The organism is Leptospira ognonensis (assembly GCF_004770745.1).
Lineage (GTDB): Bacteria > Spirochaetota > Leptospiria > Leptospirales > Leptospiraceae > Leptospira_A > Leptospira_A ognonensis.
In genome coordinates, this window is the sequence record NZ_RQGD01000034.1 from 1 (window position 1) to 115,343 (window position 115,343).

Consider the following 115,343-nt stretch of genomic DNA (forward strand, 5'->3'; position numbering starts at 1 on the left):
CAGCCAAGTGATACTAATCGCTCGATTGGCTTGACCATATTACAATTTGCATGTTTTCGAACGTGCAAGTCAGGATTATAGTCTCTCTTGTTGTTTATTATCTTGTTTGGTGGTCGGCGCCAAACAACTCGTTTGCTAGACCCCGAGGGTCACGCAAACGGTTGGGTGCTCGCAGTCGCAGCATTGCTGCTTTGTGCTCCGCAGGCTTTCCCTCGTTTATGTAAGGGGATGCATTTGTGGGAATGGACCATGGAAGAGAAGATGTCGTATACGATGTTGGGAAGCCATCCTGTTATAGGGTGGCTTTTTTATTTTGTAACCAATGCTGGTATACGAGGAGTGACGGCTGGCGGAATGTCTTTCTAACGGAGGCGGAGCAGGATTGCGAAGCTCGCGAATCGTGACAGGGATGTCACGTGAGCAGGAGTTAGGAAGACATGGAGCCTGACACGGACGTCCCGTGAGGGATAGATGGGGAACATGAAGCTTTGCGAGAGATTGCTCATTATGGGAATCCAGTTGGCTTAAAGGCGACTCTATTTATTAGTTCGTTTCTTATTTCAGACTTCTAAATCAAAAGCCCGTGTTCGTCGAAACGAATTTCGCGGAAAACGTACTGCTATCATGATTTATGTTAATCTTCCAATTCATGATGTTTTTAAAAAAATAAATCAAGATACTTAATTTGGATGTATGGATTACAAGGGAATGAAACAACCTTTCTTCTTTGTATTAGAAGGAGATAAGTAAAGATTAAATTTTTTGCAGATCATTGCGATTCAAAATAAAACAATGATCTGCTAGTTTCATTAGCTATGAGTTTAGTTGTTTAACCAAACAATTCCAGATTCTAAACTTGGTACCGATTTCAGTTCTACATTACCAGTTTTTAATGTTTGATCATCTATTGAGATTGCTGCCAGTGCTGAGTTAGGGACGACGACGGCCATTTTTCTAAGGCTGGAATTACTTGCTTTTGGGAACCAATTGACGTTTACCCATTCTTGTGCAGGCCTTGTGACAAGTCCCATCCTTCTCGTGTCTGCTAGCCACTTACGTATGTTATATTTATGAATAATATTTAATGCTTCGTTCAAAATTTCAGTATATTTTTCTTCGCTAAAGTCTGGTGTCCAAACAACTTCCAGTAAATCTTTTTCTTTCACGTAGTAAATGCTTCCAATTTCTGATCGGAATTGAAGTTTGTGAGTAGCTTCATCTCTTTCTGAAATCGAAGATTCATCAAAAACAACATTTGTTTTGAAAAGATCAACCATTGAAATTAGTTTGTCAGCCGTAATCGCAATTGCGGTGATTTTACCTGTAAGTACATCGCTACTTTCAGAATTACTAAAGGAAGATTGGCTAATGGAAGAAACGGATGCCATTACTTCGTTTGTGGCTGTCTTATGTTCGGTAACCGCTTCTTTGATTTCTTCAGATCGCTCTTTTACAAAGACAGCTTCCTTTAGGAGTTTGTTCTTTAATTCTTTTTGTGTAATTACTGCAGAATGAACTTCCGTTATTTTTCCGGAAATAGAATCAATATTACCTATGATTTCTTGGATTTCCATTGTTGTTTTTTCAATTCGTTCTCTACCCAAAGCAACATCATTCTGATTTTTTTTCATTAAAGAATCAATACCTTTAACTGCACCTGCTGTTCTTTCTGCAAGTTTCGAAACCTCTTCCGCAACGACCGCAAATCCTCTTCCCGCATCACCAGCACGTGCAGCTTCGATTGACGCGTTCAAAGCAAGCATGTTAACTTGTTCACTGATTTTTGCAATTACATCGACTGTTTTGGAAATTTCAAGTGAACTGTTTGACAAATTGTCCATTGCTTCATTCATTGTGCGAAGTGTTTTTTTCCCTGCTTCTGCGCGCTCGATAATATTTTTTATAGAATCGAGAGTCCCTTCAACATATTCACCTGTTTTATCGATCGCCATTGATAATCGATCAACCTCTGATGTTAAGTTGCTCATACTTTGTGAGTTGTTTTCTGAAATGTTTGAAATGGATACAGCAACTCCAGAGATTTCCTCAATCGATGCTGAAACTTCTTCCGTTGCAGCGGACTGCGATTGTAAGTTTGTTGAAAAGTCAAGAGTTATCAACTTCATTTCTTGTGAATCGGAGGACAAGGCGTCTGCGGATGTTTTAATGTGTTGAATGAGTTCTCCTTGAGCTTGTAACATTCTATGGAAACTCATGTAAAAATCAGAGAATAGATCATTGGTTTTGTATTTGAGTCGAACTCGTAAATTTCCGAGCCCGACTTCTTTGAAGGCAGCTTCCAACTTCCCAAAGATTTTAAGAAACCAAGAACTTAAGGTCAATCCAAATAGGACACCAATAACTATAAGGAGAATGGTTTCTGCAGCGATTGTTATAGTTAGATTTTTTGCTAGAGCATTCTGCATCTGCAACACCAGAGTCATGCTGGATAGCAGAAGAAATCCAAAAAGAAAAAAGGAAAGGATGAAATACAGTTTAAGTTTTGAATGCATAAGTTTAATGATTCCAGTTTTCATAATATCAAAAGAGATGCGAGCTGAAAAAGGTCGGAGGAGAAATTTTGAAATTGGAATCAGATTCAGTCGATTTTCCACAAGACATAACGAATCATTATTGGATTGCATATTCCAACCGCATTGCCACGAATTGCACCGTAGATGTACCGATTGTTTTTCAATTTCTACAAATGTTTGGTGTAATTGTTCGTTGGCTTTTACCTCCCTTCCTATTGCTTTTAGGGTTTGTACTTGCTTTGGGTTATCACTACTTAAATCAAAAATGAACCTGATTCCTGATTTCGTAGGAACAGGTAGGTTAGCATAATCAATCGTTATAACACATGATTTGTTTGTCCGAGAATAGGCATCAGCAACTAATGCCAAAGAAACTTCATCAATACTTTCATACATAGGAATCCCTATGGATTCATAATTCCAAAAGAAAATTAAATTTTTTGCTGCGGTTACATAGTGTTCCCAGCCTAAGCGGAATTCCTCGGTTTTATGTCATGGACTCCAATCGGATACTCCGAGTTCTTTTGCCATTTCTTTTGCTTTTTTAAATCCAGCGATTGCCTCAATCAAAGCGAGAGAAACAGGAATAGAAATAGTGACACCTTTTGTTGTAATGATCTTTTTCACCACTTAGGAAAGTCCTTAGCCTGTTATAAGATCCGGTCCCTTTTCGAAGAAGGGAGACCAGATAACCGCGACACAATGACCATTATCGGAAGTCAGTCGGCTTACAGGCGACTCTATTTACGCTCTCAACCATTGACGTCTGTACGGGATGGACAGTTTGCATTCTGGTCCAAGACAATACCAAATTTCATATGCAAAAAACCTTAATAAAATTGAGAAATACGTTACCATTCCCTTTGCTAGGAATCCACTAAGACAATGGAGCTGAATTTATCAATGAAACAATTCTTGCATTTGCTGAACGAAAAGAAATTCAATTCACAAGAGGCAGACCTTATAGAAAAAATGAGAATCCAAACATAAAGCAGAAAAACGATAGCGTTGTAAGACGTAATCCATTCGTATATCTGTTGAACCTAAATCCCCTTTTAGACACTTACTGGAAAGAAAAGAAATTTTAAAGTAAACCAAAGTATTACTGAATCATACTGTTGAAAAATTGAATAGACTACAGTTCTTTTTTTTAGAAAGTTTGATACTGTGTCTTTTAAATTGCTAAATTTCTTAACGGGAACCAATCCTAGCAAAATTTTTCAAATAGCAATTTCCCTTTTGGCAGTTAGCATTTCTTTTTTCTTTTCCCATTGCAAGATCATGGACACAAGCTGTGCTAAAATGGATCCAAATTGTAATCCGATCCAACATGGTTTGTTCAATCTGATTGTAGGTTCTAGAAGTAATTCTCCACCCACCATTTCTATTTCTGGAAGTAATTCTCTACCAACCATTTCCTATTCTGGAAGCCCCTTTATATTTCCTACAAATGCCGCCATCACCACGATTACACCAACTGTAACGGGAAACCCAAATTCTTGCACATCCTCACCAGCACTTCCCACAGGACTTTCCATCAATCCTACCACTTGTGCTTTATCAGGAACACCAACAGTAGCGCAAGTCGCAACTACTTATACAATCACCGCAGGCAATGCACTCGGAACTGAAAATGCAACTATTTCGATTCAACTGAATGCCTCTTTAGGCAGTTGGGCGGGAAGAACTACTCCTGTTTACCAATGGACAAGTGTCACCTATGGAAACGGACTATTTGTTGCCGTCGCAAATAATGCAGTCATGACATCTCCAGATGGTATTACCTGGACAGAAAGAACTTCTGCCATATCCAATGTGACAACAGTCACTTATGGAAATGGACAATTTGTTGCAGTAGCAAATAGTGGAGTCAACCAAGCGATGACATCTCCTGATGGTATTAACTGGACAGCAAGAACTGGTGCCTCCACCAATCCATGGAATAGCGTCACCTATGGAAACGGTCTATTTGTTGCTGTCGCACCTTCTGGATTCCAAAGAGTCATGACATCTCCAGACGGTATTACATGGACAGGAAGTGGAGCTGCCCCTGACACAAATGGTTGGCAAGCGGTCAACTTTGGAAATGGACTATTTGTGGGACTTGCTACTTCTGGAACCAATCGAGTCATGATATCTAATGATGGAATTAACTGGAATAATCGACCTTGCCCAAGTAATAGTTGGGTTTCAGTTACCTATGGAAATGGACTTTATGTTGCAGTATCACTTGCTGGAACCAATCGAGTCATGACATCTCCTGATGGTATAACATGGACAGGAAGAACCTCATCTAATGAAGGCAATCAATGGGTGGGTATCACCTATGCTAATGGTTTATTTGTCGCAGTTGCAAATAATGGAACCAATCGAGTCATGACATCTCCTGATGGAATTAACTGGACCGGAATTACTTCCTCGAATGAAGTCAATCAGTGGCGCAGTGTCGCATATGGAAATGGATTGTTTGTAGCCGTCGCTTCTAGTGGAACAGATCTCGTCATGACAGCACCTTATCAGTAGAATGAATTACATTATGAAATCAAAATACAAATCTTTTGTTCTATATTCTACTATGTTAGTTTGTTTTTTGGTTTTAAGTCCCGCATTTTCAGAAACAATTCTTCTGAAAAATGGGCAAATCCTTTCTGGAAAAATTTTAGATCAAAATCTAAAAGACATCGTTCTTCAAGAAGAAGATGGAACAAAAAAAAGTATCCCTTCTTACTTGATTCGAAAAATTACCTTCAAAACAAAAAAAGAAGTAGAGGAAGAACTTGTAAAAGAAAAGTTAAAAAAGGCAAAGACAAATCTTGAAAAAAATTCTGATGTAACACCTATAATTATAGAGAAACCTGATGTAGAAATCATTCCTTCCAGAACTAGAATTCTATTGTATTCTGCCATTCTTCCAGGTTTAGGTCAATACAAAGAAGGAAGAAGAAGAGCTTCCTATTACTGGTTTGGGAGTTTGGCTGCTCTTACAGTAGCTTCAGCCGCATTGTATGAAGACGCAGCATCCAAAAGAAGAACCTACGAAAAAACCAGTATGGAATTTGGAAATAATACATTTATTTTTAGCAATTTAGGAATCTTGAATTCGTCAAATCAAGATGTTTACAATCTTCTTGAGTCAAGAAACATTTCGAATGATAGAAAAGCTATGTTAAGTGCAGCTAATTTAGTAAATTCTGCTTCTTCCTTGTTCTTAGCTTTTTATCTGGCAAACCTTTTGGATGCGTATCTTTTTTACCCAACCGATAAGCAATCGATTTCTATCAAAGTCATTCCAGAACTGATGCCAATGACATTTTCGCAAGCTCCCATCATTCAAACCAATTCTGTTTCAAGAATTCCCTATATCCAAGTTCAGTGGGAATATCGATTTTAAATTTTTGACGTATAAAAAAATCTTATGCAAGTTGAGAATCACTCGAATCTGCTTTACGGTTTGTTTCGTTTTTTTGATCCAAAACATTTTGATTCCATTAAAATTCCCACTCCCCATCTAAATAAACAGTCCCTTTTTTTTAAAATCCAAATCCATTAAATCGAGCACTCCTTTTTTAGCCAAAGGAGCTTGCTTTAAGTTGTTCGCAAAACATCTAACATTATTTATTTCCCCATTTTCGCTACGTATTATTAATTTAATCGAATCAAGGAGATCGTTTTTTGCATCTTTAAGCTTTTGAAAAACAATGAAATCGGTTTCTCTCTTTGAGGTAAAAAAGAATGATTTTGGGACCGTAATGTCCTGGAAAATGAGTTAATATCTGTTATATTTACGTAAACGAATTTTACACAAAAATCTTCTAACCATTTCAGAACAATAGTTCGATTCTCCGTCTAGGAACTAATAAGAGTTTTCCCAAAAGCAAGTCCCTATATCCAGAAGCGGAACCAAGTATCCTCGGTACACTGCCTGGAGTAACATAGAGTCGCTACAAATCGAGATGCTACAAAGCCCTGGTCACAAACGTACGCACGACGCTGAATCAGCCAACTGATACGAATCGCACAATTCCTACCATATTTCAATTTGCATGTTTGCGTACATACAGATCAGATAAGAGAGTCTATCTTGAAAGTTTATTATCTTTTACGTATGTTGTATACGATGTTGGGAAGCCATCCTGTTATAGTGTGTCTTTTTTATTATGTAACCAATGTTGGTATTCGAACAGTAACGGCTGGCGAAATGTTCCCCGAACGTAAGCGAAGCCACGATGGCGAAGCGCCCGAATCGGGACAGGACGTTCCGTGAGGGATAGTTGGGGAACGATGAAGCCTTGCGAGAGCTCGCGAATCGTGACAAGGAAGTCACGTGAGCAGGAGTTAGGAAGACATGAAGCCTGACACGGACGTCCCGTGAGGGAAAGTCGGGAAACATGGAGCTTTGTCGTCGTAATATTATTGGATCTCTATATATTTTTTGAAGTTGATTAAGTTGGCTTGCCAACCTATTTTTTGAAATTCTACAGGGTGCTGAATAATCAAAGCGAAGATCGTCGTAACTTTTGTTTTGCCGGCAAGATTTCCAAAATATGTTATGGCCTAGCGACCATCTAACATAGTGTAGGCAATTTTCCTTTGATCGATCACTTCGTCATAGACCGCTTCAAACTCAAAACCGAAGCTTTCGACTTTGGCTTCCCTTCGCGCGGAATATTTACCACCCACTTTTAAGTCGTTTGAAACTTTTGGACATTGCCATTCGTCAGAATCAAAGTTCCATTCCGTACTGTGTTATGGTTCGACCCACGTGTTCCAAACTTTTTGAGGGTTGGCCGCGACTAGAGATACATTGGTTACTTTAGACCTAGAATTTCTTTATTTTTATTTAGAAATAATTGCTTTAAGGCGGTTATCGCGCAAGTAAAGACCCAGCCAAATAAACACCGCGAGATAAATTGGAAACAAGGTATGGGTAAACATAGGGTTACTGACACGCACATGACTTGCGATCGCTCCGCCCAAATAACCCGTCAATAAAATCGCACCTAATATCGAAGTTCGGGGTATGATATGAATGACTAGGCAAATGAGTAAAATAGTTCCTACAGCTGGCATTAACTCCATCGGCCATTGAATCGCTGCGCCTGCCTCAATCGCTTCAGGTGGAAGTTTCTCCATAAAAAATTTTATGCCAGCATCGAATAATAAAAATGCGATCGCTAAACCGCTCAGCACGCGACCTGTCCATAATTGTCCTTTAGATATTCCTGATGTTCGCATCGGCGACTCCTTGATTTAGTTTTAGTTAAATCTATATGTTTATTAATACATATCGAATGATATGTTGTAAACCATTAATTTTTAGCTTTTTAGCAATTATACACAAAATGGCTGGATTAAGTAGATAGCATGTGATATTTTAATCTTATGTCTAAAAGCGAAATAAAACCTAAAGCTCGTGATCCTGTAAAAACCAGGGCGCACATTTTAAGTTCCGCTTTTATCGAAATTTATACTAAAGGATACAACGGCGTTGGAGTTCGCGATTTAGCCAAACGAGCTGATGTGACGATCGGCGCGTTCTTTCATTACTTCCCATCGAAACGTCATGTGGCTTACGCAATCATCGACGAGATCATTTATGCAGGAATTATGGACCGCTGGATTAAACCGCTCTCTGCGTATAAAAATCCGCTCCAGGGAATATTGAAGTGCTTTAAGACGACGTTTGATACCTGGCCCGATGATTTTCTTTCTTCGGGCTGCCCACTCAATAACTTGACGCAAGAACTTTCAAACATAGATGAATCAATTAAAGTAAAAGCGAAAGCTGTATTAACTGAATGGATTGCAAAAACCAAAGAGCATTTAAATCGAGCGCAAGCTGGCGGATATTTGAATAAAAAAGTCAATACCCAAGAATTAGCTGAATTTATCGTAACGTTTCAAGAGGGTACATTTGCCATGGGCAAAGCTCTTAATGATCGAAAGATATTTGCGTCGATGTATAAGAATTTCAAACGTCACATCGACGCAGTATCTACCAAGTAGGAAGTTGATAGGGATTTTTCTAGAAACACACCTCAAAAATCTACAGGGATGACTGATCCTAGCATAACAAATGCTATTTTGGGAACGCATTCGGCTGAGAGGCTAAGAAAATTTTATCCATTTTCGGATGTGTAACCTTTTTTTCTATGCTTCCTTGTCTGCATATACTTGCCAGAAACGACCGTTAGGAATACGTCTATCCTTGGAAGTTGCGTATTCTTCTTTTAATCCATTCACATAATACATTGCCACCTCACCTTTATTTTTTGCATTGACATACCCTCGAAATTCGCACTCAAAAACTTCCTTTATTAATTCATAGGTAGATCCACTGATATTGATTTTACCTGGTGTGCCAGAGGACTCCATTCTTGAGGCAGTATTTACGGTATCTCCCCAGACATCATAGGCAAACTTCTTTTCACCTATAACGCCTGCTACGAGTGGACCAGTATGGATACCAAGTCTAAGCTCCCAATAAGGTAACCCTTGTTCTTCCTTGATATTCTTCATCAGATTCATAAATGCTTGAATCTCTAGAGCGGCAAGTACTGAATCCAATGCATGAGTCTTGTTTCTTTTTGGTATTCCACCTGCGCACATATAACTATCACCGATGGTTTTGAGTTTCTCCAAATTGAATCGTTCTGTGATTTTATCAAATTGCACAAAACAAGCGTCCAAATCTTGAATCAACTCACGTGGTGAAAGAATTTCTGCAATTTGGGTGAATCCTTTAAAATCAGTAAACATTACACTTACATTTTCGTATAACACAGGCTCAGTTGCGCCTTTCTCTTTCAACTCCGAAGCTACATCTGCAGGTAAGATATTCAACAATAGCTTTTCTGATTTTTTCCTTTCTGACTCCGCAACATTACGAGATGACTGTACCTCTTTAAATAGTGCTGATCCATAAATAATACCAGCTAACTGTTCTCCAAGGATTGACAGACGTGTCAAATCTTCTGGCTCAAGATTCATCATTGACTCGGAATTCGAGAAATTGAGAATTCCAACTGGCACTTGGTTGAGCAGTAGAGGGAGAAAAAGGTAAGAGCGGATCTTACAAGACTTAGCGATCCATTTTTCTTCTTCGGTTAACCATTCCAATTTATGATCGTCAAAATCTTTGAAATAGGCAACTTTCTTACTGCGAAGGGTAAGGCCATGAGCACCTTTACTAGATTTCATCGGAACTTTAAAGTCAGCTATCCGTTTCCGCTCTTCGGTTGTTACAAAGTCAGGAAGAGAAGCAGCGATCAAACGTAAGTGACTTTTTTCTCCATCAGAGGCCATCAGGCTATAGTATTGTATTCCAAATTTTTCGACAACATAGGAATGAACTTTTTCCATAATCACTTGAATGTCTAGATTCTCATTCAAACTTTTCACCAGATGATTCAAGGAGGAAGTATCTGCTTTTTGTTTTTCTGTTTGTCGTAGTAGATCAACTGTATGAATAACGCCTGCAACTTGTGCACAAAGTGTCTCGATGGAGCGAATCTCATCCTTTGCTAAGTTCATAGGTTCACTGAGATTCGAAAAAATCATGAGTGCAATGCTTTGATCACCTACTACTAAAGGCACGTGCAAAAACGAGGTGGCTTTCGTTGTTTCTATAAGTTTTCGATCGAACTCAAATGGAAATTTTTTTATAAGAGGAATATATAAAGCTCTTTTACGTTTCCAAACCAAGTGAGCCATGCCACCATCGGGACCAAGAGGTATCTTGAGATTCTTTACAAATTGCTCTAACTCTTCCGATACATCCTTGTAACTACTCGCCCGAAAGCTCGTTAAGTGCTCATTTTTCTCATCCGGTAAAAAAAGCCAAGTGGAAGTGATACCGTATTTTTGGTATGCATACTTTGAAATTTCATTAAAAATTTCGTTCAGGTCTGTATGGGAATTAACAAGATGTGTTAGGTGACCTAAAGCCTCAATTTCCTGACGAGCTTCCTCTGTTGCAAGAAGTGCAGTATTGGCTCTTTCTTTCTCCTCCGCCAACCGACGAACCGCTTCATCCATCTTGAGAGCCGTTGGACGTAAAAAAATAAAGGAAATCATGTAAAAGGCAAGTGCGATGGGAGCAGCAACCAGCAGTGTGTGAGCCAATGCTGGAAGAAATTCAGTTACCTTCATGAGTCCAAGCAAGTAAAAAAGCATAGTTGTGGGCACAAAAAGTAATATCAAAGCGGAGACCCGGTTTCCGATTGCTGTCGCCTCTCCCGATATTGGTATAGCACCTGACTTAACGATGGCGAACGAAAGTAAAATCGCAGGAATGAACTGCAACTCACCCAAAGGATAGAGAGGAATTCCAATCGTTGCTGGCAAATTCAAGAAAATTAGAAAATCACCTATAACGAGTGATAATACAACCTGACTCCCAAGTCGATTTCGCGCGGTTTTGCGGCTCCGTTCCCAGCTGATCAAAAAGGTAGCGGCCGCAATCAAACCAAGAGCACCAAACGCATTTAAGCCGATACCTGCAACCGATATGCGCCCGAACCAGTATTCGTAAAATCCAGAAAAAAAATAAGGTGTCCATAGAATCACGCAGAAGATCACAGAAAAAAAATCAACCCAACGAACAAAGTGTGGCCTAGTTTTTCCCAAGGCAAGATAAGCAAATCGTAAGTGAACCCCCGGTGTAAAAACAAATGCTGTATAAAATATTTGTTCAATTCTTCTCGTAACGATCAAAGGAAGATCCAATTTAAAAGCAGTCATTACGATCATAAATGCTCCTGCTAACATGAGTGAAGTTGCTCCGAGCATATTCAGCTTTTGATCGGGACTACTTCCAGCAAGAAAGATAGCCAATGCAAACGCACAGACGCCCGAGAACAGAGGCAACAAAAACACCGGCTTCATGAAAGGAGCAGGATGATCCGTAGGATGAAGAGTAATGGCTGCGAGAATCGCAATACCGAGGAGTCCAAAGGTGATCAAACCAGCAAGGATCTTAAAGAGACCTCTTTGTTTGAATAGCAAGTCATTTAAGTTCAAATAATCAGATCGAAATATACCGTAGCCAAGAAGAAGTAGTGGTAAAAACGCGAATGAGCTCATCGGGAATATAGGAATGCCACTTAAACTGGGTAAGTTGGTAATCACAAGCAGCGAACAAAAATGCAAACCTAAGAATAGAAAGACCTTCGCCTTGATTTGATCCCTATGGTTAAGAAAATAGTGTATAGTTACCGGTACAGCGGAAACTAGATAAGCTAGCGAAGAATAAGCGCCCCATATTTTTAAAGGAAGCTCAGCGATAGGATAGGAACCAAATGAATAGTGAAACCACTTGCCAGTAAAATCAAAACCTGACAAAAGCCCAAAGTATGCGATCGCGACCGTGGAAAGTCCTAGTATTCCGGCGAAGAGAAGGGACCTGTAGAGTCTGCCGGTCATATAATATGCGAACAGATAAGCACCAGGAGACAACCAAACAACGCCAAAATAGCTAATCCGATTTAGAAGCAATAGCAAATCGAGATCATTTACCACAGAACGTAGCGATAGTGCCATGCCCAAGGATCCAAAACCGAAACAAAACATAATATAGGTGATGAGGAGGGCTCGGTCCTCAGTTCGTTTGATCGCAAACAAGCCGAGAAATGCGAGGGACATTCCAACAACAAACGTAAAGATGCTGGGAATTGCCCAGGGAAGCTGTTGCCAGAAAAAATCAAATCCGCCTGGATTCGGTGAGGGAAGGGGAAATGGAATCATTTTGTGTGAGGGGAAATAGTTCGCTACCCAATCTAAGGATTGCAAAATTTTAGTCAATAAAATACAACAGATCCAGTTTGTTATCGCATAAGGCTTGTCAAAATGAAACTCGCACGCGACCAAAAGTAAACAGAAGTAGAGTCAAGAATAGATTGCAAGTGGGCTCAAACATCTAGCTTATGTCGGTAAATTTGGATTTAACACCTAGGAATTTAGTATGGCTTTTTCAAGAACTACACCCCAAAAATCCAGTGGGACGCCTGATTTTCGCAACACAATACCCGTTATAGGAAACCAGTCAGCCCGGGAGCAACGATTCCAAAAATTCTAGAGAGACTACGTATAACATGCGCTCAGTACGTCGAAGTGTATCATTATTAATCATTAAGATCGAATCTTTCGACTAAAAGCCGTTAGAATAAAGTAGGATGAATAGAGGAAAAATCCTAAAATAACTACTCCGAAAATGAATTCATCGAATGTGACGAATAAAGTTAAGGATAAAAAGAAAAGGAAGCCTAAAAGCCCAACGATTCCGAGAAGTGGAGGCATAGCCAATATCCAATTCCCAGTTTTCAAAAAATGTTTTATATCTTCAAAAGAATAGGAGGCTTTTCTCTCTACTTCGATTCCATGACCGTTAAACAAAGATTGATTTAAAGAAACCTCTGAATTTTTAGAGAATCCATCCTGGTATTTAGTTACCTTCTGGACATCTCCTTCGAAAACGGAATCAATTTTCGTTGTTTTTCCACGAACGACTAAGCCCCAAACTGTGCCTACAATCATGAGTACGAGACTAAAAGCGGTCAAAAAGATAAGAATTGATACCATGGCGCATCCTTTCCGGCCAGAATAAAATCGCAAGCTTTTTTGAGTCTGGTAGTTTTGCTTTGATATCTTCCTCTTCTAACATGAGACTTGTGCAAATACAGAAATCTAAGACAGTATTATTGGCATAAATGGCAAATGAGAATTTGCTAATTATTGGAACAGTGAAAACCTTTTTCTGATAAAGAGAATCAATGAGTTGCCTGGAATCTGTCTTTCTCATCGCACATAACAAACGATAAGTGCAAAATCGAGCAAATCTTAAATCCAATCGAATCCCTTGACTGATGTACTTCAACTCAGCCAAGTATCTTCCTGTTCCCAAAACGACAGGAAGCCCTGTTGGGGAACATGGAGCGAGATAGCTAATATGCGAATCTATTTATTCAATCGGAATCCAAATTTCAAATCCTCCATTTCCAGTGAATGAATCAAAATTTTTTCCATATTTCTCAAAATTAGGTGCCTCTATAGATTTGAATTTTGAGTTCATAAACCATTGATTCCAAATTGCCGAAAAAACAGCCCGGATTTCTGAAACATGGCCAGTGTGGGAAAATACGGCATACGTATTGGGTTTCAAGTCGAAGGAAAATAATTTTGAATGAGAATGAGAACTTGAGCTAACTTCAATACAGCTTAAGTAGTCAAATCTGTTTTTGTCATCAAAATTAAAACAGATTCCGTATGCATCTTTGCCTGTTTGTCTATCGATGTGACCAAGATAGGGAGAAAATTTTTGCCACTGATCTGGTATTCCTGCAGGTTCATTACAATCGTAATTAACTTTTATACCTACAAAATGTTTCAATTCAAGTTCAACAATCCTTGGTTCTTTTATATTCGGGAGGAGGGAAGACTTCATTGTAAACGCCTCTACTAAGTTCATTTTTTCTAGGTCTTCTTTTGACCTAACAACTCCCGGTGTCAGACTGAATTGTTCTTTGAACGCACGCGTAAAGGCTTCTTGTGAATTGTATCCAAAGTCAAGAGAGATCGAGAGAAGGCCCTCACGGTTCAGAATTAACTTTTTTGCTGCCTCTGTAAGACATCTAGCCTTCACGTATCTCATAAGAGAAATTCCCATCTCCACAGAAAATGCTCTCGTTAGGTGAAAAGTGGAGACATTACAAATCTTCGCAATATCGTCCAAACTAATCTCTTCTCTTGAATGGCTTTCCACAAACCATAATGCTTTCTGAATTAGATCCATATCTTTCCCATTGAAATTGTAAATTACATTCTATCTTATTCTTTACCCAATTGTTTGATCATTCTTGCGGTTTTCAGAATAAAAAAACAATTTCTTTCCAAAATTGTATTTTTTACCAACCACTCGGGAAACTGGTAGGGATTTTCAAGACCTATACTCCGAAAAATTAATTGTCCGACAGCCTTATTTTTTGACCAAGGATACGTAAATATAATCCGATGGGGAAGATTCGCTGCGGAACAACAAACTAAAGTCTCCTAGTCAAGAATAACATTTCCAATCCGTATTTGAGAACAAAACACCCGTTAACTGACTCTTTTCTGTCAAAATTCTCGGATCGACGAATCACACTTTAGAAAAATACAGATTGAGGTAAATTTGAGCCAATGGAAAATTGCGAGGTATGAACAAGTTTGGAAATGTAGCAATTATGATTTTTGTGCTCTTATTAGGAAGTTTTGTATTACTCTCGGTTTCACTCTCTTTCTTGAATTTCTGGAAGTTAAAGAAAATAGGGCGATCGCAACCTTGAGATGATTCCAAATCTCGAATCGTCGCTGATCTAGAAATCCTTCTTCGTATCCAAAAAAGTTAAAACACGTTCAGACAATTTAAGGAAAACAATGCCATCTTTTCTTTAGAGAGTGAATATGCATCTCTTACTTCAAGTTAACCTTGGAGAGAGACTTTTTCTTCGTCCGTATCTTTCAAAATGATTTTGTACGGTCCCTTCTTCTCATATCGTAGCGAAACAAGTCTATTTTTTTTTCTTGATTTTGTAAATCAATGAATCAGGATCATTCACCTATGGAACAATTTACCTTTGCCTATTCCGTTTTAGAAATCCAAGCCTCCTTAGACCAACGCCTTCTAAAAGTAAAACAAGGATTGCGGAATTATGAAGTTTCCGTTCTTGACATGGAAAAGTTTTACTTTGGACCCATGCCAACAGGTCAATTTGATGAATTGGTGATAACAACTCGCTCAACCTCAGGAAAATCTAAAACCCACCGTTTCAATTGCAATACCGGTGAGAGCGGTATGGTATCACTTGTAGAAAAATTGGCGGAACTCAAACCATCTGCCGACCTGAGAAAACTTCCTCGTGAGGAAGCATTGGCTCAGATGAATGTCGCTGATTCTTCAAAGATCGCGCTTCTTGCTGTTCCAGTCGTGATCTCTTTTGTACTTTTTTTCTTTTTGCTTCCCATGTTTTTTCATGGAATCGATAAAAATTCAGCCATGATCAAGTTAGGTGAGCTCATCGAATTAAAAGAATTTGAAACAAGAAATTTCACGGTCCAAGGGGCTTTGCTTTCAGAGTGTCTCGAAGAAAAGACGACGAAAAAGGGTAGAACAACGACCAAATTTTTTTGTCCGTTGGTCTCTGATACTTGGAAGAGCGGTGAACCAATCCATGTCCTGGCTCAAATCGATGACATTCCCGAGGAGGAATTTAATGCTTTGTTTGAGAAAACCGAGTTTAAAGGAGTGCTTCGGAACGTACTTTGGGAAGGTCCATCTTCTTCTACGAAAGATTTTTTTGTGAAAGAATACGGGGCAACCATGGCAACCGAGGTTCTCGAATTTGAAATCAACGGAGATACGAGTAATGATTTGATGATTTTTGTCGCTATTTTTGCTTTCGTGGAACTTCTGCTCGGTGGCATAACAGTCTATATGTTACGAAAGAATTTTTCTTAATCGTGATTGGGTCACGATCGCTTTTGCAAATCGAATGCTGATCCAAAGACTCACGAAAACAGATATTGATAAAATGCGAAAGCTGAATGAAGTATTTGCGATCGCATTTGAAGATACAGAAACGCATTTGCAAAAACTCCCAAAAGATACATATCTACAATCGCTTCTAGAAAAATCACATTTTATCGCTCTGACCGCAATGCTGGAGGAGGAAGTAGTAGGTGGTCTTGTCGCATACATTTTAGAAAAATATGAACAGGAGAGATCAGAAATTTATATTTATGATTTAGCTGTTGCTGAAAGGTTTCGACGACAAGGAATCGCTAGGTCCTTGATTCTTAACCTAAAAGAAATGGCGAGAGAAATGGGAGCTTATGTAATTTTCGTTCAAGCAGACCGTCAAGATGAACCAGCGATTTTGTTGTACCGTTCTCTTGGAATCCAAGAGGAACCATTTCACTTCGATATCTTGCCTTGAGGGTGGTTCCGAATGCCCTTGCCCGACCCATTTTGTGAGAAACTTAAATACGGAAATCCAATCGGGAACGCCAAACTAGCGACTGTTATATTTTTATTTGGCTAACTTTGGTTATAGCTATCCATTGCTGCCGGAAAATCATCGTGAATCTGAAGGAAATTTCCGAGTTTGGTCAGTGTGAGCACATAGCCGACAGATTTGGAAGGTGCAAAAAGTCGCAAGAAACCTCCATTTTTTTTCAATTTGATTTGAGAGCTAATAAAGGCACCAAGACCTGAAGAGTCGATGTAGTTCACGTCAAAAAGATTGAGAAAAACTTTTAGTTTTTCACTCTTGATGAGATGGTCAACAAGATCCGTTATGGCTTGGGCTGAGTAAAGATTGATATCACCGATAACGTCAACAATCGCTCCATCGGGCATCTGGTATGGTTCTGGAACCATGCGAATGCTTATTTTAAGGTCATTACCTTCGTAGTCAAATTCTCTGTGGCTTAAATCGATTTCCATAAACGTAATCTTTTGCAAGACTTGTACCATAAAAACCCTACCAATGGTTACGTGTTAAGCAATTTTGGATGTAGGGGAGGGAAAAAAGATCATTTGTCTTAACTCAGCTAGCAGAAATTGGATAGCGTTTTTTTAGAGCCAAAACCCAAAAATAAGTAGGAATGCCCGATTTTCGAATCACAATGTCCTTAAAATTACTATCGGAATTTGAGTTGAAAACATTCGTATCTGTCAAAACTTCAAAAGGGATAAATCTTTGATTAAGCCTGTAATATTTCAGGCTTTGGTTCACTGAATAAAAAACTCTTTCTGCTCAATTTGCATGGGGTTTCTTGCTAAATAAGAATTTATATTTCTGGCAAATTGTACTACATCACCCGATACGTTATTAGAAACGATGACAAATTCATCACTCGAAAAAGATTTAACATCCGTCATGCGACAATAATCCCTCGTAGGACGTTCTTGGTTTGCACCAACACATCATTCCCAGTATCTAATTCCTCCACCCTCTCTTTTAATTCCGTAATCCTATTCCTAATATTTTTACACATTTTCGAAAATGCGTTTGCTAGAACTTCTACTTCGTCTCCTAATTTAATATCAAAGTTTGGTGAATAATTTGATTGTTCTAAGGATTCAGCTGCCTTAGTTAATTCTAGAATGGGCCTCGAAATTCGTTTCGAACCTATATAGATAAAGTAGTCTGCAATGAAAACCTTAAGTTCATAATCAACTTCGAGTATACCAACAACTTTACCAGCGCTGCTTTTTCATCGTGAAATTTGGTCCGTATTAAAAATTTTAGGAATTCCATTTTAGAAACCCCCGAGTGTTTGTTATTAAAAAAACGATATTACCGAATACGATGGCATAACTATCTAATAACAGAAATCCAAGCAATATCCAGGTAATATTTGCAAGCATAAAAAGAGTGAAGCCCCATTTAACTTTGTTGCCTAATAAGATCATGGCGAGGATACTAAGCATCATCGCAATCCAATCCAAAGCATAATATTTAAACAAATCTGTCATGTTCTATTCATTTAACCGTTAAAGACTAATCTAAAACCACCTATGGTATCGATAAGGTATCTAAATACTAATATTCGAATATACGAACATAGTCTTTGGTTGCACCTCCTCCTCTCGTATGACAACTGATACATCCAGCTCCTTTTAAGTCGATAGAATATTGGACACTGCCAGACGGAGAATATTCGGCCCATGCCCATCCACTTGTGAAGCCAGCTTGTTTTTTCATGGAGATGATCTGATTCAGTATGCCTCCTGAGTATCTTTCCTTCACGATCAATGAGCCTTCAGAGAATGATCCATTTATTGGTTTTTTTGCTGTTGCATCGATCGAGTTCTTTGCAATGGTGTTAACTCGCATTAAAATGGAATCACCGTGCGCCCTATCAGTAATACCAGAGTTAAATATTGTCGAGGGAGTATTCGGAAAAATGGAAAGGGAAGACATTTCGACGGATTCTTTATAGAGTGATGCGTCCGTTAACGTTTGGGTTGTAGTATTCATGTTTGAAGACAGTGCCAGTAGCGACAAAATCTCTGAATTTTTCGAATTTGCTGTATCATTTGAATCAATAATATTGCAAAATTCTAGGGTCATTAGTAAAAAAATGATTAACTTCATAAATTTCCTCAGTTATATTCAAAAATTATTTTAGTTCAGGTGCTAATTCAAAATCTATTGGAATTTGTGTGATACCATGCAAATAATTAGAAACAATTTTGTCTCCAATGATGACTAACATATCGATCATATTTTCTTCCGTATAGCCGGCCGTAAAAAATGCTTCGAGTAAGGTAGCATCTGGTCTTCCATGAGTCTCGACGATAGATTTCACGAGCCTAGAAAGCGCCTTCATTTTTAAATCAAAATTGTCCGTGGATTTGCGAATGTCCATGATTTGACCATCAGTAAATCCTTTCATTTTACCTATGGTTGTATGTGCACTTAAGCAGTACTGACAATTGTTAAATTGACTTACGACCAGGTTGATTACTTCTCTTTCCTTACCAGTGAGTGAACTCTTTGCATTCTGAAGAGTCATGTAAGACTGTAACGCGTTCGCAGATTTGCCAATGGTAGCATACAAATTCGGAACAAATCCTAGACCTGCTTTTAAATTATCAAATATTTTTTGATTTGTGGGCGATACTTCTTCTCTTGTTGGAACTAAAAACGATCTCATGAATAAATCTCCTCGATAAGATCATAGTAGCAGATTATTGTAATTAAGGGAATGTCAGTAACGCTTTTATTCTTGTCAATTTTTCCGATTCAAGTATCCTCCTTTTTCTTTTTACTAGCTCTTCTGTATCTTTCTGGCTATTTTGTATCTCCTGGATAAGCGGAGATCGAGAAGTCAGTCAGTTTAAGGGCAACTCAATTTTATAAGCTACAAGTTTTTAAAGTCCAGTTTTTCTCTCTATCAGCCATTCATATAATGCTTGTTCTATTTCTCTTTTTTGGAAAGGTTTCGGCAAAAACGAAGACATTCCGGCACGAATGCACTTGTCCTGATCATCCTGGAAGGCGTCAGCTGTTACTGCAATGATGATTGGTTTGGGAAAAATCCGTTCGTCTTTCAAAATCTCTTCCGAGGCGCCGATACCATCCAGATTGGGCATATTGATGTCCATAAAAATCAGTTGGAATTGGTTTGTTTGGGCTTTGGCTACTGCTTCCCTGCCGTCTTTGGCCACATCATGCCGGACTTTTAATTTTTTTAAAAAACTGGAAAGTAGAAACAGGTTGGTAGGATCATCTTCCGCAATCAATACATTTGTGTTAGATGGCAATCTTGAGAGGTCCACCGAATCTTCGGATCGGATGACTCTGGACATCTGATTGGGAAGAAGTCTAAGTTCAATTTCAAAGCAGGAACCGGTAGGAAAATTCCCTTTTACTTTCAATTCTCCACCCATAGCATCCATTAGTTTTTTAGAGATGGCAAGACCAAGTCCCGTTCCTCCGTACTTTCGGGAGATGCTTGAATCCAACTGAGTGAATCTTTGAAACAAGAAACCTATTTTATCCTCCGGGATTCCTATTCCCGTATCCATTACCGAAACTTTGTAATGAATCCAATTTCCTATTTCTTCCTTTTTGGAAGAGAGAAGGATTTTGATTTCGCCAGATTCCGTAAATTTGACTGCATTGGAGATTAGATTAAATAACACTTGTTTGATTCTATTTTCGTCGCCATGTGCTAAAAATATAAAATCTGGATCAAAGCTGACTTCAAATCGAACTTGTTTCTGTTCTGCTTGGTGCTTAAAAATCCCTTCTGCAAGTTCTAGCAGAATCTTCCAGGAAAAATCGGATTCCAATAATTCTATTTTCCCCGCTTCCAGTTTGGAATAATCCAAAATATCGTTCAAGATGGTTAAAAGAGATTGTCCGCTGTCTTGAATCATCTTCAGATATTGTGCTTGATCCTCCGAAACAGTTGTCATTTTCAAAAGTTCAGTGATTCCCAAAATTCCGTTCATGGGAGTTCTGATTTCGTGACTCATAGTCGCTAAAAATTGAGACTTTGCCTTGTTCGCAGTTTCTGCTAGTTGTTTGGCGGTCTCGTATTCTTCGGTGCGAATTTTTACCTGCAATTCCAATTCATATTTTTGGTATTCTTTCAGGTTCAATAGTTCCGTATGAGTTCTATTTTTTTCTTCTAAAGTTTCACCGAGTTTCTGAACTAATTTTTCTTCCTTCTGTAAGGCCTTTGTTATTTTTATTGATAACAGAATCGCTTGGATGAAAATAAATAATAAAACTCCCATATGGGAGAGATAACCTGTGTGAATCAAGCCGAAATTGAATAATAAATCGTTTAGTAGAGTAACCGCTGTAATGGAATAGGCAAGGAGCATAAGTCCCGCGCCTTCCCTTTTTCTTAAAAAAGCTCTTAGGAACAAAGGTACATACAGTATCAGTGCAATGATCGCAAAACCGAACAGATACAAAGAATAATGCGTGAGTGTAGATACAGGTAAAAGCAAAGTTAGTAAAAAACTTAAGAAAACGGACCTGATAACTTTTGTGATTATTTTGGGGATATCCTTCGGAAATAAAAGATCGTAGAGGGTTACCATGGAAATCCCGATCATATAAATCACTCCGAACAGCAGCCGGATATATGAATCAAAATCCAGAGTGGGAAAAAGATAATAAAACGTATGCGTTTCAAAATTCAATTGGCGAATTCCCATTATCATACAGAAAAAACCGAACATCAGATATTCTTTGGAGCGGAATCTTGAAAGATAGATAATTAGATGATACAAGCCGATGATGATGATTGCAGAAGAGCTCGCTATGTCACGTATAACAAGAAATATGTGCTGTTTCTCTATCGATTTCCATTCACCCAAATAAAGAGGTTCCCAAAAGCCGTGATTTTCATGATTGAAGTTGGATACCCAAACGACGATTGTCACTTCATCGGAAAGATTCCCCAGATAGGACGTGCCTGGTTTCAGGTCAGGCTTCATTGTTTCAAAACTGTCTCCTGTTTGTCCGACTTTTACCACAGAGCGGGCGTTAACAAAGATTTCAAATGCGGACATGATTTCTGTCCAAAACAATCCGTAGCTCATTTCCTGTTTTGGAAGTTTGAGTTTGAGTCTATAGGTTCCCTTTCCGAAAACCGGTAGGTTTGTACCATTTATTTTGTAGAATTTCCAAAAAGAAGGAACTGGAAAATAACCATGGCACTTTTTATTCCATACGGACTCTTCCGATTCGGGAGGAATCAACTCATCCCAACAAAATTCCCAATCTCCTTTCAAATTTATCACACTTCCTTTCGGTTCCCATGAGGAGAGATCCATAGATCCGGAAATTATATCGGGCAGGGGAGAGGTTGCGACTTTACAAAAAGAAAAAAATATCAAAACTACAAGTAGAGGCAAAAAAACAATTTTTTTGAAAAAAGAATGCGAAATTACCATAAAACTACCCATAGGCGAAAAAGAAATAAAACATTTGATTCAAACGAGAAAGATGGCTTGATCTGAAGCTTTTTATTTCTTATTCCGAGAGCAATCTATTTATTTTATAATTGAAAATGCAGACGAAATGTACAGGTGACAACATCTAAGTCTCCGCTTCCAATGGAGACAATCTTTGTTCAAAAAAACAGCATCATGCTAAAAATAACTCATCAAAAAACTTCGATTAGAGCTCATGTTCGTTATTGAGAAACAAAAACATACGTCCGATGAAATTCATCGTCCGCCATCGTTAAACTTTGATATGACTATTATCTCGTGATGGAATCCAATTTATAATTAACGCATGATGTTAGTCTTTGTTTGATGAAAGCATTTTTTTTGAATTTGATTTTTTTGGAAAAGTTCGCTGGCAAATGTGTTGGTCTATATGGTGAATGGATTCGCTTTCCTTTTTACAAGCTCCCTTGTATGCTTGATCATTTGCCGAAAGGGTGGTGACCAAACTCAAAACTAATAATAAAATGAAATTCATTATTTTATTCATTGATTCTCCTTTAAAGACTATGTAATTTTTTAACGGTTTTCATTTTAGCAGAGAATTATTTTTTTTTGATCACAAAAAGATGATTTTTTGAGAGCACTTTAACTTGAATCAGAAAACAGGACGCCCACGAATTTGAATTTCTTCAAAAATGAAACACTAAAGCTTTGGTTGCATCCAGATAATGGTTCCTTTCAACTTCATTCTCTTGAAGATGAATGGAATGATTGGCCATACCCTCACAAAATGGAATATTGTATCATCGGGGTTCTGGATGGTCTGGACACGAAGAGCCCTTTACGTTGTAGCCAAGACCAAATAACATCCTATGTATACTCAACCTTGATCGAAGATGATCTCTACTATGCTCAATGCGAGGAGATCTTTCATGTTTTCTGGAATCCAAACTTAATAAATTCGGAGGTGGAAATCATCGAAGAGAAACAATCAGGTGGGCCATACGGCATATTGAATAGTAGCGCCACTTATAAATGTATGTTATCGAAACCTTACAGCCTAACAATTCATCATAACGGAAATAAATTGGAAGTCGAGTGGCCTCGTTTTTTAAAAAAATGGGAAAAAACGAGTGATGGTTCGGAATTAAGACTAGGGTTGTATCCCTTTTCTTCCCAGCTTATAAAGGAAGCGAAGACGGAATGACCACCGACTGAGATTCATGGGTAATGGAGCCATCATAAACTTTACCACTTAGGAAAGTCCTTAGCCTTTTGATAAGATCCACTCTCCGAATCCAGAAGGGAAGCCCGATATTCGCGACAGATTGCCCGTTATAAGAAGCCAGCGGGCTTAAAGTCGATTATATTTACGCCAACAAACTAAGATTTGATGGCGTCTGCCCAGGAATATTTCTAATCCGGAGATTCTTCTCTGATCTTCTTTGCTTGTCGCACGTAAATTCCATAATTGCTAACTGCTTTTTCATGCTTGTTAGGTAGGAAGAAGAGCATACGCCAGAGAAATTTATCTATCGGCATCGTTAAACTCTGATACAATTTTTCTTTAGTGATAGATTCGACGTTGCTCTTATAACGAAACGTAAACGTTTGTTGATTCGAATCAACTTTTTGAATTTGGCCGTTAAGAAAGAGTCCAAAGGCAATGTATTACTCAATGCGAAAAATGGATTCGCTTTCCGCTATATTGATCTTTTCAAAGTAGACATGAAAGCCCCTTAGGTAGCCTTTCATGAAGTAAAAAATATATTCTTCGTTGCTGTTGAATCTTTTGCGAAGTAAGAATTGGACGATGCCACTATTTTTTATGAAATGGAATACGATGGTCTTGGTCTACGATTTCGAGAGGAAATTTGGAAAGACATAAAAAGAATCACGGATTATCCAATGGCTTTGTCAGTAGAATCTAGGGAAATAAGGAAGTATATCCTACATAAATTTCCATATAAAAATTTATCTTCGATAGAGACAGATCATATCCTTATCATCGCAGTTGCACATCAACGTCGAGAAACATATTGGACGGTAATGAAACAGATCGGTTCTACCAGGAGCATTGCAGAGTTACTTCATTCGTACGGGATAACCGCTGAAAGAATATAATTCGGAAGCCCACTTGAAGAAAAGATCGCACCTGTTGTTGTCACTTGCCTCATTTGCTCCGACTGGCATTGACCATGAGATGTATGTCATATAAGTTGTTGGGAAGCCATCCTATCTTAGGGTGGATTTTCCATGTAACCGCACTCCTTGCGCAAAGTAGAGTGCCTTCTTTAACCCAAAGAACCTAAATCCAAGATTTTCGATGTGTTCTATTCCACCAAACAAGAGGGGGAAGGATCTGTCATAGGTCTCTTAATCGTTAAACAAATCGCAGACAAACAAAATGGATTCATTTGGGTGAAGAGTGTGCCAGGAAGGACGGTGTTTATGGTAAAGTTGTCAATATAAAATTGGAAAGAAGTACAGATTTTTTTGGTTGTGATATCATTTCTTTATAATATAAAAAAGCCTTGCCCAATACTTCAATTGAAATGCAAATACACTGATGTCCTGGCGGTATTTTTTACTCTTTTTTTGCATACTAATCATCAAATGCCAGGATACGGGAAGCAACCACCAAAATAAACCTATCCCCATCGTTCAAAAAGGTATACTCGATCTGCGAACTTGGGATCTACAAAATGACGGGTATGTTCCTTTAAATGGTAATTGGCAGTTCTATTGGAAAGAATTTGTTGAGCCCGCATCTTTTTCCTCTCCAAAAGTACAATTGGAACCTACATTCATACAAGTGCCTGGTATCTGGAATGGTCATTTGGTAGGGGCTGATAATGGTATTGATGCTGCAAATGAAGGCTCACCGGTCGGTGGTAAAGGTTATGCGACATATCGATTGCAAATTCGCATGCCTACTTCTATTACCTCAAATTCTTCACATGTAGCATTAAAAATAATGGCACAAAACTCTTCTTACCGACTGTACGTCAATGGCGATTTGTATTCTGAAATTGGTAAGGTTTCAGCTCAGGAAAATGAAAGTATTCCTGCTTTTTATACTCAGGTAATTCCTATACTGAAGACATCAAATTCTTATGATATAGTATTCCATATTTCTAACTACGATCAGGCGAAAGGAGGATTATGGAATAAAATATTTTTTGGAGAAGAAAAAAAATTAACTCAAATTCGAAATAATAATCTATTTCTCGATTTGTTTTTATTCGGAGCGTTGACTCTAATGGGTTTTTATCACTTGGGATTGTATAACTTAAGAAGAAAAGATGCATCCACATTATATTTTGGAATTTTTTGCCTGCTAATGGCCATCAGAGTCGTTATGACGGGCGAGAAATTTTTATATACATTGTTTCCAAATATCCCCTTATCCATTGATCTTCAAATCGACTATATTTCTGTTTATATGGGAGGACCTATTTTACTTCACTTTGTTCATTTAGTCTTGCCCAATGGCTTACCCAACCAGATCAGAAAGGGATTATATAGCATTTCAGGATTCTTTACATTGATGCTTTTTGTATTACCTTCATATTATTTTTCAATGACCTTGCCTATAGTAGAAATAATTCTATTAATTATAATATTCGCAATAATATACATCATGGTGGATTCCATCCTTAAAAAAATTGAAGGAGCTAAATCTTTTTTTATTGGATTTAGCGTCTTCGCATCGATCGCCATAAATGATGTTTTACATGATAATTATTTCATCCAAACAGGTTACTATGCTCCTTATGGGTTTTTAATTTTCATATTTTCTCAATCCTTTGTTTTATCGAAACGATTTGCAAATTCAATGAATCAGGTCGAAGATCTCTCACAAAATTTGGAAAAGAAAGTAGAACAACGCACAGAAGAGTTGCAAGAATCAAAAAAGGAAATCGAATCATTAAACTCTTTTCTTCGGCACATCAATTCTTTCTCAGACTTGGATACGATTTTTATAGAAATATCAAAGTATATTCATTCAAAATATGGAATTAATGGAACCTTATTATTTTTACCAGATGAAAATCATGAATTTCTGTATCCTTTTAAAGCCTTTAGTTATATTAAACTATCGGATGATAAAAATGACTATCTATTGAATCAAAAATTTCCAATGAAAGAAAGAGAGGGAGGCATGTTATATAAAACGTTTCAAAGACGGAAACCAATCTATTTAAGTCACCTAAGGAAATTTGAGTATGAAATTGATAAGGACTTTGTCGAAACTCTTTCTATAAAATCAGTGTTGTATGTACCTCTTTTGATCCAGAATGAATGTGTAGGTATTTATAGTTTTTCTAATCTGTCTGAACCGATGAAATTGAATCGTAATGAAATATTTTCGATCTCCAATTTATGTATCCAGATTGCAGGATCAGTCAATACAAATCATCTTCTCAAACAGGTAGCACGAGCTAAAAAGGTAGCAGAAAAACAAAAAAACGAGATAGAGATGCTGAATGAGTTTTCCAAAAAAATAAACGAGAACTTTAATTTAGATGAAATTCTCGATTTAGTCGGAGAATACATTACTAAGAATTTTAACATCAGCCACTATCTACTCTGGAGGTTGACAGAAAATGAAAAAGAATTGTATCCATACAAAGGAACTTTTTCTGAAAAGATTCCTAGAGAAAATATCAAAATATTCTTAGATTTAAAAATTCCAACACAGGAAGACCATGGAATTCATGCTATGGTTTGCAAAAACAAAAGAAATGTCTTTTTAAGAGGAATGAAACGCAATCGGAAATCGGAATCTAAGACAGAAAATTATATACAAAAACTATTAGATTTTGAATCAATTTTGATCGTTCCTCTTGTCATTCAGAACAAAGTAATCGGTACCATGGATTTTTCGGATTACTCCGAAAAAATGGTTCTTACAAAAGAAGATATCGGGAAAATTTCAATTTTTTGTGAGCAGATAGCGGGTGTTATTCATGCTTCGATTTTGTTTCAAAAAATTGAAAAAGCAAAAAAAGAAACAGAAAGTTTGAACCTGTTGGTAAAGAGTCTGAATGATAAATTAGATTTAGATTTGATTATGGAAAAAGTTTCAAACTATGTGAGTGATAATTATGCAATCCAAAATATAGGATTGTACACAGTAGATCCGGATCATAAAAACATTTCTTTATTCTCTTCTACATTTCCAGACTATGTAACAGATATAGAGAAAAAAATAATCTTTGACACAAAAATCCCCATCCAAGTAGAACTAGGAGCCCATGCCTTTACATATAAAACAAAAAAGTATTTCTTTATTGCCAATGCCCAATCCAAACGAGTATTAAAATCTGCATCTCCTGAAGAATTGTATGTGATTCACAAATTTAATATCAATTCATTTATGCTTATGCCCTTGTTATTAAATAATGAGGTGATCGGTATTTTAGATTTTTCAAATTATTCTAGTCAATTGAAACTCACAAAGGAAGATATTTCGAAAATATCAATTCTAGTTGAGCAACTGGCTGGCATCATTCATGGATCAAATCTTTTTAAACAAGTTCAGAAAGAAAAAGAGAAAGCAATTCATGCTAGGGAAGAGACCGAACGAGCACTTGCCGACCTCAAAGCATCGCAAGACCAACTTATTGAATCAGAAAAGTTGGCTGCCCTTGGGCAACTTGTCGCAGGTATTGCACATGAGATCAACACACCCATCGGTGCCATCAAAGCAACTGCTTCAAATCTTAAGGACTCTCTCGCCGATATATTGCGAGATTCACCCAAGCTCATAAGGGTTCTTGATGAAGCACTGATTGCCCTTGCAGAAGAATTGATCCTTACTTCTGAACCCGAATCGAGCTTATCAGCCAAAGAATTGAGGATTAGAAAAAAAGATCTCATAATCAAATTGAAAAATTTGTCTGTTTCTGACGCGGATGAAATCGCTGATCTCTTAGCTAACCTTGGCATATCAGAAATCAATGAAAGATATTTACCACTTTGGCGGCATCATAAAGTCGATGAAATCATCAGATTTATCGCTTCCTTTACGGGCCTAAAAGCAAAATCTGATAATATCAATATAGCCGTGGAAAAAACGGTCAAAATCATTTATGCTCTCAAGGCATATACAAATAAAGACAATGGCGGCACCAAACGTGAAATAAATCTTCATGAGGGTATAGAAACTGTACTTACAATCTATCACAACTATCTAAAACAAGGTATTGAAGTAGTTCGCGAGTTTGGTGATCTTCCTAAAGTATTATGTTTTGAGTCTGACATTAATCAAATTTGGACAAATCTAACATTTAATGCTATTCAAGCAATGGGAGGAAAAGGTAAGCTAACGATACGTAGTTGGAAAGAGTCGGAGAAAGACAACCAACCAGCTCAGATTCGTATTCAGTTCGAAGACTCCGGTACTGGCATCCCCAAACCAGTTCAATCCAAGATTTTCGATGCCTTCTATACCACTAAACGAGAGGGGGAGGGATCAGGTATGGGACTTTTCATAGTAAAACAAATTGTTGATAAACATAGTGGATCGATTAAGGTCGAAAGTGACCCAGGAAAAACTCTATTTACTGTTAGTTTGCCTGTGGGTGAATAAACAGATAATATTTTCAATTTTACGTTTTATACTATCATCATAAAGCAAAAGGAGTTTGGCTCTAAGCTAAGTTGGCCTGCACATGTAATCTGATTGAAAATACGGTTCGACTTGGCTCAGACTCTAAGGAAATCGTTCCTTTGTGCTTTTCAATATTTAGTTGAACTGTATGGAGTCCTAGCCCTGAACCTTCTCCCCTACCTTTCGTCCTAAAAAATAACTTGAAGATTTTGGTTTGTAATTCCTTTGAACAAGAAAAACGCAAAAGTAAATATGGTAATGGTATCTAAATAGAAAATCTTGCGACCCACATCCTTTCCAAATGCAAGGAAAATTAAGAGAGGAAAGAAAGTCCTGAGATGAAAACCAAATAGATTATATGTACTTAATGAACCTGTAATCAGAGCGCTCAGAAGAGGGATAGCGATAAAACTAGAATAAGCTAATTTTCCAATGACAGGCTTTAAAAGGATCGATACGTTAAGAGCTAACGCAAATAAAATAATGGTATTTAAACAAATTAAAAATAGAAGCTCTCCCGGTTTGGTATGGCAGATAACATATATAAAGTAGTCTACCTAGCTGGAGTGCAATGGATTCTTTTTCTCTCAACAAAATTTGTAGATAGTAAATGGCAAGCGGTACATAAACGAAAAGTAAGCAGATGCAAATATATATACACCAGATATTTAAGGCTATGAATACAATTTAGCTATTTGCACAGAAATGATCAGGAAGTGTATGGAATCAATACTTTGAAAATGGTTTTTCCTGGGATCGATTCAAGTTCGATCAGGCCATTATGCTTTTCGATGATTTGCTTTGTTATATGTAGCCCAAGTCCCGTACCTTCCCCGATAGGTTTTGTTGTAAAAAAAGGATCGAAGATTTTTGACTGGTATTCTATTGGGATTCCTTTCCCGGAATCTTGAATGGCGACGTAGGCATATTCCTTTTCCTCTTTTGTGGTTTTCCCGATTTGGATGTGCAGAGTGCCATTACCACCCATAGCCTGGATGGCATTTTGGATGAGATTGGTCCAGACTTGATTCAGCTCATCTGGATAACATAGTATCGGTGGAATCTCCTCAAATTCGGTAGTCAGATCGATTCCCTTTTTGAGAATCCCTGCAAGGATTGTAATTACTGTTTCCATGCTCTCCACGAGAGACATTTCTATCTTTGCTTGATTGGGATCAAAATGGGTAAATGCCTTCAGCGAGGATACAATTTTCCCTGCTCTTCCAGATGCGAGTTGAATCGTTCGTCCATGCAGTAGCAACCTTACAAATTTCTCAGAAAAGACAAAAATGATCTCTGCATTTTGCATTTGAAATCGCTTAATCGTTTCTTCGGTAAGATCCAAGAGTCCAATACCAATAAAAAAATCTGCTTTTTCCTCTGGATTGCTGATGGAGTGAGCTTCAAATTTTGAGATCAAATTTCGTTTGAGGGTCCTTTCTTCTTTCGTTGAAAAATTGGTTTTATTCTGTAAGGCGGCATCTACAAAATAGAGAAAAAAATCTAATCCTTCACCGTGCAAAAACTGACTCCACTCTGGAATTTTGCGCGCCAGAGAGGGTAGTTTCTCTTCAAGATAAGCGGCAGAAGCTCGAATCGCGCTCAAGGGAGAATTGATTTCATGGGCCACACCTGCAACCATAATGCCAAGAGAAGACATCTTTTCCGATTGAACTAACTGGTATTGGGCGGCCTTCAGGTTATCTTCTGCTGAATTGATTTCGTTAGTTGTCTTCTGCGAGAGGAAAAGAGATTGAAATAGGACAAACATAAGGAGTCCGTAGGGCAAAAGAAAGGGTTGGTTCACGTTCAGAAGAGTGGTTGAAATATCATAGGTGGCAAGCGCAATTAGAAGGCAGAGCGAACCTAAGATCAAACCTCGCCCGTCTATCTTTTCTTGAAATACACGAATCAAAATATAAAAGATCAATATAATAATACCGAATAGCAAATACAATGCTAAATCATTGTAATAAGTTAAAATGTATAGATCGCCAAAACAAGAGCAGTAAATGGGAAATGCAAAAAGAGCAAGCAGAAGATACCAAACGTATTTGGAAAACTGCTTACGAGTAAGACTGTTTAAGTAGAGTAATCCCGCAAGTGGGCCAACATACAGAGTGAAGTATTCGATTCGAAAGATCAATTCATCCATACCTTCTGGAAGTAGCATGTTGATGATCCGATCGCCCGATACGATCATACGGAGAGCCATGAGGGCACAAAAAAGGAAAAAGTATAACGAACTTATAAGCCTGCGACGGGTGAAGTAGGAACCTAGCTGGAACAAACCTAAGATCAAAAGGCCTCCGATGATGAAGGAATCCTTGGTTAAACTTGCATTTCGTTCCTCGTTAAAAGATTGCTCCGTTCCCAATTGAGGAGTTCGTTTTAATCCACCTGACGAATGTTTTTCGTTCTTAACAATAAAAGCTAATCGTGTAGGTTCTGACGAATTTGGTTGAAAAGTGATTGTTGTTAATTTGTGTTTTCTAAATAATTTTTGTTCACTCGAATGGATGTCTCCATAAGAGTCGATCCATTGTCTATTTTGATATACTTCCAAATTGGTAAAGATGGTATGAAGATTGAGAGTCAAAGTATTACAGTTTTTCGGAGGTATAATAGAGAGAAAGTAGGTGCCAACTCCAGTGCCAATTCTTTCTCCTTGCTTCGGCGGGTTGTAAATATTCCAATTCTTTGATTCAGGAAGAGAGATTCGAATCGTTTTGTTGTTTGGTTCCAAAATCATTTCACCAGGCTGGAATAACCAATCACCTTTCAAGTCAATTCTTGGCTGACTTGATAGATCCCAATTAGAAAGATCTATGTTTCCATCTTTTACCAAAAGAGAATTTTGGGTATGTTTTTGACAGGAAAAAGTTAAAATGAGAAGTAAAAGAAGCTTAAAAATGGATGTAAGCATGTAGATTAAATCTCTCGAGCCAATCCCACTTCGTAAATGCTTGTCTGTTCTGTTCTACCCCTAACTTCGATTTTATCTAATTCCTTGAGCCGAAATCGCTCTGAACTGGTTAGCGCATCTTTGGTGGAACCAGAAATCAACAAATTCGTTCTGAAATCTTTTGTTAAAGCTTCTATTCTTGCCGCTACATTCACTGTGTCACCGATAACAGTCGTTTGGAATCGATTTCGCTCGCCAATCGTGCCTAAAATCATTTTTCCAGTATTTATACCGATTCCTATGCCGAGGGCCACATTCCCCGATTCCATTCTTTCTCGGTTATAAACTTTTAATACCGTTAGCATGTCTAAGGCGGCATTTAATGCGTCGTCCGCGGACGGAAATAATGCCATGATGGAATCTCCAATATAGCTATCTATAAAACCTTGATGTAGACTGATTACGGGAGACATATGACTCAGATAATCATTGAGAAAGGAAAAGATATACTCCGTTTCAATCATTTCACAAAGAGTAGTAAATGATCGTATGTCTGAAAACATCACAGTCATTGTTTTTTCAATCGAAGTACCGAGCTTAACATTTGCATAATCTGACTTGCTAACACCTAACTGCTCTAGGAATTGAATCGGAACAAACTTATAAAATGTCTCTGCATTTGCTCGGAGACTTTCTGTTTGTTTTTTAATTTCTGCATCCTGGTCATAACGTCGTAGTGCCTCCTGGATCGTAAGATTGAGATCAGAGGCTTCCCATGGCTTAGAAATATATCTGTAGAGTCCGGCATTGTTCACTGCGTTTCCCACTGCCTCAGCGTTAGCTTGACCCGTTAGTAAAATTTTTAAGGTATTCGGTCGGTAACTATGGAGCTTGATCAACAATTCGTCGCCCTTGATCCCTGGCATAATTTGATCGGAGATGATGACTGGTAATTCTCCATTGGCTTTGTCAAAGCTTTCTAGAAATTCTAGCGCGTCCTCTCCACTTTCTGCAACCTCAATGATATACTTGTCACCAAAGGCACGCTTGAGTTGGTCTTTTAAGCTAGCAATTACCGTTTCTTCATCATCAACACAGAGGATAGTAGGTTTTCGAGTCTTGCTACTACTCATTTTAACCCTGCTTTGATCGTATCGATGAGATCCTTCTCGTCCCAAGGTTTGGAGAGGCAGGCCAAAAGATTGGCGTCTACTTTAACGCGTGATATAGCATTGTCCTCAGCCTGACCGGTCAATAGAATCTTTACAATCCCAGGAAATTTCTCATGAACATTTATCAAGAACTCATCGCCTTTAGTGCCAGGCATGAGCCAGTCAGAAAGAATCAATAAAACATTGATTCCCCCATCACTCATTTCTTCGATGAGCTCCATTGCTTCTTCTGCGCTTTCTGCAAATTCAAGCTGGTATGTGTTTTGAAAATGTTTCTTCAATTGGTCTTTAAGGCTATTGAGAACCATTTTTTCATCATCGACACAAAGTATGGCTTTTTTTCCGCTCATTTAGGCACTCTTCCTTTCGATCAGGGATCACTTATGGATTTTGAATTGACTATTTTAGATAAGCACCTATGCTCATGCTGTCTTCCGTAAAGGATACCAAAATTCTCTTTCTTTGTGAAAAATGGCAATCGTTTTTCTTCCTTTACCTGGGTGGAGGCTACTTTCACTAGATTTTTTTGGTTAAACGATTGTTACCTTTTATTGAAATTCGTGTTAGTTGGAAAATACTTGTGTTGTATAAAAAATTGCATTGATAGGGTAAAACCATTGTTGTTTAGTCGTTACTTTTATTTTTTATTTATTTGTATGTTTCTATGCCCTGCCTTTATGTCCTGCCATAATGATGCTAACAAGGCGAAACCACCTATTGTTGAAGCGGGTGCTATCGACTTAACTTCTTGGGATTTCGCAAAAAATAGTCTCGTTTCTCTCGATGGAGATTGGGAGTTTTACTGGTCTGAATTCATAGAACCCTGTTCGCAGAACGAAAAAAAAGTCAGTCTAGCTTCATGCAAAGAAAAGCATATTCCGAAATTCCAAAGGATTCCATCTGAGTGGCAAGATCTTGGTTACGATTCGTTTGGATACGGATCCTATCGATTAAGGCTGAAACTGCCAGCCTGTCATCCTGAACTTGCGTTCGATACGATTTCACCCGGCACAGCATCAAAACTTTTTGTTGATGGTAAAGTCGTATCTCAGAAAGGCCAACTAGGCAGTGAAGAAGCAAGTCATATGCCGTTCTGGACGAGAGAAGAAATTCCTTTGGAAAAATTTATGCCATCATCAGAATGTGCATCGCAGCAAGAGCAAACACCCGATAGGTTGAGTGTGGAGCATGAAATCGTATTTCATATCTCAAACTATTTTCTTTACCGGGCAGGCTTATGGTCGCCCTTGATATTGAGGACTCGATCGGCCTTAGCTTCCGAAAATAAAAATCGATATACACTTGATATCTTTATCTTCGCGGGTCTTCTTGTTATGGGGTTATACAATCTCGGTGTTTATTTTAATCGACGAAAGGATCGATCGGCTTTATTTTACGGATGTTTGTCTCTGTTGTTTGGCTTACGATCAATTTGCATTTATGACAGAAATATTTTAAATTTTTTGCCCTCATTGCCATTCCTTCTGATGCACCGGTATGAGATTTTTGCTTTCTATTTTGGTATTGCCTTGTTCCTTTTGTTCGTAAAAAGTCTTTATGAAGAAGAATTCAATGCACTGTTGACCAGAGTCCTTCTATACTTTGTATTTTTCGCCAGTGCCATCGCTCTAACCTGTCCTCCTAGGATTTACTTTGCAATTTTGCCCTTTGTACAGCTAACTACTGTTGTTGCCATCTTGCTTGTGATCTATTCTCTTGCAAAGGCGGCATTTAATAAGAGGCTTGGCGCAAGATTGTTTCTACTTGGCTTTTTCTTATTTGCGCTAACTGTTGTAAATGATATGTTGGTTGCTTCCGGAATCTACTACTTTCCTTCTCTTGCAAATGTTGGCTTTTTTTTGTTGATTTTTGTGCAGGCAGAAATTCTTTCTCGGAGATTTGCCATAGGGTTTACCGAGGCAGAAAAACTTACGGAGAATCTGTCCCTTATGTCGGCCAATCTTGAGCAAATGGTGGCGGATAAGACAAAAGAAGTCGAAGAGCTTAATGAGTTTGCACTTCTCATCAATTCGAAAAAAGATTTAGAAGAAATCTTTCAAGAAATTACTCGGTATCTTTACACTAAATATAGATTAGTCGGGAGTTGGCTGTTCTTGCCTACAGAAAATCAAGAACTCTTGGTGGCTTCAAAGGCATTTAGCTTTAGTAATCTTTCGAAAGACCGTGCAGATTTTCTAATGAAAATGGAGATCCCTATTTCCGATGCAGGCGGATTTCTTGCCAAAACTTTTCTAAGACGAAAGCCGATTTATATCAAAAGATTTCCCAAGTTTGCTTTCGAGATCGATCAATTGATGGCTACAAAAATTGGTTTCAAATCTTTTCTCTCCATACCACTTGTTAGAAATGAATCGAGCATCGGTATTTTTGCGTTCACTAATTTTCAATTACCGATGAATTTGAAACCTCGAGACATTCAAAATATCAATAGTCTTTGCTCTCAGATCGCAGGAGCCATCGATACGACACACTTACTCGAGCAAGTTGAGGCATCGAAACACAAGCTTGAATCTCAACATTCTGAGTCCGACTCTCTCAATCAACTTTTTCGAAGTTTAAATGAGAATTTAGAGTTAAAGAACATCACAGAAAAAATTCTGACATATATACGTGCGAATTTTGAAATTCAGCATATCGCAATTATGCGATTTAATCGAGATAAGACAGTCGCCACCATTGCCGAGGCAATTTTCCCAGAAGCGAAGGAATTAGAAAAAATACTCCGTTTCCAAATTCCTCTTCAAGAAACTCAGGGTGCACATTCTTTTGTACTAAAGTTTAAAAGATATTTTTATACAACGGATGCAGAAAGAAAAGGAATGCTTTCTCGAGCGACGGAAGAGGAACAGTATATTATTAAATGCTATAGAATCAAAACCTTCCTGATCATTCCTCTCATATTAAACAATGAAATGATCGGTACTATAGATCTTTCAAATTCTGACCAAAGGATGCAACTAACAAAAAAGGATATTGAAAAACTAACAGTTCTTGGCGAGCAATTATCAGGTATTATTTATGGATCTCTTCTGTTTGGTGAGGTTCAAAAGTCTAAATTGCAGGCAGATCTTGCAAAAATCAATGCGGAGAGCCAAAAGAGAGATCTGGAGAGATTGAACGAATTGATCAAGAGTTTGAATGAAAACTTAAATTTAAAATTGATCATGAAGAAAGTACACACTTATATACGAGAAAATTTTAAGATTGAATACTATGGACTCGGAATTGTCGACGAGAAACAAGATAGAGTTACTTCCGTTGACACCCATGCCCCCGATTTTTTAAGTTCCGAGGACAGACTTAAAGTAAATCATTTTTCTACCTCGATTCATGATCCTGCAGGTGCGCATGCTTTTGCATTTCGTTCAAAAAAACCTCTTTTCAGTAAAAAAGTAAATAAATCATATATTTCAAACGATGAGCGGGAAATGGCGGAGCTTTGCAAATTCGATTCGGTTGTGATCCTTCCACTCATACTCCAAAATGAACCAATCGGATTTCTGGATTTATACAATGTAGGGAAAATTTCTCTTACGCGAGAAGATATAACAAAGCTTTCGATTTTGAGTGAGCACCTAGCGGGAATTATATATGAAACAAATCTCCTAAGTCAACTTCAAATTGAGAAAGACATAGCCATCGCCTCACATCAAGAAACGGAACGAGTGCTTCTCAATCTTAAGACATCTCAGGATCAGCTTGTACAATCTGAAAAAATGGCCGCCTTGGGACAGTTAGTGGCAGGTATTGCCCACGAGATCAATACTCCGATCGGAGCCATTAAGGCGACAGCAACAAATCTTAAGGATTCACTTGTTGATTTTCTTGATTACGCTCCTGGGCTGATTAAATCGCTTGATAATGATGTAATAGATCTTGCGGAAGAATTAATTGTGAAATCAGCAAAAGATGATTCGTTATCAGTTAAAGAAGAACGGAAAATCAGAAACTCGCTGACTTCTTTGCTCGAAAGCGAAAATATTTCACATGCGGATGACATTGCCGATCTTCTTGTGGGGCTAGGTGAAAAGGAGATTAATCCCAAATTTACACCTTTGTGGATTCATGAAAATACGCCCGAAATTATTAAATTCATTCAGGACCTAAGTGGATTGAAATCTAAGTCAGATAACATAGGAAAGGCGGTTGAAAAGACAGTCAAAATTATTTACGCTTTAAAAAACTATACGAAAAAAGATGATTCCGGGATCATGCAAAAGGCAGATCTACACGAGGGTATCGAAACTGTTTTAACTATCTATCACAATAACCTGAAGCAAGGGGTGGAAGTCATTCGAGAATTTCAAGAGATTCCATCTGTGCTCTGTTTTGCGTCCGATTTGAATCAACTCTGGACAAATTTGGTATTTAACGCGATCCAGGCTATGAATGGTAAGGGCAGACTCCTCATTCGGACCTGCTTGGGAGAAAATGAGATGGTTGAAGTGAGTTTTGAGGACTCTGGCGTTGGTATTCCTTCGGAAGTTTTACCGAAGATCTATGAAGCTTTTTACACGACGAAACCTGAAGGCGAAGGATCCGGCATGGGTCTATTTATCTGTAAACAAATCGTAGATAAACACAACGGAAAGATTGGAGTGGAAAGCGAACCAGGAAGAACAAGGTTTACTGTTAGCCTGCCGATCCGAGGAATTGAAAAATAAGTCTATGTCAAAAAATATGATACTCTGTGTTGATGATGACGTGACCATATTGAATGCCTTAAAAGATATGCTCACGAAGAACTTGGGAGGAACACATTCAATAGAAATAGCCGAAACGGGACAAGAAGCCTTGGATATCTGTCAGGAGTTGAAGGAGTTGGGCAAAGAGTTTTGCCTTGTGATCTCGGATTTCATCATGCCATCCATGAAGGGAGATGAGTTATTGGTTAATATCCATGCTATTAGTCCCGATGCTGTTAAAATCATGCTGACGGGGCAAAGTAGTGTAGAAGGCGTAAAACGAGCGATCAATGAAGCAAATCTTTATCGATTTATGGAAAAGCCCTTTGATAATTCTGATATGATGTTAACTGTCCGCTCTGCAATACAATCATATGAACAAAGTCGCGAATTAGAATTAAGAAATCGCGAGCTTGAAGAGATCAACAATCACTTGGAACAATTAGTTCAAGAGAGAACTTCCGAGCTCAATCAATCTTTAAAGATCATACGAAAAGACTTACAATTGGCAAAAAAAATACAAAAAAGTATTTTGACGGTTAATCCGGAACTTCAGAAAATTTTGAACATTCAGTCCGCGTATATTCCGATGGCTGAAGTGGGAGGAGATTATTTTGATATCTGCCAAATCGGCGAATCCATTTATCGGTTTTTCTTGGCAGACGCCACTGGACACGGAGTCCAAGCTGCGATGGTGACGATGGCAATCAAAGGTATTTTTGACAATGTCAAGACAGTTATTTCAGATCCGGCGCTCGTGATGCAGTCCTTCAATAATGAATACATTGAAAAATATAGATCATTAAATACCTATTTGACCGCAATCGTAATAGATTTGGATGTGAAGGAGAAGTCTATTTCATACGCATCCGCTGGACATCCCTCGGCTGTACTTTTAAGACAAGATGGGATGCACGTGTTAGGTCATACAGGAAAGATGATTGGAATTTTAAAAGATGCGAAATTTAGTTCAGCAAAATTTGAATTTCATATGGGAGAAAAGTTAGTATTTTATACCGATGGAATCTTTGAGCAGTTTAATGAAAAACGCGAGGAATATGGAGAGGAAAGACTGCATTCCCTGTTCTCCCAACATTTGCATCTGACTCTAGCTGAATTAATCCAATGTTGTTTGAACGATCTCGATCAATTCTTAGATGGTTTAGAGAAACAAGATGATCTTACAATGTTAGGAGTTGCATTTCACTAATTTTATTTATCTAAACATGACCTATCAGGAGTTTAGTCATTTCACCACTTCTTGTTGGAACGGATTCTGCGGAATTCTTTTACCTTTTTATCCCCTTTGATAGAATCTACGAAATAATTCGGCATTGTTTGCGTATGGATGGCTCAAATCTAACAAAATTACTAGCTAAACTGCATTGAATAAACAAGATAAAAAAGCAAAATAAACCATGAAAGTTTCCTTTCCCACCGATTTAAAATCGATTGAAGAACGAATCCGTTCCATTGATCCCGAGCTTTATGGAAAATCCAGAAATTATATCGATGGAGCTGTAACACTACTTTCTCCTTATATCTCGCGTGGATTTATCTCCACAAAACAAATATTTGATGCAGTATTGAGCCAAGGAAAAAAGCCGTATCTCGTCTCCAAGTTTGTTCAGGAATTGGCTTGGAGAGATTACTTTCAACAAGTATGGAAAACAAAAGGGGACAACCTCGCATTTGATTTGAAACAGCCACAACCATTAGTTCGCCATCACCAGCTTCCAAAAGCTGTTTTGAAAGAATCATTGGCAACAGGCATCAAAGGACTGGACCGTGAGCTTGCAGACTTTTATGAAAACGGATACTTACATAACCATGTTCGTATGTATATTTCGTCAATTGTTTGTAATGTGGGAGGAGCACATTGGAAAATGCCATCCCAATGGATGTATTACCATTTGTTAGATGCCGATTTTGCGAGTAATACCTGCAGTTGGCAATGGGTGGCAGGCGCTTTCAGTTCCAAAAAATACATAGCGAACCAAGAAAACATCAATCGGTATTTAAAAACCGAAGAGACTGGTACCTATCTCGATCAGACGTATGAAGAGATTGCGAAGTATATTTCCATTCCTAAACCCTTAGAGGAACTCATAATCTGGAACTTGGACCTGGCATTCCAGAATACTAAAAATTGGTTCTATGAAAAAGTTAAACATGCTCCATTAAGAGACATCAAAACTCAATTTACAGATAAAGCGAGTGAGCTGGATGTGGATCCCAATCTCCCGACCTTAATTTATGATTTTTATAATGTAGATCCCAATTGGCATAAGGGAGAGGAAATGAATCGCATTTTTCTCATGAGACCTTCTTTTTACAAGGAGTACCCTGTTTCACCCAAGACCTTGGATTTTATTTTTGCCTTAACTCATCACATATCGGAGATAAAATTCTTTTGGGGAGAATGGGAGGAAATATACAAGTCGGTGAAGGAATGGAAAGAGTCATTTTATTGGAAGGAGCATCCCACAAACAAAGGGTTTATGGGTAAAGAAGAGCCAAGAGATTGGATGTTTCCTGAAGTCCAGGGATACTTTCCTTCGTTCTTTAACTATTGGAAAAAATGTGAAACGTATTGGTCGCGAGAGGATGACAGGTTACAGCCAACGCTACCTGCCATTTAACAGATAACGAAAATCTTCAGATAGGAATTTCGAGAATAAATTTTGTACCATTTGAAAAATCGAATTTGTAGATGGCTTGCATTTGTTCAGAAAGCATTAAAATTAACTTTAGCCCAAAGTTTTTTTTAGAGCTAGATACAAATTCTGGAACAAAACCATTCCCAGAATCTTGAATCTCTAAGACGAGGAAGGAATCGTTTGCGAACATCTTTACGCTTAAAAAATTTTCCTGATTTTCTTTAAAGGCATACTTGATTGCATTTGAGAGGACTTCGTTTACGATGATGCATAAAGGAAATACCAGTTCTGATTTCAAACTAAAATCATCTAGTTCTAATTCGAGTCTAAGATCTTTAGGTAGCACGCTCACCTTTAAGATATTTTCAATCAATTCGCTAAAATATTCACGAACATTCACATTTGAAAAATTTTCCGTTCTATACAATCGATCATAAAGCATCCCCATCCCTTCGACCTGATTGATTGTCTGTTGTAAAATCGAAGTAACCTTTTCATCGTTAATGGAATTACTTTTTATCTGAAGTAGACCGTTAATCGATTGCATATTATTTTTGATGCGATGATGAACTTCTTCGAGTAATATTTCCTTCTCGTTTAGTAGTTCTTTAATTTTGATTTCAGCTAATTTCCTTTCGGTTATATCCAAATAGGTCCCTGTCATGTGAATCAACTGATCATGTTCATCGAATTGCATTTCGCCCTGCGCATAAATATACCTTATTTCACCATTTGGGCGAATAATTCGAACATCTAATGGGTATTGTTTTTTATCCTTAACTGCTTTTTCTGTCATCTCTTTCACATAATCGATATCATCTGGATGATAGAATTGGATGGACATTTCTAAAGTATTGTCGAAGTTTTCTCTTGCAATTCCAAAGATCTCAAAAACTTCATCGGACCAATTTACAATTCCTTCTTTGACATCCCAATCCCAGCTTCCTACATGGCTGATTCTCTGTGCTTCCTTGAGCTTTCTTTCATTTTTTATTATTTTTTCTTCAATTTCTTTTTTCTCTGTAATATCATGATTGATACTTACCGCGCCAATATGATTTCCATTTCGATCATATAACTTTGCCACCGAACCATAGATATTTAATTTTTTACCTTGTTTTGTGTAATGGATTACTTCACCAATCCATCTGTTATTTTTATCATACTGAATCCTTACATCATCCAGATGGCCTTCGTAAAAAACGGCTCTTAATATTTCAGTTGTTGTCTTGCCTATCGCTTCCTCTGCTTTGAATCCATAGATTCTCTCGGCACCTCGATTCCAGCTAGTGATCACAAAATTCAGGTCCGTACTTATGACCGCATCGATCAAATTTTCTAATAAATTTGCCAAAAAAATATTATTTTCTTCAGCAATTTTATTTTCTGTGACATCTTGCATAACGCCAAACATTTGGTCCGTGACTCCGGCTTCATTTGACCTAGATTCACCTAATGTGGATAATATGGTTCGCACGGAACCGTCTTTTTTGATGATACGAAATTCCTTCTGCTGGTGTGATTTGTTTGCTGTATCAAAAATGACATTGATTACTAAAGATAAATCTTCTGGATGTACACTTTGTTTTAAAATTTCCTCAGGCGAAAGTTTCGTATCGCTAGGGAAGCCAAAGATTCTATAAAGTTCAAGAGACCAATCTATATAACCAGTAGCAAGATTCCATTTCCAGTGGCCTAATTTCGCCACTTGCTGCGATAATTGGAGATTGGTTTCTTTTTCTTGTAGCTTTCGGTTGCTATCGTATAATTTCAGTGCCATTTTAATCGATGCCAAGAGGACAGTGTTTCCCGAATTCTTAACTATGTAGCCGTAAGATGTGATATTTTCGGTAAGCTCAACGATTTCTCTTTCTAAATGAGAAGAAAGAAAAACCAATGGTTTCTCAAAGTCTTTCAGTATGATTCTTGCGGCTTCTGTCCCTTTCATCCGATTTTTACCGAGGTCAATGTCCATTAAAATAAGGCCGATATTATGTTTGCCTTCTCTAATGATTGTTATAGCTTCCTCTCCAGAAGTTACATGTATCACAACAAATCCCTCACTTTTAAGAAAAGTCATTTTCGCAATGCCAATGAGGACGTCATCTTCGACGATTAGAATGGTGGTTTGAGAGGGTGCCATTTCGTAGACTCACAAAATACACATATTCTTTGTTTATGCAAAACTTATTTATCTAGAATTCCAGATTTTGAGGATCGATTTCGAATTTCATTGTATTCTATTCTTTCCATTGCTTTAAAGGAGAAGAGGCGTATGCGAATTTTAAAAAGGAGGCAATCTTTTAAATAGAAATTCTGGAATGAGCTTAATGATTAACATGATATACCGCCAAGGCCAGTAGATGTAGACGGAATTTTTTTTGGCCAGTCCTGCTCGGATGATTTTTTCAGCCGCAACCTTGGGCTTTAAGGTCAATATGGGGAGTAAGTTATGACCCGCAGACATTTTTGTATAAACAGGTCCAAGAAGAATGGTCGTGATGCTTACATTGGACTTAGAAAGCCGATTACGTAAACCAGAAAGGTAAACGGTTAAGCCTGCCTTGGCACTTCCATAGATATAATTTAATTGCCTTCCTCTTTCTCCGGCGACAGAACTGAGAACAATAATGGAACCTTCCTTTCTGTTTTCAAAATCATTGGAAATAATATTGATGAGGGAAAGCAATCCAGAATAATTCACTTGAATGGTTCTTAGAAGTTCGTCTTGATTTTCTCTTGCGGCCTTTTGGTCTTCATAATATCCTGCGCATATAAAAACTAACGATGGTTTGGTCTCAAAAGAATCATAAAATGATATGTGGCTTTTAAAATCTGTAACATCGAGGAAGATGCTTGCTGTCTTTGATTTTCCTATTTTGTCGCATTCGTTTTTGAACTCAGCTAAAAGTTCTAAGTTTCTACCAGTCAAGTAGAGGTTAAAACCTCTTTTGGCAAGACCTAGTGCGATCTCACGGCCGATATCAGAAGTCCCACCGATAACCAATGCTTGTTTCATGTTTAGCAATCATACAGATTCGATCTCCTCCCTGGAAACAAATTTTACGTTTTAGAATCGTTAAATTTAATTTCAGAACAGCGGAGAAGAAAAGGAGGTATTTAACCGTATTTCAAATTCCAAGGAGCCTTGAAATTCGATTGTAATTATCATTGCTTTGATTTTTTTGTTAGGCAATGGAAAAATTTGGGACACCCTTCACTCCGTCTGCTACTAAACTTGTGCTCCTTGGCTCTGGTGAACTTGGAAAGGAAGTGGCTATTGAAGCCCAAAGGATGGGCATTCATCTCATCGCCATCGACAGGTATGAAAATGCGCCGGCTATGCAAATTGCTCACGAATTTCGAGTGATCGACATGCTCAATCCAGAAATTTTAGAGAAAACATTGCGAGAAATCAAGCCCGATTTCATCGTTCCTGAAATTGAGGCGATCCATACACAAACACTGGTTAAGCTAGAAACCGAAGGATTTAGGATTGTCCCGAGCGCAAAGGCAGTAAATCTAACCATGAATCGAGAAGGGATTCGCACATTTGCCAGTGAGGAGCTTGCTTTAAAAACATCGAAATACCGATTTGCAGACACACTAGATGATTTTAAAAAATCCATCGAAGCAATTGGCATTCCTTGCGTCGTAAAACCTATCATGAGTTCGTCGGGGAAAGGTCAAAGTCTCATTCGAAACCGGGATGAGATCAGTGCCGCTTGGGAATACGGTCAATCTGGGGGCAGAGCCGGTAAAGGCCGGATGATCATTGAAGAATTTATTCCTTTCGACTTCGAAATTACCTTACTAACAATTCGCCATAAACATGGTACTACGTTTTTATCTCCTATTGGCCACAAACAGATCAATGGTGATTATGTGGAATCTTGGATGCCACAACCAATGAGTGAAAAATCCTTGGAAGCGGCAAAAGAAATTGCAGAGAAGGTGACTACTGGTCTTGGCGGTTATGGTCTCTTTGGTGTAGAATTGTTTGTGAAGGGAGATGAAGTTTTTTTTAGTGAGGTATCTCCAAGGCCCCACGATACGGGGCTTGTTACCTTAGTGAGTCAAAATGTTTCTGAATTTTCCCTGCACGTGCGTGCCTTGTTAGGTCTGCCGCTTCCTACCATCCACACGCAAAAAGCTTCGGCATCCGCTGCCATTTTAATTTCGGGAGATTCAAAAGATCCAACGTACCATGGAGTCGCAGAGGCTCTGAATGATACCGATGTAGACCTGAGACTTTTTGGAAAACCAGAAGTAAATGGAAAGAGACGTATGGGCGTCGCACTGGCACTGGGCAAATCGATCGATGAGGCCAGGGAGAAGGCACGGAAAGTACGGGACAAGATTCGGCTCGGTTAAGAGAAGAACTGCCCCGATTTCTTTTCCCTATACTTTTTCTAAATACCGCAAAATCTTTTTCGCGTTTTGGTTTTCTGGGTCTATTTCTAGCGCTCTCTCGGAAAATTTTCTTGCTTCCTCATATTTTCCCGTTAAGCGGTTAAGGTCGGATAAGTTGACGAGATTGTTTATGTTATCTGGGTGTAACTGATAGACTCGTTTCGAAGCCTCAAGTGAAGACAGATACCTACCCATTTTCTTTTGTGAAAGAGATAGATAATACCACATTTCTTCCGTATCAGGATCCATTTGTAAATATTGACTTAGAATATCGACAGCTTTCGCATAATCCTTTCCTTTAAAGCTCATAAGTCCCAATAATTTATTTAACTTTTGATTGTTAGGTTCAATAGAGTGCGCTTTCATCAGAACATTTAACGCTTCATTTACCTGTCCTTCTCTATACAAACGTTTGCTCTGCTGGTATACTTCCGTAAGGTCTAAACCTTGTAAATCGTCGTCATCCCGTATTTCCAGCTCTTGTTCTTCAAACTTGGAACTGATGGGTTGCTCCTGGATGTTCTGAATTTCCTCAGAGACGGATTGAGGTTGAAAATCCAAACGTAAAAATGACAAGTCATCTGTAATTGTTCCTTGCGATTTTAAAACGTCCTCAAATTCAAAAATATTGGCATTTGTATCCTCAACGATTTTTAAAATGGCAAATTCATCTTCATTGATGGTTCGAATTTCAGCTTCTGGTGTTAGATCAATGTCATCCCGTCCATCGGATCCGAGTATGACCACATCTCCTGGCATCAGTTGGTATTTATAAACCTTAAATTTGAATTCTGATTCCTGACCAAGTTTACGTAAGAGTAACTCTTGTTCGATAAAACTGGCTTTCCCATCACGATATAAAATCGTAGCGGGATGTTCTGCGTTGAAATAAAGCATCTCACCTGATTTTTCTTCAATGAGAACGACTGTTGCTGAAATCACCATCGTTCCGTTAAAAGATTTAAAAACGGAGTCCACTTCATGATAGACATCCGTTAACCAATCTTCTGGATTCATATCTAGAACTTTTTTATTGGAAGCGGAACGAGACATGATCGCGTTAAAAACGACTCCCATTACGAGAGATCCACCAGCTCCCTGCATGGATTTACCCATGGCATCACCGTTCATCGCCAATACATAAACCTTAAAATCATCAGGTTTACCAAATTTTAGAGTTCCTGTAATGCAAATATCTCCACCGAGATCCGCAGATTTATTTTTGAACTCAAATTTCTTTTTTTGACGGATGAAAAATTCTGTAGGGACGAGCTTAGATTTATTCGCATTATAGAATAATGGTTTCGCTAAGAGTGATGTTAAGAAGTAATCTCCATCTTGTTGAATTTTTAACTTCTGCACTTCCTCCATTTTCTCTTGTACTTCTTTTGTCCGTATTTTAACTTTCTCTTCTAAATTTTCTGCATAGTCTTCAAGTTCCTTTCTGGCTTGTTTGATCGACTCTACCATTGAGTTGAAAGAACTCGCTAAGAAACCGATTTCATCTTGTACTTTGATCGGAACTTGAATGTCCAGATTCCCTTCATTTACTTTCGTCACACCCTCGAGCAGATTGTTTAGCGGTTTTACAAGACTTGAGAGAAAGAATCGAGGGAAGATGATGAGAATCAAGATGGATGTAAATAGAATGGTTAATATTAGTTTTACAGCATTTTCATTCGTATGTTTACGATACTCATCATAAGAAAATCCGATTTCATATTTTTTATCATCTTTCGTAAAATCAAAATGAGTATACCGAAGACCTGCCGTTCGATACAAACGCGTCAGATTTTGTTTGTATTTGCTTTCTACATTTTGATACTGCCGTGTTTTTTTAAAACGATCCAAAGCTTCCGCTTCCAGCATATCATCAGAAATCTGCGTAGATTCATTCTTTTTGTTTTCTTTTTGAATCTTTGCGATGGTTTCCTTTAAAAGTGTTTTTTTGCTAGCTGCGATTTCTTTTTTAACTTCTGCTAGCTGGAAATGGTCTGGATGTCGATTGAATTCGATTTTCAGATCGTCATTGAATACATCAGCGCTTACTGGTTTTACCATGACATACTCTATGTCATCTGAAATGTCGCTGTATTTTTTTTCGAGGATGGCGGTCTTAGACCCTAATATTTCTGCCTTTTTTTGGACATCATACTCTTCCTCGCTTAAGGTTAATGTGAGATTCCCCACAAATCCAAGCACGAGTAGTACTGTAACCAAACTTACACCAACCAATTTTACCATAAACGATGTTGGTTCTGGTGAATTGTTAATGTATGTGATCATGAAATAAAAGCAGATGATCAAAGTGACATTGGCATAAATAAACGCATATAGATCATATGATATGATGCCCGATTTGTTTAGTACATTTGTTACGGCAACGATAAGAAAGATGATGATCGCTTTTGAAAAACTTTTACAAGCATGTGCATCTTTGCCTTTGGGATTGATGAATTTAATCCAGCCGACTAAAAATTTGGAAAACAAATACATCGGATATTCGGATGCACTGTTTGGTTTGTTTAACCATTTAGAAAAAAAACCATCATATTCGGAATAACGAATGGTCTTTCTGATGATCACACTTAAGGGAAATAATTGTGTGATTAAAAGTAGGAACGCATGTTGTGCTCCGTAATCAAATGTATAAAAATGCGCCGTATAATTAAAAATATGCTCCATCTTGGAACCCGTATAGATGAATTCCAGATAACCGAAAAATAGAATTGTGAGAAAGAAAGGAATGGCGATTTTTGCCTCTTTCTCTTGGTCCAATCGTGGAAATGTGTAAACAAAGCCAATCATACCCGCATTGCCAAAAAGAGCACACATCGTGACGAAGCGATGGTAAGCTCCCCAAGGTGCATTGACAGAGTAGGCGATGATGTAACCGAGTAACATGAAACTATAACCAGCAAACATGGCAGCTAGCCACCAGGTAGGCGGCGTTTTGTCCTTCTTGGTAATGAGAAAGACACTCATGATGAGGATAATGATGTACGCAGCGAAAACTCCGACGGAATGGTAGGACCACTCTAACCAATCTAAATTCATGTACCGATTCCTCTTAAAGCGTGTTCACAGATCCAATCAGGATTGGATTCGATTAGTAAAACAGATATCGTAAGCGATTCAATCTAATTTGTGTCAAAAGGTGGGATTTTTTATGGCGCACTGCAAAAAATTCTTGTCTACTTTGGCTGCTTTGCAAGAAGGTCAAGTCATATAGGTATGGTAACAATGACGTACAGAAATTTAATTTTATTTATCCTCTTGGCAGTTTCTTCTATTTTCACTGGACTTTCGGCGCAAGGAAAAGTTGAAGGAAGCACCTTACGTCTCAAAGGTGGCTTTTTTTATGGAACGATGAAAACCGACATAGAAAAAAGAAACACGTTCGCAGATTTTTTTGGCGCGCAGGTCAATGAAGACTATCGCAATGCGCGTGGTCTGGATTTGATCAATAATCTCGGAGCGGAATACTTCCATAGCCTAGGTGGAGGCCTCTTATCAAATGTATTTTTCGGACTGCACCTAAACTCTTTCGGACGCGATTACCAATGGAAATCTTATTATCCCGTGGGCGTGGGCTTGAAAGAAGGCCAGGGAAGACTGGGATACGAGGACATCAGTGCCGGAGTCACGCTTGCGGTTGCCCCTTCGTTTCGCATTTTACCGAAATACGTGATTCGAAAAATGGACCAAAGATTTGATGGAACCTATCTTGGTCTAGGCAGCCCTTCTTTTTTTGGAACGCAAGGAATCACCACAACGGCGATTTCTGGACTCCTTGGAGTCGGATTCGAGTATGATTTTAATCCCGATGTCACCTTCTTCGCCGATTTTTTAATCTACGGTCCCTTTCTCTATCGTAGCAAAGGCTCCTATGAAAACGAATTGATCACTCTTTCGACTGGCGGTTCTTCCTACGCCTATGCGAACGGAGCTTATACCTTCAGTTCTCAAAAAGTGACTCTTGGTGCTACCTACCAAATCATTCCAAAATTGCGACTGTTTGCCTCCCTGGACCAAGAAAGAATCCAAACGAAAGGCGAGTCTGTCTCCGCTTTTGTTTTGGGAACGAGTGGTCTTAACGAACTCGCCACTGTTGGCCAGTACCTTGCTCTGAGCAATGAGGAACGGATCAAACTTTCGGGCTTTAAATTTGGCGTCACATACGACATTGGAATGTAAAAATATTTGACATTCGAGACTTCACCAGGAAGATGGTAATTACTCCTGGTGATTATGGAGAGAAGGCCATACCCGTTCCCATTCCGAACACGGAAGTCAAGCTTCTCATCGCCGATGGTACTATTGGGTTCGCTCAATGGGAGAGTAGGAAGTTGCCGGGTTAGCACTCATAACCTAACAAAAAGCCGACCGCAAGGTTGGCTTTTTTTATGTACACGTATCAAACTGAGCGAACCCAATAGTACCTTATTGGAAACAGCTGTTCGCGAAATGGGCGAGCACGCAGTAGGCGTGCGCAGGCCTGCAGCTAAGTTCCCTACTCTGAAACCTAGCAACAAGCAGTGGATCGAATCCTTAATCTTTTTCTAAGGCTCCCATGGACCAGCCCGCATGACCTGTGTTTGATGCCGTATCTGGGGTCGTCGTCCTTGTGGTGCCTGCTTTATCTGTGGTAAAGGTCGCACTCAAATCTCTTCCGCCATAGCGAACATCGTTCCCGACGGTAACGCCAAGGGTGAGATCGTTGTCTGAGTAGGTCGTGATATCATCGTCGGTTCCGTCTACGTCGGTAAAGGTAGGATTTAGAATGATGTTGCCCGTATAGTTTCCATTTAGGGCTTCCATATTGCCGACGGTAGTTACCGGCGTAGTTCCTTCGTTATAGTAGGAATTGGTTGTGCAGCCAAAGAGGGTGTTATTTTTGATGACCAATGGATCGGAACCTGTAGATAGTTCTGCGATGCAATACTTGGTCGCGCTCACATCAGTCACATAAATGATGTTGTTCTGGATGTCGGGAGTGGCACTGCCTCCGACTAAAATGCCTTCCACAGTGGTTTGTGCAGCTCTTGTTCCGGCGACGATGGTGTTATTATAGAGTTTTGCTACGATGCTGGAATTTGGATTGATCCCGATTGCTTGGGTGCCATTGCCACCATAGATGATGTTATTGTTAACCAACACCGTGCCAGTGGAGGAATCCACGATCCCCTTCGAAAGTGAAGTAGAGGAATTTCCACCAGCGAAGATCGTATTGCCAGTGGCTGTCATATTGCCCGCGATCGTAGCCATACCGTATACGCCTGCACCTCCTGATCCTCCATAAATCGTATTTCCTGTGGCTGTCAGCGTGTTTGTGGAAGGGGAAGAATTGTTCCAATAGATGCCTGAGGCCCCATAGGTCGTACTGCTAGAACCACCACTGCCACCGAGAAGGGTGGAATTCGTCACAGTAACCGTCGAATTGGTGCTATTTGTCAAATAGACCGCTGCCGCTGTTGAAGTGCTATCCGAGGAGGTTCCTGTTTTGATCGTGGCACTGTCAGTAATATTGAGATCTACATAGCTGAAGAGGTATCCATAAATACCAAAAGAATTGGAAGATGAGTTACGACCATCGATCGTTCCTCCTTTGATATTGATGGTGATACGGGAAGATGCAGTTCCATCAATGAGAGAGCTGATCTCCAATCCGTAAGAATATGTGGGAGTGCCTGAGCTTCCAGAAATCGTGTTATTGTTCAGTTGTAGGGTAGCTCCCGCAGTGAAGCTTAAAAGGTAAATCCCATCGGAGATACTCGCAGAACCACCTGTGATGGTATTGTTAGAGATGGTGACTGTTCCGAAATTACTTCCACTGATGAGGATTCCGTTTCGTCCGGTGAGGGTATTATTGGAAACGGTAGGGCTACCACTTGTTATCGTAACGGCTGCAGCAGTAGAGGTTGTGCTGGCAGCAGTGATCGTAAAACCGTCTACAGTGGCAGTCCCAGAAAGGTAGATACCAGGATAGGAAGAAGTCGTGATTCTTGTTACATTGGATGTGATGCTTCGGCTGCTAAAATCAGAGCTGTAACCTCCGTATAGGGAAACCGTCGTTACAAGGAGTGCAGAAGAGATAGAATACGTTCCGCCAGCAACATTGACCCGAGTTGCTCCTGATTTTGATAGGGCTTGAGAGATGGTCAGAAGTGGGCTCGTCGCTGTACCCGCGTTAGAATCATTTCCGGAAGTGCTCACATAAAAGGTTGTATCTGCAGTAGTCGTCGATCCCGTGCTTGAGCTAGAACTAGAGCTAATAGCTGAACTAAACAGCAAAGGTAGTAGGAAGCTCGAGGAATCATTGGATTTGCTCTTTTGGCAAGAGAGTATCTGGAAGAGGACAAGGAGGAAGAGAAGACTGTTCGTGATTGTTTTCATATAGGCACCTAATATTTCGTTTGCGTGTCTCACCCTAGCGTACGGCGATTCCGCCTGACAAGGAATAAAAGCGTACGTTTTGTTAAAATCAAACATCAATCAGAACCTGTGGTAAAAAAGACCATCTGCCATTTGTTTTGTTTCTTTAAAAACCCAGCGCGATAGGAAAAAGGGCTTCTCAAATATTGGTCACAGACATAGCCGATTTGGCCTGAGGGGAGGCAAACTTTTTTCCAGATGCAAGGCTCGCCTGCTTTTTTCTTTTCCTGTCCACTCGTCTGGTCATAGATATTTTTAACAAACTCCCAGCTGATTTGTGTTAATACTTTTGCGTTTTTGTCTGGCAATTCTCTGATGTTCACTCGCTCTCCAATGACGAGTGAGTCCGAGTAAGGATCGATGGTGTCCGGATGATTGCTAAAAAAATAGGGCACTGTCCATAAACCATCGTTATCTACCGCATAACCTAATGGAATCATCTTTGCAAATTCTTCCCAAAAAAGAGAAACTTTTGGATTTTTATCCAAATTCCAAGACTTTAAAAATTTCTTTTTACCCATGCTCCCTTCTTCAAAGGCAAAAGAAATCTCAGGATCGGAAATCGATGCGATGAATTGAACATCCTTTGTTTGAATGGCCTTTTCCAGTTTTGTTTTGAATTCTAGAAAGGAGGTATCTTTTGAGGAATGGTCCCCTTTTTTAAAGGGTATGGCATCGTAGCGATCACAAGGGAGAAGGGCAGAGATTGGGAAAAGGGCAAGAACCACCGAAAGGAGTTTCAGTTGGAATTTGGATGCTAACGTCTTGTTCATAAAACGATGATGGCTTCACAAATAGAATTCTTGGCAAGACTTAAAATTTAGAAGGCTTTAACGGAGGAAATTTCTTTCATGGATGTCTAATTTGAGAACTGCATGGATTGAAATAAGGATTTATGAAACTAGCAAAGGAAGTATGGATCCACGTTGGCTATGATTTTTGTGCGAGAAATGGTTTTGAACAATTAAAAATTGAACGATTGGCCAAATTAGTCGGAAAGAGTAAATCCTCATTTTATCAACAATTCATTGATCTAGAAAATTACTTTGGATTTTTGTTCGAATTGCATTTACAAAACTGTTTCATCATTGCGGAAAAAGAAACCATTGCGAAATCGATCGATCCTGATCTAATAGATATCTTAGTCGAACACAAAATAGACCTTCTATTTAACAAACAACTTCGGATCCATCGTATAGATGTTAAATTTGAAGAGATAATCTTAAAATCAAATGCGATGGTCGCGGCACCTTTTTTAAAACTTTGGAAGGAGAATTTAAAATTAAATTTGGGAGAAGACCAGTTAGCAGGGATTTTCCAATTGGCTCTAGAAAACTTTTATCTACAAATTAATCCTAAAAATTTGGAGAGAGGCTGGTTGATCACATACTTCTCAAATTTAAAATCCTTACTCGAGAGTATTGCTAAGTGAATTTTTGTACGCTTCCGTACATGCTTTTTTATCTTTCAGGTCTGATTGCGATTGCCTCTTCCTCCCCTCAACGCTTCAGTGAAAAATAAAATAAAGGCATAAGAAGGATAAAAACAAATGTCGAAACAATTTCATAAATTCTATTTGAAAATTTCTGCGATCATCATCGGTTCGTTTGGTCCGATTTTCTTTTTGGGTACTATGGATGCCACACTCGAACCTGCTCGGCTCACATTAGATCTTCTCAGTTGGCCACTTGATGGTATGACGACTTATGTTTCGCCTGATACCAAATTCCTCTCTGCCCTCACGGGAGGCTTTTTGTTCGGTTGGGGGATCACCATTTGGATGTTATCCAAACTCGCGTATGATAAAGCTCCAGAAGAGGTTAGGAAATCCGTCGTATTTGGCATCTTAGCCTGGTTCGTGTTAGATAGCGCTGGTTCTATTGCGTCTGGGAATTCTTCGAATGCGATCTTTAATCTTTTTGTGCTTTTTGCGGCAGTTGGTCCCTTGTGGTTTCCCGCAAAAACATAGGGAAACGCTTCTGTTATCGCATTACAGATTAATCTGCGTTAGCATACAACTTGCCCACACAGATCCCACAAATCTCGGCTCCCGCATTTGCAGATTTTGCAGCGATGGTTCTCATTTTACCTATGTCCATAGGTAAGGAGGACTTTTCCATGACTTTGTTTGTTTCCTCAAATTTACAAAGGTAGGATTTTGTTTTGTTTAGATCCAATTGGATGTGGGCGTTACTGATGTTTTCAAATCGTTTTAATGTATAGAGTGCTTTCATAGAATGATAAATTATTTCCTTTCTTCTGCAATGGAGATGGGTTCTGCGGGTGTGACGTCTTTTTCCTTGGGTGTCCGAGGGTCAAAATTCTGAACGGAAAAATGATGGTGGATGCGTGTGCCACTGTCTTTGGCTGTTTGTTTTTTGATGAGGTATCCTGCCACCACAAGTGCGAGGCTTGCGATGAGCAGATCCGTTCTATCGGACATTTCGAACGCTAGAAAATAACTTCCGATCAGGATAAAGGATCTAGACAAAACCCACAGGAAAGAGGTACGAAATAAAAAGGTCACCATTCCCAATTGTCTCATTTTCTCATGGAATCGATAGATCCCGACTCCAATGAAAGGAACTTTAAAAAGGATGGTCGTAAGTCCCACAAGCATAAGTAAGAAGAAAAAAATGGTGATGCTACCAAAAATGAGATTCCAATAAAAGACAAACTTTGAGGCAGAAACGAGTGCCGCATTCCAAGGGAAATGGGAATAGCCGACTTGGATGAGATAAATGATAAAAGCAACAATCAAACTAAACATAGAAACATCCTTTTTACCGAGGCTCTCGCACATAGGCTGGGTCAATGCCTGGCAACGGAACGGCCAATTCACTTTTGACCTGTCCATTTAAGACTGTCGTATAGATACCGTCTTCCTTCCAAACTTTAAAAAAATTATCCCAATGCATTTTGCGAAATTTTTCCTGTTCCTGAAAGAAGGAATTTTCTATCTCGTTATCGATTTCTTCAAATGACCTCCCTTCAACTTCCCGAACGATATCTGCCTCGTGCAGGAGCGCTAGGGCCACAACAAACCGACCCGCATGTTTTAGAATTTTTAACGCAAAGAGCATCTCACGTAATTTTAATAAATAAAGCTGTGGCCTTGTATTCCTTGCCATCGTTAATTTTTGTTCGGCTTCGGTGAGGTCTCGGAACCCGAGTCTTAGCATAAATTTTGTGTTAGTTTTTTCTTTGTCTTTTGAGACTCTTCCCAAACGATTCAATTCGTTTCTCAGCATGGCAATATTTTTGGAAAGCATGCTATCATAGAGGGGGATGAGTAATTTTTGTGTATGTCTTAGTTCTTGGTAAGAGACATCATCATTGCGTCTCATGTTCAGTTCCAGGAATTCAAGGTAGTGCTCCAGACATCTCTGGTAAAGCTTTCGGTCGTCGGCATCGCCTAAATGAGAGATGGTTGAGTCGAGACTTTTGATGATGAGCTGATTTTCTTCTACCCCATAAGCTACCTGAAGGACCGCCTTGGCCTCGAGCGATATCCCACTAAGGGCTAAAATGAATGCGAAATAGAAGTTACGATTCATCTCTATTCAATTTTCGGTTTACATCCTTTTGAAATGAAATAAATAATGAAAGGCACTTTTAAATTGCACTTTTCGTCGGAAAGGAAGGAGAAATAAGGATTTTGGGAGTCAGTGAAAGACAACTTGAGTTGATAAAAGAAGCCGCGGAGATACTCATAGGAGAATCTAGACTTACGAAAGAAGAAGCCATCCAGCTCATTTCCGCTTCCATCAAAAAAGAGCTCGGCAAACGCGCCACGACTCTTGAAGCCTTAAATGGGAGTCCCAAGTCAGACAGGACGTCCTTTATCCGTGCCGTCGTCTTGCATGTCGAAGAGGGGATCCAATCGAATCCGGAATGGAGGACTCGTCATATCGACAAATTTATAGAATCATTTTATAAAGTACTTCACGATTCCTGGCAAAAAGAGAGATAGTTTCTCAATTTTTTTATGACAAAATCTTCCAAGGAACACATAAAAGATTCTCGTGGATCAAATATTGTTCGCATTGTCTTTAGTTTCATATTTCTTTTTTCATTTTTCATAAATGGTTACATTATACTATCCGCATTTTCTCTCCTTCATATTATCAGTTCCATTTGGTGGCTTTGGCTCATCGAAACCAATTATGCCTATTACGATACCCATGCACGGCTCTGGTATTTTCCGGCAACCTTAGATATAATATTTATCAGTGCATCTGTATTTGTTACGGGCGTTTCCTATTCGCCGGCAATTCTTGGTTATGTGATTGTCACTGCTTTCAGTTCCACTGATATGATTCAAAATCGAGGTAGGTTCTCGGCTTACGCAAGCTCTCTCACATTTTTTGCGATGGACTGTTTGGTTTATTTTCATATCGTTCCGAAAATTAATATTCTCACCGATTCTCAGGTTGAAATCACTACATTCTCTTTTGTCCTGTCCGGTCTCTTGCTGATCTTAGTATGTTTAGTCACAAACAAAGTAATTTCCTCCATTTATTTGCAGCTGAGTGAGAAGAACTTAAAATTGAGCGAAAGTCTAAAAAAGATAAATGAACTGAAACTCCAACAAGATGGGGATTATTATTTGACTTCTCTTTTGCTTGAACCCCTTGCTTCAAACCTTGCTGATAGCAAACGCGTTCAAATAGAATTCAACATACGTCAGTATAAGAGGTTTATTTTTCGAGATTTTATGAATGAACTTGGAGGCGACATTTGTTTAGCCGACTCTATTCCGATCCAAGGTAAAAAATACATTATCATTGTGAATGGTGACGCCATGGGAAAATCCATGCAAGGCGCAGGTGGGGCGCTTGTTTTGGGGGTTGTATTAAAATCAATCATTACGAGAAGCCAGTTGATCATGGAAGACAAAAACATAACACCGATTCTATGGCTTGAGAGAAGTTTCCGTGAACTCAATGAAGTTTTTTATTCCTTTGAAGGCTATATGCTTGTTTCAGTTTTTATCGCCCTTCTTGACGAAGAAACTGGTGAAACGTTTTTTGTGAACGCAGAACATCCCCATGCGGTTTTATATCGTGATGGCAAAGCCTCATTCATTCTAAATGAAAATCGTACGAGAAAGATTGGTACGCTTGGTGAAGGTGAGCAGGTAAAAGTGGAACGATTTAGGCTTGAATCGGGCGACGAATTATTCATCGGATCTGATGGTAAGGATGATTTGGTCGTGGGGAAATCTGAGTCAGGAGAGAGGCGAATTGATAGTGATGATGAGATTTTTTTGAAATTAATTGAAAAAAATTCTGGAAACCTAAGCCAAACAGTTACGGATATTGAAAATCAGTTTGAATTGACTGATGACTTTTCCGTAATCAAAATTAAATTTTTATAGATTAGATGAAAGCACTAAAAAGGAGAGAGAGATGTTGAAATTTGTGAATTGGAAATGGGTGATGTTACTTGTAGTAATGTTATTCCCTCATTTCGTATCGGCAGAGGAGCCCGTAGCCGAAGCGGCACCGACTCTAGATAAGGCGGATACGGTTTGGATGATCGTGGCATCCACGTTAGTATTCTTTATGATCCCCGGGCTTGCCTTGTTTTACGGCGGAATCGTTAAGTCTAAAAACGTGCTTTCGACCATGATGCACAGCTTCATTGCGATTCTTGTAATGACTCTGCAATGGACCATTTTGGGATATAGTTTTGCCTTTTCCGGTTCTAATCCTTATTTTGGTGATTTGAACTTAGCATTCCTACATGGTATCGATTTAGATACGTTAGAAGGTACCATTCCTAAGTATGTGCATTTCTTATTTCAAGGTATGTTCGCACTCATAACACCAGCACTCATTTCAGGCGCGATTGCAGAGCGTGTCAAACTATCTGGGTATGTTGTCTTTATTTTCCTTTGGGCAACGTTAGTTTACGATCCTGTAGCACATTGGGTGTGGGCTGCTGATGGATGGCTGTTTAAATTAGGTGCCATGGATTTTGCTGGTGGGACAGTCGTTCATTTGATATCCGGTATTGCGGGATTGGCATGTGCGCTCGTCATCGGCAAGCGAAAGGGTGACCCTGGTACCTTAACGCATCCAAATAACATGACTTATACATTGCTTGGTTCTGGGTTATTATGGTTTGGATGGTTCGGATTCAATGCAGGAAGCGGACTAGCTGTCAATGGCCTTGCGGCTCGTGCTTTTGTCGTGACCTTGATCGCTCCGGCTGCAGCTGGTGCTGCTTGGTTACTCATTGAGTGGTTACATACCAAAAAAGCAACCGCACTTGGAGCTGCCTCGGGGATCGTTGCCGGACTTGTTGTGATTACGCCGGCTTCTGGATTTGTTGGTGTAGAAGGTGCCCTGATCATGGGATTTTTGGTATCACCTATCTGTTATGCGGCCATCTATTTAAAAGGCAAGCTCGATTATGATGATACTCTTGATGCATTTGGTATCCACGGAGTCGGTGGAGCTTTCGGTGCCATATTGACGGGAGTATTTGCATTGGAGCTTGCGAGTGGTGTGACGCGTGGCTCCCAAGTGTATGTCCAATTCTTGAGTGTAGTTTCCACGGCCGCTTATTCTTTCGTAATCTCTTTTGTTTTGGCTTATTTGATCGAAAAAACAATAGGGTTCCGTATTGATGAAGAAAAGGAAATCGCAGGACTTGACCAAGAGATCCATGGTGAAAAAGGATACGATATCTAAAGGAGATATTTATGAAATTAATTGTAGCAATCATTCAACCCCATAAATTAGAAGAAGTAAAAAATGAGCTTACCAAAAACGAAATATACCGTTTAACTGTAAGTGATGTGCAAGGTTACGGACAACAAAAAGGAAAGACCGAAGTTTTCCGAGGACATGAATATACTGTCAATTTACTCAGAAAAGTGAGACTAGAAATCGCGGTAAATGACGAGTTTGTCAAACCAACCATCGACGCGATTTTGCGGTCGGCGAAATCAGGAGATGGTAAAATCGGTGATGGAAAAATATTTGTCCTTCCTATAGAAGAAGTGATTCGCATCCGAAACGACGAACGCGGTAAAACTGCGATTTAAAGTTGTTCCCTTATTAGGTAAGGAGGAGATTCCTTACCTAATTCTATTTTTTTAATCTCATCCTCAAAGCCATATGAAGACCTCAAACGAAACCTCCATCATCTCCATAAACTCCCTTTCAAAGTCGTATGCCAATGGCTTTCATGCCCTTCGAGATATCAATTTAGAGATTCGGAAGGGAGAGATTCTGGCCCTACTTGGGCCCAATGGGGCAGGTAAGACCACGCTCATTTCTATCATTTGCGGTCTTGTGAATCCCTCTTCGGGTAGTGTGAAAGTAGGAGGTCACGATATCATCCAGGACTTCCTTCAAACAAGAAGGCTCATTGGCCTCGTACCTCAAGAGTTAAGCGTACACGCCTTTGAAACCGTACTCGATACAGTGAATTTTACGAGAGGACTTTTTGGAAAGCCACCTAATGCAGGCTATATAGAGTCGCTCTTAAAATCTTTATCCTTATGGGATAAAAAAGATAGCATGATCATGACATTATCTGGCGGTATGAAACGAAGGGTTTTGATCGCAAAAGCTTTAGCCCATCAGCCGAACATTTTATTTCTAGATGAACCGACCGCGGGAGTTGACGTAGAACTCAGAAAGGATATGTGGAAAATTGTGAGTGATTTGAGAGCTTCTGGAGTGACAATCATTCTAACGACTCATTACATTGAAGAGGCGGAAGAGATTGCCGATCGCATAGGTGTCATGAGCAAAGGTGAGATCATACTAGTCGAAGAGAAAAGTGCACTTATGAAGAAATTGGGCAAAAAACAACTCTCTCTCCTTCTTGTGAAACCAATAAAAAAGCTTCCGATCAGTTTAAAAAAATACAAACTAGAACTGTCCTCGAACGGGGAACAGTTGCTTTATACTTATGATACGAAAAGTAAAGAAAATGGAATCACATTATTATTAGATGATTTAAGGAAGGCTAAGATTGCCTTCAAAGATATGGACACATCGCAGAGTAGCTTAGAAGAAATTTTTGTCCAATTGGTTAAGGATTAATCATGAATTTTTACGCCATCAAATCAATTTACCTATTCGAAATGAAGAGAACTTGGCGCACGCTCATGCAGAGCATTGCCTCACCTGTCATTTCTACCTCCCTTTACTTTGTTGTATTTGGCTCAGCGATCGGGTCTCGGATCCAAGAGGTAGATGGGGTAACTTATGGTGCCTTCATTGTTCCTGGTCTCATTATGTTATCCCTGCTGACAGAAAGCATAGGCAATGCCTCCTTTGGCATCTACTTCCCGAAATTTACGGGAACGATCTATGAAATTCTTTCAGCACCCATCACCATGTTAGAAATTGTGATCGGATTTGTTGGCGCAGCGGCGAGTAAATCGATAGTACTTGGACTCATTATGCTAGCAACTTCTGCCTTATTTGTGCCAGTTACCATCAAACATCCATTTTATATGGTTCTGTTTTTGGTGCTCACATCTTTGTCGTTCAGTTTGTTCGGATTTATCATCGGAATTTGGGCGGACAGTTTTGAAAAATTACAGATCATTCCTATGCTCGTCATCACTCCCTTGGTTTTTCTCGGAGGAAGTTTTTATTCAGCAAGTATGCTCCCTCCGTTCTGGCAAAAAATTTGTATGTTGAATCCAGTTTTGTATCTAGTCAGTGGCTTTCGCTGGAGTTTTTACGAGATATCGGATGTTAGTATAGGAACAAGCTTGTCGTTTATCTTTTTTTTCCTATCAGTCTGTTCTTTTCTCATTTGGTGGATCTTCAAAACGGGCTACCGGTTGAAAAAATAAGGATATCACGAAAGCAGATTCAGTTCCTTCAGAAAGGAAACATTGGGCTGAATTTGTTTTTGTTCGAGGGCTCGTACTCGATGACAAACGGCTTCATTGGTATTTGCGGTAAGACCAAGTGATCTCGATATTCGAACTGTTTCTCCATTCAAATCTTCAATTTCCGTGAGTCTCCCATGGTCGAGATCTTGGACCATGCTGGTTCGGATTTTATAATATTTGAATCCAAGAATCATGAGTAAAAGATGCCTAAGCCAAATGGGCAAAGCTCCCTTACCGTCTCCCAATTTACAGATAGAAATACTTCCAGGGACAACTGCTTCTGTGACGCCCGATTTCTCCATTGCTCGTCTTACCTCTGTAAGTATTTTTATCCCGGCGGATCTACCATTTTGATTCAGCATGAGTTCACCAAGACTCAGCATACAGCTCGCGGACAACCCGTTGATCACACAGTTGATTCCCAATTTGTGCCAGCGAAAGCCATCTAAATTGTCTGTAAGTATCGTCGGAATGAAAGCACCCAATATGTTTTCGAAGTAAGGTGATGGTTTTGTACCATCGGCACCACCTAAAATCAGTGCGCCAACATTCGATTGGAAGTAGATACCAGATGCCAATTTCTGAGTATTCCATCCCACAACACCACCAATGATTTGTTTTGTGGAAAGGCCTACCTTCTTTTCTGGGAATCCATTTTGAATGAGAATCAATTTCCCTTCGCTGTTCAAAAATGGGAGCATGGATTGGACTGCTGATTGTAAATCCTTGCTTTTGGCCCCAAGGAAAATGAAATCAAATTTCTGTTTTGTATCTAAAACTGTCTCGGCTAGGTCATAAAAGGGGAGTGTCTCGATCGGATCGGTTCGAAATTGAAAACGAATCGGATTCTTAGATAAGTCAGATTTTCTTTCCTCATTGCGGCATAAGATGGTGAAGGGAGTCTTTGTTTTGTATAATGCACGGGCAATGGTGATGGAAATGGCCCCCAACCCAAAGATCGCTATTTTTGGTTTTTTTTCCAGAGATGACATGCCCCAAAGAGACAAGAAAGCTCGCTCATGGCTAGCGAGAAATTTGATCGATACAATGTAAAATAGTTTAATATCGAATTAAAATGCTTCCAAGGGCAAAAGTTCTCCGTCTAAAACTCAGATAGAATTCGGGAGTATATGAAGTGAGTAAACTGTTTACGGAAGTAACATTAGGACAAATCAAGTTAAAAAATAAGGTCGTGATGGCGCCTATGACCAGATCGAGATCGATAGGAAATATTCCAGGCGATCTCGTCGCAGAGTATTATGAGCAAAGATCGGAAGCGGGACTGATCATCACAGAGGGAACATCGCCTTCCCCAAATGGTCTTGGTTATGCGAGAATCCCAGGTATTTTTTCAAAAGAACAGATTGCCGGTTGGAAAAAAGTGACAGATCGTGTTCACGCAAAGGGTAGTAAAATATTTATACAATTGATGCATACGGGTCGCATCGGACACCCTGCCAATTTACCACTAGGTGGTGTCATACTTGCTCCTTCGGCAGTACTCGCCAAAGGACAGATGTGGACAGACAAGGAAGGAATGAAGGACCATCCCACTCCGAAGGAAATGACCACAGCAGAAATACTTGCGGCTCGTGATGAATATGTCCAAGCATCTAAAAATGCAATAGAAGCCGGATTTGATGGTGTGGAGCTTCACGCAGCGAATGGATATTTGATGGAACAGTTTCTTCATCCTTCCTCAAACAAGCGCACGGATGAATACGGTGGAAGCATCGAAAAAAGAATTAAATTTGTGACTGATACTGCCGCTGCTGTCGCTTCGGCGATTGGAAAGGATAAAGTGGGCATTCGTTTATCGCCTTACGGTGCTTTTAATGATCTTGGACCGCATGAAGACACTCATGAGGAATATGGATTACTTGCAGAAAAGTTAAATGAGATTGGTATCGTTTACATCCACTTAGTGGATCATTCTTCGATGGGAGCGCCTAAAGTAGAGCCAGCCACTGTGAAAAAGATCAGAGAAGCTTTCAAAAGAACTCTCATCTTAAGTGGCGGCTATGACAGGGCTCGTGCCGAGGCAGATTTGGATTCTGGTGCGGCAGATCTCATCGCATTTGGCAAACCGTTCCTCTCAAATCCTGACCTCGTGACCAAACTGGAGAAGGGGTTACCTTTGGCGCCAGTAGACCAAACTACCCTTTATACTCCAGACGCTAAAGGTTATACGGACTATCCAGTTACGCAGCACTCAGTCCCAGTTGTCTAACGACATCTACATTTTCCTCGAACCTCTGTCGATCGGCAGCGGTTCGACCTTTTCCGATAAATTCAAGACCTAGAAGGACATCACCTTCCTCCGTTTTTTTAGTCCAAGCAACTTTTACGGAAAAGCGAAAAGGAGCCTGCATTTTAAAAAACAAATCAAACACGAATCCTTTTTGTTTCGGTAGCGTCTGAGATAGATTGGGATGGTTCACTTTAATTTTAAGCCCCGTTGAAGATACATCCAGGACAGGAAATTTTTCATCTGTTGTCATCAGGTTTGCGTCTTTGATGCGGTCGACCATTTGATTGGTCTGCGACATGATTTCGAGCACTCGCTCTTTTGTGAGACGAGACTCCTTCATCAGTATGGAAACATAGCCGATCGGGATCGCTTCATCTAGTTCATTGACATAGATTATGGGAAGTAAGAGAGAGGAGAGGATTTGTTTGTCTTTGTACTTTTTGATTACGGTGGCTAAGTGGTCATCGACATCTTCGGAATAATTTAAAAATGCCTCATCGTCAGTGTCATAAGAAGCCTCCGCATAACAATCCTCTATGAAAATAGGTTTCATGGTTCTTTTGATCACATCAAACTCGTGTTCGAGATTGCTTCCAAACGTCGAAACAGAGACAAAATTATTTCCACCAAAATCTTGAGATAATTTTCTTTGGTATTCTTCAAAGCTAACACGTACAAGTGTTGGAATGTTGAACATACTTGCTTCGATGATGGTTTTCGAACTCACGATATTGCTGATCTTCACAAATCCATCATCAACAACAGTATATCGCGGACTCACTCGCTCTTTTTTGGCGATGGAAATCTTTTCTACTTTCAATTCTACCCGACTGCCCTCGACAAGCTTTAGCACTTGGCAACGCAATTCTAGATAGCGCGTTAAGACGGTAAAAATGCGAATTTGGCTTCCGGGTTTTAGTTCGGATGCGTAAAAAGACTCAACCAAAATATGATCTGTCCCTTTTATCACATCACGGATAAAGCAGGCTTGGTCCCCCGAGGCAGTTTCTATTTTCAATTCTCTTTCTAGTAAATATTTCGCAATAACATGGAGTTTCTGCTCCTTGTCAGCTATGTGATCCAAAGCTCGTGTATTCTTTTCCATTTTCTATTTTTCCCAAACTCGGTCTAATTTGACGTTGAAAGGAAAGGATTCAATAAATAATTTGAAGATAAAAAATAGTCTGAAATTTATTGAATCGTCTCTCCTGCACATTCAAAAATTCTAGAACGGCCATTACAAATAATTGAATTTGTCAGGGGAAATATCGTTTTCCGAAAGACGGAAACCTGTCAGAAATACTTAGTATAAAAACCCATGCCAGAAAGTAATGAAAATCCTTTAGATCCTTTTTCTTTTGAAATGGAGAACCCGGTATCTCAAGAGGAAATACGTCTCGAACCTACAACTCTATTCTTGGACCTGCCTAAAAATCAAGGTCGCTTTACGCAAACGTCACAAGCAATCCTAGAAGAATTACGAGTCAGGCATCGTAGATTGGAAATGCATGGTAGTTCCGAAATTGCACCCTCTCTGCTCCTGACTGTGGATAAAATTGCAGAGGTGCTCCAAAAAGAAGTCCAGTTGACGGAAAATCACAAAACGACGGCCGCAGTGAATGAGGCGCTTCTAGAATTATCAGATGCTTCCAATCAATTCCAATCAAGGTCTGTTTATTTTTATCCGTTTTTACTGAGGATTGAAAGTGGCATTTCGATCCGCATCGTCATGGTGGCTCCGCAAACAAAAGATAAAATAGATATGGTTCCCTACCGCAGGGCCTGTTTTAAATATTCGGAAGAAATATTGCTCATAGTCCTTAAAAACCTCTCCAAACAAGACCCCATTACGCCAGAAATGAAACCGGGGAAGGTACTGCTTGAGCGCGACGAGAAGGGAAATTTAATTTTTTCACCAAATCGATTTTCATTCGAAACCGATATCCGATTGATTACTGAAAAAGGATTTTCTCCTTATACTCCTATACTCATCTCCGATTTTATCCTGGATGCGGTCACTTTTGGCATGAGTAAGCAGTTGTTATTTGAAGTGAATCCAAATTATCATATCGTGATTTCGGAGTCGGGCTTTGTCGAGATTTTATTGAAACACGTATCTGTTCAATTGGATGCACTCGCCACGTACGTTTTTCAATACCTTAAGAAACTAGCCAAAGAGAGTCAGCAATTCCGATTTTTAGACAGCCTAGAAGATTTAGAATCTAGATTACCTGACTCTCGTCAGGCGATCATTGGTGGTGGATGGAAAATCGCCTATGAGTTTATCACTCTCATCAAAGATTTTTCTTTTGAAGAAAAGAGTACGAACCAGAATTTATTGCATAAACAAATTTGTATGGAGTCTGCCGCAAACCTGGAGAAGTTACTTGCTGAAATTCAGAAAAAAGGAAGAGATATTCACGAGGAAAAATACACAGATACCTTTAAAAAAGTGAAAGAAAAGGTTTTGGAAAATACCATGCGCAATCTGGTTCTAACTCCTGTGGATATTGATTTAGAATTGAGTCCGTTGTTTTCTGTTTCTAGTACCGATTCCAATATTCTGATCAATCGACTTGTGGATGATCTTTCCTCATCGCTTGGCGTATATCCTGTAAAAGACGAAACCGGTAAACTCATTTGTTATTCTGTCGACCAAAGATATCTTAGAGATGTAATAGAAAATACGAATGCATTATCGGCGAAGGATCCAAAGTATATTGAGGAGCTAAAGTATCTCGAGTGGATCCGAAAGGGACTGGTTTCGAAAAACGACTCTCAACTGGATTTGCTCTCAGAATCTATCCCGAAAACGACTGAGTCTGATACACGTGAATCTGAAGGTTCTAATAAACGAAAATCACAAGTTGATGTGGAGGAGTTACAAAATACGTTTCACTTCCCAACATTAATCATCACCGCTCTGATAGGATCAGTGGTATCTACGATCGTATCTCTAGCTACAAACCAATTAGATATGTTAGTTGGTGGTGTATTCGCGAGTATACTTGCAGGGTTTGCACTCTCTTATTTTTCCAAAAAAATGGAAAGCCCGAAACCAGAGAAAATCACGAATAAAAAACAGGTAAGCTCTGGGCTTTCTGAGCAAATGCTAACGATTGTTCGAGCTGCAGAGACTGTCTTGTTCCCTAAAAAATTTAATAATATATTCGAAAAAGTTTATGATCCAAAAAAATTGAAGTATACGATCGAAGAGAATATTGATGAGATACGGAATTTGTTACCTCCCGCAGATCGTAAAAAAGAGGATGCGAAATTAATCGCTGAGATTGAATATGCTGTCCTTCAACTGGCCATTAGTATCAAAGTGCCGGAGGAGATTCAGATGAAAGGAAGGTCTCGCGAATTCATCGTTAGCAAAAGTGACTTAAAAACACTACTTTTTAGAGACAAACTTGCTGAACATTTTCGAAAAGAAGCCTCCGTTTACAAAAATGATCCCGACATGATGTCCTATTTGAATTATTTGATCAAAGAAATAGAATTTGGTTATGCGAAATACATAAAACCTTAATGGATCATATGATATACTTCTTTCATTTCTTCTCGAAGTAATCTCATCTTTTCAGGAACTTCAGGATGCGAAATATCATCAGCACTTAAGAGATAGTTTTCTGCGCCAATTTCCTTGATCATCATCTTTGTTTGCCAAGTATTATCTTGTGGCATGTTGACATCAGAAAGGTATGTATAATTTCTTTTAATTTCTGGTTTGATAAAGTCAAGAATGGAATTAAAATGATGGTCGTTGTAGATTTTTTTGCCATCTGCCAGTCTGGTATAGCCTCGAACCACATAGTCAATATAAACCACGTCGCATTCGAATGCTTCAAATAAATAATTCATGGCATCGAGCGGAATGATCTCACCACAAGTAGAAATGTCAATGTCTACTCGAAAAGAACAAATGCCGTCTGGATCTGCAGCATCGGGGTAGGTATGAACAGTGATATGAGATTTATCAAGGTGCATACTTACTTGGGCAGATGGAAGATGCGATCCACCTCCCTTTATATCGCTCATAAGTACCATAGAAGAGGCACCAACAGGATCATAATCCTGAGAGGACACAGCCAAAATATTGGCATCTATCATTTTTACAATGTTAGTGGAGATCTCCGTGATCTTACTGGCATTGTATTTATCATGGATGTAGCTTACATACCGAGATTTTTGATCGTCATCGAGTGTAATGCAAAAGTCATAAAGATTAAAACTAAGAACCTTGGTTAAATTGTTAAATCCAGATATCTTAATTCTTTCTTTGTCCATGTTTTGCGCCTCTACTGGCAAAAAACTCTACCTGAGCATTCTCGCAAGATAAATATTTTAAATAGGTTGGACGCAATCAACGTAATAACGAAGAATCCCCGACTCATCGACCTCTTGTATGAGTCCATGAATATCTGTTTCAAAACCTGGGAACTTGCTATTAAAATCGCGGGCAAATTTTAAATACCGAACGATCGTTTCATTGAAACATTCACCAGGGATCAGAAGGGGGATGCCTGGTGGATAGGGAGTGAGTAGGATACTTGTAATCCTTCCTTCCAAATCATCAATGGCCACTCGTTCGATCTGTCTGTGTGCCATTTTTGCGTAAGCATCTGCAGGCGGCATAGCAGGGACCATATTTGAAAGATACATTTCGGTCGTTAGGCGGGCAATATCATTGGCCTTATATATTTCATGGATTTGATCGCTTAAATCTTTCAGTCCTATGCGCTCATATTTTGGAAATTTTGCCACGAATTTTGGCATCACTCTCCAGACGGGTTTATTGGCATCGTAATCATCTTTTAACTGTTGTAACTCGGTTACTAGCGTATTCCAACGCCCTTTTGTGATTCCGATCGTAAACATAATGAAAAAAGAATATAGGCCTGTTTTTTCTACAATGATCCCATGCTCAGAGAGGTACTTCGTTACGATAATGGCAGGAATTCCGTTTTCAGAAAACTTCCCGTCCATGTCGAGCCCTGGAGTGATGATGGTTGCTTTGATCGGATCGAGCATATTGAAGCCCTGTGCCAGTTTTCCAAAACCATGCCAAGTATCATCCGCATGAATCATCCAATTGTCCCTGTCTCCGATTCCTTCCTCGACAAGGAAATCTGGCCCCCAAACTTTAAACCACCAAGAGTCGCCAAACTCTTCATCTACTTTTCTCATCGCGCGGCGAAAATCCAATGCTTCCGCAATCGATTCTTCCACGAGTGCAGTGCCACCAGGTGGCTCCATCATGGATGCAGCCACGTCACAGGAAGCGATGATCGCATACTGAGGGCTAGTTGAGGAATGCATATGATATGCTTCATTAAATCTATGACGGTCCAATTTTCTGGTTTTAGAATCTTGTACTAAAATTTGTGAGGCCTGTGAGAGCCCTGCTAACAATTTATGCGTGGATTGGGTCGAGAATACGAGCGAATTTTCAGATCTAGGACGATCCGGACCGATCGCATGCATGTATTTATAGAAAGGATGGAAGGATGCGTGAGGAAGCCAAGCCTCATCAAAATGGAGAGTGTCTATTGCATCACCTAGGATTTCTTTAATCATATCTACATTGTACAAAACACCGTCATACGTTGATTGTGTGATGGTTAGGATTCTGATTTTGGAAGACGGATTTTTTTCAAACGCTTGTTTGGCGATCGGGTTAGAAGCGATCTTTCTACGAATTTCATCTGGTTGGAATTCTGCAAGCGGGATAGGACCTATGATGCCGTAGTGATTTCTTGTAGGCATTAGAAAAACGGGAATGGCACCGGTCATGGTAATCGCGTGTAATATGGATTTGTGGCAGTTCCTGTCGACGACAACGATATCTCCGGGTGCGACCGTTGCGTGCCAAACCATTTTGTTAGAAGTAGAGGTTCCATTGGTAACAAAAAATAAGTGGTCAGCATGAAAGATTCGTGCCGCATTATGCTCGCTTGCTGCTACAGGGCCATTATGATCGAGCAATTGACCAAGTTCGTCCACGGAGTTACAAACGTCAGCGCGCAACATATTTTCGCCAAAAAATTGATGGAACATATGTCCGACGGGACTTTTTAAAAATGCAACTCCACCCGAGTGGCCCGGACAGTGCCAAGAATAGGATCCATCTTGTGCATAGTCAGTCAGTGCCTTGAAGAAGGGAGGCATGAGCCCTTTTAGGTAGGTTTTTGCTTCTCGGATGATATGTCTTGCTACGAACTCTGGGGTGTCTTCAAACATATGAATGAAGCCGTGTAGCTCTTTTAGGATGTCATTTGAGATATGACGAACGGTTCTTGTTTCCCCATAAAGAAACAAAGGGATATTATTATTTCGAAATCGAATCTCTTCAACGAAGGCTCTTAAGTTTTCCAAAGCAGAAATGGCATCGCTCGGACTTGAAAATTCTTCATCATCAATAGAAAGTATGAAAGCCGAGGCACGGCTTTGTTGTTGGGCAAAAGAGCTTAAATCTCCATAGCTCGTCACTCCGAGAACTTCCATGCCTTCGTCTTCAATGCTCTTTGCCAGAGCGCGGATCCCAAGACCACTCGTATTTTCGGAACGGAAGTCTTCATCGATGATAAAAATTGGAAAACGAAATTTCATTACTCTGGATTTTCCTCTAAACATCCAATGAGATTGGACTTGATGTCATAGAAAATGAATGCTCTCTAAATTGCCAAATCAATTCAAGAATTCGGAAAGGAGTATCGAAAAAAATTAAATCTGAGAGAACTCTACTTTTTAGTTTTTTAGTTTTCTTCGAATGTCTTCTAAAATTTCGATTTGTATTTCCTGGATTTCCATCATCTTCGACCACTGATCAAGCAACAGATGGTCAACCTTTTCGTGTAAGGTGCGAATTTCAATTTCGGATTTTAAATTGATTTTATAATCATTTTCAGCTCGAGTTCTATCTTTTGCTTCCTGGCGGTTTTGACTCATCATAATGATGGGAGCTTGGATAGCTGCTATGCAAGAAAGAATCAAGTTTAACAAGATGAAGGGATAGGGATCATACTGATAAGAAAAAAGCAATACACTGTTTGCGAAAATCCAAAGGAAAAGAAGGATAAAGAAAATGGAAATAAATTTCCAACTGCCACCAAAGGCTGCCACTCCATCAGAAATTTTTTCACCTACAGTCGGCGATACGATTTTAAAATTTGTATCAAATGTTAATAGTTCATTCTCTTTGATGCTATGAATGACAGATTCTTCTAGTTTTTCTATACTACCTTTTTCTTTTTTGATGATGTGTGTAATGTATTTGATTCGGAATTGATCGAAATCGTCTTTGCAAATTTTGCTTTTGTCATTCCATGTTGGATGTGATATTTGAATCAGTTCTTCCATTTCATTTTGAATCCCGCTTGCGGCAATCAATTCCAACTTCGGAAAGTTCTTCAAACAAATATCACATTTCATCGATGTTATAATTTATATTCTAACGTGTGATGACCCATTTCCCATCGATAAGGCTTAAATAGATCGGTATGGATGCATCTTTTTTTGCATTCAATAGGGAATTGCCCTTGGCATCTGTGAGCGTAACGATCTTATTTCCGCATAACAGTGTAACTTTCATTTTGTTTTTACTAAGTTTCCAAGTTGGTCCAATAGATTTCATCATTGATGATAGTGCTTTTTTCTCACTGGCAGGATCAGCAGGATAGTATCTTGCTTCTGCTGTATCTTTTTCTCGAAAAGAAAGAAACGGTAAAACTTTGTTTGGGTCTTTCGAATTTAAGGCTTTTGTGAGTGCCTCGAGGTGAGTGATGGCCGCGGATTCGAGTTCTGGTGACCATTCGATTGTTTGGGCAACCGACCAAAGTTTTGAAGGAGGTAGGAAGGGGGGATCGAAAGAAAGATGTACCCATTCCCCAATAGATTCTTTTTGTTGCTGCCATGTATAAGAAAATAGGCGCTCTCCTTCATCTGGAAATTGACCTTGCTGGCCAATGGTCAGATTGATTTCTGCTTCTGGAGGGAAGGGTGTTTCCTTCTTTTTTCCGGTTAGCCTTCTTTCTGTTAAACGATAAGAAAGTGTATTTTTGCCCGGGATGATCCAATAATTAACATCTGCCTGACCAGATGAATCTTCTGTAGACCCGCCTTCTTTTACTGCGTATCCATTCACGAAGATCTCCAGATTCACACCGGAGTTTTTATACGTAACGATATAATAACCAGAAGTGGCCTTTACTGCAGCCACTGAATTTTCCTCTGAGAATAACGACCCCACGGAATAGAGAATGAGCGTGAAAAGTAAGATAAAACGAGACATGTAAGATACCACCTTCTTATGATCCGACTTGATCGAATCATAAAATCTTCTCTTCGTCGATAAAAATCTTGATTTAAAAAAATGAGAGGCAGATGGTTCACTTGTGAAATTTGTTTTATTTTTCCTATTTCTCCTCTCATGCGAAAGAGAAACCCAGGCACCAAAATTTTTACCTGACTACCTGCCGTCAGAGGAGGCGATCAAGCAGGTCTTGTCGTCTGACAAAAATATGACGAAACTGCGAAACAGGGCGATGGAAAAACAAGTGACTCTCGAGGAATGGAAAAAATTAGTCCGCCAGGAAGTGACAGATCCCGAGATCAGCCGTTACTCCGCCTTGGAACGAAAGTCGGCTTCCATGGGTGAATTTGATACGGATGCCATTGATAAAAAAAGAGAATCTATTCGTATCCGCTTGGCTTGGAGCCGTATGCTAAGTGAAGCAAACATTACCTGGAAGGAGCATTCCGCCTCTCCAGAACAAAACATCCTTTCAAAAATAAAATTAAATCTAACACCTACTGTTGGAAAATCTCCTGCCAAATGGACCATCGTCGAGTGGAGCGACTATCATTGCACATTTTGTAAACAAACTCATCCTCATACCAGGAAAATGTTAGAAAGCTATAAAGGTCAAGTTTTGTATTACCATAAAGACTTTCCTCTTGATTCAGAATCAGATGAAGGCCTGCTCCCACTTGCTTTTGCCAGATGCCTTTGGGAAAATGATTCCTCACATTATGTCCGTCATACGATTGATATTTATAAAAATGTAAACCATCTGGAAAACTTGAAAACAGAAGCTGGTTTGGATTGCGATCCGAAAAAGCTGGATAGGAAATATTTTAAAATCGTTCTAGACGATTACGAGGAAGCATCGCGCCTTGGGGTTGGTTCCATCCCCACTTTCTGGGTCAATGGTAGGTGGATTGTTGGGTCTTTAGACGAAAAGACTTGGGCACGTGTCCTACGGGAAACAAGCCGAAAGTAAAAATTTTCTTGTCATTTTGCTTTTGATTTGTTTTGATTCTCTGACATTCTTAAAGGAAATCGTATGAACCGACACAAGATCACTTTTTCATTTCTTCTCTGTCTCCTCCTTTTCTCCATCAATTGCGGTAAAAAACTTCACTTTTCCATGGTAACGTCCACTTCGATGGAAAACGGATTGCCTTTTTTAGTGTTAGATGGAAAAGAATGGAAGGCGGAACCAGGCGCCGAATTTGTGAAATTGCATTTTTATGCAGATGAAGCATTTTCTCTCAGTAAAGTATCGATCCAGACCTGTTCAGGTAATTTTAAAGACCGGATTGCTGCGTATGTAAATTTTGATGAAGTTTATGGCAGCACCGATATTGAAAAATCAAATTCAGAAGTAACCTTTGACCCCATTGTCCAAGCTCGTTCCGTTACGCTCAACTTCCAAAGAAACCAAGACATTTGTCTTAAATCTGTTAAGTTTTACGATGAAGCCAAAAAGGCTTATCGTACCTATACACCTGAAATCATAAATGCAAAGGTTACGGCATCAGAGACTGCAAGTCCTGAAGCAAGTTACTCTGTGATGAATCTATTTGATTCAAAATATGAAAATGCTTATGCTTCCATCAAAGGTGGGCAAGGTGTTTCTTTCACATTTGATTTTGAAGACGAACAAGACATCAATAAATTAAAAATATGGAACGGATACCAAAGATCTGATGTTCATTGTATCAAGAATGGCCGACTTAAGGAATTTACTTTAACTGGTGATAATGGTTATTCAGAAAAGGTAACGATTGAAGATACCATGGGAAGCCAGGAAGTAGTTCTGCCAAAAGCTTTCGAAGGTAAAAAACTTACACTTACCGTTGACTCACTTTATCCTGGACTCACCGAAAAGGGTTTTGTTTTGTCAGAACTTAGATTTGGAAATAGCAGCGGTTGGCTTGCTGTAGACACATTACCAAAATCCAAAGACACGGCATCGAAAAATTTTGAAGCATTTACAAAGGCATCTCTCCGACGCGTATTAAACCGTGGTTTGACGGGAATGGAGGCTGCTCCTGCTGCTACAGAAGGAGAAGTCACCGATGCACCTGCAGGAGCGGAAGTTGTAGAAGTAGAAGAAAACTTGGAAGCACCAACCTCATCTGATTGGACGATTCGTTTGCGTTCTGACGGAACTTTCTTTCTAGAAGGTTCGACGGCACGGACGAACTACGATGTCGGTGAGGAGAGCTCTAACAGATTTTACGGCATGGGAAATTATGAAGTCAAAGAAGCAGGTGCTGGTAAAATTGACCTTCGTATCTTTGGTTTTTTACGTAAACAGACTTTTACAAACTTTCTAGATTATGGTGGTGGAGATTGTAATGGATGTGGTAGAGATTGTAACCTAGTAAAGAATCCTGATCCAAATAACACCGAAAAAATCTTTCAGGAGTTTGTTACTCTGCAAATCAAAGGTAAAAAATTCTATTTAACTAACGCTAAAAAAACCCAAAATCTTGATTTTTCAACTTTAGAGTTGAGTCTGGAATAGAGTCCCCTTGATGGATTTGAAGCTAAGATTGTTTCCTTGGATTACGGCTATTATTTGCTTGTCATCCCTTCTTCAGTCATGTGGAGGGGATGATAAACGGCCACTAACAGAAGCTTATTCAAAAAATGCCTTGGTAAATCCAACTAAGGCAGATAAGGTTTCGATTCAAATCAATTGGGAATACACTCAAATTCCGTTAAAAATGGAAATCAGAGAACCATCGGGATCGCAGTCCTTGGCGCTATGGACGACAGGATCTGTAGCTTCCGGTAAAACGGCCCCCTTTGGGAAAGAGATTCCTGAAAGCATGCTTGTTTTGAAACCAGGATCCAAAAAACAATTTTTGCTGGTGATGAAAAATGAAACTGATTCCCCCGTTTATTTTTTTGCTGCTCCCCACCAAGCACAGCCAGTGGAACATAGCTTTGGTTTTAAATTTAAGTGCTTATGCGTCAATCATGCTTTCACAGTACCTCCCAAGGAAACATGGTATCGAGTTGTAGAGCTTAGGCTCGCACCCGATTACCTAGGTGACCAGCTAAAAATCACACATAATATCATTGGAATCACCAAACAAAGGATGTCGGAATTTGAACACAGTGCACATCAAGCCATGCCGCACGAAATGGATTAAGTTTCCTTAAGTTACCAGTGATCCTTCCCATTTTACGAACCACCTCATTTCGGAAATTGATTTATGCTGGTGTCACTCCGAATATGGATTTGGACCAATCTTTACGACTCCAATTGGCAAACATTGCAGCCATTTTGGGAGTAATCTCAAATCTTAGTTTTAGTATTTTATTTTTTAATTACGATACGATTGGTAAAGGTCTGATCCCTCTAGTCAATACTCCTTTTGGGATTGCGATCGGATTCACTCTCTATTTAAATTTCAAAAAACAGTATAAGCTGGCTCGTTACCTATTGCTATTTTGTATACCGGTCGTTGTTTTAATTACCACGGCTCTCTTCTACGGAAATCTTCTCGGAGCCCATTATTTTTTCTTATTATTCTCGATGCTGCCTTTTTTGACTCTATCTTATAAAGATAAATATAAAATCTTAAGTTACTTTGTATTTAACATTTTGCTCTTTTTCTATATAGCCTATTTTCACAAGCCTCCCTTTCTAACACCTGATAGTCCCTTTTATGATGCAGAGGTTAGAAAAAATTTTCAGTTAATATCCATCAGCATTTGTTTTTCGATCATGGCGATCATTCTCTTCTATTTTTTAAGAAACACCAATAGAAACCAAATCGAAATGCAAAAAACCAATCTCTATAAAGATCGAATTTTTTCGATTTTGGCGCATGACCTAAAGGGTCCTATTGGTAGCATGGGCACATTTTTGGGGATCTTGCTCGATTCAAAAGCGAAGTTAAGCGAGGAAGAGATGCGTTATGGGCTTCTTGAATTGCAAAAGAATGCTAATCAGTGCTATGTTGTGTTGGAAAATTTACTGGAATGGGTAAAAAAAGACACCAATCGTCTTCAATTTCAACCCGATATAAATCAATTGCTTAAACTCGTTAGGGATACTTTGGATCTATTTCAAATTCAATCGAGAGATAAAGATTTGAAATGGAAGATTGAGATCAGTGAAAGCCACTGGGTATTTGTAGATGAAAGGATGATGGCAACAGTCCTACGAAATCTTTTCTCCAACGCACTCAAATTCTCTAAAATTTCAGGCGAAGTTCATGTAACCTCGAAAGATATTGGTGATTTTATAGAACTAGAAGTTAGCGATAATGGAATCGGGATTAGTGAAGAGAAACTAAGTATGATTCGGCAAGGTATGAGTATCAAATCGGATTTTGGTACATTGGGAGAAAGAGGTACTGGTATCGGGCTTTTGGTGAGTTTTGAATTGGTCCATATCCAAAATTCCGAAATTTTCATTGAAAGCAAGCGAGACGAAGGGACAAAAATCACTGTCCTCCTTCCCAAAAAAGAGATTTAACACTTTTCATTTTCCTCAATTCTAATAATGTATATCATATGTTTGGTGTCATAAATCGATATTTTAAATGGTTACAAGGAAATGCCCCGCAAGGAGGCGTAGAAAATTATCCTGTTGTTTCCGCTAATTTTCATACGAATATCGAAGGTTTGTTCATTATAGGTGATCTAACAGGTGTTCCTTTGCTAAAACTGGCCGTTGCCAGTGGTAAAAAAGTTTTGGAAGAAATGCCTGACTTACATAATGGCTTGTTAGATGTGGTCATCATTGGAGCAGGTCCGAGCGGTGTTGCTTGTGCCTTGCAGGCATCTCGTATGGGGAAAAAATATTTACTCCTCGAATCAAATTCTGTCTTTCAGACAATCAAAAGTTATCCTAAAGGAAAACCCATTTTTGCGGAACCACAAGACATGGCGCCCGATATAGAAATCAAAATTCAGGATGGTACCAAGGAATCGCTTCTTCGTGATTTGGAGTCAGTTGTTGTAAGGGGAAAACTATCTCTCTTAGAAAATAACCGAGTCATCGCAGTGAATCGAAACAATGCCCAAAAAACTTTTTCTATTCAAACGGAAAAAGGTGAAACGTATCAAACAAATTACGTTGTCATTGCCATTGGAAAAACTGGAGATTTTAATAAATTAGATGTCAAGGGGGAGTCCTTGAGCCATGTTTTTTACCGGCTGATCGATCCTATGGATGCGAAAGAGAAGCACGTAATCATCGTCGGAGGAGGAGATTCAGCAGTGGAGGCAGCGATCGCAACGTCACGATTTGCAAAAAATGTAACCCTGGTTTATCGCGGGAAAAATTTAAACCGACCAAAACAAGAAAACATATCTCGCTTCGAAAAATTAGTAAACTCAGGTAAAATTCAACTCCTGACATCTTCAAATATCTCGGAAATTACGGAAGATACGGTTTTTGTTTCGGATGCCATATCAACAAAAAAAATCAAAAGTGATTTTGTATTAGTCTTAACTGGGACTAAACCTCCAATTTCCTTTTTACAAAAGCTAGGCATTCAAATTCAGAATACAAAATCCATCAGAGATTGGGTAGGATTTACTTCCTTACTCTCCTTTTCGACGGCGGCATATTTTGGAAAGGCTGCCGTTTATGGGTCATTTTGGTATTCTTATGTTGCGTCTGCTGGCGCTTTTATATTTATACTTACCGGAATTAGTTGGCTTTATTTATTTGTGCTGCAATCAGGCTTTTCGATACCGAAAGGTTGGAATCGTATTCGCAATGTCTACCTTACAATGGCAAGTATTTACTTTATTTCCGTGTATTTCTCTGCCACTTATTCTAATTTCTATTTATTTGGAAAATTGCCCTCCTTTCATTATACTCTGTTATACTCTCTAACCATTCTGGTTTTCGGCATCCGTAGAATGGCAGCAAGACCTACCCAGTATATAAAGTGGCAGACGCTCACCTTAATCACGATTCAGATGTTTTTTCTATTCCTTCTGCCTGAAATTATTTTACCACTCCTTGGAGATTTAAAAATGCTCGGGGAAGCAGATGGATTTCTCCTAACAGAAGTATTTCCTAATGGTGCATATTGGAAGGCATACGGATTCATTCTTGCCTGGCCATTGAATATGGGCGTTCTCTATGACGGAGGGATTACAAAATTTTGGTTTTATTATGGGATGACAGTTACCTTTTTTGTCATTCCAGTTCTCGTTTGGCGTTATGGTAAAGGTGCTTATTGCGGTTGGATTTGCTCCTGTGGGGGATTGGCAGAAACGTTAGGTGATGAACATCGGGCAAAAATGCCTCATGGGAAGTGGGCTTACGCTTTAGAACATTCTGGGCAATGGATTTTGCTTTTGGCTTCCGTTCTCACCATTTTAAAATTAGTCGGAGTATATGGCAAAAGCCAGTTCCTTTTTCTCTCGGGATTCGAATCTTCTGCGGATTCTGTAAAATGGATTTATGACTTAGTTGTGGATATTGGGTTAGCTGGTGTTATTGGGGTTGGGTTTTATTTTCTATTTTCTGGAAGAATTTGGTGTCGAATGTTTTGTCCATTGGCAAGTTTAATGCATATCTATGCCAAGTTTTCGAGATTTAGAATTTTCTCAGATAAGAAGAAATGTATTTCGTGTAATATATGTACGCAAAATTGCCATCAGGGAATTGATGTCATGGGTTATGCAAATAAAGGTATCCCTATGGATAGTGTACAATGTGTTAGATGTTCTGCCTGCGTTTCCTTATGTCCAACAAACGTATTAACCTTCGGAGAATTGGTAAATGAGGAAAAAATGGAAGATAAATTCTCCGCCCGCCTGATGTAATTGGGCGAGAGGAAACATTTTTCCGATTTTTCAATGATTTTTAATATCCACATTGGATAGATGTTTTTTGATAAAAGCATAACTTTGAACCACATGAACCTAATTAATAATGATACTCAGTCTTACCTTGGATTAGCATCGGAGGAGATACCGAGGCTAAGAAAGATACATGGATGGAATGAAATTTTAGGAAAAACGGAACGGACTTTCCTCCAACGTTTGATTAGCGTAATCGCCGAGCCGATGATTTTTTTATTGATCTCCATAGGAATCATTTATCAATTTCTTGGCGATACGAGCGAAGCCATCCTCCTTTCTGCATCAGTTATTTTAATCATTGTAATCACAATCTACCAGGAAGGAAAAACTGATTCTGCTATTTCTGCATTAAAAACGATGGCTAGTCCCAGAACAAATGTCATTCGGGATGGCATTGTGCGCAAGGTAGACGGCAGAGAGATTTTGCCTGGAGATATGATCATTATCAACGAAGGCGACCGTATCCCTGCAGATGCGATCATTCTTGCCACAGATCACGTCATGCTGGATGAATCTTTACTTACGGGAGAATCGATACCTACCCTTAAGTCTAATTCTGGTGAAGTCTTTTGTGGCTCACTAGTCACTGCCGGTCAGGCGATCTGTAAAGTTCTACTGATTGGGAACCAAACTAAAATAGGCAAAATCGGACAAACGATTTCTTTTGAAAAACAAGAGAAAACATTATTAGAAAAAGATGTAGAAGTTTTGGTGCGTTGGATCTTTATCTTTGCTGTTTTTATCTGCATAGGACTCGTCATTTTTTTAGGTATCACAAAAGGTGATTGGCTCGGAGGGCTTCTTTCAGGACTCACACTTGCAATCGGCATACTTCCTGAGGAATTGCCATTAGTACTAACTATTTTTTTTGCCTTCGGTGCCTATCGGCTTAGTAAAAAAAATGTCTTGGCTCGTAAAACATCGATTATTGAAACTTTGGGCGCTGCGACAGTATTATGTACAGATAAAACGGGAACCATCACCCAAAATAAAATGACGATCAAATGTTTAATTTCTGGTGGTAATGAAACTAAACTCTCAGGTAACACTAGTATACTTGAAAATCAAGGTGAAAAAGATTTATTAAAATACGGGCTTCTGGCAAGCAAACAGCAGGCTTTTGATCCGATGGACAAAGCCTTCTTTGATTTATTAGCGAAATCAAATCAGGAAAACTATTGCCATCTGAGTCAATTTACTTTGATAAAAGAATTTCCTATCACAAGTAAAATTTTGGCTCTTACACAAGTATGGAGAAAAGAAGAGGATCTGGTGGTTGCCACGAAAGGTGCTCCCGAGACCATTATGAAGTTATGCAAACTCTCATTAGATCAGCAAAATTTGTTACTAGAAAAGACTTCAAAACTGGCGGCAAGTGGTTATCGGATGTTAGCTGTTGCAAAATCCAAAAAATCCATAAGGGATATTCCTTCTTCTCCCTGGGATTGTGATTACGAATGGCTAGGTCTTGTTGGTCTTGAGGATCCCATTAGAAACGAAGTGCCTGATGCTGTGAGGAGCGCGTATTCTGCTGGTATACGCGTAATCATGATTACTGGTGATTATCCAGAAACTGCAAAAAGCATCGCAAAACAAATCGGTCTACATCGTGCAGATAATGTTATGACTGGTGCAGAGTTAAATGAGCTGGATGAAAAAAGGTATATCGAGTCAATAAGTCAGTGCAATGTGTTCTCGCGTGTAAGTCCGGAAGAGAAATGGAAACTTGTCGGAATACTAAAAGACTTAGGTGAAATCGTTGCTATGACTGGCGATGGTGTTAACGATGCGCCAGCATTAAAACGCGCGCATATTGGAGTCGCCATGGGGGGGAGGGGTACTGACGTTGCTCGTGAAGCATCAAGTTTAGTCCTTATAGATGATAGCTTTTCTTCTTTAATCCGGGCGGTGGAGGAAGGACGCCACATTTATACTAATTTAAGAAAGGCATTAGGATACATCATCGCGGTGCATATACCGATCATTGGATCTACTTTTTTTCCTATTCTTTTTGATCTACCTCATGTCATTTTAAGTGCGGTTCATATCGTATTTTTAGAAATGATCATTGACCCAACCTGCACTTTAGTATTCGAGAAAGAACCGATTGAGGAGGGAACTATGAATTTGAAACCAAGGAATATAAACGATTCCTTACTTGATAAAAATCTTTTTCTCGTTTCGGTCATACAGGGATTTTTTTCCCTTTTTGCAGTCATCGCATCTTATCTTTATGTTCAGATATACGAAGTATCAACGAATGTGGATTCTTATCTGGGGAATACGGCAGCCTTTGTTACTTTAATTTTTTCTAACTTACTGTTGATATTGGTCAACCGTAGTAGATCAAAGACTATCTTTGAATCTATTAGAATTAAAAACGATGCTTTGCCGTATGTAACGATAGGTACACTTGCGATTTTATTTTCAGCTTTGTATGTGCCAGCATTACAGAGATTGTTTCATTTCTCTAGCTTGTCTCTCCGACAGATTACGATGTGCTTCCTTATATCCGTAGTTAGCATTGTTTGGTTTGAAATCGGAAAATTATTTTTTAGAAAAAAAGTTTAATCTATACAAAAAAGAAAAAACATGTTATCGTAAGGTCTTGATATGATTGAATTATTTTTCCCTCGAAAACACGCAGCACTTTGCCTCAAATCTGCTTTCTTTGGTTTCTTTGCCCATACAGGTTTTGTTAGGGGACTAAATGAAATTGGTTTTAAGCCGTCTGTAGTGACTGGTTCCAGCTCGGGTGCTATGATCGGTGCGCTTTATGCGACTGGAATTGATATGGCAGAAGTCGAAACGATGGTATTAGGTTTACGGAAGAGTGACTTTTGGGAGGGAAATTCTTTTACCCAGCTTGGTCGACTGATCAGAAAAGGTATCAAGGGTTATAGCGGCGTACTTACTGGGAAGGCTACCCGTAAGTTACTTTATCCATATCTGGGCAATAAAAAATTTTCTGACCTGCCGATGCGATTGGGAATAGCTGTTTCAAATTTAACGAAGAGTAAGCGAGAACTCATTACAGAAGGGAATGTGCTAGATGCTGTTATGGCATCGATTGCATTCCCTTTTTTATATGAGATTCAAAAACTAAATGATGATGAATTTTTAGATGGTGGTATTGGTGACGGCGAACCGATTAAAGAACTTATTTTAGACCCTAGCATAGATAGGATCATCATACACCAAATCAATAATAATAGACCACTTAGTCAAAATTTGATTAAACGTGCGTTTGATGCCTCAGCCCAGATCATTGAGACCGAATCTGAAGATCTGAAATCACTTCTTGCCATCGAAAAGGGAAAAAAATTGATAAGACTTGAAACTTCTACGCCTTATTTATCTCCGAAAGATTTTTCACAAGGGAAGTTTGCACTTGCCGAAGGGCGAGGTACTGCCTATCGAAACAAAGACGAAATCCTCAATCAAAATGCACTACCTACCTTTCCGTTCCCTTTTTAATCAAAGAAAGATGTCTTAAGTGGTATCGATTTAGATTTATTACTATTCGGTGATTCTTTTTAAACCGAGAGAAAAGATCGTGATATCATCGTCTGCTCGTTTGTATTTCGAGAACCGAAAGACTTCACCAACGACACGATCACAAAGCGATTGAGGATCTAATTCCGCGTTGTCTTTAATCAGGGTTAAGAAACGTTCCTCCCCAAACAGTTCATCTGTATTTGGATCTCTAGCTTCTAGAACCCCGTCCGTATAGAGAACAATCTTTCCGGATTCGGGCAAGGGACGTTCCACTTCAATTAACTTGAGCGCAATGAATTCTGTTATGGCACGGCCTTGCGAATTGACAAGTTCGGTATCTCCAGAGGGAGAGATTAAAATTAAGGGCGGATGGCCAGCGTTTGCAATTTTCATAATCTTCTTTTTAGGATTGATATAAAGAAAAATGGCACTGAGGAAATGTCCGGAAAGGTTCTCGAGTAGAGAAAGTCTCATCTTTTCGGCAGCCTTTGCCGGTTGGTCTAGTTCGGAAACCCATAGTTGCAAAGATACTTTTGCCATGCTTGCGATCATCGCTGCTGCAATCCCGTGTCCAGAAACATCACATAAAAAAACTCCGAACCCCTCCTCATCTTCTAAATAATGCACAAAGTCCCCTCCGATGTCGGAAGTCGGAAGGTATCGAAAGCCGATAGGAAACCCTTTAAGGTGACTTCTATGTTTTGGAAGAAGATCCTTTTGTAGGCGTTTTGCTACTTTTAATTGGGCGTCAATTTCTTGTTTTTCTTCATTGTCTTTTCGTAAGTCACTCACCTTTATCATCAATGCGACAGCGAGTAAAAATATTTCTATCGCAGAACCCAAGGGAAGACTAAAGGTAGCAATCGATAACGGTTTGATCCAGCCTTGTATCGTCGATAGATTTACCGCCGCTCCAGCTAACATAGATCCAAAGGCAAAAAAGAATAAATAGTTTTCGATTTTTTTTGGATTTTTAAATATTGCATATATAGCTAAGTAGATTCCCCAAAATATAGGTAGGCTGACGAATGTTAATGCAAATTCAATATAGGCTCTTAAGTTAAGAAACAGAATACTCGGTAAGATAAAAATACTTAAGCCGATTAAAAATAATGTCACTCGTAGATGTTTCTTTCCATATTTTTCTAGTTCCAAAAACTCTTTCGTAAACAGCAGACCAAAAATAGACGTTAAATAAATACTTACCGGGAACAGGTAATTTTTCCAAACATTCGAGTTTCCGATCTCAATATATTGAATGAAACCAGTCGAAAACAAGGTAACTAGCAAGATAGATGTTAGGTAGAAAAAATAAAAAAAGAATTGTCTGTATCTCAAAGTATATGCAAGAAGCAAGGTATAAAGAAACATGAGACCACCTGCACCAAAGTAGGCGGAAAAAAGTAAGTCGCTAATTTTCGAGAAGGTTAGAAAAGATCTACTATTATGAATCGAAATGAACGAGAAATATTGATTTTCAGAGATGATTTTAATATAAATTGTTCTTATCTCCTGTGGATTTAGAGTGATCGGAAATGCAGGGAGATGGGAGTAGAGAGGCTTTTCACGGCGTAAGGTTTGGTCTCCTGAGGCAAGCGTGACCCATCTTCCATTCGCAAAATAATACATTTCAAACCTGTCGATAACAGGGCTAGAAAACAAAAGGTAATACGTGTGAGGTGTTTTCCCCGTATGATCTACCGAAAAACGCAACCATAATGGGTTTTTCTCATCAGGAAAGTGAACTGTGCCGTTTTCATTTGGCTTCCAGGAATTTCCCTCCTTTAAAACGATATTGATATTCGAGTCTTTTGGAGGGGGGATCAAATATTCGATTTTTTTTGCGATGTCAATTTTACTGCGATCAGGATTTAACTCTATTGTTTCCGCGGTGAGTGCTGATGTTACTAATACGAGAAAGAATGTTAAAAACGGATACATAGTTTTTTAGTAAGAACTCCCAGCTCCGCCACCACCGCTGCTTCCTCCACCCCAGGATCCACTAGAACCTCCGCTCGACCAACTGCTGCCTCCACCAGACGAGGAGCTACTCCAGGAAGTACTGCTTTGACTTGAGGAACGCTGGAGTTTAGGTATCGTTACGTTTTTAACTTCGGAAAGACGACAGTGTGCGCATTCATAGAAGTGAGTCTCTTCTCCTTCATAATCGTACGTTGCAGCTCTATTTACCTGCGTGCTAACGCACCTATAAGTATAAAAGTTGCATTTACGACACTTGGAAGCGGGACTCTTCCCCGAGTATCTTTCTTTGGTGATCGTATCGCAGGTTCGACATTTCCAGATATCGTAATCTATCGATTTGATTTTTTCTTCAGAAACTTCTCCTGGTGAGAGATGTTTATCATCTTCTTTTTCATTCAGCTTAACCATTAATTTTTGACAATTAGGGCATTTCCTGGGTTTGTTCCGAAGCGATTTCCCAATCCATTGATTGGTAAAAAATAAACTGAGCCCGATCGGAATTATGTTAAACGAAGAGTAGAAGGTCTCTGATTCCGAAAATTCTGCAACTAGCATATAACAATAAGAAGCAAGTCCTGCGATCCAAGAAAACCAACCTCCAAAATTTGAATATATGCGATAGAAAAAATGGTTTCCGAAAGGCAAAAGTGAAAGTACACCGCCGATGAAAAACCAAGAAAAAACAACGATGAGTCCCAGCCAGAAATAGAAATATTCTTTAAAGCTGTTTTTGGGATCCTGTATATGCCTTAAAAAGATTCCTGGAGTAGCTTGGGTTTCATCTACTTTTTCTATGGGAATTAATTCCGTATAATGGGATTCCGGAAAATCACTATAATTAAAGTTTGTCGGTCCGAGATCCAATTTCTGATTCATATCTAAAGCGGGATGCTTGATCGCATGGGCAAGGGCATAGGAGCCGAGTGTGATTCCATTTGAAAAATTACCTGTTTTAAAATTTGGAATGATAAACATTTCTAGGATTCTCTTACAGAGAATATCAGGTAGGATGCCCTCCACTCCATAGCCAGTTTCAATTTCGACCCTCCGCTGGTCTAAAACATGTAAGAGAAGGATACCGTTGTCTTTTTCTCTTTTGCCAATTCCCCAAGTACTAAATAAAGTATTTGCAAATTCCTTTGGATTATACTCACCTATCGTAAGCAAGGTGACAACGGAGATTTCCGCGCCTGTTTCTCTTTCGAGTTGAGTGATGATTTGATCGATCTCTATGTCGGCACCTGAGTCTTTCAGATAGCCAATGCCATCGGAAACCCAGCTACCACTTGGTCTTGGATTTGGAATTTTGAGCGCGGCCTCTTGGATGCTCTCTGCATAAAGCGCGATGCCTGAAACCAAAATGTAAAAAGAAAGCATTCGTTTTAACATCCCTGGAATCCTTCCAGATAGTTTCGGTCTTGGCAAAGATATTTTGAGAGCAAAAGAGGAATCCTGTAGCGAAAAAAATGGCAGCCAGGAGGAATATTAGCAGTCTAATGGTTAGAGTGCTAAAATTGGGAGGCAATTATGAAACAATTTGATTCTACGGTCCAAGGAGCTTTGGACATTGCGCAGACAGACGCGATCAAGAGAAAGAATACAGAAATCTCACCTCTTCATTTATTTTATGGACTTATGTCGCATCCATCCTCTTTTGCGAGCCAAAACTTAGGGAAATACAAAACCCGTGTAGAGGAGGCCGTTTCCAAACTCGCAAAATCCGTGACTGATGTAAGTTTTGAAAATTTGAAAACTTCGGCGAAACTCAGCCAGTGGATTACCATGGCATCGTCTCGGGCAGCAGAAAATGCGAGAGAGGAAATCCGAGAGGCAGATTTGCTCAAGTTTTTACCTAACATCTTGCCTGAGTTAAAAATAGATTATAATGACTTGAATGTAAAGGAAACCGATGAGGAAGTTCCAAATTTCCTTATCAATCTCAATGAGGTGGCGAAAGCGGGAAAACTAGATCCTGTCATCGGCAGAACAAAGGAAATTCGATCAGTGATGGAAATCTTGGGTCGACGTTCTAAAAACAATCCGGTGCTCGTTGGCTCAGCGGGGGTAGGTAAGACGGCAATTGTGGAAGGCCTCGCCGACCAAATCGTCAAAGGAAAAGTTCCTGATGTTTTAAAAGGCAAGACAGTATATTCACTCGATATGGGACAACTCATGGCTGGGACAAAGTATCGAGGTGAATTTGAGGAAAAAATACAACATCTGCTAAAATTTGTGAAAGCGCAAGCTGGGGAAGCAATTCTATTTATTGATGAGATCCACCAACTTGTAGGAGCAGGCAGGACAGATGGGGCGATGGATGCTGCCAATCTTTTAAAACCGGCTCTTGCACGCGGCGACTTACATTGTATAGGTGCAACTACACCTGAAGAATTTCAAAAATACATACTCGGCGATGCTGCTCTTGAAAGAAGATTTCGATCAGTTCCCGTTAACGAACCTACAAAGGAAGATGCCATTGAGATTCTGATGGGCATTCGTGATAAGCATGAAATCCATCACGGGATAAAAATTTCGGATGATGCGATCTATTCTGCCGTATTTTTATCGGATCAATACATCACTGATAAAAATTTACCAGATAAAGCGATAGATCTTGTGGATGAGGCGGCATCTGCGTTAAAACTTTCGGCAGAAGCTATGCCGGCTCCGCTTGCAGAACTTGAAAGTGAGATTCGATCGAAGAAGATTTATGCTCAGGTTGAGAAAAAGAATGAAGATATCCTTCGAGAGATAGAAACTCTAGAGAAGAAATTTAATGAAGGTAAGCTGGAATGGGAGAGAGAAGTCAATAGTCTCAAGCAGATGGCGTCGATCAAAAATAAAATCGATCGAGTCAAATTTGATTTAGAAAGTGCTGAGAGCAGGGCCGATTACACGGAAGCCTCACGATTAAAATTTGCTGTCTTACCCGAACTGGAAAAGGAATTAGGAAATTTCCAAAATATCTGGATACTCGGGAAAAATCATGTAGCAAGTGTCATCTCAAGGCAAACAGGGATTCCTGTTGAAAAAATATTGAAAACTAAACAAGACAATATTTTGGATTTGGAAAACCAATTGAATCAATCCGTATATGGCCAGACGGAAGCATTGAAAGAAATTGCAGATACCTTACTTACAAGTTATGCGGGGATTTCTGCGGAAAATCGTCCGTTAGGATCCTTTTTACTGAAAGGACCAACTGGTGTTGGAAAAACAGAAACCGCCAAGGCACTCGCAAAGTATCTTTTTGATAGCGAATCAAATCTTGTTAGATTGGATCTTTCAGAATATTCTGAAAAACATTCGGTTGCCAAGCTTATAGGCTCACCAGCTGGGTATGTTGGATACGAAGAGGGAGGGATTCTCACGGAAGCTATCAGAAGGAAACCTTATTCTGTGATTCTGTTTGATGAGATCGAAAAAGCGCATCCTGATTTTGCCGATATCCTCCTTCAGATATTGGATGATGGACGCCTAACGGACAATAAAGGAAGAACCATCAATTTTAGAAATACCATCGTCCTACTCACTACAAACTCAAAGGACATCCAGGCAGACTTTAAGCCTGAAGTTTTGGGTAGGTTAGATGGCATATTGACTTACTCCTCTATTGATTCTTCTATCATGGAAAAATTAATAGAAAAACAAGTGATGCTTCTCAATGAAAGATTAAAAGGTAAAGGCATTGTCATCAAACTTTCGGAGAGTGCAGAGCGCGTGCTTGCGGAACAAGGGTATGATCCCAGATTTGGTGCCCGCCCTCTAAACAATGTTTTTAACCGAATTGTGAATCGCCCCCTTTCAAAAGAAATCTTAGCAGGTAAGATCCTTGAGGGAACCTACCTTGCTGATTGGAATGAAGGCATCCTTTCTTTTACTCTTCAGAAAGAAACCTTCAGCCCGCTCTTGAAATAAGGTGAACTTAGCCGAAGGGAAACGGAGCTAAGGTTTCGTTTCCCTTTTTTCTACTGATCTTTCCCTTTAACAAAAGTGTTTTTCATTTTTTTTCTGTCTAATGGATATGTCTGAACTTAAATCCATTACCGATTCAACTCTACTTACCAATCAAAAAAATTCTGTTCCTGTTCTGGGACTGGGAGTCTGGAAATCGAAACCAAAAGAATGTTATGCAGCTGTTAAATCAGCGCTCGAAAGCGGCTATAGACATATAGATACAGCTGCGATTTATGGAAATGAATCAGAAGTTGGAGAAGCCATTCGCGACTCAGGCATACCTCGCCAGGAAATATTTGTTGTCACCAAACTTTGGAATGCGGACCAGGGATATGATTCGGCGCTAATTGCGATTGATAAATCTTTACAAAAATTGGCACTTGATTATGTGGATATGTATTTGATTCATTTTCCCGTGACTGGAAAGAGAAAGGATTCCTGGCGTGCGCTTGGTAAAATCAAAGAGTCAGGAAAGGCGAAGTCTATTGGTGTGAGTAACTTTATGCAAAATCATCTAGAAGAATTACTCGCAGATACTGATATCATTCCTGCCATGAACCAGGTAGAATTTCATCCTTTCTTAAATGATGTGAAGCTCTATGATTATTGTCGTGAGAAAGGTATTTTACTCGAAGCATATAGCCCACTTGCACACGGGAAAAAGTTAGAAGATCCAAAAGTTACTAAATTAGCAAACAAATATGGTAAATCGAATGCACAAATTCTCATTCGGTGGGGACTTCAGAAAGGACTGGTCCTCATCCCTAAGTCGGTTAGTGCTGGTAGGATTTCCGAAAATGGAAATGTCTTTGATTTTCATATTTCGAGTGAGGACATGAACGAAATGGAAACTTGGAATGAAAATTTTAGAACGTGTTGGGATCCAACGGAAACTATTTAGATTTTTTTTTCAATACCAGAATGAGAGACTGATTTTTCCCTTTGGATCCGAGCACACCGTATCCAAAGGGAAATGGCAAAGGCTCGTTATGCGACGCCTCATTCAATTGTATCATATCACTTTGGTATTCTGGATCGACTGCCCCAGATAGCTTCCATGACTTTTCATACCTACCAAACAATGTTCGATCCCACTCGGCTTCAGGAAAGAACCGAAGAGGGAAACCGGAATCGTCTTGTACAATTTGTCTGGCATTCGATAAAAGCAAAGATCGAAACGTCGCCCGTCTCTCTCCATGAAATAAATACTCCGCGGATTTAGTAAAGACACTGATTTCTCCAAGTCCCAAAAAGTATTCATAGATTCCATCTCCAGGAACTCCTTCTTTTCCCGTTAAGAAGATCTTGAAGTAAGTGAAAATTTGTTTCTGTTTCAAAATAGGATCATAGATTTCGAACGTAAAACCTCTGTATGTCTCTGTGGGTCCTTGTATCGTTTCTTCTTTTGCATTTAAAATCGTCTTTCCGAGTCTTCTTAAAAAAGCAGCAAAAACGGGATAGGCACCGGATAACGCTGGTTTTTTTGTCTCTTCTTTCATTTTCCGATATGTGAAATAATTTCTGCCAGCTAAATGCGAGGAGAGAGACTCAATACCTTTGAGAATGATTTTTTGGTCTGCTTCTTTTTTTGTTGTCCAGTCGAACGGAAAGCCAGGGTCCTCTAATCCAAAAAGAATGTATCTTTTTGCATTTGGAAAGAAGGTAAACAAATTTAAAGCATCAATCCCGCTAAAGGGATAAACAACTGTTCCATGCGGGGAGGTGTAGTTTTTTTCTTTTAGGAAAACGTCTATTTGATTCTTTCGCTCAAGCATGAAATTCCAAGAATGGTCCATTTCTAACTTATGTTTTGGTTCGAGTGCGTTTTCCTCAAATCCCGCTAAAAGCTCATAGACTGGCGTTTCTTTGTTCGATACGCTAACAATTTCGTTTGAAAGCGAAGAACATCGAAAAAATAAAATGATGATTGAGATTTTGAAAAGATTTAATATATTTTTCGTCATAACTACCTAGGAATCATCAGATGGCTCTGAAAACAATATCTCTCCAGGAACGAAACCATCGGCTCGGAGAGTATTTGCAGTTTTTGGATGAGAAGCCATTAGGCATAGACATAAAATTTAGAGAGTTCCGTTCGACTCTAGAAAAATTAATCTCCGCAAAAGAAGAGCTCGAAGATGCCTGGGACTCAAATCCCATTCCCTCCTTTCTTTTAGATCCCAACCTTTCGATCTTACGCTGTAATTATGCAGCCACCAAATTTCTAAATCGCACTTACCAAGAGATTACAGGAGATAACTTTGCTCATTTGTTTTGGAAAGAAGAGTTTTGTTTAGAGGAGGCTAGAATCCTATCTGAGTCCAAGGAGATCCTTAGTTTACCCGTAACCCATTCGAAATTTTCTGGCTCTTTTCAAATCATGTCAAAACCACTCATTCGTTCACAGGACATGAAACGTGTGTTGTATATTTTGAATTTAGAGTCCATCATCGTACCAACGACGTATTTAACAGATACGATCATTGAAGTCCCCATTGATAAGGATCAAGACCGTATCCTATTAGCCTTAGAGAGTGGAAAGAATGCAGTTTGGGATTTTGATCTCAAAGAAGGAAAGGCCTACTTTAGTCCCCAGTATGCAATTATGCTCGGCTTCGATCCAAAAAAATTTCCAAATAGTTTTGCTCACTGGGAAACAATGGTTCATTGGGAAGATCGAGAGCAAGTTCGTGGATTGATTCAGGATTATATCAACGGTAACATAGAATCTCATGATTTAGAAATCAGAATGTATACAAAATCAGGCAGAGTGATTTGGGTTTGGAGTCGTGGTAGGGTCGTTATGCGATCTGATGGAGGTACCGCAGAACGTGTGATAGGAACTCATGTCGATATTACGGAACGTAAAAAAGCAGAACTTCGAACAGAAGCCGTTTTACATATGAATCAAAAAAAGGCTCTCGGAGCGGAATCTGAAGAGAACATGATTTTGTTAGGGATTCGTTACGGCTTACGACTTACCGAAAGTGAATGGGGAATGGCTCGAATTCGTAAGAATGGTGTCATTGAAAAAGAATACGGTCTTTTTTCTATGAAAGATAATAATAAACTTTTATATTTCCCTATCGATGAATCCGCTCCTCCTCCTAAGGCTCATCAAAGGCTTCAATTGAATTTTGATCTTGATGATGATACTGATTTTGAGTTAACGCTAGCAAATAAGAAAACAGGGTTTGAAAGTACGGACCATAAAGAATTACAATTATTAGGTTCTGAGCTCTGCCAAGTCCTCAACAGTAAACGAACCGAAATCCTTCTCAGAACGAGTGAATGGAATTTGCAGTCCATCGTGGAATGTTCACCAAATGGAATATTGATTCTAAATGACGAACGTGTTATCTTCTGCAATCGGAGTGCAGAAATAATATTGGATCGAAAACGTGGAGGCATTCTCGGTGAGAATTTATCAGATATATTTGGATTGGTTACTGGAGAGAATCCTTTTGATCTCGTCCATAATATGGTGAATGAAGGGAAATCTGTTTCAAGCAATCAAATTGAAAGAAAAGTTTTGTTAGTAAATGGACGAAAGAAATGGCTAGGTTTTTGGGCAATTGAGATCATTTATAATGGCGCAATGTGCTACTTAGTGTATCTTAATGATCTCTCTCGCACGAAAGATGCAGAAGTTCAACTCTTACAAAATGAAAAACTAGCCACAATAGGTCAGTTAGCTGCCGGAGTAGCTCACGAAATCAATAACCCTATGGCATTTATCCAAAGTAATTTTGATACTTTGAAACGTTACCATAAACGAATCGCAAAAGTTTTGGCTGAAATGAAAAACGTGATGAATGAAAAATCGGGTAGTGCTGAATTCTCAGAAATCCAACGTCTATGGGATAAGGAAGAAATAGATTTTGTGATGGAAGATGTTGTTGATATATTAAATGAATCTACTGACGGCTCAGAACGGGTAGTCGAAATTGTGAAAAGTATTCGTAACTTTGCTCATGAAGACAAAGAGGATGCATTGACGATTTCGAATGTAAACGATATTATAAAATCTTCCCTAAATCTTATCTTTAATAAAATAAAATATGAATGCGAGATTGTTTTGAACCTTGAAGAAAATTTGCCTTTGGTTGCTTGTCGACCTCAAGAAATAGGACAGGTATTTATTAATTTGTTAGTGAATGCAGGTCATGCAATAGAAGAAAAGAAAGCAAAAGGGTTATTTCCTGAGGGATTGAAAGAAAAACCTGGTAAGATTGAAATTGCCTCTTCATTTTTAGAAAGTTATTTTAGCAACGGTTTGGATGCCATTGAAATTACGTTTCGAGATAATGGGATCGGAATCTCGGAGGATGTACTTTCTCGAATATTTGATCCATTTTTTACAACCAAGGAAATTGGAGAAGGCACTGGTTTAGGTTTGTCGATCAGTATGGATATTATCAATAAACATGCAGGAGAGATTAACGTAGAGAGTGTTCGGTGCCAAAGTACAGTATTTCATATTAAATTGCCTGTAGGTAAGGAGAAATTACCATGAACGAGTTAGAAAGTTTTGAAGATTTATTGAAGGAAGCAAAAGGTTCGAAAGAGAATCATACAAAGGATGTGCGGTTGATCAAAGTGATTATGGTTGATGATATCAAATCCATATCCTCTGCCATGAAACGTGAAATAATGAACATCGTGAGAAATACGGAGGGCATTCGCTTTCATATAACAGATATTCAAGATCCTGAAGCTGCATTAGCATATATCAAAACGCATAAACCTGATCTACTCATTTCGGATATCAAGATGCCATTTCTAACGGGTGATAAACTAATAGAGGAAGTAAAAAAAACATTTCCTGAACTTCCGATCATCGTTGTGACTGGTTTTGCCACCAAAGAGAATATCGTATCCGTTTATAAATCGGACAAGAACTGCATCATTCTCTCCAAACCTTGGGAAGCGGAAAGATTGGTGGCGGCCTTAAATAAATTATTAAATTTGAATATTGCCTGGGAAGATTAGCTAGGTCATGCACAGAGTAAAAAAAGACCGGGGCCGACATGGATCGACTCCGGTCAATGGTTCCTAAAAAGAAAGCCGTTTCGTTAGGTAAGGGGATGGGTCATTCGCCTACGGCAACTTCATCCACTTTATCGGTAGAGTAACTGACGGGTTTTGCCTTCGTTTCTCTCTCGATAGATTTTACTTCTCTGGTTTGAATTTTCGCACCCTCTTCTAAAAGTGGCAACCCATTTAAATCGCGGACTTGATTTTCTAGCAGAAAAGCGATGTCTGGGTTTTCTGCGAGGTAAAGCCGGACTTGTTCTTTCCCCTGACCGATTTTTTCGGTTTTGTAGGAATACCAGGAACCTGCTTTTGCGATCAAATCGTGTTTTACCGCGAGGTCAATGAGTGAAGTTTCCCTGTTGATCCCATTGGAATACATGATATCAAATTCTGCCTGACGGAAAGGTGGTGCGCATTTGTTTTTGACAACCTTAACGCGAACTCTGTTCCCTACTGGTTCTTCTTTTTCCTTTAAGGTTTCAATGCGGCGGATGTCAAGTCGGATGGAGGCATAGAACTTCAACGCGTTTCCACCAGTTGTTGTTTCAGGGCTGCCAAACATAACTCCGATTTTCATACGAATTTGGTTGATGAAGATGACGATGGTATTGGATTTCGAAATCGTTCCCGTAAGTTTTCGAAGCGCTTGGGACATAAGTCGAGCTTGGAGACCCATATGAGAATCTCCCATATCCCCTTCGATTTCCGCTTTAGGCACTAGAGCGGCTACAGAGTCGATGACGATCAGGTCAATGGCATTCGAGCGCACGAGAGACTCACAAATCTCTAGAGCCTCTTCCCCGTTATCCGGTTGGGCCACGAGAAGGTCGTCGACATTGACACCTAGTTTTTTAGCGTAAGAAGGATCAAGAGCGTGCTCGGCATCGATAAAGGCAGCAATGCCACCTTTTTTCTGGCACTGGGCAATGGCAGAAAGAGTGAGAGTGGTCTTTCCTGAGGATTCAGGACCGTAAACTTCGATGATGCGACCCGTTGGAAAACCGCCAATGCCCAGGGCAATGTCTAGATCCAAAGATCCAGTGGATATAACGTTCATTTCTGCCATTCTGGTGTCGGCACCTAGGCGCATGATCGAACCTTTTCCAAATTGTTTCTCAATTTGTCCTAAAGCGGCATCAATTGCCTGTTTTCTTTGGTCGGTTTCTTTTTCGATCGTTTTCTCGGATTTCTCTTTTTTCATACTCGGTTCTTATTCTCCTAACTCGGTGTTCCGAAAGAACTAGGTTGACCAGTCTCGGGGATTGGCCCCGAAAACTTCCAACAGCCAGTAAATTCCGAGAGCTCTGTCTTTGCCAGTATCTCTTTGGGAATCCAACTCTTTTTCTCTTCCGTTTCTAAATGGATTATGTCATATTACCCAGACAAAACAGAAGCTTCCAAAGATTTTTTTCGAATTATGTCGTTTTCTGAATTCCAAAGCTATTTCGTACGTAAGTACTTGTATAGTAAAATTTTGAAGAGGGAAAGGGAAAATTGAGCCGATTCTAGGAACGTATGATTCCCGCAAATTTAGAAGTCAACCTCCCTACAGGCGCCACAGCGCAGATGACAGAATACTATTTGATGTATCGAACCTATCTGAAAATTGAAAAGAATTATTCTGAACACACGTTATTTGCTTACCTACGGGATCTAAAGTTTTTCTTTGAATTTTGTTTGAAAGAAGAGATAGATTTTCTTTCTATAGATGTACTCGATGTTAGAGGATACTTCGCTGACCTCAAATCCAAAAAAAATTTGGACAAACGGACTCAGAGTCGTAAACTATCCTCTCTACGTACTTTTTATAAATTCTTGTTTCGTGAGGAAAAAATTCCTGCCAATCCCATTCTCTCTGTTAGTTTCCCAAAAACTAAAAAGAAATTACCAAAAAATTTCACTCAAATCGAAACAGAAGATATTTTAGATTATCATACAGAAGAAAAATCTACAACACTCGGCAAACGAGATAAGGCAATCGTTGAAGTTCTGTATTCAACAGGCCTCCGCGTTTTTGAGCTCGTGAATGCCAAGGTAAGCGACTTAAATAGTGAGCTCACGAGCCTAAAGGTAATGGGGAAACGAAAAAAAGAAAGATATGTTTTTATCGGTGAAGAAGCAAGCAAAGCTCTCCGCGAGTATTTAGAAGAGAGAGGAACACAAAGTAAGACCGAAGAAATTTTTCTAAACCAACGCGGAGGAAAGTTAACAACAAGGGGCATACGGTACATCTTAGCAGAAAGACGCAGTCTTATGGGTATGGAGAAGCCGATCACTCCGCATAAATTTCGACATACCTTTGCTACCGATCTTTTAAATGCAGGTGCTGATATCCGAGCTGTGCAAGAACTCCTTGGACATTCTTCCTTATCCTCTACACAGGTATACTTGAGTGTATCGAGAGACAGGTTGAAGGAAGTGTATCGCAATGCCCATCCGCATGCAAAAAATAAATAATCAATTTAGTTCCCTATATGCGTTTAAACTTTCCAAATAAAGACATGATCCGTGCGATCGGTCCAGGAGAGGGGAAACTCAACTTTTTTTAATTTGATGGATTTTTCTCTTAGATAATTGCGCAATTCTACATCACGGAACACTCGTTCGCTGATTGATATTTCGCCGGATTCTGTGACGGCTTGCATTTTGGCAGCATAGTTCACCGTATTTCCAAAGTAATCAATATTGCTGTTTAAATTGACGGCAAGACAGTTTCCCGTATGTATCGAAATGCGAATCCTAACGGGAGTGTGTTTGTTTTCAGGATGAAACCATTCTTGTAATTCCTTTGCGGCTTTCATCGCAAGCACAGGAGAAGGGAAGGATGCCATGATGGCATCGCCTATTGTTTTTACGATTGTCCCTCTTTCATTTTTGATCAAAGTATATGCTTTGATAAAATGTTCTCGTACTTGTAAAAAAGCTCCATGATCCCCGACTGTTTCATAAAATTTCGTGGATCCAACGATATCAGTAAACAAGAGTGTTTGTACTCCGATATCAAGTTGGAGATTGGTTGCAATCGCTTCTTCTGAAAAGAGGTCTCTAAAATCATTAAAATTGAATAGTTCATTTGGTCGAAGGCTCAGTTGGTCTTCTTTTCGTTCTTCCAATACAATCGTGACAGGAGCATCAGTCTCATTTTGAAAGACAAGATTTGGCTTTGGTTTTACTTTTATTTCTTTCGATTCGTTTTCATTTAGCCAGACGATTTCTTTTTCTTCAAATTTCTCATTTACATCGACTAAATTGAAAGAAGGGTTACCTTTCTTACGTAATCGATAGACGCCTGGCTGAATGAGTAAATTTGAATAAAAAGTTTTTCTGGCGCCGATAGATTTCGATAAAAGTATATGCTGCTTCGTTGCCGGCTCGGCTGCACAATAGACTTGTCTTTCAATTTTTCTAACAGAAGGGTGGAGATGAAAGGTGACTTCAATAGAATTTTGACCTGTTGTTTCAAATTGAATGTCACAGACTTCACATTCATCTTTTTCTGGTAGTTCCCCTAGTCGTTGCAAGGATGTTCTGACACCTCTACAATGAGGACAAATGATATCCCAACTTAGTGTAAAAATTCCGAGACGACATCCGTAGAGAAACATTTTTAGTAACTCATCTTGGTCTCTACCTAAAGATTTGCTTAAACTTTTGATCCGAATTCGATCTAATTCGTTATCGCTCGATTTTCGTAGATATTCATATACTTTTTCAATCGTATTGTTTTGGATGCCGTATTTGATAAGTTCACTTTTTACCTGGTCTAATTTTTCTGGATGAACCCAAGTCACATCCCCAATAAACGTCGGGACTTTTGAAATATTTCCAACTAGCTGATAGCTGGCATTTGCATTTTTTTGTATCTCTGTTTGGATTTCTGCAAGCGCCTTCTTGAAGTCTGCTCCTAGTTTAGGCATCGCATAACGCAGTAGCCTTCTCATGAGGAAATTTTTCGGAATCCAACCGAAATAAATATAAAGTCTAGATCTTGACTCACCATATGGCTCTAAGATGTATCTACTACGAATGTATGGTCCAAAACCTTTCGAGTAGATTCGCGCATTTCCGATTTCTTTTAAATATTCCCATTCCCATGGAACTTCTTCCCATTCGATGCGCATGCCAGCTTGTTTTGCGGATCCGAAAAGATGTCCTTCCTTTTCTATGTAATCGAATTTTGGAAGTCCGATTCTTTTGTTGAAAGAAGATGTGTCAATAAGGTAGGGCCAAATGTCTTCTCTTGTTACCTTCAATTCAAATTCCCAAAGGAAATCCAAGGGCTCGTTTATATCGGTCCATTTTTTTTCCCAAGGAAATTTTGTCAGAATGTAATTCAAATCAATCATATAGGTCGAAGGATGACTCGTGCTTCTCCCGCCTGCAAGCCAATTAACAGAAGTGAACCATCCACTTCAGACACCTTTTGGCAATTCATGCATTCTAACCTTGCTCCATTTTCGAAGACAAATCTAGGGATCGCGATGACAGTCGGTTCTTTGATGCTTAAGTCTACATCCCAGTGAAATTGAAATTCACCCGAGGACAATTTATAATTCATAAACGTTGGTGTCCCTTGCGTCGCTTTTGCATAGGGTCTACAGAAACCTTCGATCGCTCGTCCTCCGCCGCCATATAAATCAACCTCCGAGTCAGGAAGTTTTTGGTCAGACGAATAAATACTTAAATCTTCCTGGTTCCAACCATCGCCGATCATCAGATTGTTTTCATTGGAAGCGGTATAATTCCAAAGGGTATTGTTCAAAAACAATCGGTCCATGGCATTGTACATACAGTTCAAGGCACGGATATGACTCTTCCAAATCGTAGCCTTTCGGTTGCCGGATTTCCATTTTTGATAAGCTTTGCCAGCCTTTAGATCAAAAGGAATTCCGAATTCTCCAATCAGCGTGGGAACGCCCGAGCCAATGAGTCGACTTGCGTCCTTGATTCTAGAGAGTTGGTGGACATACATGTTTGTAATGCCCTTCTCTCCAAAAACAGGAATTTTTCTTAAGGGATCGATCGCAATCGGATATAAAAATTTTTTAAAAATAAGAGTTAAAAGATCATACCAATGTGTCGCATTGACAGAGTTAGCTGGAAGTGTCGCATTAAAATTTGGTTTCATGATCCCATCTGTTGCCTCTCTTTCTGCAAAAACCATCCAATCGGTGCGAATTTCTTGAATGGTCTCTCCCACTTTCCGAATAAAAGGGATCATGTAGTCCCGATCAAAATCGATTCTCTTACCCTTGACCATTTGAAAAAAATCATTCTTTTCGATGAAGGGAGTACCGTCTTTTGTCAGAGACCAAGCACCTTCTAGTTGAAACGGATCGCCGGGAGATTCTGGTAACCAAATGGAAATCCGATTTTTGTTAACCTCTTTGGTGTAAGCGGGAACATACCCTCCCTTCAGGATGGATAACTTTAAGAAGGGAACATCAATCGTGTATCCATGCGAGGAAAAAAGAGCATCTATCGGTGATAAGGCGAGACCTGGTTTTGCTGGATCCTCCGCATGATTTTGTAGTCCCCTGTCATTCATGGCCTTTCCAATGAATCCTTTGCCTGGCTCATTGAGAGAATCAAAACCTAATACATGGGGGAAATCTTTGATCCGTTCTGCTACTTGTTTCATGCATCCTAAATAGTGATCCTGCAAATAGTCTTGAACATTTTTCCCATCAATGAGAAAAGAGGGAGCGAAATCTTTTCCACCAAAGAACAAAGTCCAAAGGATGGCATTTCCCGCATATCGATAGTTTTGTGACCAGCACATCGTAGGGTAGTTATCTTCTTGCCGGATTCCCGATTTTGTATAATCATAGGTGCGTTGCATGACAATGGCTGCATCGGCCTCGGATAATTTTTTAAAGTCGATCCCCACTTTTTCAAACGTCCAACCTGGTGCTCCGTCGCCGCCCGACATTCTCGACCAGACATCTTGGTGAAAGTCGATAAATACATAAAATTCATATTCACCCGCTAGTCTTGTGATTTCAGCTAAGTAGTCTAGGTATGCGTCATCATATAGGCCAGGCCCCATATGTTCAATGGCCTCCCAAGTTGTGAGTAAACGTAAGCAGTTGAAGCCCCATCGTTTCAATCTGGTGAAGTGTTCCGATGCCTCGGAGAGAGGGAAAGGTCTACCAATAAACTGTGCCTGTTTATGGTCAGAAAAATCTGTTGGGAAATGAGTCCCGCCATTGGGATAAGGGACTTTCGTATCGCCGCCTAAATTGACACCACGAAGGATGACCTTCCTACCGTTTTCATCGACAAACCATTGCCCGAGTGTACTTAATTTTTTCATATGGATCCTTCGACTTCCTTGCTCGACATTTGGTAGTAGCCGAGAAGAAAATAAAACATAATGAGAACTTCGTCATCTTGGAAATAACATTGTAGTAGGCCGGAAAAAAAGAAACCCGCAAGCCCCAGGGTGAGGAACATTTGTTTCCTAGGAATTTTTTTGGCAGAAAATCCATAAACGATCCATGCACCAAGCATAAAATAAAAGAGAGTTGCGGGTAATCCGTAAACAGCTGCTAAATGGAAATAGTCATTGTGAGAATGGCCTCTCTGAGTGACTTCATAGAAGAAGGCAAGTTCAGGATGTTCGGTTTCTTTTTTCTTTCTTGAAATTTCGATTTCTGAGGGATAGGCGCCAGGACCGATTCCAAAATAAGGATTTTTTAAAATTAAAGGAAAGGTTGAATCCCAGATAAAAGTTCGTCCCGAGTCAGTATGCTTTTCCGATCCGAATAACGGTTGTATTACCTTTTTGATGGTTTGGGTTTGAAAGTATAAGATTGTAAAAATAAGTAGGAAACTAGTAATTCCGATGGAAAGATATTTTAAAGTTTTAGGTGAGATTTCTTTTTCGATGACCATCAAGATGTAAATACCGAGTGCGATACTGATACCCACGCCAAGCATAGATGACCTCGCATTGTTCAGTAGAAAGACAAAACTGATTAAAATCAAGATACTGAAGCGCATACCTCTGATCCAAAGTGCTTCTTTAACTTTCCAAGAATCGTATGCTGAAAAAAAATAATAAGGAAAAACAAAGGCGAGTAGGCCACCAAATGTTAGATGGGTATTCATAAGTCCGATGGGTAGATAGAGAAATCCTGCATAATGATGTTGGAACGGCCAGGTATTTGACGTGCGATATAAATCGGAAATGATTCGGGAGAGTCGATAAGGCGAGAAGGAAGAAACAAGGCCTGTCACCAAAATGAGGAATGCAAAAATTTGAAATGCTTTTGTAATCTTTGCTTGGTCCTCTTTTTTAATGCCTTGCAATACAAAGAAAGCGGAGACTAAAAAAATATCTTTTAATTCACCCCGCCAGGCGAGCAGGAAGGTCGACAAACTAAAACCAGAAGCCACAACATGATAAAACATAGAAAAAAGCTGCCAGGCGTAAAGGAGGATGAGAAGGACAAGGATGCCTGACTGCATCTGAGGCTTTGGTTTTACAAACAAAAAGCAAATAAAGGCGAGAACCAGAAAAAGCTGGCTTATAGAAACCGATAGAGCACAGGAAATGATGGACAAACAAACAAAGAGGAGATAGGATCGGTATAACATTTCTGTAGCTTAGAGTATAGGAGTGATTCATTTTGTAAAGAGGTTCCGCTTGCGAGTTCTTTATTTTTCAGATACATTTCTTCCAAAAACAGATGGCGTTGCCGTTTCGATAAAGAATTTTTCCGAGCTCCTCACCCTGCGTGGCCATGAGTTTACCATCTGCGCTCCTAGATACGGGGAAGATGATTTCGAAAGAATGGGTGACAATATCCATGTCATTCGGTTCCGCTCCGGTTATTTGCCGAGTTACCCAGATATAAAGGTGGTTTTACCTTCACCTGGAAAAATCAAAAAGGTCATCGAAGAATTCAAACCCGACCTCATTCACATCCATACCCCTGGACTTCTCGGAGTCTATGGGATGAGCGCGGCAGAAAGGTATGGCATTCCCACCATCGGAACCTACCACACTCTCATGGCAGAACAGGAAATGTATGTTTCATTCTATCGACTTTTTAAATTGGATAAGTTGTTTTTCAAAATCAACAAGTTTAAGAAAAAGATCAATTTTGATGAATTGGACAAATACATCAAATTTGATAACTTTAATATTCGAAAAAAGATCATTCTCAAGATTTGTAACGATCTATATAATCGTTGTGATGTTGTGATTTCTCCCAGTCACCTTATCAAACAACAGTTAATTGAGTATGGGATCAATAGACCTATAACAGTTGTCTCGAATGGAATGGATTTAAAACGGTTTAAGGGAAAAACTAAAACATTAAATACGGACGCTCCTAAAATTTTGCATGTTGGAAGAATTTCCTATGAAAAAAACTGTGACGTAGTCATCAATGCATTCAAAATCGTTCATGAAAAATTTCCAAAGGCCACGCTTACCATTATAGGCGAGGGACCTGCGATTGAATCCTTAAAGAGACAAGCAGAGCATTTAGAAATCAAAGATTCAGTTATTTTTACGGGCTTTGTTCCAAATGCGGAACTTCATACGATCTACCCGCAGTATGATTTATTTCTGACGGCATCTACGATGGAAACCCAAGGACTCGTCGTTTTAGAAGCAATTGCTTGTGGATTGCCCGCGATCGGAGTGGATTCGTTCGCACTCCCCGAACTCATCCAGCAGGATAAGAATGGATACATTGCACCACCATTCGATGTACAAGCGTTAGCAGATCATACGATAAAACTATTTACGGATCCAGAAGTTTACAAAAGATTTTCACGTGCCTCTATTGAAATTGCATCTACCCATGAAATGGAAAAATGCGTGGATGACATGGAAACTGTGTATGAAAAAGTAATCGAAGCGATGAAGGGAAAGGAAAAGAAAAAAAGTCTTTTTGAAATGTTACTAGACTTTATGTAGAAACTGTAAAGTTACACTTTCCCTTTTAAAGTGATCAGAAATTTCGAGTCCTTCCATTCTTTTCCCAGGGTGGATTCGAGCTCTTTTTTCATGAGGGTATGCACTTGCTTTTCCGTTTCTGGATCTAAATACACGTCTGTGATTTCACCTGTGTCCTCATTGAGAGCGTGGTGATGGCGGTCCGTGTTGGAATCGTAATGTGTGATGCCATTTTTCAAATCAAGCGTACCGATCACACCCTTCTCTGAAAATAATTTGAGGTTATTGAAGACCGTCGCTCTAGAGGCATGAGGGAAATGTGTATTTACTAAATGAAATACATCTTCTGCTGTGAGATGTTGGTGTTGGGCTAGGATTAAATGAGCCATTTCCAGACGTTGGGATGTTGCTCGTATTCCAAAGGACTCCAGAATCTCTTTCGTTTTTTGGTAATCTTGATCCATTTCTGTTTAGACTTTCGGATCGCTCCCTTTTTGTCAATAATTAGACTAAATCTAAAAAAAGTGCTTGTCTAAGCTTAGAATTAAATTAGATTAAGTCTAAATTAAGAATTACTCTAAAGTAGTATTCTTTTCAAGAACCAAGAGGAAACGAACATGAAGTCAGATGTTAGTAAATCTACCCCTTCCAAAGCCTGGCAAGCGTTCCAAAAAAGCATGGAAACTCCAAGGCTAGAGAAAGCCGAAATGTTTGAATCGGCAAGGTGTGGAGAGCTCGCTCCCTTTCTGGAAAGCAATAGCTCCGAAGCTTACATTTCTCTTACCAATGAGAAGGGATACAGTTTGCTCATGCTTGCGGCTTACCATGGCCATGAATCCTTGGTCGAGCTCCTTTTGAAACAGGGAGCAGATCCCAATTCTGTAGATGCCGCTGGAAATTCGATCTTGATGGGTGTCGCATTTAAGGGACATTTGGCGGTCGCCAAACATCTGATTGCCTATCGTGCAAATGTAGATTACAGAAATCCAAAAGGACAATCGGCGAACGATTTTGCAGTCATGTTTGGCAGAAAAGATATGGTTCGTTTCCTGAAAAAATTTTCGAACTCAAAATCGAACTCAAATGACAGGATCATCCTTTGGTTACGTTTTCTCTTCTCTCAACTGAAATCAGTAAAATCACAATTTTTAGCGAGCAAAGGAGGCTTAAAATGAGTGCAAATCGATTAACAACAGCAGGTGGACATCCAGTATCGGAGAACCAACACAGTTTGACGGCAGGCCCTAATGGTCCTATCTTAATTCAGGATACTCACCTGATTGAAAAGTTGGCCCATTTCAATCGGGAGCGAATCCCAGAACGCGTAGTACATGCAAAAGGAGCGGGTGCTTTCGGAACCTTTAGACTCACAAAAGATATGTCGGATTTTTCGATTGCCAGAGTATTGCAAGGTGTCGGAAAAGAAACACCTTTGTTTTTGAGATTTTCAACGGTTGCGGGAGAAAAAGGCTCCGCGGATACCGATCGTGACCCTCGTGGATTTGCTGTGAAGTTTTATACTGAGGAAGGAATTTGGGACGTTGTTGGAAACAACACGCCAGTTTTTTTTGAGAGAGACCCTTTAAAATTTCCAGATTTTATCCATTCCCAAAAACGCGATCCCGTCACCGGCTATAAGAATCCTGTTAGGATGTGGGACTACTGGGCCAAATCTCCGGAGGCACTCCATCAAATGACGATTTTGTTCAGTGATCGCGGACTTCCCGACGGTTATCGATTCATGCACGGTTTTGGTTCGCATACCTTCAGTTTGTGGAATCGCTCGGGAGAAAGATTTTGGGTTAAGTTTCATTTCAAATCATTACAAGGAATCAAAAATTTAACTCCTGATAAGGCGGCAGAACTTGCAGGAACGGATCCTGATTACGCAACACGGGATTTGTTTGAAGCCATTGAAAGAAAAGAATTTCCGCAATGGAGAGTTTGTTTACAAATCATGCCGGAAAAGGAAGCCGAAACATATTCTGTAAATCCTTTTGACCTAACAAAAACATGGTCTCATAAGGACTATCCATTGGTAGAAATCGGTGTTATGGAATTGAATCGAAATCCAAAAAACTATTTTTTTGATGTGGAACAAGCCGCCTTCAGTCCTTCCAATTTAGTGCCCGGAATTGGCGCATCACCTGATAAAATGTTACAAGGAAGGTTGTTTGCGTATCCAGATGCACAAAGATATAGGTTAGGTGGCAATTACCAGCAGATTCCAGTAAATAGACCTTTAAATCGAGTAGCACATTACCAAAATGACGGGCACCGATCAGAACCAGGCTTTGGTTACGATAATTATGAGCCAAATGGTTTTGGAGGTCCTGTCCAAGATCCTTCTGTTACTGAACCACCACTTCGTATCTCGGGCGATGCGGATCGGTACAACAGCCACAAAGGAAACGATGATTACTCGCAAGCAGGTGCGCTTTATAGGATGCTTGCAGAAGAGGAAAGGGATCGGATGACAAGCATCATTGCCAATACCATGTTGCAAGTGCCAAAAGACATTGTGAAAAAGAATATCGAACATTTTTCAAAATGTGATCCTGATTACGGTAAGAAAATCGCAGAAAAAGTAGGACTTTAGTCTAATTAGTCCTTCACTTACTCTGTTAGGTGAAGGACTAAATCGTTACCTGCTTATGGTAATGGATTTCACTAATTTTTTATCACCAGTTTCTTCATATACCACTTCCGTTTTCAAGTTCCGTATCGGCCAATAAAGCTGAATGGTTTCTATTAGCTCATATGCTTTTAAGGAATAATCGAGAATGGTGACAACCAAACTGAGATCAATGAATCTTTCTCTTGAGACTTTTTTTAGATCCGTCTCCTTTGATGCAATGAGCCATTTATAAACTCGCGATGAACGATTTGCATTTTGGATGTGTTCAAGATCAAGCTTTGCTTGAGGTAATTCTGCCTCTACTTGGTCAAATTTAATTTCAATCGGTGCATATTTAAATTCGGGTAACGAAAGTTTTTTAGAGAGCTGCAGGTCAAAGGTATCATCATCAACGTATTGTAGTGTTTGGCAGGTGGAATACACTGTATCACACAAGCTCCCATAACTTTTTTGAAAGAAGAAGATGAGTAAAATGTCCTGATTTTTTGGATGATATAATACTTTCGCATAATAATGATCCAACCTTGAAAATAAAAAATAGGATTTAAGCCTCTTGAATATATTATAGGAGATTCCGAAGATGTCATTAAATAAAGGAACATCCGTTAATCCAAGACCTTTGTATCCGATATAATAGGGCTCAAACGAAACATTTCCACCTCGCTTGCTGATCTCTCGAAAATATTCCAAAAAGGATTCCAATTTTGGATCATCAATTTTCAGTTTTGGGGATGTGATCTCAATCAATACCTTCCCACTATTTTTTCCAAGTGTTGACCATACCTCATCAACAATCTTTGTTTCCCCGTCATATTGAAACTTAATACAGGATACATCGCAGGAGATTTGCTCCTCATACTTGGTTTTGTTTGGAGAAGGTAAAATGTTTTCGGTATAGGAAGAATCAAAGTCATCCGAGTCTTTTAGAGTCGGCTCGGAAGAAATGTCAGAAGTAAGGAAAAGCAAAATAGAAAGAAAACGAAGGATATGAGATGCTGAAACTCGAGTTACCATAGTGTATTTACATTTTGTAATACTCTGATGCGACGTACCACATCCAAAGGATCAATCAATTCCATGCAAGCATGATCCCCGCGCCAACATTTTACATTGCCATAAATGGAGCAAGGTCTACAGGCAAGTTCCACCTGTAAAACTCCTGTATCTTCTTGTGCAAAGGGACCAAATCCCGATATAGGATGTGTCGTCCCAAAAATACCAATCACTGGCTTTTTTAAAAGTGCCGCTATATGTACGTTAGATGAATCCATGCCTATCATCAGATCCAATCGATCCATTATCCCGAGCTCACCTCTGATACCTAATTGGGCACCGTGGACGATGTTAACACGTTTTTCGCCATTCTTTAAAATTTCGAGCTCGCTTGCTTCCTCTTTTCCGCCAAATAGAAATATATAACAATCTGGAAATTCCTCTAGTAATATCTGTGTTAGTCGAACTGATTTTTGAAAGCTCCACTCTTTCAGCTCATGTCCAGCGAATGGAGCAAATCCAAACCACTGGCCTTCCTTCTTGTCTAAGCCAATGGATTTAAAATAATCTCTCGCATAAATTTTGGATTCTCCATCGACATTGAGCCAAGGTCCTTTTCTGATGGGCGCTTCGAAGCCAGCCTTTTTAAAAACATTGAGGTAACGATCCACCGTATGAGGAATTTTAACTAATTTTTTATTAAACCTTCTTGTCTGCTGTGCTTTTTCCCTTCTTCCTTTGATGATGATAAAGGAAGGAATTTTGTGAAATGAAAAAAGGAAGGAAATCATTCTGGACCTTATCGATCCATGTAAGTCTATAATTTTATCAAAGGGACCGAGTTTCTTTAACTCAACAAATAGTTTCCATACTCCAAATAGACCTTTGTATTTTTTTAAATTGATACCAATGACATTAAGATTTGGAATGTTATAAAAAAAAGGTGCGAAATTCCCCCGGGTAACAACGGTCAGTTGCATATTGGAATACTTTGCAGCCAAGGCAATTAAAGCCGGCGTGGTCAATGCCACATCACCCATAGCAGAAAAACGAATGACCAATAAATTCATTTTTGTGATTTATAAAGAGACGGATTTAGGTTTTGATCATTGTACATTTTCATTTGTCGATATACCTTTACTCTTTTTTCTCCATTCGCATAGTCTAACAAAAGTTCATCAAGACAGACTATTAGATCAGATCTTTGGTCCAGAAGGATGTCAAGTTTAGCTTGGCATTTGGCAATATGCTCTTTTGAGGCTGCCTCATCCGTTCTACCCACTTGTTCTTCCATGTGAAATATTTTCAGTTCCAGGATGCTCATTCGGTCAAGAAGCCAGGCGGGAGATTCTGAGTTGAGGCGAGCATTTGCTTTTGGCCTTATTTCCTTAAAAAGGTCGATAACAAAATCGTCGAGTTTTTCGACCATGTCCGTTCGGTCTTGGTTCAGCTTATCGATCCTACGTTTTAAAGCCACGACCTCTTCTAAAGCAATGTCAGGTCTTCGGATCTCGTCTTCTATATGCCACTGGATGGTGTCGATGTGGTTTTTTTGGTATAAAATATTTTCAATAGAATTTTCGGGGTACGGATTTGGATGGGGTGCTTGTTCTTTGTGCCAATCACTTACCGAAGTTTGGAATATCGAGACTGCCTTGTTTGCATCTAATTTCATCATAGACTCTTTTATATAAATTTTTCCATTCGATCCCATCCTTCAATCCAAATATTTCTCATTCGATTCTCTTTTCCTCCTCTCTTAGGGGAAAGGAATCATTTGACTTTCTTATGTTTCATGTGATGCTTCCCATATGTGTTTGGTTCTATTTGCCAAAAATGAATGGAAGGGTTTCCCGATAGTCATCCTTGCCAACAGAGATGAATTTTTTGATCGTCCGAGCCAACCTTTACATTTTTGGGACGGGCCACCTCGGGTTCTTGCAGGAAAAGATTTGATTTCTTCTGGCACTTGGTTAGGTGTAAATGAATTTGGCAAAATTTCTTTTATTACCAATCGAAGGAATCTCAGAGAATCAGTTCCAGAGTCACCACGTTCGCGAGGGAATCTTGTAAAAAATTTTCTACTTTCCGATACAAGTCCGAACAAGTATGTCTCCTCCTTACAAAACGATTATGATAGGTATCCTGGCTTCAATCTATTCGTATCTGATTTAGAAGAGAATGTATATGTTTCAAACAAAATTGCGCATTCCCTTTCCATACAAAACGGAATTCACACTTTGAGCAACGCCGAATGGAACACTCCTTGGCCCAAAACAGAGAAGATCAAATCTCAATTCCTAATTGTGAGAGAGAGTTCTGGGCAGGGTAAAAATTTGCCTCTGGATTCTTTTTTTCAAATCCTTGCCGACGAAAAACAAGCGTTAGGAGAATTTTTGCCTGATACAGGGATAGGAAAGGAAAAAGAACTATTACTTTCTTCAATTCGCATCGGGTTACCTGGATACGGAACCCGCGTTAGTACGGTGCTTGCAATCGATGAAAAATTATGCTGTTACCTCTGGGAAAAAACTTTCGCAGGTCCGAGTGACAAATTGGGAAAGATCGAACATTTTCAGATGCAGCTAAAAAAATAAAAGATTGCTCATTCTGTTTTGTCTTCGGGTGTTTTCACTTGTTCCGCATCGACGGATCTTCCTTCTACAAACGTAATTTTTACTCGTTTCGACACGAGCATGTAGGGAATCCATACGATAGCACCTAATAAAGCTCTCACCATTTCTTTGGCAGTCGCCGCATCAAACATCTCTTCATTCTTTAAGACAAGTGAACTAAGCCAAGCGTCCATAGGTATGAGGATCACAGGTAAAATTGCAAAAACGATATATAACTTGGGAAATTGGTAATGTTTTTTGAAAAACAAATAGGCAAGAAAAAAAGCAAATAAGATCATGAAGCCGTTGTAGCTTGCTTCAAAAATCAACAGAGGCTCCCAAAGAGGATTGTAAGATTCTGTTCCGGGTGTCGTCAGATATTCAAAACTACCATCTGTAAACATTTTATAAAACATGGGTCCTATTTCTGCGGCAAGTCTCAAGGGAGAAACAACGAGACCGAGTCCGATAAAAATCAGCCAACCTTTAAGTCCCTTTAAATTATTTTCCTCTTCCATAGCTGCCCCCTAACGATCCTTCCAATTTTGAATTGAGATTGATGACCAAGATTCACTTTTTCCTTGATTTAAAATAGTAAAATATTTAATCCTGAATACCTAATGTACCTTACCAAGCTCACTTCCAGATATTTCGTTTTCATCTTCCTTTTTTTACAATTGCATTGTAACACTCTGATCAATATTTTTTCGGATCCTTTTTACGTGCACGAATACCATTTGGAGAACGGACTTTCTGTCTATCTGAGTGTAAATGAGAAAGAGCCTGTAGTCAAAACTTCTATCCTTGTCGATGCAGGTTCTGCGGACGACCCGGAAGATGCAACTGGTCTTGCCCATTATTTAGAACATTTGATGTTTAAAGGAACGAGTCAAATCGGAACGACAGATTTCACCAAAGAAAAGGTCTTCCTGGATCAGATTGAAGACCTATATGAAAAATACCGCCAAACAACAAGTGCAACCGAACGTAAGAATATTTATGCAAAGATTGACGAGCTTTCTTTGAAAGCCGCAAAGTATGTAATACCCAATGAATTTTCCCGAATTCATAGTCTTCTTGGAATCTTTGATTCCAATGCTTTTACTTCTAATGATCGAACTTATTATGTGGCAACCGTGCCTTCCAATCAGGTAAAAAATTTTTTACATTTGGAATGGGAAAGGTTTCGCGATCCGGTATTTCGTACATTTCATACGGAGCTTGAGTCGGTTTTTGAAGAAAGAAATTTGCGTGTTGCTGATCCTAAGGCTCAATTATTCAAACGATATGATGAGATCATGTTTTCCTCTCATCCCTATGGAGAAAAAATCCCGATCGGAACCGATGAACATTTAAAAAATCCATCTATTAAGAAGATCAAAACATTTTATAACGAACACTACCTGCCAAATAAGATGGCAATCTGTATGTCTGGAAGTTTTGACCCGAGCGAAGTTTTGGAAGAAATCAAAAAAACATTTGGAACGATGCCTTCACATTCCAAACCTATAGAACTAAAAATACCTGAGCATAAACCTCAAGAATCTTCTCATCAAATTATAATTAACTCACCTAGAAAAACATATCTTTTTGGAATCAAATTTCCCAAACAATCACCACAATTATTAGCAGACGCACATACAATCGCTTTGTTGCTTGCAAATGGTTACAATGGACTGTTAGATGAAAGTTTGTATTATTCACAAAAAGCAAATTCTGTTTCCGTGACGATAACAGAATGGAAGGATTATGTTTTGCTTAACATTTGGGTGGAGCCTAACAAAAATCTTTCCCTGTCTGAGGCAAGGTCCATCATTTTGTCGGCTTTTCAAAAGATCGAAAGTTCTGAAGTTTCAGAAGAAATGTTCCAAGCAATAAAAACCAACCAAAGATTGGATTTAATCAAAAAGAAAGATAACAATGAGTTTCGTTTGAATGAGATGTCGGAAGCCTTTTTATCAAAGTGGAGTTATGATGATCTTCAAAAAAAATTCCAATCAGCAAACATATTGAAATTAGAAGATCTAAGTGGATTTGTGAAAGACTTTGTAAATCAAAACATAGTTTCGATAGAAACTGTAACTGGAAATTCAAGTTTTCCTTACATCACGAAACCTCCCATTTCCAAATTAGAATTTAGTTCTGAGGAAGAATCAATTTTCAAAAGACAATTCTCCATTGAACCAAGCCATTCGATTTCGCCCGAGTTTGCATCATTCGATCAAATCGATTCGAAAAATTATCCCAACGGAAACCAGATTATATACCAGAAAAATAAAGAGAACTCCCTATTCAAATTTAAGATGATCATTGAAAAGGGCGCTTGGATCAGTCCGTATCTTGGTATCTCTATAGAATATTGGAAACACCTAGGCACAGATCTCTACACAGCCAGTGCTCTTTCCACGAAATTTTACCTTCTCGGCAGTACCGTTTCCATACAAACAAGAGGCGAAACTTTGGAAATCACGATGGAAGGTGAGGACAAACAATTTATTCCTTCTTTCCGATTGTTAGAACATTCCATCAAATCGGTTGCCTCATCAAAAGAAGTTTGGGAAAATCTTCTCGGTAGTTACCTACAAAATTTGGAACTTCAAAATAAAGAAGAATCAGAACTGGATGCGGCACTGAATGAGTATGCTATCTTTGGGCATAACAGTCTTAGATTCTTTCAAGCAAACAGCAATGAACTGAAACAATTTAAGTCTTCAGATGCCATCGACATATTAGGTGACCTTTTAAAATATAAATCTAAAATTACATATTATGGGAATCTAGATTTTGACACTTTAGAAAAAACTGTATTCCGCGAATATATAACGCTTTCTACCACCAAAGATCCAAGTGTTTTGTCAAAAAAACAATTCAGAAACAGCAAAGAGACGAATTTCTTTGTCTTAACGAGGAATCGGCCGCATGTAGAACTAAACTATTTTTCCTCAGTTTTTATGCCATCTCCAACCAAATCGGCATATTTTTATATTTATAACGCCTTGTATGCGGGGCTCTCTTCTCCCTTTTTTATGAGAATGCGAGAACAAACAGGGAATGCCTATGCAGCGAACGTATATATGAGCGAACCGGCATTTCCAAAGGAACCTATTTTATGGTTTGCAAATCTTGCCTGCCAAGCAGATAAACTCTTAAGTTGTTTAACGGATGCGCAGGCGAGTTTAGAATCTCCTAACATATCTAAGATTCGATTCGAAGAGGCAAAAATTTCTGCCATTCATGCTGCCAGTACGATCCGAAAAACAAATGTTTATCTGATAGATGAATACAATCGGTCACTTCGTTTGGCCTTAGAAAAAGATTCTGACCAGTTGATGTTTGAATCTTTATCCGAAATTCAGTGGCAGGACTTTATCGATTTTACAAAGTCAATCAAGTCGGCAGGCTCTTTTCAGATCGCACTCATTGGTGACCCTAAAAAATTTAATCGCCAAAGTTTAAGCTCTAAAGGAAAAGTGGAAGAACTTCAAGCTTCCAAAATTTTGGGCAGATAGGAGACAGTAATGATTACCCAACTCAAAATGATCAGTAAAGAATATAAACACATCCGCATTCTTTCCGCTGAGGCAGTGGTCGCCTTTTATTTGGTTTTTTTTAATTTAGGAAATTTGGATTTAGACCATTCTTTCGGAATTTTCGACAAAGTGGGTTGGGCAAAAGATTTAGGACTTTATTTTCAGAAAAAAAATTACGAATCGAAACTCATAAAACAAATTGAATTTACTCCGAGTTTGGTGAGAGAAAATTGGGAGCTTGGACTTTTTTATTTAGAAACTGAAAAAAATCCAGAACTGGCGATCCAATATTTTACAAAAGGTTATGAAAATGATGTAACGGGAAATTTTCCCTTTCAAAATAAAATTTTTGAATCCCACATTCTAATCGGCCTCGAGCTTTTTAAGTTAGATGAGATGCTTTTTAAATATTGGGAAAACGATTACAATTTGTACACAAAAATTTGGAATGAAAAATACGACAAAGCATTGAGTTACTATAACATCGCAACTGGAATGGAAAGTTCTTCGTTTTATAACGATCCTAGAACAGTAGAATTTTTTATTTTAGAAGGCAATTTGCGTTTTTATGCTAATGATTATGTGAAAGCTGAGGAGTCTTACAAAACATGCATCTCCATGCAAAATGACCGTGAGGAGTGTTTTGTTGGACTCGCGCTAGTTAAGTTGCGGAATTCTGTTAATTACCCTGAATCAAAATATGCATTGGAAAATGAAGCCTACTCCCTTTTGCAGCGAAGCTATGAAACGCACGAAAAAGAAGAGAAACTTTTGTCAAAACATGGATTATTCGAATATTGGATTCAATCTCCCTCCAACCGTAGAAACCAGATTCAAAGAATTGAACCTCTAGCTCTGGAGATGACCCAGAAGAAAGACGATATTGGACTCTATCACTACGTTTTAGGACTAAGCTATTATGACCAGTGGAAGGAGAGTTTTACACCAAAAATGTTAAAAAGTTTTGAACTCGCAGCTGAGAAGGAACCTGATAGCCTAGACTACTGCATCGAGTATGGTTTTACTTATGCTTATTATGAAGATTCAATAAAAGGGATCAAACTTTTGGAAAGTTGTAAAGCTAAGTTTACGCCAACCTATCGTTTGTTATCTTATTTGGGTGATAGTTATCTCTTGGCTGGAAATTATGAAAAAGCAAGGGAAAATCATTTGGAAGCAGAAAACAGTGAGACATTTGCTGGCCAAAGAGAGAAAACTGTATCCCATCAAAATTCGTACTCCATTGGCAGAGCGAATTTGCTCTTAGGAAATCGTAATGAAGGGATTAAATATTTAGACTTGGCTTGCAATGGGGGACAAGGACTCGCTCAAGCCTGCACACGACTAGCAAAGGAGAAGGAATAATGGAACAAGAACAATTAGAATCAAACAGGCATCGAATCTTAAGCAAACTTTCTGCACGAATGAGTTTATTCGGAAAGATCATTATCGTCTTGGGCGTATTGTATGTCTCTGGCGGTTTGGTCACCATTAAAGATAATTTTGGAAACATCTTTGAAGGCATTGTACAAATGATTCTTGGCTATTTGACCATTCGTGTTTCCATCCTCTTTAAGAAAGCATCACTTCTTGAGAATCCGACAATCGATGATTTACTCCAGGCAATCAATGCGACCACAAATCTTTATGCTTGGCAATTGTACTTTTACGGATTTATTTTCTTCCTTGCTCTTTTTACCTTGTTATCTCTCGCGTGGACTAATCTTTCATGAAGCCGGTCAAAAAATTATTTTCTTCTAATAGGTTCCAGCTGATTTTTTTTCTTCTGATTCTCTTGGCAGGAAGTTATTTAGCAAGCGTTCGTTACTTCATCAAAGACAAATCTGATTTTGCTTCCTTTACCGACGTAGACATTGATCTTGTAAAGACTTCTGTGATCACGGCAGATGTCCGTTCCGTCGAAATCGACAAACGTGAGGCCAAAGTAGAGCTTAGGATATTCCTAGCGGAGGATTTAGCTCTGAATCACAGGTCGGATACACCTAAAGATGAATTGCGTTTAATTTCATACAGCAGCAATGAGGAGTTTGTTTTTAAAGCAAAGCAGCCCATTCGAAAAGTGCTCATTACGCTACCATTGGTCGGCACAATTACAGACTATCCGTTCGATACTTTCCAAGCCTCACTTGGTTTGGGTTTTTTTAAAAAAATCTCTGAATTCGAAACACTAGGGATTCCACTTGTTCTCAATATGCAATCTCCGATTGCAATTTACAAATTGGAGTTCTTTGAAAAACCTGTAGAGGATTTTTGGATTGATCGAAGCACCGGAAATGTTGATAGATTAATTCTAGTAGCTAGAACGAGGAGCAATCAATTTGTTTCTATGTTGATTATGGTGATGATGTTTTGTATTGGTCTATCCATCATACTCATTACAACCAGAATTTTACTCTACAATCAAAAGATACAGGTTTATGAGCTGCTATTCATTTCCATTTTGTTACTCGTTTTACCGGTGTTAAGGAATTCTCAACCCGGGATTCCTGGTTTCGGAGTGCTCTCTGATTATTTGTCCTTTTTTTGGGCATTGGGTTTAACGACGGTCAGTCTGCTGGTGTTAGCTATTTATTGGCATTTTTTTAAAGAGAAATCCTGACCTTTCCTGGGTTCTTACTTTTTCTTTCGAGGGATGGAAATGTAACCCATGCTTATCCCCGCCCGATAGAAGGGTGGGGAACTAGACCCGCCACCCAATGCGTTCCATTTATCATAGCAGTTGTTTAATTTCCAGTTCGATACAGAAAATAAAAAGTTTTTTTACTGAAAGATTGCCTTTCTGCTTTTACTTCGAGAATTCCATGAACTCATATTTTAATTCGCGAATTACTTAATTACCATTAATCGAATAACAAACAATTGAAAGGACAATACTTGTTGGATCTTTTCGATTTTAACCAGAGATTTGCTATGTAAGGGAATAGAAGTTATGAAAATGAATTGATTCGGCGACTAGTAGAGAGGAGTGCGAAAAACATCTCCCTGATCTCATGATCAGGGAGAATGATTCAATTAAGCGAAAAATCTTTTGTTGATTTCGTCTGGAAGTTTTTGTCCTGTGAGTTTTGCTCTTTGTACAAGTTCCCAGAAATATCTGTAAGTCGCTCTGTCATGTAAGTCCCCATCGTGTTGGATCGGACCCCAATCAGCATCCTGCGCTTTGATGAGGATGTCACATGCAGTTTGTGTTTCTGCAAAGTTAGGCGCCATAGCATCTAAGATTGATGTGATTTGTGCAGGGTAGATTGACCACATCCTTAAAAAACCAAATTCATCATGCGCACGTTTTGCATCTGCATACGTTTGGTAAATGTTTTTTAAATCTAGAGTTACGTTGTGAGCTGGGATGACACCATGCATAAGAGCAGCAGCCACGAGAGATGCTTTTCCACGGCGGAGTAGCTCGTGGTCGAATTGGCCAGGGGACTTCATGCAAGAAGCTGGAATCGCGCCATGGTGACCCGAGATAAAATCCATGAGTCCAAAGTCCAAAACTTGTAGCCAAGGCATCGCTGCGATTTCAAAAACTTCAGCAAGTGCGCCGTGTGTCTCGATAAGTACGTGAATAGGAATCTCTCTCTTGATTCCTGCTTTCTTACAAGCTTCTTGGATATAAGTGATTTGTTCTTTTACTTGAGACGCTTTGGTTGGTTTTGGGATTGTAATGTAAGCAATTACATTTCCGGCTCCTGGAACGATGATATCAATATCACCTCTCCAATGTTCGTTGGTATAATCATGAATACGAACGCCACTCATTTTGTGTTTGTTGAGTTCTGAGTTCTGGATGCGAACAATCATCTCGGCGTGTTCTTTTTCTTTTCCAGTTTGCGCGCCATCCTCGCAATCCATAGTGATGTCAAAAAGACCACCCATTTTGTTTTGGAGTTCAAGGGCTTTGGTGATGAGTTTTTCGGATCCAGCGAAGTGTTCACATGCAGGAATGATCGGGAAAGGTTTTTCTCCTGCGAAAAGTGCGGATTGCGGGTGAGTGAGTGCCATTCAAATTACCTTTATTACGGATTTTTTACCAAGTTTTGAGAAAAAAGTGACAAAGCAAGGAAGAATTCAGCGCTTTTCCCCGCGAGTTGAGATAGAATGGATGCCTATGATTCGAATGCTCACTGTAGTTGTTTTTATCTTTTGTTCCGTGCAAAGTTCGGAAGCAAAAGATTCTCTTTCCTTCTGGAAAACGAACTCTTTCCAGAAGGAAATTCGAGAAGATGGACGGATTCGACTGTCTACGGAAATTGAAGTTTTTGGAGAGCCAAAAACCGTAGAAGTGATTTTCACACCAGATGTAGAAGAGTTTGCTCCGATCATCCTTCAAAATTCCATCCGCCTCATTCCTGTCATAGCACGTTTCCTTGGAATTGCACCCAAACAGGGTGTGTATACGATCACACATTTATCGGATAAATCCACAGCGCGCAATGAGGGAAATACGGTTCTCATTCCTTTCAATTATCCAGATCCAAAAAAGGCACTACCTATACCTTTACTCTATCACGAAATTGACCATTGGTGGTTTGGTCAAAATCCCAGATTTATTTCTGAGGGTGTTAGTAGTTTTCTCCCCTTGGCATTGCATCATTCGGGCCAACTAACACTTACACCTGATGAAATTTTAGAGATTCTAAATTGGTGGGGCTTTTATAACCCTACGATTTTAAAAGATATACCACTCGGAGATATGGAGTTCAAAAATTTGAACGAAGAGGAGAGTTTTTCGCTTCATTATCAGAAAACATTCAAAATCCAATACATTCTCTTTCAGGAATTGGGACATGATGGATACCTCAAGTTTTTAAAATCAATAATAGACTATGAATCGATGAGCGAACATTTTGTGCAATCTGTAGGAGTCTCTCAAAAAACAGAGGGTATCTTGAACCTACTCAATCAAACAAAACAGATAAATTGGAAAAAAATCCTCTCTGGATGGTTACTTACGAAGGATTATTCAGGTGTTTCGATTTCTGAATGGAAAGA

The 115,343-nt window shown here is 39.2% G+C and carries 91 protein-coding genes, 1 rRNA gene and 4 pseudogenes (1 of these 96 running past the window's edge); 48 read left to right on the top strand and 48 right to left on the bottom strand.

The window, feature by feature from the left end:
* Positions 1–87: 87 nt before the first annotated feature.
* On the top strand, positions 88–366 hold the full coding sequence (locus EHQ58_RS10545; RefSeq protein WP_135623864.1) for a hypothetical protein: 279 nt from the start codon (positions 88–90) through the stop codon (positions 364–366).
* Positions 367–585: 219 nt separating this feature from the next.
* Positions 586–684 (top strand): annotated as a pseudogene (locus EHQ58_RS19015) (DUF4334 domain-containing protein); the annotation flags it as partial.
* A gap of 137 nt (positions 685–821) precedes the next feature.
* Here the strand turns inward: EHQ58_RS19015 and EHQ58_RS10555 are convergent.
* Both EHQ58_RS10555 and EHQ58_RS19020 read right to left on the bottom strand, forming a co-directional pair.
* Entirely contained in the window at positions 822–2,930 is a 2,109-nt protein-coding gene (locus EHQ58_RS10555) for a methyl-accepting chemotaxis protein (protein WP_246047318.1), read from the bottom strand.
* Between the two features lie 96 nt (positions 2,931–3,026).
* Positions 3,027–3,161, bottom strand: coding sequence for a hypothetical protein (locus EHQ58_RS19020; RefSeq protein ID WP_281277112.1), 135 nt, complete (start codon positions 3,159–3,161; stop codon positions 3,027–3,029).
* A gap of 119 nt (positions 3,162–3,280) precedes the next feature.
* On the opposite strand from EHQ58_RS19020, the pseudogene EHQ58_RS18950 reads away from it, so the two are divergent.
* The 3 genes and pseudogenes from EHQ58_RS18950 to EHQ58_RS10565 form a co-directional block, all read left to right on the top strand.
* Positions 3,281–3,556 (top strand): annotated as a pseudogene (locus EHQ58_RS18950) (integrase catalytic domain-containing protein); the annotation flags it as partial.
* Between the two features lie 280 nt (positions 3,557–3,836).
* Positions 3,837–5,057, top strand: a complete 1,221-nt coding sequence (locus EHQ58_RS10560) for an Ig domain-containing protein (RefSeq protein ID WP_246047320.1) — start codon at positions 3,837–3,839, stop codon at positions 5,055–5,057.
* 13 nt (positions 5,058–5,070) lie between these two features.
* Complete coding sequence (locus EHQ58_RS10565) at positions 5,071–5,925, top strand: LA_0442/LA_0875 N-terminal domain-containing protein (protein ID WP_135623866.1); 855 nt, start codon at positions 5,071–5,073, stop codon at positions 5,923–5,925.
* Between the two features lie 1,163 nt (positions 5,926–7,088).
* Here EHQ58_RS10565 and EHQ58_RS18955 read toward each other — a convergent pair.
* Both EHQ58_RS18955 and EHQ58_RS10575 read right to left on the bottom strand, forming a co-directional pair.
* Positions 7,089–7,259, bottom strand: a pseudogene (locus EHQ58_RS18955) (SRPBCC domain-containing protein); the annotation flags it as partial.
* Between the two features lie 111 nt (positions 7,260–7,370).
* Positions 7,371–7,769 (bottom strand): DoxX family protein, encoded by a 399-nt coding sequence (locus EHQ58_RS10575; RefSeq protein WP_135623867.1) that lies wholly within the window; start codon positions 7,767–7,769, stop codon positions 7,371–7,373.
* A 147-nt stretch (positions 7,770–7,916) separates the two neighbouring features.
* Between EHQ58_RS10575 and EHQ58_RS10580 the strand changes: the two genes are divergently transcribed.
* Complete coding sequence (locus tag EHQ58_RS10580) at positions 7,917–8,540, top strand: TetR/AcrR family transcriptional regulator (protein ID WP_135623868.1); 624 nt, start codon at positions 7,917–7,919, stop codon at positions 8,538–8,540.
* A 144-nt stretch (positions 8,541–8,684) separates the two neighbouring features.
* Here EHQ58_RS10580 and EHQ58_RS10585 read toward each other — a convergent pair whose 3' ends face one another.
* From EHQ58_RS10585 to EHQ58_RS10600, 4 genes are all read right to left on the bottom strand, one after another.
* A complete protein-coding gene (locus EHQ58_RS10585; RefSeq protein WP_135623869.1) occupies positions 8,685–12,278 on the bottom strand; it encodes an adenylate/guanylate cyclase domain-containing protein in 3,594 nt (1,197 codons plus the stop codon).
* Between the two features lie 384 nt (positions 12,279–12,662).
* Entirely contained in the window at positions 12,663–13,112 is a 450-nt protein-coding gene (locus EHQ58_RS10590) for a hypothetical protein (protein WP_135623870.1), read from the bottom strand.
* Positions 13,078–13,407 carry a hypothetical protein gene (locus tag EHQ58_RS10595; protein WP_135623871.1) on the bottom strand — a complete coding sequence of 110 codons (330 nt, stop codon included), beginning with the start codon at positions 13,405–13,407 and terminating at the stop codon, positions 13,078–13,080. Before EHQ58_RS10595 ends, EHQ58_RS10590 begins: the two co-directional genes overlap by 35 nt.
* An 84-nt stretch (positions 13,408–13,491) precedes the next feature.
* Positions 13,492–14,322, bottom strand: coding sequence for an AraC family transcriptional regulator (locus tag EHQ58_RS10600; protein ID WP_135623872.1), 831 nt, complete (start codon positions 14,320–14,322; stop codon positions 13,492–13,494).
* Between the two features lie 786 nt (positions 14,323–15,108).
* Between EHQ58_RS10600 and EHQ58_RS10605 the strand changes: the two genes are divergently transcribed.
* Positions 15,109–16,026: a hypothetical protein gene (locus EHQ58_RS10605; RefSeq protein WP_135623873.1), complete on the top strand. Its 918-nt coding sequence runs from the start codon at positions 15,109–15,111 to the stop codon at positions 16,024–16,026.
* 34 nt (positions 16,027–16,060) lie between these two features.
* Positions 16,061–16,504, top strand: a complete 444-nt coding sequence (locus EHQ58_RS10610; protein WP_135623874.1) for an AAC(3)-I family aminoglycoside N-acetyltransferase — start codon at positions 16,061–16,063, stop codon at positions 16,502–16,504.
* 101 nt (positions 16,505–16,605) lie between these two features.
* On the opposite strand, the gene EHQ58_RS10615 is transcribed toward EHQ58_RS10610, so the two are convergent.
* The 8 genes from EHQ58_RS10615 to EHQ58_RS10645 all read right to left on the bottom strand — a co-directional run bounded on the left by EHQ58_RS10615 (position 16,606) and on the right by EHQ58_RS10645 (position 22,540).
* Positions 16,606–17,043: an STAS domain-containing protein gene (locus EHQ58_RS10615; RefSeq protein WP_135623875.1), complete on the bottom strand. Its 438-nt coding sequence runs from the start codon at positions 17,041–17,043 to the stop codon at positions 16,606–16,608.
* 258 nt (positions 17,044–17,301) lie between these two features.
* Entirely contained in the window at positions 17,302–17,451 is a 150-nt protein-coding gene (locus tag EHQ58_RS18745; protein WP_167883606.1) for a hypothetical protein, read from the bottom strand.
* Entirely contained in the window at positions 17,448–17,759 is a 312-nt protein-coding gene (locus tag EHQ58_RS19100) for a HAMP domain-containing protein (protein ID WP_135624277.1), read from the bottom strand. Before EHQ58_RS19100 ends, EHQ58_RS18745 begins: the two co-directional genes overlap by 4 nt.
* 58 nt (positions 17,760–17,817) lie before the next feature.
* On the bottom strand, positions 17,818–18,048 hold the full coding sequence (locus EHQ58_RS10625) for a PnuC protein (protein WP_135623876.1): 231 nt from the start codon (positions 18,046–18,048) through the stop codon (positions 17,818–17,820).
* Positions 18,049–18,115: 67 nt separating this feature from the next.
* Positions 18,116–18,670 carry a hypothetical protein gene (locus EHQ58_RS10630; RefSeq protein WP_135623877.1) on the bottom strand — a complete coding sequence of 185 codons (555 nt, stop codon included), beginning with the start codon at positions 18,668–18,670 and terminating at the stop codon, positions 18,116–18,118.
* Between the two features lie 25 nt (positions 18,671–18,695).
* Positions 18,696–19,232: a carboxymuconolactone decarboxylase family protein gene (locus tag EHQ58_RS10635; RefSeq protein WP_135623878.1), complete on the bottom strand. Its 537-nt coding sequence runs from the start codon at positions 19,230–19,232 to the stop codon at positions 18,696–18,698.
* Positions 19,233–19,449: 217 nt separating this feature from the next.
* Positions 19,450–21,993 (bottom strand): ATP-binding protein, encoded by a 2,544-nt coding sequence (locus tag EHQ58_RS10640; RefSeq protein WP_135623879.1) that lies wholly within the window; start codon positions 21,991–21,993, stop codon positions 19,450–19,452.
* 352 nt (positions 21,994–22,345) lie between these two features.
* Complete coding sequence (locus EHQ58_RS10645) at positions 22,346–22,540, bottom strand: hypothetical protein (RefSeq protein ID WP_135623880.1); 195 nt, start codon at positions 22,538–22,540, stop codon at positions 22,346–22,348.
* 132 nt (positions 22,541–22,672) lie between these two features.
* On the opposite strand from EHQ58_RS10645, the gene EHQ58_RS10650 reads away from it, so the two are divergent.
* Positions 22,673–23,200: a hypothetical protein gene (locus tag EHQ58_RS10650; RefSeq protein WP_135623881.1), complete on the top strand. Its 528-nt coding sequence runs from the start codon at positions 22,673–22,675 to the stop codon at positions 23,198–23,200.
* A gap of 209 nt (positions 23,201–23,409) precedes the next feature.
* On the opposite strand, the gene EHQ58_RS19060 is transcribed toward EHQ58_RS10650, so the two are convergent.
* On the bottom strand, positions 23,410–23,661 hold the full coding sequence (locus EHQ58_RS19060; protein ID WP_342776247.1) for a transposase: 252 nt from the start codon (positions 23,659–23,661) through the stop codon (positions 23,410–23,412).
* Between the two features lie 642 nt (positions 23,662–24,303).
* Here EHQ58_RS19060 and EHQ58_RS19105 point away from each other — a divergent pair.
* Positions 24,304–24,465 (top strand): annotated as a pseudogene (locus EHQ58_RS19105) (ATP-binding protein); the annotation flags it as partial.
* Positions 24,466–24,562: 97 nt separating this feature from the next.
* On the top strand, positions 24,563–28,591 hold the full coding sequence (locus tag EHQ58_RS19025; RefSeq protein WP_135623882.1) for a 7TM diverse intracellular signaling domain-containing protein: 4,029 nt from the start codon (positions 24,563–24,565) through the stop codon (positions 28,589–28,591).
* Positions 28,592–28,652: 61 nt separating this feature from the next.
* On the opposite strand, the gene EHQ58_RS19065 is transcribed toward EHQ58_RS19025, so the two are convergent.
* The 4 genes from EHQ58_RS19065 to EHQ58_RS10690 all read right to left on the bottom strand — a co-directional run bounded on the left by EHQ58_RS19065 (position 28,653) and on the right by EHQ58_RS10690 (position 33,039).
* Positions 28,653–28,856 (bottom strand): ATP-binding protein, encoded by a 204-nt coding sequence (locus EHQ58_RS19065; protein WP_342776240.1) that lies wholly within the window; start codon positions 28,854–28,856, stop codon positions 28,653–28,655.
* Between the two features lie 465 nt (positions 28,857–29,321).
* Positions 29,322–31,538 (bottom strand): sensor histidine kinase, encoded by a 2,217-nt coding sequence (locus EHQ58_RS10680; RefSeq protein ID WP_135623883.1) that lies wholly within the window; start codon positions 31,536–31,538, stop codon positions 29,322–29,324.
* Positions 31,539–31,543: 5 nt separating this feature from the next.
* Positions 31,544–32,650, bottom strand: coding sequence for an adenylate/guanylate cyclase domain-containing protein (locus tag EHQ58_RS10685; RefSeq protein ID WP_135623884.1), 1,107 nt, complete (start codon positions 32,648–32,650; stop codon positions 31,544–31,546).
* On the bottom strand, positions 32,647–33,039 hold the full coding sequence (locus EHQ58_RS10690) for a response regulator (RefSeq protein WP_135623885.1): 393 nt from the start codon (positions 33,037–33,039) through the stop codon (positions 32,647–32,649). Before EHQ58_RS10690 ends, EHQ58_RS10685 begins: the two co-directional genes overlap by 4 nt.
* A gap of 327 nt (positions 33,040–33,366) precedes the next feature.
* Here EHQ58_RS10690 and EHQ58_RS10695 point away from each other — a divergent pair, with 327 nt between their 5' ends.
* From EHQ58_RS10695 to EHQ58_RS10705, 3 genes are all read left to right on the top strand, one after another.
* Complete coding sequence (locus EHQ58_RS10695; RefSeq protein WP_167883609.1) at positions 33,367–37,374, top strand: GAF domain-containing protein; 4,008 nt, start codon at positions 33,367–33,369, stop codon at positions 37,372–37,374.
* 4 nt (positions 37,375–37,378) lie between these two features.
* Entirely contained in the window at positions 37,379–38,605 is a 1,227-nt protein-coding gene (locus EHQ58_RS10700) for a fused response regulator/phosphatase (RefSeq protein ID WP_135623887.1), read from the top strand.
* A 208-nt stretch (positions 38,606–38,813) separates the two neighbouring features.
* Positions 38,814–40,037, top strand: a complete 1,224-nt coding sequence (locus EHQ58_RS10705) for an FAD-binding domain-containing protein (protein ID WP_135623888.1) — start codon at positions 38,814–38,816, stop codon at positions 40,035–40,037.
* 16 nt (positions 40,038–40,053) lie between these two features.
* Here EHQ58_RS10705 and EHQ58_RS10710 read toward each other — a convergent pair whose 3' ends face one another.
* Both EHQ58_RS10710 and EHQ58_RS10715 read right to left on the bottom strand, forming a co-directional pair.
* Complete coding sequence (locus EHQ58_RS10710; RefSeq protein WP_135623889.1) at positions 40,054–42,198, bottom strand: PAS domain S-box protein; 2,145 nt, start codon at positions 42,196–42,198, stop codon at positions 40,054–40,056.
* Positions 42,199–42,339: 141 nt separating this feature from the next.
* Positions 42,340–43,074, bottom strand: coding sequence for an SDR family NAD(P)-dependent oxidoreductase (locus tag EHQ58_RS10715; RefSeq protein ID WP_135623890.1), 735 nt, complete (start codon positions 43,072–43,074; stop codon positions 42,340–42,342).
* Positions 43,075–43,250: 176 nt separating this feature from the next.
* On the opposite strand from EHQ58_RS10715, the gene purT reads away from it, so the two are divergent.
* Positions 43,251–44,429 carry a formate-dependent phosphoribosylglycinamide formyltransferase gene (gene purT / locus EHQ58_RS10720; protein ID WP_135623891.1) on the top strand — a complete coding sequence of 393 codons (1,179 nt, stop codon included), beginning with the start codon at positions 43,251–43,253 and terminating at the stop codon, positions 44,427–44,429.
* Between the two features lie 27 nt (positions 44,430–44,456).
* On the opposite strand, the gene EHQ58_RS10725 is transcribed toward purT, so the two are convergent.
* Complete coding sequence (locus tag EHQ58_RS10725; RefSeq protein ID WP_135623892.1) at positions 44,457–47,525, bottom strand: SpoIIE family protein phosphatase; 3,069 nt, start codon at positions 47,523–47,525, stop codon at positions 44,457–44,459.
* 186 nt (positions 47,526–47,711) lie between these two features.
* Between EHQ58_RS10725 and EHQ58_RS10730 the strand changes: the two genes are divergently transcribed.
* Complete coding sequence (locus EHQ58_RS10730) at positions 47,712–48,665, top strand: hypothetical protein (protein ID WP_135623893.1); 954 nt, start codon at positions 47,712–47,714, stop codon at positions 48,663–48,665.
* Positions 48,666–48,709: 44 nt separating this feature from the next.
* Positions 48,710–48,826, top strand: a 5S ribosomal RNA gene (rrf, locus tag EHQ58_RS10735).
* Between the two features lie 193 nt (positions 48,827–49,019).
* Here the strand turns inward: rrf and EHQ58_RS10740 are convergent.
* Both EHQ58_RS10740 and EHQ58_RS10745 read right to left on the bottom strand, forming a co-directional pair.
* Positions 49,020–50,864, bottom strand: a complete 1,845-nt coding sequence (locus EHQ58_RS10740; RefSeq protein WP_167883610.1) for a beta strand repeat-containing protein — start codon at positions 50,862–50,864, stop codon at positions 49,020–49,022.
* A gap of 95 nt (positions 50,865–50,959) precedes the next feature.
* Positions 50,960–51,676: an SH3 domain-containing protein gene (locus EHQ58_RS10745; protein ID WP_135623895.1), complete on the bottom strand. Its 717-nt coding sequence runs from the start codon at positions 51,674–51,676 to the stop codon at positions 50,960–50,962.
* Positions 51,677–51,798: 122 nt separating this feature from the next.
* On the opposite strand from EHQ58_RS10745, the gene EHQ58_RS10750 reads away from it, so the two are divergent.
* Positions 51,799–52,335, top strand: coding sequence for a TetR/AcrR family transcriptional regulator (locus EHQ58_RS10750; protein ID WP_135623896.1), 537 nt, complete (start codon positions 51,799–51,801; stop codon positions 52,333–52,335).
* 117 nt (positions 52,336–52,452) lie between these two features.
* Positions 52,453–52,872, top strand: a complete 420-nt coding sequence (locus EHQ58_RS10755) for a hypothetical protein (protein WP_135623897.1) — start codon at positions 52,453–52,455, stop codon at positions 52,870–52,872.
* Between the two features lie 28 nt (positions 52,873–52,900).
* Here the strand turns inward: EHQ58_RS10755 and EHQ58_RS10760 are convergent, their stop codons facing one another.
* Genes EHQ58_RS10760 through EHQ58_RS10770 form a run of 3 tightly spaced genes read right to left on the bottom strand, consistent with a single transcriptional unit; the run spans position 52,901 to position 54,460 of the window.
* Complete coding sequence (locus EHQ58_RS10760) at positions 52,901–53,137, bottom strand: hypothetical protein (protein ID WP_135623898.1); 237 nt, start codon at positions 53,135–53,137, stop codon at positions 52,901–52,903.
* 11 nt (positions 53,138–53,148) lie between these two features.
* The gene (locus EHQ58_RS10765; RefSeq protein ID WP_135623899.1) at positions 53,149–53,673 is read right to left on the bottom strand and encodes a hypothetical protein; all 525 of its coding nucleotides are present in this window, start codon (positions 53,671–53,673) and stop codon (positions 53,149–53,151) included.
* A 13-nt stretch (positions 53,674–53,686) separates the two neighbouring features.
* Positions 53,687–54,460 (bottom strand): adhesin OmpL37 family surface protein, encoded by a 774-nt coding sequence (locus EHQ58_RS10770; protein WP_135623900.1) that lies wholly within the window; start codon positions 54,458–54,460, stop codon positions 53,687–53,689.
* Between the two features lie 101 nt (positions 54,461–54,561).
* Between EHQ58_RS10770 and EHQ58_RS10775 the strand changes: the two genes are divergently transcribed.
* From EHQ58_RS10775 to EHQ58_RS10800, 6 genes are all read left to right on the top strand, one after another.
* Positions 54,562–54,876, top strand: coding sequence for a hypothetical protein (locus EHQ58_RS10775; protein ID WP_135623901.1), 315 nt, complete (start codon positions 54,562–54,564; stop codon positions 54,874–54,876).
* Positions 54,877–54,891: 15 nt separating this feature from the next.
* Positions 54,892–56,283, top strand: coding sequence for a PP2C family protein-serine/threonine phosphatase (locus EHQ58_RS10780; protein WP_135623902.1), 1,392 nt, complete (start codon positions 54,892–54,894; stop codon positions 56,281–56,283).
* 43 nt (positions 56,284–56,326) lie between these two features.
* Positions 56,327–57,604: an ammonium transporter gene (locus EHQ58_RS10785; protein ID WP_210412815.1), complete on the top strand. Its 1,278-nt coding sequence runs from the start codon at positions 56,327–56,329 to the stop codon at positions 57,602–57,604.
* A gap of 11 nt (positions 57,605–57,615) precedes the next feature.
* Entirely contained in the window at positions 57,616–57,960 is a 345-nt protein-coding gene (locus tag EHQ58_RS10790; protein ID WP_135623904.1) for a P-II family nitrogen regulator, read from the top strand.
* A gap of 73 nt (positions 57,961–58,033) precedes the next feature.
* Complete coding sequence (locus tag EHQ58_RS10795) at positions 58,034–58,969, top strand: ABC transporter ATP-binding protein (protein WP_135623905.1); 936 nt, start codon at positions 58,034–58,036, stop codon at positions 58,967–58,969.
* 2 nt (positions 58,970–58,971) lie between these two features.
* Positions 58,972–59,733, top strand: a complete 762-nt coding sequence (locus EHQ58_RS10800; RefSeq protein WP_135623906.1) for an ABC transporter permease — start codon at positions 58,972–58,974, stop codon at positions 59,731–59,733.
* Between the two features lie 5 nt (positions 59,734–59,738).
* On the opposite strand, the gene EHQ58_RS10805 is transcribed toward EHQ58_RS10800, so the two are convergent.
* Positions 59,739–60,767, bottom strand: coding sequence for a ketopantoate reductase family protein (locus EHQ58_RS10805; RefSeq protein ID WP_135623907.1), 1,029 nt, complete (start codon positions 60,765–60,767; stop codon positions 59,739–59,741).
* Positions 60,768–60,910: 143 nt separating this feature from the next.
* Here EHQ58_RS10805 and EHQ58_RS10810 point away from each other — a divergent pair, with 143 nt between their 5' ends.
* Positions 60,911–62,005 carry an alkene reductase gene (locus EHQ58_RS10810; RefSeq protein ID WP_135623908.1) on the top strand — a complete coding sequence of 365 codons (1,095 nt, stop codon included), beginning with the start codon at positions 60,911–60,913 and terminating at the stop codon, positions 62,003–62,005.
* Here EHQ58_RS10810 and EHQ58_RS10815 read toward each other — a convergent pair.
* Positions 61,977–63,131: a DUF1577 domain-containing protein gene (locus EHQ58_RS10815; RefSeq protein ID WP_135623909.1), complete on the bottom strand. Its 1,155-nt coding sequence runs from the start codon at positions 63,129–63,131 to the stop codon at positions 61,977–61,979. The genes EHQ58_RS10810 and EHQ58_RS10815 overlap by 29 nt on opposite strands.
* A gap of 213 nt (positions 63,132–63,344) precedes the next feature.
* Between EHQ58_RS10815 and EHQ58_RS10820 the strand changes: the two genes are divergently transcribed.
* Positions 63,345–65,561, top strand: coding sequence for a hypothetical protein (locus EHQ58_RS10820; RefSeq protein WP_135623910.1), 2,217 nt, complete (start codon positions 63,345–63,347; stop codon positions 65,559–65,561).
* On the opposite strand, the gene speD is transcribed toward EHQ58_RS10820, so the two are convergent.
* The 4 genes from speD to EHQ58_RS10840 all read right to left on the bottom strand — a co-directional run bounded on the left by speD (position 65,558) and on the right by EHQ58_RS10840 (position 70,322).
* On the bottom strand, positions 65,558–66,319 hold the full coding sequence (speD, locus tag EHQ58_RS10825) for an adenosylmethionine decarboxylase (RefSeq protein ID WP_135623911.1): 762 nt from the start codon (positions 66,317–66,319) through the stop codon (positions 65,558–65,560). The genes EHQ58_RS10820 and speD overlap by 4 nt on opposite strands.
* 57 nt (positions 66,320–66,376) lie before the next feature.
* Positions 66,377–68,641 carry an arginine/lysine/ornithine decarboxylase gene (locus EHQ58_RS10830; RefSeq protein ID WP_135623912.1) on the bottom strand — a complete coding sequence of 755 codons (2,265 nt, stop codon included), beginning with the start codon at positions 68,639–68,641 and terminating at the stop codon, positions 66,377–66,379.
* A 138-nt stretch (positions 68,642–68,779) separates the two neighbouring features.
* On the bottom strand, positions 68,780–69,463 hold the full coding sequence (locus EHQ58_RS10835) for a DUF1003 domain-containing protein (protein WP_135623913.1): 684 nt from the start codon (positions 69,461–69,463) through the stop codon (positions 68,780–68,782).
* A gap of 19 nt (positions 69,464–69,482) precedes the next feature.
* The gene (locus EHQ58_RS10840) at positions 69,483–70,322 is read right to left on the bottom strand and encodes a hypothetical protein (RefSeq protein WP_135623914.1); all 840 of its coding nucleotides are present in this window, start codon (positions 70,320–70,322) and stop codon (positions 69,483–69,485) included.
* A gap of 103 nt (positions 70,323–70,425) precedes the next feature.
* On the opposite strand from EHQ58_RS10840, the gene EHQ58_RS10845 reads away from it, so the two are divergent.
* The 7 genes from EHQ58_RS10845 to EHQ58_RS10875 all read left to right on the top strand — a co-directional run bounded on the left by EHQ58_RS10845 (position 70,426) and on the right by EHQ58_RS10875 (position 80,642).
* Positions 70,426–71,313, top strand: a complete 888-nt coding sequence (locus EHQ58_RS10845) for a DsbA family protein (RefSeq protein ID WP_135623915.1) — start codon at positions 70,426–70,428, stop codon at positions 71,311–71,313.
* A gap of 63 nt (positions 71,314–71,376) precedes the next feature.
* A complete protein-coding gene (locus tag EHQ58_RS10850; RefSeq protein ID WP_210412807.1) occupies positions 71,377–72,846 on the top strand; it encodes an NADase-type glycan-binding domain-containing protein in 1,470 nt (489 codons plus the stop codon).
* A gap of 10 nt (positions 72,847–72,856) precedes the next feature.
* On the top strand, positions 72,857–73,480 hold the full coding sequence (gene lsa20 / locus EHQ58_RS10855) for an LIC11469 family lipoprotein adhesin Lsa20 (RefSeq protein ID WP_246047323.1): 624 nt from the start codon (positions 72,857–72,859) through the stop codon (positions 73,478–73,480).
* Between the two features lie 17 nt (positions 73,481–73,497).
* Positions 73,498–74,814, top strand: a complete 1,317-nt coding sequence (locus EHQ58_RS10860) for a sensor histidine kinase (protein ID WP_135623916.1) — start codon at positions 73,498–73,500, stop codon at positions 74,812–74,814.
* Between the two features lie 38 nt (positions 74,815–74,852).
* On the top strand, positions 74,853–77,126 hold the full coding sequence (locus EHQ58_RS10865; protein ID WP_135623917.1) for an NAD(P)-binding domain-containing protein: 2,274 nt from the start codon (positions 74,853–74,855) through the stop codon (positions 77,124–77,126).
* A gap of 93 nt (positions 77,127–77,219) precedes the next feature.
* Complete coding sequence (locus tag EHQ58_RS10870; RefSeq protein WP_135623918.1) at positions 77,220–79,736, top strand: cation-translocating P-type ATPase; 2,517 nt, start codon at positions 77,220–77,222, stop codon at positions 79,734–79,736.
* 42 nt (positions 79,737–79,778) lie between these two features.
* The gene (locus EHQ58_RS10875; RefSeq protein ID WP_135623919.1) at positions 79,779–80,642 is read left to right on the top strand and encodes a patatin-like phospholipase family protein; all 864 of its coding nucleotides are present in this window, start codon (positions 79,779–79,781) and stop codon (positions 80,640–80,642) included.
* Between the two features lie 42 nt (positions 80,643–80,684).
* On the opposite strand, the gene EHQ58_RS10880 is transcribed toward EHQ58_RS10875, so the two are convergent.
* Positions 80,685–82,604: a SpoIIE family protein phosphatase gene (locus EHQ58_RS10880; protein WP_135623920.1), complete on the bottom strand. Its 1,920-nt coding sequence runs from the start codon at positions 82,602–82,604 to the stop codon at positions 80,685–80,687.
* A 6-nt stretch (positions 82,605–82,610) separates the two neighbouring features.
* On the bottom strand, positions 82,611–84,023 hold the full coding sequence (locus tag EHQ58_RS10885) for a TPM domain-containing protein (protein WP_135623921.1): 1,413 nt from the start codon (positions 84,021–84,023) through the stop codon (positions 82,611–82,613).
* Positions 84,024–84,173: 150 nt separating this feature from the next.
* Here EHQ58_RS10885 and EHQ58_RS10890 point away from each other — a divergent pair, with 150 nt between their 5' ends.
* On the top strand, positions 84,174–86,564 hold the full coding sequence (locus EHQ58_RS10890) for an ATP-dependent Clp protease ATP-binding subunit (RefSeq protein WP_135623922.1): 2,391 nt from the start codon (positions 84,174–84,176) through the stop codon (positions 86,562–86,564).
* A 106-nt stretch (positions 86,565–86,670) separates the two neighbouring features.
* The gene (locus EHQ58_RS10895; RefSeq protein ID WP_135623923.1) at positions 86,671–87,504 is read left to right on the top strand and encodes an aldo/keto reductase; all 834 of its coding nucleotides are present in this window, start codon (positions 86,671–86,673) and stop codon (positions 87,502–87,504) included.
* Here the strand turns inward: EHQ58_RS10895 and EHQ58_RS10900 are convergent.
* Positions 87,497–88,567 carry a hypothetical protein gene (locus tag EHQ58_RS10900; RefSeq protein ID WP_135623924.1) on the bottom strand — a complete coding sequence of 357 codons (1,071 nt, stop codon included), beginning with the start codon at positions 88,565–88,567 and terminating at the stop codon, positions 87,497–87,499. The genes EHQ58_RS10895 and EHQ58_RS10900 overlap by 8 nt on opposite strands.
* Before the next feature lie 20 nt (positions 88,568–88,587).
* On the opposite strand from EHQ58_RS10900, the gene EHQ58_RS10905 reads away from it, so the two are divergent.
* Both EHQ58_RS10905 and EHQ58_RS10910 read left to right on the top strand, forming a co-directional pair.
* Positions 88,588–91,119, top strand: coding sequence for an ATP-binding protein (locus EHQ58_RS10905; protein WP_135623925.1), 2,532 nt, complete (start codon positions 88,588–88,590; stop codon positions 91,117–91,119).
* A complete protein-coding gene (locus EHQ58_RS10910) occupies positions 91,116–91,595 on the top strand; it encodes a response regulator (RefSeq protein ID WP_135623926.1) in 480 nt (159 codons plus the stop codon). The genes EHQ58_RS10905 and EHQ58_RS10910 overlap by 4 nt, the downstream gene beginning before the upstream one ends.
* A gap of 100 nt (positions 91,596–91,695) precedes the next feature.
* On the opposite strand, the gene recA is transcribed toward EHQ58_RS10910, so the two are convergent.
* Positions 91,696–92,841 (bottom strand): recombinase RecA, encoded by a 1,146-nt coding sequence (gene recA / locus EHQ58_RS10915; RefSeq protein WP_135623927.1) that lies wholly within the window; start codon positions 92,839–92,841, stop codon positions 91,696–91,698.
* 365 nt (positions 92,842–93,206) lie between these two features.
* Here recA and xerA point away from each other — a divergent pair, with 365 nt between their 5' ends.
* Positions 93,207–94,097: a site-specific tyrosine recombinase/integron integrase gene (gene xerA / locus EHQ58_RS10920; RefSeq protein WP_425460484.1), complete on the top strand. Its 891-nt coding sequence runs from the start codon at positions 93,207–93,209 to the stop codon at positions 94,095–94,097.
* Positions 94,098–94,120: 23 nt separating this feature from the next.
* Here the strand turns inward: xerA and EHQ58_RS10925 are convergent, their stop codons facing one another.
* The 3 genes from EHQ58_RS10925 to EHQ58_RS10935 are packed head-to-tail and all read right to left on the bottom strand — an operon-like array spanning position 94,121 to position 99,242.
* Entirely contained in the window at positions 94,121–95,986 is a 1,866-nt protein-coding gene (locus tag EHQ58_RS10925) for an adenylate/guanylate cyclase domain-containing protein (protein ID WP_135623929.1), read from the bottom strand.
* Positions 95,983–97,962, bottom strand: a complete 1,980-nt coding sequence (locus EHQ58_RS10930) for a glycoside hydrolase family 5 protein (RefSeq protein ID WP_135623930.1) — start codon at positions 97,960–97,962, stop codon at positions 95,983–95,985. Before EHQ58_RS10930 ends, EHQ58_RS10925 begins: the two co-directional genes overlap by 4 nt.
* Positions 97,953–99,242: an O-antigen ligase family protein gene (locus EHQ58_RS10935; protein WP_135623931.1), complete on the bottom strand. Its 1,290-nt coding sequence runs from the start codon at positions 99,240–99,242 to the stop codon at positions 97,953–97,955. The genes EHQ58_RS10930 and EHQ58_RS10935 overlap by 10 nt, the downstream gene beginning before the upstream one ends.
* Before the next feature lie 49 nt (positions 99,243–99,291).
* On the opposite strand from EHQ58_RS10935, the gene EHQ58_RS10940 reads away from it, so the two are divergent.
* Entirely contained in the window at positions 99,292–100,575 is a 1,284-nt protein-coding gene (locus EHQ58_RS10940) for a glycosyltransferase (protein WP_135624282.1), read from the top strand.
* Positions 100,576–100,586: 11 nt separating this feature from the next.
* Here EHQ58_RS10940 and perRA read toward each other — a convergent pair whose 3' ends face one another.
* The gene (gene perRA, locus EHQ58_RS10945) at positions 100,587–101,018 is read right to left on the bottom strand and encodes a peroxide-responsive transcriptional repressor PerRA (RefSeq protein WP_135623932.1); all 432 of its coding nucleotides are present in this window, start codon (positions 101,016–101,018) and stop codon (positions 100,587–100,589) included.
* A gap of 153 nt (positions 101,019–101,171) precedes the next feature.
* On the opposite strand from perRA, the gene EHQ58_RS10950 reads away from it, so the two are divergent.
* Positions 101,172–101,729 (top strand): ankyrin repeat domain-containing protein, encoded by a 558-nt coding sequence (locus EHQ58_RS10950; RefSeq protein ID WP_135623933.1) that lies wholly within the window; start codon positions 101,172–101,174, stop codon positions 101,727–101,729.
* Positions 101,726–103,153 (top strand): catalase, encoded by a 1,428-nt coding sequence (locus EHQ58_RS10955; RefSeq protein WP_135623934.1) that lies wholly within the window; start codon positions 101,726–101,728, stop codon positions 103,151–103,153. The genes EHQ58_RS10950 and EHQ58_RS10955 overlap by 4 nt, the downstream gene beginning before the upstream one ends.
* Positions 103,154–103,198: 45 nt before the next feature.
* Here the strand turns inward: EHQ58_RS10955 and EHQ58_RS10960 are convergent, their stop codons facing one another.
* From EHQ58_RS10960 to EHQ58_RS10970, 3 genes are read right to left on the bottom strand one after another with little or no spacing between them, the layout of a single operon-like run.
* The gene (locus EHQ58_RS10960; RefSeq protein WP_135623935.1) at positions 103,199–104,206 is read right to left on the bottom strand and encodes a hypothetical protein; all 1,008 of its coding nucleotides are present in this window, start codon (positions 104,204–104,206) and stop codon (positions 103,199–103,201) included.
* Positions 104,200–105,255, bottom strand: a complete 1,056-nt coding sequence (locus EHQ58_RS10965; protein ID WP_210412808.1) for a glycosyltransferase family 9 protein — start codon at positions 105,253–105,255, stop codon at positions 104,200–104,202. Before EHQ58_RS10965 ends, EHQ58_RS10960 begins: the two co-directional genes overlap by 7 nt.
* Complete coding sequence (locus EHQ58_RS10970; RefSeq protein WP_210412817.1) at positions 105,252–105,860, bottom strand: DUF4254 domain-containing protein; 609 nt, start codon at positions 105,858–105,860, stop codon at positions 105,252–105,254. Before EHQ58_RS10970 ends, EHQ58_RS10965 begins: the two co-directional genes overlap by 4 nt.
* A 136-nt stretch (positions 105,861–105,996) precedes the next feature.
* On the opposite strand from EHQ58_RS10970, the gene EHQ58_RS10975 reads away from it, so the two are divergent.
* On the top strand, positions 105,997–106,782 hold the full coding sequence (locus EHQ58_RS10975; RefSeq protein WP_135623936.1) for an NRDE family protein: 786 nt from the start codon (positions 105,997–105,999) through the stop codon (positions 106,780–106,782).
* Positions 106,783–106,790: 8 nt separating this feature from the next.
* Here EHQ58_RS10975 and EHQ58_RS10980 read toward each other — a convergent pair whose 3' ends face one another.
* On the bottom strand, positions 106,791–107,318 hold the full coding sequence (locus EHQ58_RS10980; RefSeq protein ID WP_135623937.1) for a DUF2569 domain-containing protein: 528 nt from the start codon (positions 107,316–107,318) through the stop codon (positions 106,791–106,793).
* 204 nt (positions 107,319–107,522) lie between these two features.
* Between EHQ58_RS10980 and EHQ58_RS10985 the strand changes: the two genes are divergently transcribed.
* Genes EHQ58_RS10985 through EHQ58_RS11000 form a run of 4 tightly spaced genes read left to right on the top strand, consistent with a single transcriptional unit; the run spans position 107,523 to position 112,950 of the window.
* Positions 107,523–110,309: a M16 family metallopeptidase gene (locus tag EHQ58_RS10985; RefSeq protein ID WP_246047325.1), complete on the top strand. Its 2,787-nt coding sequence runs from the start codon at positions 107,523–107,525 to the stop codon at positions 110,307–110,309.
* A gap of 9 nt (positions 110,310–110,318) precedes the next feature.
* On the top strand, positions 110,319–111,695 hold the full coding sequence (locus EHQ58_RS10990) for a hypothetical protein (protein ID WP_135623939.1): 1,377 nt from the start codon (positions 110,319–110,321) through the stop codon (positions 111,693–111,695).
* A complete protein-coding gene (locus EHQ58_RS10995; RefSeq protein WP_135623940.1) occupies positions 111,695–112,063 on the top strand; it encodes a hypothetical protein in 369 nt (122 codons plus the stop codon). Before EHQ58_RS10990 ends, EHQ58_RS10995 begins: the two co-directional genes overlap by 1 nt.
* Positions 112,060–112,950: a DUF4436 family protein gene (locus tag EHQ58_RS11000; RefSeq protein ID WP_135623941.1), complete on the top strand. Its 891-nt coding sequence runs from the start codon at positions 112,060–112,062 to the stop codon at positions 112,948–112,950. Before EHQ58_RS10995 ends, EHQ58_RS11000 begins: the two co-directional genes overlap by 4 nt.
* Positions 112,951–113,363: 413 nt before the next feature.
* Here EHQ58_RS11000 and EHQ58_RS11005 read toward each other — a convergent pair whose 3' ends face one another.
* Positions 113,364–114,353: an HpcH/HpaI aldolase/citrate lyase family protein gene (locus tag EHQ58_RS11005; RefSeq protein WP_135623942.1), complete on the bottom strand. Its 990-nt coding sequence runs from the start codon at positions 114,351–114,353 to the stop codon at positions 113,364–113,366.
* Here EHQ58_RS11005 and EHQ58_RS11010 point away from each other — a divergent pair.
* Positions 114,343–115,343 carry the 5' portion of a thrombospondin type 3 repeat-containing protein gene (locus EHQ58_RS11010; protein ID WP_135623943.1) on the top strand. It continues 625 nt past the right edge of the window, so the window shows 1,001 of its 1,626 coding nt (coding positions 1–1,001); its start codon is at positions 114,343–114,345; its stop codon lies off the right edge, out of view. The two genes, EHQ58_RS11005 and EHQ58_RS11010, sit on opposite strands and share 11 nt — an antisense overlap.

Coding starts and splice junctions, on each gene's coding strand:
- EHQ58_RS10555 (WP_246047318.1), bottom strand. CDS start 2,930: ATGTATGAAAGTATTGATGAAGTTTCTTTGGCATTAGTTGCTGATGCC.
- EHQ58_RS10560 (WP_246047320.1), top strand. CDS start 3,837: ATGGATCCAAATTGTAATCCGATCCAACATGGTTTGTTCAATCTGATT.
- EHQ58_RS10565 (WP_135623866.1), top strand. CDS start 5,071: ATGAAATCAAAATACAAATCTTTTGTTCTATATTCTACTATGTTAGTT.
- EHQ58_RS10575 (WP_135623867.1), bottom strand. CDS start 7,769: ATGCGAACATCAGGAATATCTAAAGGACAATTATGGACAGGTCGCGTG.
- EHQ58_RS10580 (WP_135623868.1), top strand. CDS start 7,917: ATGTCTAAAAGCGAAATAAAACCTAAAGCTCGTGATCCTGTAAAAACC.
- EHQ58_RS10585 (WP_135623869.1), bottom strand. CDS start 12,278: ATGATTCCATTTCCCCTTCCCTCACCGAATCCAGGCGGATTTGATTTT.
- EHQ58_RS10590 (WP_135623870.1), bottom strand. CDS start 13,112: ATGGTATCAATTCTTATCTTTTTGACCGCTTTTAGTCTCGTACTCATG.
- EHQ58_RS10600 (WP_135623872.1), bottom strand. CDS start 14,322: ATGGATCTAATTCAGAAAGCATTATGGTTTGTGGAAAGCCATTCAAGA.
- EHQ58_RS10605 (WP_135623873.1), top strand. CDS start 15,109: ATGAATCAGGATCATTCACCTATGGAACAATTTACCTTTGCCTATTCC.
- EHQ58_RS10610 (WP_135623874.1), top strand. CDS start 16,061: ATGCTGATCCAAAGACTCACGAAAACAGATATTGATAAAATGCGAAAG.
- EHQ58_RS10615 (WP_135623875.1), bottom strand. CDS start 17,043: ATGGTACAAGTCTTGCAAAAGATTACGTTTATGGAAATCGATTTAAGC.
- EHQ58_RS18745 (WP_167883606.1), bottom strand. CDS start 17,451: ATGACGGATGTTAAATCTTTTTCGAGTGATGAATTTGTCATCGTTTCT.
- EHQ58_RS10625 (WP_135623876.1), bottom strand. CDS start 18,048: ATGACAGATTTGTTTAAATATTATGCTTTGGATTGGATTGCGATGATG.
- EHQ58_RS10630 (WP_135623877.1), bottom strand. CDS start 18,670: ATGAAGTTAATCATTTTTTTACTAATGACCCTAGAATTTTGCAATATT.
- EHQ58_RS10635 (WP_135623878.1), bottom strand. CDS start 19,232: ATGAGATCGTTTTTAGTTCCAACAAGAGAAGAAGTATCGCCCACAAAT.
- EHQ58_RS10640 (WP_135623879.1), bottom strand. CDS start 21,993: ATGGTAATTTCGCATTCTTTTTTCAAAAAAATTGTTTTTTTGCCTCTA.
- EHQ58_RS10645 (WP_135623880.1), bottom strand. CDS start 22,540: ATGAATAAAATAATGAATTTCATTTTATTATTAGTTTTGAGTTTGGTC.
- EHQ58_RS19025 (WP_135623882.1), top strand. CDS start 24,563: ATGTCCTGGCGGTATTTTTTACTCTTTTTTTGCATACTAATCATCAAA.
- EHQ58_RS10680 (WP_135623883.1), bottom strand. CDS start 31,538: ATGCTTACATCCATTTTTAAGCTTCTTTTACTTCTCATTTTAACTTTT.
- EHQ58_RS10685 (WP_135623884.1), bottom strand. CDS start 32,650: ATGAGTAGTAGCAAGACTCGAAAACCTACTATCCTCTGTGTTGATGAT.
- EHQ58_RS10690 (WP_135623885.1), bottom strand. CDS start 33,039: ATGAGCGGAAAAAAAGCCATACTTTGTGTCGATGATGAAAAAATGGTT.
- EHQ58_RS10695 (WP_167883609.1), top strand. CDS start 33,367: ATGTCCTGCCATAATGATGCTAACAAGGCGAAACCACCTATTGTTGAA.
- EHQ58_RS10700 (WP_135623887.1), top strand. CDS start 37,379: ATGTCAAAAAATATGATACTCTGTGTTGATGATGACGTGACCATATTG.
- EHQ58_RS10705 (WP_135623888.1), top strand. CDS start 38,814: ATGAAAGTTTCCTTTCCCACCGATTTAAAATCGATTGAAGAACGAATC.
- EHQ58_RS10710 (WP_135623889.1), bottom strand. CDS start 42,198: ATGGCACCCTCTCAAACCACCATTCTAATCGTCGAAGATGACGTCCTC.
- EHQ58_RS10715 (WP_135623890.1), bottom strand. CDS start 43,074: ATGAAACAAGCATTGGTTATCGGTGGGACTTCTGATATCGGCCGTGAG.
- purT (WP_135623891.1), top strand. CDS start 43,251: ATGGAAAAATTTGGGACACCCTTCACTCCGTCTGCTACTAAACTTGTG.
- EHQ58_RS10725 (WP_135623892.1), bottom strand. CDS start 47,525: ATGAATTTAGATTGGTTAGAGTGGTCCTACCATTCCGTCGGAGTTTTC.
- EHQ58_RS10730 (WP_135623893.1), top strand. CDS start 47,712: ATGACGTACAGAAATTTAATTTTATTTATCCTCTTGGCAGTTTCTTCT.
- EHQ58_RS10740 (WP_167883610.1), bottom strand. CDS start 50,864: ATGAAAACAATCACGAACAGTCTTCTCTTCCTCCTTGTCCTCTTCCAG.
- EHQ58_RS10745 (WP_135623895.1), bottom strand. CDS start 51,676: ATGAACAAGACGTTAGCATCCAAATTCCAACTGAAACTCCTTTCGGTG.
- EHQ58_RS10750 (WP_135623896.1), top strand. CDS start 51,799: ATGAAACTAGCAAAGGAAGTATGGATCCACGTTGGCTATGATTTTTGT.
- EHQ58_RS10755 (WP_135623897.1), top strand. CDS start 52,453: ATGTCGAAACAATTTCATAAATTCTATTTGAAAATTTCTGCGATCATC.
- EHQ58_RS10760 (WP_135623898.1), bottom strand. CDS start 53,137: ATGAAAGCACTCTATACATTAAAACGATTTGAAAACATCAGTAACGCC.
- EHQ58_RS10765 (WP_135623899.1), bottom strand. CDS start 53,673: ATGTTTAGTTTGATTGTTGCTTTTATCATTTATCTCATCCAAGTCGGC.
- EHQ58_RS10770 (WP_135623900.1), bottom strand. CDS start 54,460: ATGAATCGTAACTTCTATTTCGCATTCATTTTAGCCCTTAGTGGGATA.
- EHQ58_RS10780 (WP_135623902.1), top strand. CDS start 54,892: ATGACAAAATCTTCCAAGGAACACATAAAAGATTCTCGTGGATCAAAT.
- EHQ58_RS10790 (WP_135623904.1), top strand. CDS start 57,616: ATGAAATTAATTGTAGCAATCATTCAACCCCATAAATTAGAAGAAGTA.
- EHQ58_RS10795 (WP_135623905.1), top strand. CDS start 58,034: ATGAAGACCTCAAACGAAACCTCCATCATCTCCATAAACTCCCTTTCA.
- EHQ58_RS10800 (WP_135623906.1), top strand. CDS start 58,972: ATGAATTTTTACGCCATCAAATCAATTTACCTATTCGAAATGAAGAGA.
- EHQ58_RS10805 (WP_135623907.1), bottom strand. CDS start 60,767: ATGTCATCTCTGGAAAAAAAACCAAAAATAGCGATCTTTGGGTTGGGG.
- EHQ58_RS10815 (WP_135623909.1), bottom strand. CDS start 63,131: ATGGAAAAGAATACACGAGCTTTGGATCACATAGCTGACAAGGAGCAG.
- EHQ58_RS10820 (WP_135623910.1), top strand. CDS start 63,345: ATGCCAGAAAGTAATGAAAATCCTTTAGATCCTTTTTCTTTTGAAATG.
- speD (WP_135623911.1), bottom strand. CDS start 66,319: ATGGACAAAGAAAGAATTAAGATATCTGGATTTAACAATTTAACCAAG.
- EHQ58_RS10830 (WP_135623912.1), bottom strand. CDS start 68,641: ATGAAATTTCGTTTTCCAATTTTTATCATCGATGAAGACTTCCGTTCC.
- EHQ58_RS10835 (WP_135623913.1), bottom strand. CDS start 69,463: ATGAAATGTGATATTTGTTTGAAGAACTTTCCGAAGTTGGAATTGATT.
- EHQ58_RS10840 (WP_135623914.1), bottom strand. CDS start 70,322: ATGTCTCGTTTTATCTTACTTTTCACGCTCATTCTCTATTCCGTGGGG.
- EHQ58_RS10850 (WP_210412807.1), top strand. CDS start 71,377: ATGAACCGACACAAGATCACTTTTTCATTTCTTCTCTGTCTCCTCCTT.
- lsa20 (WP_246047323.1), top strand. CDS start 72,857: ATGGATTTGAAGCTAAGATTGTTTCCTTGGATTACGGCTATTATTTGC.
- EHQ58_RS10865 (WP_135623917.1), top strand. CDS start 74,853: ATGTTTGGTGTCATAAATCGATATTTTAAATGGTTACAAGGAAATGCC.
- EHQ58_RS10870 (WP_135623918.1), top strand. CDS start 77,220: ATGAACCTAATTAATAATGATACTCAGTCTTACCTTGGATTAGCATCG.
- EHQ58_RS10875 (WP_135623919.1), top strand. CDS start 79,779: ATGATTGAATTATTTTTCCCTCGAAAACACGCAGCACTTTGCCTCAAA.
- EHQ58_RS10880 (WP_135623920.1), bottom strand. CDS start 82,604: ATGTATCCGTTTTTAACATTCTTTCTCGTATTAGTAACATCAGCACTC.
- EHQ58_RS10885 (WP_135623921.1), bottom strand. CDS start 84,023: ATGCTTTCTTTTTACATTTTGGTTTCAGGCATCGCGCTTTATGCAGAG.
- EHQ58_RS10890 (WP_135623922.1), top strand. CDS start 84,174: ATGAAACAATTTGATTCTACGGTCCAAGGAGCTTTGGACATTGCGCAG.
- EHQ58_RS10895 (WP_135623923.1), top strand. CDS start 86,671: ATGTCTGAACTTAAATCCATTACCGATTCAACTCTACTTACCAATCAA.
- EHQ58_RS10900 (WP_135623924.1), bottom strand. CDS start 88,567: ATGACGAAAAATATATTAAATCTTTTCAAAATCTCAATCATCATTTTA.
- EHQ58_RS10905 (WP_135623925.1), top strand. CDS start 88,588: ATGGCTCTGAAAACAATATCTCTCCAGGAACGAAACCATCGGCTCGGA.
- EHQ58_RS10910 (WP_135623926.1), top strand. CDS start 91,116: ATGAACGAGTTAGAAAGTTTTGAAGATTTATTGAAGGAAGCAAAAGGT.
- recA (WP_135623927.1), bottom strand. CDS start 92,841: ATGAAAAAAGAGAAATCCGAGAAAACGATCGAAAAAGAAACCGACCAA.
- xerA (WP_425460484.1), top strand. CDS start 93,207: ATGACAGAATACTATTTGATGTATCGAACCTATCTGAAAATTGAAAAG.
- EHQ58_RS10925 (WP_135623929.1), bottom strand. CDS start 95,986: ATGATTGATTTGAATTACATTCTGACAAAATTTCCTTGGGAAAAAAAA.
- EHQ58_RS10935 (WP_135623931.1), bottom strand. CDS start 99,242: ATGTTATACCGATCCTATCTCCTCTTTGTTTGTTTGTCCATCATTTCC.
- perRA (WP_135623932.1), bottom strand. CDS start 101,018: ATGGATCAAGATTACCAAAAAACGAAAGAGATTCTGGAGTCCTTTGGA.
- EHQ58_RS10950 (WP_135623933.1), top strand. CDS start 101,172: ATGAAGTCAGATGTTAGTAAATCTACCCCTTCCAAAGCCTGGCAAGCG.
- EHQ58_RS10955 (WP_135623934.1), top strand. CDS start 101,726: ATGAGTGCAAATCGATTAACAACAGCAGGTGGACATCCAGTATCGGAG.
- EHQ58_RS10960 (WP_135623935.1), bottom strand. CDS start 104,206: ATGGTAACTCGAGTTTCAGCATCTCATATCCTTCGTTTTCTTTCTATT.
- EHQ58_RS10965 (WP_210412808.1), bottom strand. CDS start 105,255: ATGAATTTATTGGTCATTCGTTTTTCTGCTATGGGTGATGTGGCATTG.
- EHQ58_RS10970 (WP_210412817.1), bottom strand. CDS start 105,860: ATGAAATTAGATGCAAACAAGGCAGTCTCGATATTCCAAACTTCGGTA.
- EHQ58_RS10975 (WP_135623936.1), top strand. CDS start 105,997: ATGTGTTTGGTTCTATTTGCCAAAAATGAATGGAAGGGTTTCCCGATA.
- EHQ58_RS10980 (WP_135623937.1), bottom strand. CDS start 107,318: ATGGAAGAGGAAAATAATTTAAAGGGACTTAAAGGTTGGCTGATTTTT.
- EHQ58_RS10990 (WP_135623939.1), top strand. CDS start 110,319: ATGATTACCCAACTCAAAATGATCAGTAAAGAATATAAACACATCCGC.
- EHQ58_RS10995 (WP_135623940.1), top strand. CDS start 111,695: ATGGAACAAGAACAATTAGAATCAAACAGGCATCGAATCTTAAGCAAA.
- EHQ58_RS11000 (WP_135623941.1), top strand. CDS start 112,060: ATGAAGCCGGTCAAAAAATTATTTTCTTCTAATAGGTTCCAGCTGATT.
- EHQ58_RS11005 (WP_135623942.1), bottom strand. CDS start 114,353: ATGGCACTCACTCACCCGCAATCCGCACTTTTCGCAGGAGAAAAACCT.